The organism is Aquipseudomonas alcaligenes NBRC 14159, assembly GCF_000467105.1.
In the GTDB taxonomy this organism is placed as follows: Bacteria; Pseudomonadota; Gammaproteobacteria; order Pseudomonadales; family Pseudomonadaceae; genus Aquipseudomonas; species Aquipseudomonas alcaligenes.
Window position 1 is genome coordinate 1 of the sequence record NZ_BATI01000032.1, and the last position, 89,117, is coordinate 89,117.

The window sequence follows — 89,117 nt, forward strand, 5'->3', positions numbered from 1 at the left end:
CGGTCGCCGATCAGGCGGAGATCGGCGAACGCCAGTCGTCGGAGCCGGAAGTGCCGGACACTTCGTGGGTCCAGATGATCTTGCGGTAGGTGAAGTAGACGTCTTCCAGGTGAGTGAAGTGGGCCATGTTCGGGTCCTGGCAGTTGGGCATGCGCGACTGCACGTCGACGATCACGGCGTCTTCCAGCTCGATGGTGAAGTAGTGCTCCTGGGTACCGGTGGAGGAGGTGCGGTACCACTCCAGGCGGCACTTGCTCAGACGCTCGCCGGAGGTCAGCGAGTTGAAGATCAGCGGCGAGGCCTTGTCGAACACCTTGGTGATCATCAGCGGCTTGTGCACGCGCTGGCCGGTCGGCTGGCCGGACTGCGGGTCGCGCGGGATGATCACCTGGTGGCTGAAAGCCTGCACCAGGATCTGGTCCTCGTGGCCTTCCTGGAAGATGTTGCCGACCGAGTCCTCGGTGAAGGTGCCGGCGGTGATCAGGCCTTGCTTGGTGCCTTCGAGGGACAGGTACGCGGGTGTTGGCATGGTGCTCTCCTTTGCATTGAGACGAGGACCGGGACTGGTCCGGGCGGCTGACTCAGTACAAGGGCCGTGCCAGGGGCGCGCAGCTCAGCAGCGGCGCGGGTTCTGGGCGTGTTGCCCAGGGCCTGTTTGCCCGTCTGTGCGCTGGGTCACCAAAGCCTGTGCAACAACTGGCGCAGGGCTGTGCAGGGGCTTGCGCAGAGGGGCTAGCCCGCGAAGCGTGGGGCCTGTAGCGCCGCCAGGAGTGAGGTGTGTGCAGAAAGTTGCGCAGAGCAGGGCGCGGGCTGCGCCCTCTCGTTCTAGGTGGGGTTTCCCGGATTACATCCGGGCTACAGGAGCCTTCCCTCTTCCCGGCCCTCTCCCATAAATGGGAGAGTTGGGCCGCTGGGGTCTAGTCTTCCCACTCGCGCCCGGCCAGTTCCAGCAGGGTGTTGGCCTGTTCCGGGCCGTTGCGGCCGGCGGGGTAGGGGCGCGGGTCCTGGTAGTTGTCCTGCCAGCCCTTGAGGATGGGGTCGATCCAGGCCCAGGCTGCCTCGACTTCGTCGCGGCGCATAAACAGCGTCGAATCGCCTTCGATCACGTCCAGCAGCAGGCGCTCGTAGGCATCCCAGCGACGTTTCTGCGGGAACACCTGGGCCAGGTTCAGGTCCAGCTCGATAGGGGTCAGCTGCATGCCCTTACCCGGGCTCTTGCCCATCAGCTGCAGGGTGATACGTTCCTCCGGCTGCAGGCTGATGACCAGGCGGTTGGCCTGGCTGCCTTCGAATAGGCGGTGCGGCACCGGCTTGAACTGGATGACGATCTCCGAGCACTTTTTCGCCATGCGCTTGCCGGTGCGCAGGTAGAAGGGCACGCCGGCCCAGCGCCAGTTGTCGATCTCGGCCTGAATGGCGACGAAGGTCTCGGTATCGCTGTCGTTGTCGACATGTTTCTCGAAGTAGTACGCCGGCACTTCCTGTCCGCCGATCTTCCCGGCGACGTACTGGCCGCGCACCGTCTTGTCGTGCACGTCGAGGCCGGCGATGGGCTTGAGCGCTTCGAGGATCTTCACCTTTTCATTGCGCACCGACTCGGCGTCGAAGCGCACCGGCGCTTCCATGGCCACCAGGCAGAGCAGCTGCAGCAGGTGGTTCTGCACCATGTCGCGCATGGCGCCAGCTTTGTCGTAATAGGCGCCGCGATTTTCCACGCCGAGCGTCTCGTTGACGCTGATCTGCACGTGGTCGATGTGCCCGGCACGCCAGATCGGCTCGAACAGGGCATTGGCAAAGCGCAATGCCATCAGGTTCTGCACCGTCTCCTTGCCCAGGTAGTGGTCGATACGGAACACCTGCGGCTCGCTGAACACCGCGCCGATGGCGGCGTTGATCTCACGAGCCGACTCCAGCGAGCGGCCGATCGGCTTCTCCAGCACGATGCGCGTATCGCTACCGGCCAGCCCGGCGATGGCTAGGTGCTCGGCGATGGCTTCGAACAGGTCCGGCGCGGTGGCCAGGTAGTAGATGCGCCCGCGGTTGCAGGCATGGGCGCCGAGGAACCGGGCCAGGCGGCCGAATTCGGCGCTCTGCGACAGGTCCATGGCCAGGTAGTCCAGGCGCGCGGCAAAGCTGGCCCAGGTGTCGTTGTCGAAGTCGCTGCGCGCTACCTGGGCGCGGCAGCGGCGTTCGGCCAGGGCCTGGTACTCGGCGCGGTTCAGCACATTGCGGGCGGCGGCGAGGATGCGCATGTCGGCCGGCAGGCGGCCGTCGCGATGCAGGTGGTAGAGCGCCGGCAGCAGCTTGTGCAGGGCCAGGTCACCGGTGCCGCCGAATACCAGCATGTCACAAGGGCTATTCAACGGTAGGCCTCCGGCCGGGTTTGCCTGTGCGGTTCGGGCGCTCATGTAGTATAACTACAAGCACGCTACAGCCGATCATAACAGGCTGGGCGAAACCGCCGCGAGCCGGCGCCTTGGTCATCGAGACGACAACAGAGCCCTGCCCGTGAATCTTCTGCAGCACATCGCCCAGTCCCGTCACCTGCTCCGCAAGTCCGAACTGAAGGTCGCCGATCACGTCCTGCAGGACCCGTCCGCAGTGATGCACAGTTCCATGGCCGACCTGGCCCAGGAAGTCGGCATCAGCGAGCCGACCATCGTGCGTTTCTGTCGCGCCATCGGCTGCAGCGGTTTCCAGGATCTCAAGCTGAAGCTGGCGCAAAGCCTGGCGGCCGGCGCCAGCTTCGGCCAGTTCGCCATCCACGAGGACGACTCGGTGGCGGACTTCAGCCTGAAGATCTTCGACACCACCCTGCACACCCTGATGGAAGTGCGCGAGCGCCTGGACCCGCAGGCACTGCAGCGCGCCATCAATGCCATCGCCCATGCCCAGCGCATCGAGTTCTACGGCTTCGGCGCCTCCGGTGCGGTGGCCGCCGACGCCCAGCACAAGTTCTTCCGCCTGCTGCTGACCGCCGCCGCCTACTCCGACCCGCACATGCAGGCGATGAGCGCGGTGACCCTCAAGCCCACCGACGTGGCCATCTGCATCTCCCAGTCCGGCCGTTCCAAGGACCTGCTGATCACCGCCAACCTGGTGCGCGAGTCCGGTGCCACCCTGATCACCCTGTGCCCGAGCCAGACCCCGCTGGCCGACCTGGCCACGGTCAACCTGGCCATCGATGTGCAGGAGGACACCGAGATTTACACCCCGCTGACCTCGCGTATTGCCCATCTGGTGGTGATCGACGTGCTGGCCATGGGCGTGGCCATGGCCCGCGGCCCGGACCTGGTCAACCACCTCAAGAGCGTCAAACGCAGTCTGCGCAGCCTGCGCCTCTCGCCCAAGTCGGTGCGCAGCGTCGAGGACTAGCGTCACGCAAGATTCATCGGCGCGCCGCCAAAGCGTCACCCTCCTGCGCGCATGCTGGGCTCCCGTTATCGGACTAGGAGCCCCGCGATGAGCCTGCATCACGCCGAACCCGTTCACGACAGCAAGACCCGCCGCAAGCTGGAAGACCAGCGTCGCATGGCCTTCCGCCGCGCCATCGAGGAATACGCCGAGCAGCGCCGCCTGCAGCGCGAGCTCCACGACTATCCCGATCTGCTCCCCGCCGGCTTCCTGCTCGAACGCGCCGCGCCCCGCCGCCAGGCGGCCTGAGCCCTGCCAGCGGTATGCCGAATTCGGCATGCCGCGCGTGCAAAGCGATCAAGCCGCAGCGGCCGTGACGGGCCACTGTAACGGGCAGACTGCCAGGAGCCCGTTATGACCCGACTGACCCTCACCGAGGCCCATGAGCTGGCCGCCGCGATCCTGCGCCATGCCGGTTTCAGCGAGGCCTTCGCCCAGGCGATCGCCGCCACCGTGACCGCCGGCGAGCGCGACGGCTGCAAGTCCCACGGTCTGTGGCGCCTGCTCGGCATCGTGCGCACCCTCAAGGCCGGCAAGGCGGTGGCCGACGCCGAGCCCGAGGTGATCGACCAGGCACCGTCGCTGGTACGGGTCGACGCCCATGGCGGCTTCTCCCAGCTGGCCTTCGCCGCCGGCCTGCCGCTGCTGGTGGACAAGGCCCGGCACAACGGCATCGCTGCCATGGCGATCAACCGCTGCGTGCACTTCTCCGCGCTGTGGGTGGAGATGGAGGCGCTCACCGAGCGTGGCCTGGTGGCGCTGGCCTGCAACCCGACCCAGGCCTACGTGGCGCCGGCCGGCGGCAGCCGTCCGCTGTTCGGCACCAACCCCGTCGCCTTCGGCTGGCCGCGTGCGGGTGGTCATCCTTTCGTCTTCGACTTCGCCACCAGCGCCATCGCCCGCGGCGAGATCGAGCTGCACCGCCGTTCCGGCGCGCCGCTGCCGGCCGGCTGGGGCGTCGATCGTCATGGCCAGCCGAGCAGCGAGGCCGCCGAGGTGCTCGACCATGGCGCCATGCTGACCTTCGGCGGGCACAAGGGCTCGGCCCTGTCGGCGATGATCGAGCTGATCGCCGGGCCGCTGATCGGCGACCTCACCAGCCTCGAATCCGGCGCCTTCGACGGCGGCGCCAACGCGCTGCCGTACCACGGCGAGCTGATCATCGCTCTCGATCCGCAGCGCTTTCTCGGCGCGCAGGCCGACCAGCACCTGGCCCGCGCCGAGGCGCTGTTCGAGGCGATCCAGGGCCAGGGCGCGCGGCTGCCGTCGCAACGGCGCTATGAGGCGCGGGCGAAAAGCCTGGTCGAGGGCGTGGAACTCGACGACGGCCTGTATCGCGATCTGCAGGCGTTGCTGGCCTAGGGCATCGTCGTAGCCCGGATGCAATCCGGGAGGCAGGCAACTCCGGTCCCGGATGGCATCCGAGCTTCGCGTCGCCCGAAATACCCTCACCCCGGCCCTCTCCCGGAGGGAGAGGGGGGTTTCCCGTAGGCAAAAAAAGCCCCGGCGAACCGGGGCTGAGGGAGAGAAGCGCTGGTGGCTGAGCCGACACAAGTTGTGTTTCAGGCCAGCGATTCCCGCGTGGTAATGCCGTCGACCAGCCGGGCCAGGCCCAGCGGGTTGGCGTTTTTCAGGGCGTCCGGCAGCAGGGCGTCCGGGCAGTTCTGGTAGCACACCGGGCGCAGGAAACGGTCGATGGCCAGGCTGCCGACCGAGGTGCCGCGCGCATCCGAGGTGGCCGGGTAGGGGCCGCCGTGGACCATCGCATCGCACACTTCCACGCCCGTCGGATAGCCGTTGAACAGCACCCGGCCGACCTTCTGCTCGAGCAGCGGCAGCAGGTCGCCGTGGGCCTCCAGGTCAGCCGGCTCGGCGGTCAGGGTGGCGGTCAGCTGTCCGCGCAGGCCGTGCAGTGCGCGGATCAGCTGGGCTTTGTCGGCCACTTCCACCACCACGGTGACCGGGCCGAACACCTCTTCCTGCAGCAGCTCGTCGCCGTTGAGCAGCAGGGATACATCGGCCTGGAACAGCTGCGGGCGGGCCTGGCGGCCTTCCTGCGGCTGGCCGGCCAGGTGCTTCAGCCCCGGGTGGGCGTGCAGCGCGGCCAGGCCGCGTTCGTAGCTGCCCAGGGTGCCGGCGTTGAGCATGGTCTGCGGCGGGCGCTGGCCGATCTCGGCGATCAGGTTGGCGACGAACAGGCTGAAGGCCGGCGAGGCGATGCCGATGACCAGGCCGGGGTTGGTGCAGAACTGGCCGCAGCCCTGCACCACCGAGTCGGCCAGTTCACGGGCGATCTTCTCGCCGCGGGCCTCGAGGGCGGCGGGCAGCATCAGCACCGGGTTGATCGAGCTCATCTCGGCGAACACCGGGATGGGATGCGGGCGCGCCGCAGCCATGTCGCACAGGGCGCGACCGCCCTTCAGCGAGCCGGTGAAGCCGACTGCCTGGATCGCCGGGTGCTTGACCAGCCACTCGCCGACCCCGCCGCCGTAGACCATGTTGAACACGCCGGCCGGCATGCCGGTCTGCTCGGCGGCGCGGATGATCGCCTGGGCCACCAGCTCGGCGGTTGCCATGTGGCCGCTGTGCGCCTTGAACACCACCGGGCAGCCGGCGGCCAGCGCCGCGGCGGTGTCGCCGCCGGCGGTGGAGAAGGCCAGCGGGAAGTTGCTGGCGCCGAACACCGCCACCGGGCCGACGCCGGTGCGGTACTGGCGCAGGTCCGGGCGCGGCAGCGGCTGGCGCTCGGGCAGGGCGCGGTCGATGCGCGCGCCGAGGAAGTCGCCACGCCGCAGCACCCTGGCGAACAGGCGCATCTGCCCGCTGGTACGGCCGCGCTCGCCCTGGATGCGCGCGGCCGGCAGGGCGGTCTCGCGGCACACCAGCTGGACGAAGTCGTCGCCGAGGGCGTCGATCTGCTCGGCGATGGCGTCGAGAAAGTGGGCGCGGCGCTCCGGGCTGAGGGCGCGGTAGGCCGGGTAGGCTGCCTCGGCGGCGCGGGCGGCGGCGTCCACCTCGGCCTCGGTGGCCTGGTGGAAGGCGTAGGGCAGCGTCTCGCCGGTGCTGGCGTCGAGGCTGTGCAGGATGGTCTCGCCGGCGGCGCTGCGGGCGCCGGCGATGAAGTTGTGGCCGGTGATGGCGGGCATGTTTAGCTCCTGTCGGGTGCCTGTGAGATCAGCGTTGCCATTGCGGATCGGCCGGATGCCCGGAAGCATCCGGCCGCAGCACGGCGATCAGGCGGCCGACCAGTTGGCGTACCACTGGCGGAACAGCTTGTACTGGGTCTCGGCGTAGTTGCGCTGGGCGTCGCTGAGTGCGTCGGTGGGGTTGAAGTGCAGGCTGTACTCCGGGTCGCCGCCCAGCACCATCAGGTACTTGTAGTAGAGAACCAGGTCGCAGCCCTCGTCGAAGGACGACAGCACGTTGAGCGCCTCGGACAGCTCCAGGGCGCGGCGGCGGGCGACGGCGTCGCCCTTGGCGGCCTGCTTGCTCAGCTCGACCAGCTGCAGCACCTCGCGCGGCAGGACGTTGCCGATGCCGGTGATGGCGCCGGTCGCGCCGCAATTGACGAAACCATGCATCACCTGGGTATCGACGCCAGCCATGAGGATCACCTGGTCATCCTGCGAGGTGATGTGCTCGGCGGCGTAGCGCATGTCGGCGGCGCCGCCGAATTCCTTGAAGCCGATCAGGTTGGGGTACTGGCGGCGCAGCTTGAAGAACAGCTCGGCGCGGGTTGCGAAGCCGTAGTAGGGGCTGTTGTAGATCACTGCCGGCAGCTTAGGTGCCGCCTTGAGAATGGCGCCGAAGTGCGCTTCCTGGGCGGCCGGCGAAGCGCCGCGCGACAGCACGCGCGGAATGACCATCAGGCCATGGGCGCCGACCTTGGCGGCGTGGGCGGCGTGTGATACCGCTTCGCGGCTGTTCACCGCGCCGGTGCCGACGATGGTCGGGATGCCGGCGGCGACCAGGCGCGCCACCCCTTCCTGGCGTTCGGCCTCGGTGAGCAACGGCCAGTCGCCCATGGAGCCGCAGTAGACCACGGCGCTCATGCCGGCCTCGATCAGCTGCTTGCCCTTGCGCACCAGGGCGTCGAAGTCCGGCTTGCGCTCGGCGGTGCAGGGCGTCATCAGGGCGGGAATGGTTCCGGTGAAGATGGAGCTGTTCATGCTGTGGCCTCCTGGGCAGAGTCAATGTATTTCGTATACGAAAAAGGGCGGGCGGTATCGGCCCTGGTTTCCATGGTGTGGGCCTGAGCCCGGTTCAGTGCGCCGACGCGGCGGCGGTTTTCAGATCTGCAAAAAACTGGGTCAGGGTTGCGGCTCGACCGGCCAGGTATCGGATAACCGATAGCCCTGCGGCCAGGGGTCGTCGGGGTCGAGCAGGTGCTGGTGGGTGCCGGTGATCCAGGCTCGGCCGGACAGGCAGGGGTGGATGGCCGGGCGCCCGGCGACTTCGGTGATACCGGCGATGCGGCAGTGGAACTCGGAGCCGATGATCGAGCGGCCGACGAAGCGCTCGCCGTCCTGCATCTGGCCCTTGGCGTGCAGCACCGCCATGCGCGCCGAGCAGCCGGTGCCGCAGGGCGAGCGGTCGATCTTGCCGGGGCGGATCACCACCGCGTTGGCGGCGGTCAGCACGCCATCGATGCGCTCCAGCGGCGCGGCGATCTGGCAGAACGAGATATGGTCCCAGTCCTTGTTCAGCGGATGGACGAAGCCCAGCTGCTCATTGGCCGCGTGGGTGATCTTCAGGCCCACGGCGACCAGGTCGGCGGCCTCGTCGGCGGTCAGGGCGAAGCCCAGGGTACGGGCGTCGGCGATGACGAAGCTGTCGCCGCCGTAGGCGGTGTCGACCTTGAGGCTGCCGAGTCCTTCGACCTCGATCATGGCGTCCAGCTGGTCGGCGAAGGACGGCACGTTCTTCACCTCGACGCGCTGCACCTTGCCGTCACGGCACTGGGCCACGGCCTCGATCAGGCCGCCCGGCGCTTCCAGCACCAGGCGCGTTTCCGGCTCGGTCATCGGCAGGATGCCGCTGTCGAGCAGCACGGTGGACACGCACAGCGAGTTGGAGCCGGACATGGGCGGCGTGTCGGCCGGCTCCATGATGATCCAGGCCATCTGCGCCCGCGGGTCCTTGGCCGGTACCAGCAGGTTGACGTGGCGGAACACGCCGCCGCGCGGCTCGTTCAGCACGAAGTTGCGCAGCTCCTGGTCGCGGGCGATCCAGCGCGACTGTTCCCACAGGGTGGCGCCCGGCGGCGGCGCGACGCCGCCGACGATGACGTCGCCGACCTCGCCCTCGGCGTGGCAGCTGACCACATGGATGACCTTGCTTGAACGCATTGCTCTCCCCTTACAGGACCGACTTGAGGAAGTCCGCGGTTTCCGGCTTCTGCGGGTTGCCGATGACCTGCTCGGGCGCGCCGATCTCGTGCACCAGGCCGTTGCGGAAGAACGCCACGCGGTCGGACACGTCGCGGGCGAAGCGGATCTCGTGGGTGACCAGGATCATGGTCATGCCTTCCTCGGCGAGCAGGCGCATGGTGTCCAGCACCTCGCCCACCAGCTGCGGGTCGAGGGCGCTGGTGGCCTCGTCGAACAGCATGTAGTCCGGGCTCATGGCCAGCGCGCGGGCGATCGCCATGCGCTGCTGCTGGCCGCCGGAAAGCTTGCTGGGGAACACCTTGAGCTTGTCCGCCAGGCCCACGTGGGTGAGCTGCTTGACGGCCATGGCCTCGGCTTCCTGCTTGCTCAGGCCGAGCACCTTGCGCGGCGCCAGCATGACGTTCTCCAGCACGGTCAGGTGCGGGAAGGCGTTCCACTGCTGGAACACGATGCCGATCTTCTGCCGCAGCTTGTTGAGGTCGGTGGCCGGCGCGTGCACTTCGGTGCCGTCGACGCGGATGCTGCCTTTCTGGATCGGCTCCAGGCCGTTGATGCACATCAGCAGGGTCGATTTGCCGGAGCCGGAGCCGCCGATGATCGACACCACCTCGCCCTTGTTCACCGTCAGGCTGACACCCTTGATGACTTCGAGGTCGCCGAAGGATTTGTAGACGTTGTCGATCTCAATCATTTTCCTGCCACCTTTTCTCCAGCCGGGCGCCCAGCTGGGCCACCACCAGGCTCATGACGTAGTAGATGAGGCCGGCGATGCACAGCACCAGCAGCGGCTCCTGAATACGGGTAACGATGGTCTGCGAGGCGCGCAGCAGCTCGACGATGCCGATCCACATGACCAGCGCGGTGTCCTTCATCACGCTGAGCACCAGGTTGAGCCAGCCGGGGAAGGCCACGCGGGTGGCGATCGGTAGCACGATGTAGCGCAGGTCCTGGCTGTAGCTCATGCCCAGCGAACGCGCGGCGCGGCGCAGGTTGGGCGGCACGGCCAGCACGCCGCTGCGCACCACCTCGGTACAGAAGGCTGCGGCATACACGCCGAGCACGATGCAGCCGACGGTGAAGGCGCTCATGTCCATCCCGGCGATGCTTTTGAGGGCATTGAACAGGACGAACTGGATCAGCAGCGGCACGCTGCGGAACACGTCGAGCACCCAGGCCAGCGGCAGGGTGGCGCGCGGCAGGGCGGCGCGCAGCAGGCCGAACAGCACGCCGGCCAGGGTGCCGATGAGCATGGCGCCGGCGGTCAGCTTGAGGGTGACCCAGGCACCCTGCAGCATGAACAGCAGGTCGTTGGAGGTGAGGCTGGTATCGAACATGTGCGCGCCTCCCTCAGTAGCGGAACAGACGCCAGGCCATCAGGCGTGCGGCGAGCACGATGGTCTTGGCGATCAGGTAATAGAGCACCGCCGCGATGGCGAAGTACTCGAAGGTACGGAAGGTCTTCACGTTGTAGTCCTGGGTGACCCCGGTGAGGTCGTTGTTCAGCCCGACGATGACCCCCAGCGAGGTCATCAGCACGGCCCAGACCATCTGGTTGGACAGCGGATGGAAGACGATGCGCAGCAGCTGCGGGACGATGATCAGGCGGTAAGCCTGGAAGGCGCTCATGCCCAGCGAACGGGCCGCCTTCATCTGCGTCTCCGGCACCGCCTTGAGGCCGCCGCGGAAGTTCTCCGCTAGGTAGCCGGCGTTGTTGAAGGTGATCCCCGCGACCAGGGCGACCCAGGAGCTGACGTGCAGGCCGAAGCTGCCGAGGCCGAAGTAGAGGATATAGATCTGGAACAGCGACGGGGTGTTGCGCGCGATGGACACCCAGGTGTTGGCGAAATGCCGTGGCACCGGGTGCTGCATCTGCCGCATCACCGTCAGCAGCAGGGCGATCAGGGTACCCAGGAGCATCGACAGGGCTGCCGTCTCCAGGGTCACCCAGGCGCCCGCCAGCATGTCCGGCAGGGCCTTGAAGGCCGAGCGCCAGTGGAAGGAGTAATCGAACATCGATCAGCGTGTCCCTTGGGGTGGAAGTTGACCCAGCCAGGCTGGGAGTTGTCCCTGGTTGCGCCCCGTGCAGGCGGCCTCGACGCACGCGGCGAGATTGCCGAAATGCACCTGGCGGCCGGCCAGGCCGGGGGCGTAGTGGGCGTACTTGCCCGAATTGGTCATCAGGTTGCGGCTGCCCGGCGGTACCACCGGCTCGCCGAGCATGCACCAGCAGGTATCGGTGATCAGGCACGCGCCGAAGCGCTCCAGCGTGGCCACATGGCCGGCGGCCGTGGCCTGTTCGTGCACGGCGCGGCCGCAGGTCACCACCAGGGCGGTGTCCGGGTGGCGCTGGCGGCCCGCGCAGAGTTCGGCCAGGCGCGCCAGCTCGGTGGCCGAGCAGTGCGGGTTGCCCAGGGCCACCAGGCTGACTTCGGCCGAGTCGGCGCCGTTCAGCTCCCACCAGCTGTCCAGCAGGTCGGCGAGGCTCACCCGCAGCTGCCGGGTGGGCGCCCTGCCGCCGAGGGCGCTGGCCACATCCGGCGCCTCGGGAGTAACCCCGGCGATATGGAACATGGGCGCCGCCGAAGTGGTGGCGAAGGCGGCGCCGAAGGCCTTGAGGTCGTCGCTGTTCGGCGCGCTGCGTTCCAGGCCGCTGAGCACCGGGATGTCGACGGTGCAGAGCAGGCCGACGTGGTAGCCGAGCAGCGGCCAGAAGCTGTCGTCCGCGTCCTGCGGGGTTTCCACCTCGATCAGCAGGCGCGCGTGGCGGCCCTCGTCGAGGTGGCTGCCGCTGCGCGGTGCGCGGCCGGTGAGGGCGATGCAGATGTCCAGGTAGTCCGGGTACTTGAGGGTACGGGCGCCCAGCACGCTGTTGGCGTAGACCACGGCGTTGGACTCGGCCCAGACGATCTGCTCGCCGGCCTTGGGCGCGCTGTCCAGCAGGTAGGGCGCGCAGGTGAAGCTGAGCGCCGCACCCATCGCCATGTAGACGTCGCCAAGCTCGCTGGCCGGCTCGCCGAAGGCCGGGTCGATACCCAGCGCGCGCCAGCGGCGCTGGTCCACCGAGATCGAGTTGAGGGTGGTCGGTACGCTGACCTTCGCCCCCCAGTCGAGCAACTGGCGGGCGAAGCGCAGGCAGGCCGGGCCGGTGTAGATGCAGCCGTCGATGTGCGCCTGGGTCACGTCGAGCAGCTCGCGCGCGCCCTGCAGCTCGGCCATGCGCAGCACCAGCTGCATGGCCACCTGGGCGGCGCGGCCCTGCTCTCCGGCGAGGATGGCGCGGTCACCGGCGCTCAGCGTCAGGCTCGGCGGATGGCTGCCGTCGTGGGCGATCGGCGTGGCCTGCCAGCCGTCGGCCGGCGCGCTGTCGAACACCTGCAGGCGCGTGCCGTCTACCCGCACGCTGGAGCCGGCATGGGCGGCCAGGTCGGCGAAGGCGGCGTGGCCGATGCACAGCACCGGCAGCTGCACGTCGAACACATGCTCGGCGACCAGGGCGCCGAGGGTAAGAATCTCGTCGGGTTCGGCCAGCACCAGCGCTGCCGGTGCCGGACCGTTGAGGATCAGTTCCAGCAGGACGCTGCTGCCGGTGCAGGAGCCGCGTCCGCTGGGAATGGCCAGCACGCGCCCGGCCAGGGATTGCCCGCTCAGCGGGTGGTGACGGTCGATCACCTCGCCGCTGAACGGGTCGACGCCGCCCCAGAAGCTCAGGCCCAGGTCGGCGTGGAGCAGGCTGCCCTGCCCCCGTCCCGCGACCAGACTGCGACCCTCGATGGACAGTACGGACATCGTCATCTCTCCCGGGCGCGCGCGATCAGTAGTACACGCCGGGCACGGTCAGGTTGGCCGGCTTGATCTCGTCGCCGACCCACTTCTTCCACAGCTCGTCGTAGCGGCCGTTACGCACCTGCTGGTTGACGAACAGGTTGAGGTAGTTGAGCAGGCCGTACTCGCTGCGCTTGGCCGCCAGGGACACGTAGTCGACCACGTAGGGCGCGTCACCGGCGACTTTCAGGCCCTTGTACTTGCCGGACTTGAGGGTGGCGGCGGCCACTGTGTTGGTTACCACGGTGGCGTCGATATGGCCCTGGGCCACGGCGAGGATGGTGTCGTTCTGCGACTGGTAGGCGCGGAAGCTGCCTGTGCCCCAGGCCTTCTGGTCCTTCTCCAGGGCGATGGCCTCGTAGGTGCCGCTGGTGTTGCCCAGCTTCTTGCCCTTGAGGTCGGCGTAGCTGTTCACGCCAGCATCTTCGCGGGTCAGCACGACCATCTGGAAGGCGAAGTAGGGGATGGTCATGCCCACGGTCTTGGCGCGCTCCAGGGTGTCGGAGGTGGAGGCGACGATCACGTCGGCGCGGCCGGAAACCAGCGCCGGGATGCGGTCGGGGAAGGGCGTTTCGACCACTTCCGGTTCCACGCCGAGGACCTTGGCCAGGTCGGCGCAGTAGTCCACGTCGAAGCCGGCCGGATTGTTGTTCTCGTCGCGGAAGCCCATGGGCGGGAAGTCCAGGGTCACGGCGCAGCGCAGCTTGCCGGACTCGATGATGTCATCGAGCTTGTCGGCCTGGGCGGTGGCGGCCAGGGAAGCGCTGAGTGCGGCGCCGAGGGCGATGGCGAGGGTCTTTCTATTCATGTGCAGCCTCATGTGTGTCTGATGGTTGGCAGATGAAACAGATGTATCTTGAATTTCGTATACGATATTTGATTAGCAAGGGCTGTGCCGGATTGCCCGGAGCAGACGCGATGAATCGCCCAGCCCGCGCCACATCGGCCCGGACGGCTGGATGCAGCGGTGACTGAAAGACTAGTCGGCCCTTTTCGTGACCGCTTGGTGTTACAGAACGAAGCATGGATGCGCCGGCGTGCCCACAAACGGAACACGACGGGTTGCACCCGGCGCTCGTCAGGGCTGGCGGTGGGAGTCGCGGTACTGGCTGGGGGAGAGGCCGGTGAGGGCCTTGAACTGGCGGCTGAAGGCGCTGTGGTCGGTGTAGCCGCAGCGCAGGGCGATCTCGGTGATCGGCAACTCGCCGAGCAGCAGCTGCGAGGCCGCGCCCAGGCGCGCCTTGTGGATCATCTGCCGCGGGGTGAGCTGGAAGATGCGCTTGCAGTGGCGTTCCAGCTGCGCCACCGAGAGGCCGGCGATGGCGGTCAGCTCGGCCAGGCTGATCGGCTGGGCGTAGTGCTGGCGGATGTGTTCGTCCACCGCCGCCAGCTTCTGATAGGCCGGGTGCGCGGCCTGAGCCGCCGGCAGGTCGCAGGAGATGCCGGCCATGCCGATGACCTGTCCGGAGAGATTGCGCAGCGCCAGCTTGTGGGTCAGGCACCAGCCGGGCTGGCGGCCGGGGTAGAGGTGCAGCTCCAGCTGGTCGGCGAGCAGGCTGCCAGCTTCCAGAACCTCTTTATCCTGGGCGGTGTAGAGCGGGCCGAAGCGCGAGGGGAACACTTCCTCGGCGGTGCGCCCGAGCAGCTCGCTCTTGTCGCGGTAGCCGCAGCGGGTGGCCAGGGTCTGGTTGACCAGCACGTAGCGCGCCTGCGCGTCCTTGACGAAGAACACCACGCCGGGCATGGCATCCAGCAGCGGGGCAACGGCGCTCAGGCTGGCGAGCAGGCTGGGCAGGTCGGCGGGAGCGGTGGACGGCAGCAGGTCGAGCATGGGACAGGCACTGGCCTTCGGGGCGCCCATTCTGCGCAGCGAGGTTCGGCGGGGACAAGTGGCCCGCCGCGTTGCGGGCCACTCATGGGTTACTGCAGGCGTACGCTGTAGTCCTCCACTTCGCCGTAGTTGAAGCTGCCGCAGGGCACGGGCGCGGCGTTGTAGCGCATGGCGATGCGCAGGCGCGTTTTGCCCGCCGGGGCGTTGGCCGGCACGCTCAGGTTGCCGCTGGCCACGGTGCTGAGGGCGCGGCCGGAGCTGTACACCTCTTCGCCGGCATCGAGGAAGTCACCGTCCTTGTTCAGGTCGATCCAGGCCTTCCAGTACTCGGGGTAGGCGCGCCCGGAGAACTGCGGGGTCAGGCGCAGGCTGTTGGCGCCACGCTGCAGGTCGATCACCTGGGCGGTGAAGTCGCTGTAGGTGCTGGCGCCGGAGCTGCGGCTGAAGGTGCCGACCTGCACCTGGCCGATCCATTCGGCATTGGCGTTGCCGCTGGCAGCGCTGCAGTAGCTGGGCTGTGGCGTACCCTCGCCGATCACCAGGAAGCTGGCGCTGACCGCGCCCCAGCTGCCGCCGGCGTCACGGGCGCGCACGTAGAGCAGGTGCTTGCCGGTGGCCAGGCCGGTGGTGTCGACGCTGCCGCTGAGGCTTTCGCTCTTGGCGTTGAAGGCGCCGTCCTGCGGCAACAGGGCGATCGGCGTGGCGCCGGCCTCCCAGGGCGCCTTGTCGAGGTAGTACTCGGCGGCGGCGATGTTCTGCGTGGCCTCGGTGCCGTTGGCAGTGCTGAAGCGCAGGTCGCTGGCCGTGGCGCTGAGCGTCACCGGCGTGCCGGCCGGCACACCATCGGTGGCGGCGCCGCCGCTCAGGGTAACGCTGGCCACGTCGGGCCCGGCCGGCGTGATGTATGGCGTACGCACCACCTTGGCGGCATAGATCAGCGCCGGTAGGTTCTTCGGCTTCACCGTGTTCTGGTACACGGCGCAGGTCTGGAAGAACTGCGTGCCCAGCTCGAAGGTGTAGGCGGCCACGCCCAGTTCGCCGTAGCTGACGCCGTCGCTGGTGCCGTCGGTGGGGTAGAGGCCGACCGACTGCTGCGGGGTGTAGCCGTTGAAGAAGGCGAACTTGCGTCCCAGGGTCTGCAGCGCGGTGCCGTTGGGCGCAGCCTGGCTGGTGTCGCCCCAGGGCCAGAGCACCAGTTCGCTGTAGCTGTGGATGTCCAGGTGGATGCCGCTGGTGCTGCTCGGCGCCGCGTCGCCACGGTTGGGTCCGCGGCGGTCCGGCCACAGGCTGCGCGCATAGGCCTCCAGGGTCTGCACCTCCGGCTCGGAGCCGGCACTGGGGCCGCGGTAGGTGTCGTTGCACTGGGCGCCGCTGGAGCCCTGGCCGTTGGTGCTGTTCCAGCCGAAGCTGAAGTTGCGGTTGAGGTCGGCGCCGCGGCTGTTGCTGTTCGGCCCGCAGTAGTTCTGGTTGGTGTTCTTGCGCCAGGACAGCCCGGTCTCGGCCTTCTTGCGACCGTCCGGGTTGGTGTGCAGCAGCAGATGCACTTCGTGATGGTCGAGAATCCAGGTGGCATCCGCGTCCACGCCGTAGCCATCGACCAGCCAGCGGGCGAAGGCCAGCACCAGCGGCGCGGTGGTGTACTCGCGGGCGTGGATGGCGCTGTTGATCAGCAGCTTGGGCTTGTCGCCGGGCTTGTCCTTGTTGGTCAGCTTGAGCACGCCGATGTCATAGCCGCCGAGGCCTTGGGTCTTCTCCCAGGACTGGCCGACGTTCAGCCATTCGGCCAGCTGCGGGCGCTGGCTGGCCATGCCGGCGGCGGCCGCGTATGTCTCCTCCACCGTCTCGTAGCAGGCGTAGCCGGGAATGCTGGCGATGCTCACGTCGCTGGCCGCGCTGCTGCTCAGGCTGCGCTGCTGCAGGCGTTGCTGGATCTTGCCGAGGATCTGGTTGCGCTTGGCGATGAAGTCGTCGGCCACTGCGAAGGTGAAGCCGAACACGGCCAGCTTCTGCTGTTCTTCCTCGGTCAGCTCCATGATCAGGTAGCCCTGCTCGTAATGCGATTCGAGCAACTGGCCGTGGAAGCTGATGGCGGCCTTGCGGGCGATCTCCAGGTTGGGGAAGAAGGCCTTGTACACCTGGTTGTTGGCTTTCTCCTGCTCCAGCAGGAGAAAGTCGTCCTGGGCCTGGGTCTCGTTGCTGGCCTGGGCCGCCTGCAGCACGCAGAGCGCGGCGATGGCGAGGGTTAACTTCCGCTTTATCATGCTTGAGTTCCTATCCATGTGTTGTTGTGTCGCTATGCCCGATAAGGCAAAGGCGGTTTCTCGCGCCTTCTTGTGGAAGGCGCCTGGACGTGCGGCAGTGGAAGCTCTGGCTGACGACTGCACAGGCGCGGGGAAATCCCTTCCTGGCCTTGGGGGTACAGGTGGCCGGTCTGACAACGAGAGTGCGAGAAAACCTAGAAGCCCTTCCGAGGGCTGTCAATTTCTCGCAGGATGGCGGAGTTTTTTCTGTAGATCGCTGCAGATACTAATGACATGGTGGCAATTTATGCGTCGATCGAAGTCGCTCGCCTTTCTTCTGCCCTTGCTCCTGGCCCTGGGCTGCAGTGCCGGGCCGACCGCTGAGGACCCACTCGCTGCGGAGTGGGCGCAGCTGCGCCAGCAGCACGGGCATTTCGACGGCAGCCCCTGGCGCCGGGATCTGGATGCCTGGCAGGGGCGCAAGCACCAGCTGATGCAGGACCTGGCCGAGCGGCTGTTGCAGGAGCGGCCCGATGGCGCCGGCGTGCGCAGGCTGATGGGTGAGCCGGATCGCCAGGTGGCGCCTGGCACCGCTGAGCATGCCGACTGGCTGCGCCGTACCGAATGGCGCGGCGCGCCGGCTGGCGCGCTGTGGAGCTACCACTGGCGTGGCGAGCACGACCAGCTGCTGGTGGCCCTCGCCGGCGAGCGGGTGGTGGCGGTGGGCTGGCTCTACGCCTGGGAGTGAGGTTCGTCGCCGAGCTGCAGCAGGGTGTCGATGCGCGCCGGGCTGAAGGGCGGGCGCGGCGCTGGCGGCTGCCAGCCGAACAGCGCCTGGGCGGCGGCACCGCACACGCGGCCCTGGCAGGCGCCCATGCCGCAGCGGCTGGCCAGCTTGGCCTGGCTCCAGCCCTGGTGATCGGTTACGGCCGATAGCGGCACGTCCTCGCAGCGGCAGATCAGGGTGTCCGGCCGGGCCAGTCGCCTCACCGCATCGCCGAGGGCGAAGGCGCTGTTTAGCGCGCGGGCGAAGCCTTGCCAGCGCTGGCGCTGCGACCACAGGCGTTGCGCCGCTTCGCGCTCGCCGACCGCCGCATGACCGGCGATGGCGCCTTCGACCAGGGCCTTCTCGCTGCCGCCGAAGCCGGTGCTCTCGCCGGCCGCGTAGACGCCGGCCAAGCTGGTGGCCTGCCAGGCGTCGACGGCGATGGCGCCGTTGTCGATGCGGCAGCCCAGGGCCTGGCCCAGCTGCAGATTGGGCACCAGGCCGAAGCCGCAGGCCAGGCGCTCGCAGGCGATTTCGCGCAGCTGCCCGCCGATGTTCAGGCGCACCGCTTCCAGGCGCCCGTCACCGAGGGCTTCGACTACATGGCTGCTGGCCCGGTAACCGCGATGGAATAGGCCGAAGGACTGCAGCAGCTTGTGCGGCCAGCGCGGCAGCTGCGAGGCGAAGCCGGCCACGGCGGACCAGGGTGCCTGCTCGAGGATATTCAGCACCTGGGCGCCGTTGTCCCGCGCGGTGGCGGCGCTGGCCAGCAGCAGTGGGCCGCTGCCGGCGATGACGATGCGTTCGCCGGCCACCGGCAGGCCGCCCTTTATCAGTGCCTGCAGGCCGCCGGCGCCGGTGACGCCGGGCAGGGTCCAGCCGGGGAAGGGCAGCAGCAGCTCGCGCGCGCCGGTGCACAGGATCAGTTTTTCGTACTCGATCACCCGGCCCTGCTCGGGGTCTTCCACCAGCAGCGCCTGGGGCCCGGCCAGGGCGACCACGCGGCTGGCCGGCAACAGCTCGATGTTGGTTTGGGCGTCCAGGCGCTGGCGATGTTCGCGGGCCAGCTTGGGGATGTGCGCCTGCGGGCCGTCGCGCCAGATCTGCCCGCCGGCGGCGGGGTTGTCGTCGAGCACGGCGATGCGCGCGCCGCTCGGCGCGGCGGCCAGGGCCGCGGCCATGCCGGCGGGGCCGGCGCCGACGATGAGGATATCCACCTTCATGGCTGGCTCTCCACGCGCATGCCGTCGCGGCACAGGGTCTGGCAGGCCAGGCGGCGCTGGCCGTCGATGGTCACCCGGCATTCCTGGCACAGGCCCATGCCGCACACTGGCGCGCGGCGCTGGCCGCCGACCGAGGTGCGGCTGCTGCCGTCGCCGCCGAGCGCCAGCGCGGCGGCTACCGTGGTGCCTTCGGCCACGCGCAGCGGGCGGCCGTCGAGGATCAGTTCAGGCATGCGCGCGGACTCCGGGGAAGCGTTGCGGCAGGTAGGGCTCGGGCGCCAGTGGCGCGGTTTCGCCGAACAGCTGGGCGATGAGCAGGTCGGCGCTGCCCGGCGCGGTAGTCACGCCCAGGCCTTCGTGGCCGACCGCCAGCCACAGGCCGCGGCGCTGCGGGTGCTCGCCGAGCAGCGGCAGGCCGTCCGGGCTGGCGGCGCGAAAGCCGGTCCAGGCGCGGATGCCGTTGAGGTTGGCCAGGCCCGGCATGTAGTGCACGGCGCGGCGCAGCATCTTGGCCAGCATCCAGGGCTCGACCTCGGGGTCGAGGGTGCCGAACTGGCGCGAGGCGCCGATGAACAGCTGGCCGGTCGGCCGCGGCTGGATATTGGCGGCGGTCGAGGGGCCCGTGGCGTTGTGCGCGCTGGTGACGTAGCCCAGCTCCACCAGGGTATGGCTGATGCGCCCCGGGTAGCGGTCGGTGATCAGCAGGTGGCCCTTCTTCGGTTCCACCGGCAGCTCCGGGCAGAGTTCGGTGACGTGGGTGCCGCCGGCCAGGATCACCGCCTGGGCGCTCAGCCAGCTGCCGTCCTGCAGGCGCACACGGGCGCCGTCGACCTCGACCACCTGTGCCCGGCGCTGCTCGATCAGCGGGTGGTCGAGCAGCCAGCGCGCGGCATTGGGGGCGTAGAGGATGCCGTCGCCGCCGACCCGCAGGCCGCCGTGCAGGCCGTCGCGCAGCTCCGGCTCGGCGGCACGCAGGGCGCCGGCGCCGAGCAGCTCGCAGTCCAGGCCGTGCTCGCGCAGCACCTGGTACTTGGCCTCGGCCACCGCCATCTCCTCGGCATTGGCGGCCAGCCACAGGGTGCCGTTCTGCCGGTAGGCGCAGTCCTCCGGCATCTCCCGTGCCCAGTCGCGCCAGCGCTGCACCGAGTACTGGCTGAGCGCCAGTTCGGCCGGGTTGTCGTCCAGTACGATCAGGTGGCCCATGCCGGCGGCGGTGGCGGCGCGCAGGCCGGCGTCCAGCACCAGCACGCGCTGGCCGCGCTTGGCCAGTTCACGGGCGCAGGCGGCGCCGACGATGCCGCCACCGATGACGATCACGTCGCTCACAGGCGAATGCCCCAGGCGAAGGGGTCGTCCGCCTCGATCAGCAGGGTGGCCTCGGCGCTGAGGTGCGCGCGACCACGGATGGTGGGGATGATGCGGCCGCCTTCGGCGTGCTCGTAGTGGGTCTCGAACTGGCTGCCGATCACGCTGGCCTGGCGCCACAGCTGGCCCGGCTGCAGCTTGCCGTCGGCGGCCAGGCAGGCCAGCTTGGCGCTGGTGCCGGTGCCGCAGGGCGAGCGGTCGTAGGCCTTGCCGGGGCAGAGCACGAAGTTGCGGCTGTCGGCCTCGGCATCGTCGGCGAACAGCTCGATATGGTCGATCAGGCCGCCGTCCTCGCCGCGTAGGCCCTGGTCTTCGAGGGCCTGCTGCACTGCCACCGAGTAGGCGGTGAGCGCTTCCAGGTTGTCACCGGCGACACGCAGGCCGTGCTCGCTGATCAGGAAGAACCAGTTGCCGCCCCAGGCGATATCGCCGACCACCCGGCCGTGCCCCGGCACCTCGACTGCGACCGCCTGGCGGTAGCGGTAGGCCGGCACGTTGCGCACGCTCACCGAGCGGTCGTCGTGCAGGGTCGCCTCGACGGTGCCGACCGGCGTCTCGATCCTGTGTACGCCAGGGCCGATGCGCCCCAGGTGGGCCAGCGAGACCACCAGGCCGATGGTGCCGTGGCCGCACATGCCGAGGTAGCCGCTGTTGTTGAAGAAGATCACTCCGGCACAGGCGGCGGGGTCGACCGGCTCACAGAGCAGGGCGCCGACCAGCACGTCGCTGCCGCGCGGCTCCAGCACCGTGGCGGCGCGCCAGGCGTCGAAGCGCTCGGCGAGCAGCTGGCGGCGCTCGGCCATGCTGCCGCGGCCGAGGTCGGGAAAGCCGTCGAGAACCAGGCGGGTCGGTTCACCGCCGGTGTGCGAGTCGAGTACACGGATGCGTTGCATGGGTGGGCCCCTGCCGATGAGTGGATACCGGCAAGGTTGCCGCCGCGTGGGCGTCGGCGGCTTGAGTCATTTAGCCTGCGCCGGTGACGAAATCGGCACAGCGGCGCGGGTGCTCAGAGGCGGTTGGGCAGGTGCTCGTAAAGCGTCTGGCAGACCCCGCCGATGTGCTCCTCGATCAGCTGCGCGGCCCGCTCGGCGTCACCGGCGCGGCAGGCGGCGATGATCTCGCGGTGCTCGTGGTCGGCGCGCTCCTTGCCCTCGGACAGGCTCATCTGCATGCGCAGGTAGCGCTCCAGCTTGTCGTGGATCGAGCGGATCAGGCCGACCAGGAAGGGCCGTTGTGCCGGTTCGTAGAGGCAGGCGTGCAGCTGCCAGTTGAGCTCGGCCCAGCGGCCGACGTCTTCCTCGCCGAGGAAGGCGGCGCAGATGCGCTCGGCCTCGGCGAAGGTGGCCTCGCTCATGTTCGGCACCGCCAGGCGGATCGCTCGCGTTTCCAGCAGCACGCGCACCTCGAACATCTGCGCCAGCTCCGGCTCGGAGATGCGCGTGACCACCGCGCCCTTGTTGCGCTGGAACATCACCAGGCCCTCGGCCTCCAGGCGCTTGAGCGCCTCGCGCACGGGGATCTTGCTGACGTTGAACAGCCCGGCGATGTCGTCCTGGCGGATCGGCTCGTCCTCGGCGAACTGCCCGGAGATGATCGCGTCGCGCAGGTGCTTGGCGATGACCTCGGAGGCCGAGGGAGCTATCCCCAGGTTGGGGGCATTGAAGCGAGGTAGGGGCACGGCGCGTCACCGAGTCGAGTGGGCGATTGTGCGAATATCATATACGAAATTCCCTGACTGCCAGTTCAGTCACTCATGCCGAAGCGCCGTTCCAGTGCGGCGATCTGCGCCCGCTCCTGACGGATGAAGTCGCGGAAGGCCTGGGCCACCGGCGACAGGTGCTTGCCGCGCGGGTGCACCACGCACCAGCTGCGCTGCAGCGGCAGCTCCGCCACCGGCAGTTGCCGCAGCAAACCCTGGGCCAGTTCCAGGCGTACGGCATGGCGCGGCAGCAGGGCCAGGCCGAGGCCGGCGATGGCGCCCTCCACCTGCGACTCGGTGGAGCCCACCTCCAGGGTCTGGGCGAAGTGCGCGCGCTTCTGGTGGCAGTATTCCTCGCAGGCCTTGCGGGTGCCCGAGCCGGGCTCGCGCACCAGCAGGGGATAGGCGCCGAGGTCGGCCAGGCGCAGTTGCTCCCGGGCACACAGGGGGTGCTGCGGTGGCGCTACGGCGATGATCGGGTTGGTCAGGAAGGGGAAGAAGTCCAGCGCCTGGTCGCCGGGCGGCTGCGACATGATCAGCAGGTCGTCGCGGCTCACCGACAGGCGCCGCACCGCCTGGGCGTGGTTGACCACCACCAGCTGCAGGCTGACCTCCGGGTGCTGCGCGCGGAAGGCGGCGAACAGGTGCGGCACCAGGTACTTGGCGCTGGACTCCACGGCCAGGCTGAGCTGGCCCTGCAGCGAGCCTTGCAGGTCGGAAAGCTGCATGTCGAGCGCCTCCAGGCGGCCGAACACGTCCTCGCTGGCGCGCAGCAGGGCCTCGGCGGCGGGCGTCAGGTAGAGCTTCTTGGCCACGTAGTCGAACAGCGGCTGGCCGAGCAGCTCCTCCAGCTGGCGGATCTGCAGGCTCACGGCCGGCTGGGTCAGCGCCATTTCCTCCGCCGCGCGGCTGTAGGAGCGGCTCTCGCACACTGCGCGGAAAATCTGCAGCTGGCGAAAAGTCATACGCATCAGTGACTTGCGCATTCTCAACGATTCCCGGAAAGGCCATTTCGGGCAAATATAAGTCTTTGCTTATGCTTAACCCAACAAATATTGATTTTGGTTAATCAAGCGGCGGGCGTAGGGTAATTGCAAGACCGCCGTGGCCTGTGCGGTCATTCGTGGACCGCTCTGTCGCGGTCCTTTGCTCACGTGATCGAGGAACCAGGCTCGTGATCAAGAAGATCCTCATCGCCAACCGCGGCGAAATTGCCGTGCGCATCGTCCGCGCCTGCGCCGAGATGGGCATCCGCTCGGTGGCCATCTACTCCGAGGCGGACCGCCACGCCCTGCACGTCAAGCGCGCCGACGAGGCGCACAGCGTCGGCGACGACCCGCTGGCCGGCTACCTGAACCCGCGCAAGCTGGTCAATCTGGCCGTGGAAACCGGCTGCGACGCCCTCCATCCCGGCTACGGCTTCCTTTCGGAGAACGCCGAGCTGGCGGAGATCTGTGCCGAGCGCGGGATCAAGTTCATCGGCCCCAGCGCCGAGGTCATTCGCCGTATGGGCGACAAGACCGAGGCGCGGCGCAGCATGATCAAGGCCGGCGTGCCGGTCACCCCGGGCACCGAAGGCAACGTCGCCGACCTCGCCGAGGCGCTGCGCGAGGCCGAGCGCCTCGGCTACCCGGTGATGCTCAAGGCTACTTCCGGCGGCGGCGGCCGCGGCATTCGCCGCTGCAACAGCCGCGAGGAGCTGGAGTCGGCCTACCCGCGGGTGATTTCCGAGGCGACCAAGGCCTTCGGCAGCGCCGAGGTGTTCCTCGAGAAGTGCATCGTCAACCCCAAGCACATCGAGGCGCAGATCCTCGCCGACAGCTTCGGCAACACCGTGCATCTGTTCGAGCGCGATTGCTCGATCCAGCGCCGCAACCAGAAGCTGATCGAGATCGCCCCCAGCCCGCAGCTGACTCCCGAGCAGCGCGCCTACATCGGCGACCTCGCCGTGCGCGCCGCCCAGGCGGTGGGCTACGAGAACGCCGGCACCGTGGAGTTCCTGCTCGCCGAGGGCGAGGTGTACTTCATGGAGATGAACACCCGGGTGCAGGTGGAGCACACCATCACCGAGGAAATCACCGGCATCGACATCGTCCGCGAGCAGATCCGCATTGCCTCCGGCCTGCAGCTGTCGGTCAAGCAGGAAGACATCATCCACCGCGGCTATGCCCTGCAGTTCCGCATCAACGCCGAGGACCCGAAGAACAACTTCCTGCCCTCGTTCGGCAAGATCACCCGCTACTACGCGCCCGGCGGCCCCGGCGTGCGCACCGACACGGCGATCTACACCGGCTACACCATTCCGCCCTACTACGACTCGATGTGCCTGAAGCTGATCGTCTGGGCGCTGACCTGGGAGGAGGCGCTGGACCGCGGTCTGCGCGCGCTGGACGACATGCGCGTGCAGGGCGTGAAGACCACCGCGCCCTATTACCAGGAGATCCTGCGCAACCCTGAGTTTCGCAGTGCCGAGTTCAACACCAGCTTCGTCGAGAGCCATCCGGAGCTGACCCAGTACTCGATCAAGCGCAACCCGTCGCACCTGGCCATCGCCATCGCCACCGCCATTGCCGCCCACGCCGGCCTGTAGGGATCAGAACATGACTAAGAAAATTACCGTCACCGATACCATCCTGCGCGATGCCCACCAGTCGCTGATCGCCACGCGCATGCGCACCGAGGACATGCTGCCGATCTGCGACAAGCTCGACCGCGTCGGCTACTGGTCGCTGGAAGTCTGGGGCGGCGCCACCTTCGACGCCTGCGTGCGCTTCCTCAAGGAAGACCCCTGGGAGCGCCTGCGCAAGCTGCGCGCCGCGCTGCCCAACACGCGCCTGCAGATGCTCCTGCGCGGGCAGAACCTGCTCGGCTACCGCCACTACAGCGACGACGTGGTACGCGCCTTCGTGGCCAAGGCGGCGGTCAACGGCATCGACGTGTTCCGCATCTTCGACGCGATGAACGACGTGCGTAACCTGCGCGTCGCCATCGAGGCGGTGAAGGCCGCCGGCAAGCACGCCCAGGGCACCCTCAGCTACACCACCAGCCCGGTGCACACCGTGGCGGCCTACGTCGAGCAGGCCAAGGCCATGCAGGCCATGGGCATCGACTCCATCGCGATCAAGGACATGGCCGGCCTGCTCACCCCCTATGCCACCTTCGAGCTGGTCAAGGCGCTCAAGGCCGAGGTCGACCTGCCGGTGTTCGTGCACAGCCACGACACCGCCGGCATGGGCGCCATGTGCCAGCTCAAGGCCATCGAGGCCGGCGCCGACCACATCGACACCGCCATCTCCAGCTTCGCCTGGGGCACCAGCCACCCGGGCACCGAGTCGATGGTCGCCGCCCTGCGCGGCACCCCGTTCGACACCGGCCTGGACCTCGAGCTGATCCAGGAGATCGGCATGTACTTCCATGCCGTGCGCAAGAAGTACCACCAGTTCGAGAGCGAGTTCACCGCCGTGGATACCCGCGTGCAGGTCAACCAGGTGCCGGGCGGGATGATGTCCAACCTGGCCAACCAGCTGAAGGAACAGGGTGCGCTGGGCCGCATCAACGAGGTGTTCGCCGAGATCCCGAAAGTGCGCGAAGACCTTGGCTTCCCGCCCCTGGTCACGCCGACCTCGCAGATCGTCGGCACCCAGGCGGTGTTCAACGTGCTGGCCGGCGAGCGCTACAAGACCATCACCAACGAGGTGAAGCTGTACCTGCAGGGCCGCTACGGCAGGGCGCCGGGCAAGGTCGATGAGCAGCTGCGCAAGCGCGCCATCGGCAACGAGGAAGTCATCGACGTGCGCCCGGCCGACCTGCTCAAGCCGGAGATGGCCAAACTGCGCGAGGAGATCGGCGCCCTGGCCAAGTCCGAGGAGGACGTGCTGACCTACGCCATGTTCCCCGACATCGGCCGCAAGTTCCTCGAGGAACGCGCCGCCGGCACGCTCAAGCCCGAGGCCCTGCTGCCGCTGCCGCAGGCCGGCGGCGCGGCGCCGGTGGGCGGCGAGGGCGTGCCCACCGAGTTCGTGGTCGACGTACATGGCGAGAGCTACCGCGTGGACATCACCGGCGTCGGTGTGAAGGGCGACGGCAAGCGCCACTTCTACCTGTCCATCGACGGCATGCCGGAGGAGGTGGTGTTCGAGCCGCTCAACGACTTCGTCGCCGGGGCCGGTGGCAAGCGCAAGCAGGCCAGCGCGCCGGGCGACGTGTCCACCACCATGCCGGGCAACATCGTCGACGTGCTGGTCAAGGAAGGTGATGTGGTGAAGGCCGGCCAGGCCGTGCTGATCACCGAGGCGATGAAGATGGAGACCGAGGTGCAGGCGCCCATCGCCGGCACGGTGAAGGCCGTGCACGTGGCCAAGGGGGATCGGGTCAACCCCGGCGAGGTCCTGGTCGAGATCGACGCTTAAGTCCCCGGGGCGCGCAAGCGCCCCTTTTTTTGCCCACGAGAAAGGAGGTGTGTGTTGGATCCGGTGGTGCTGTTCTTCGTCTTCGGCCTGGTCGCCGGGCTGCTGAAGAGCGAGTTGAAGTTGCCGGCGGCGCTGTACGAGACGCTGTCGATCATCCTGCTCCTGGCCATCGGCCTGCACGGCGGCGTGGAGCTGGCCGAGCAGGCCAGCGTGCAGCTGCTCGGCCAGGCCGGGCTGGTGCTGCTGCTCGGCATCGGTCTGCCGCTGCTGGCCTTCGTCCTGCTGCGCGGTCTGCGCTTCGACCGGGTCAACGCGGCGGCAGTGGCGGCGCACTACGGCTCGGTGAGCGCCGGTACCTTCGCCGTGGTGGTGGCCTTCCTGGTGTCGCGGCAGATCAGTTTCGAGAGCTACATGCCGCTGTTCGTGGCGATCCTGGAGATCCCGGCGATCCTGGTCGGCATCCTCCTGGCCAAGGGCGTCAGCCGTGGCACCGACTGGAAGGAGCTGGGCCGCGAGATCTTCCTCGGCAAGAGCATCATGCTGCTGCTCGGCGGCCTGGTGATCGGCGCCGTCGCCGGCAAGGAGGCGATCAAGCCGCTGGAGCCGCTGTACACCAGCATGTTCAAGCCGGTGCTGGCGTTCTTCCTGCTGGAAATGGGCCTGATCGCCTCCAGCCAGCTCGGCGCGCTGAAGCAGTTCGGTCTGCGCCTGGCGGCGTTTGCCCTGCTCATGCCGCTGCTCGGCGCGCTGGTCGGCGCCCTGCTGGCGCGCTTCATGGGCCTCAGCCTGGGCGGTACGGCGATGCTCGCCACCCTGGCGGCCTCGGCTTCCTACATCGCGGTCCCGGCGGCGTTGCGCCTGGCCCTGCCCGAGGCCAACCCGTCGCTGTCGCTGACCGCCTCGCTGGGCATCACCTTTCCCTTCAATATCCTCATCGGCATACCGCTGTACCTGGCGCTGGCCGAGCAACTGATCGCCTGGGGGCTCTGAGATGGACACGCATAACCGCACCCTGCTCACCGTGGTCGGCGAGGCCGCGCTGGAGAAGAAACTGGTGGCCGACCTGGAGGCGCTTGGTGCGCCCGGCTGGACCATCTCGGACGCCCGTGGCCGCGGTGCCCGCGGTGTGCGCAGCGCCGGCTGGGATACCGAGGGCAATATCCGTCTGGAGGTGATCTGCGCCCGCGACCTGGCCGAACGCATCGCCGAGCACCTGCAGCAGCGCTACTACGCCAACTACGCGATGGTCTGCTACCTCTCCGAGGTGCAGGTGCTGCGCCCGGAGAAGTTCTAGCTGGGTAAACTGGGGCGCCCCGGCGCTGGTAGCCTGGATGCAATCCGGGAAACAGGCAGCTCCACCTCCGGATTACAGCCGGGCTGCGGGCAACAAAAAGGGGAGCCTCAGCTCCCCTTTTTCATGCACCCTTGGCCATCAGCGCCAGAACGGCTTGCTGATCTCGATCGCGCGGTCGTAGGTGCTGATGCCGGCATCGGCGAGCAGGCGCTCGTCCAGGCGCGCGAGGGCGCGGCGGCTGCTGATGCGGCGCTGCCACAGCAGCAGGGTGCCCAGGACGCGCAGAGGGTGGTGAGCACCGCTGGCCGGGGATTGTTGTTGAAACATCAGGTCGGAACTGAGGGTACGTTCCATGGTGGGGCTTCCTTCCGCTTGTGGCGGGGTTAGAGGGTGTTCTACTGGAAGCCTATTTTCCTGACTGCGTGGTCGATTTTATAGGCACAGCTGGGATAAATTGCGCGGCTATTAGTTAGTCGGCTTTGTAACTGTTCTGTTTTTGTGCGCGCAACTGTACTGGTCATCCGTGGAAATTCGGGTTGCTGACAGGATGCCGAGAGTTTTCACTGTTCCATGCATGATCAGCGGCACTTTGTTAGCGGTACAGTTTTTCTGAGCGCTGTTATTTCGCTGTATCTGTTATTGCCGCCGGCAAGGCCCACGAGGCGTCGCCGACTGGCTAGATTGAAGGTTGCTCCCACGAGGAAATCCCATGACCGACCACACCCAGCAATTCGCCAGCGACAACTATTCCGGCATCTGCCCGGAGGTCTGGGCCGCCATGGCCGAGGCCAATCGCGGCCACGAGCGCGCCTATGGCGAGGACAGCTGGACGGCCCGCGCCGCCGACCGTTTCCGCCAGCTGTTCGAGACCGACTGCGAGGTGTTCTTCGCCTTCAACGGCACCGCCGCCAACTCCCTGGCCCTGGCCAGCCTGTGCCAGAGCTACCACAGCGTGATCTGCTCGGAGACCGCGCACGTCGAGACCGACGAATGCGGCGCGCCGGAGTTCTTCTCCAACGGCTCCAAACTGCTCACCGCGCGTACCCTCGGCGGCAAGCTGACCGCGGAGACGATCCGCGAGGTCGCGCTGAAGCGCCAGGACATCCACTACCCCAAACCACGCGTGGTGACCCTGACCCAGGCCACCGAGGTCGGCACCGTCTACCGCCCCGAGGAGGTCGCCGCGATCAGCCAGGTGTGCAAGGAACTCAAGCTCAACCTGCACATGGATGGCGCGCGCTTCTCCAACGCCTGCGCCTTCCTCGGCTGCAGTCCGGCCGAGCTGACCTGGAAAGCCGGCGTCGACGTGCTGTGCTTTGGCGGCACCAAGAACGGCATGGCGGTGGGCGAAGCCATCCTGTTCTTCAACAAGGACCTGGCCGAGGACTTCGACTACCGCTGCAAGCAGGCCGGTCAGCTGGCCTCGAAGATGCGCTACCTGTCGGCGCCCTGGGTCGGCCTGCTACAGGACGATGCCTGGCTGCGCTACGCCAACCACGCCAACCGCTGCGCGCGCCTGCTCGCCGAGCTGGTGGCGGACGTGCCGGGCGTCAGCCTGATGTTCCCGGTAGAGGCCAACGGCGTGTTCCTGCAACTCTCGGAGACGGCCATCGAGCGCCTGCGCGCGTGGGGCTGGCGCTTCTACACCTTCATCGGTGCCGGTGGTGCGCGCTTCATGTGCAGCTGGGATACCGAGGAAGCGCGGGTACGCGAACTGGCGGCGGACATCCGCAAGGCCATGGTCTGAGGCGGCCAGGGGCTTCGCTCAGCTGCTCGACTGAGCTTCAGTGAATTTCTCAATAGGCACTATCGAAATCTCCGCTTGGCTCGCGATGCACCCTCTGGCCGATGCTTCGCCCATCCAAGGCGAACACAGGACAGGGGGAGATTCGCATGAAGACCGTCGCGCAGATGCTGGCCAGCAAACCGCAGCAGAACGTCCATACCGTGGCGCCCGAGGCCAGCATGCTGGAGGCGCTGCGGCTGATGGCCGAGCACAATATCGGCGCGTTGCCGGTGACCGACGCCGGGCGTCTGGTCGGCATCGTCAGCGAGCGTGACTACGCCCGCAAAGGCGTGCTGCTCGGGCGCTCGTCCGTCGGCACGGCGGTGCGCGAGGTGATGAGCGTGCCGGTGGTGACGGTGAGCGCGCGCCAGGGCATCCGCGAATGCATGAGCCTGATGACCGACGGCCACCTGCGCCACCTGCCGGTGGTGGAGGGCGAGCGCCTGCTCGGCCTGCTGTCGATCGGCGACCTGGTCAAGGAAACCCTGGCCGAGCAGGACGGCCTGATCCAGCACCTGGAGCAGTACATCCGTGGCGAGTGACGGCTGGCCGCGCTATTCGGCGGCCGGTGCCGGTTCCTGTGGCGTCTCTTCGCGCTCTGTGCAGATGCCGTTGGCGCCCTGCTTGCCGGTGTAGGTCACCGTGGGCGAGCCGTCGGCCGCGATACTGATGGAGAGGGTCACGCCCTGGCCCTTGGCCTCGTAGTACTGCTCGCTGAACTTGCTCAGCACGGCCTGCCGGTCGTTGATGTGCACCGGGCCCCCGGCTGCGGCGCGCACGGCGATGTCGCCGGGGCAGGTGAGCGCGAAGGCCGGTAGGTTGGCGGCCTGGGCGGCGCCCGCGGCGAGCAGGCTGGCGGCGATGATCAGGCGTTGCATGGCGGAGCTCCCGAGGCGAATTGCGTTCAGAGAACTAAGCAGCCGCCCACGGCCTTGTCCAACCGTTCCCGCAGTTGCCGATAAGCTGTCGCAGGCGGCCGCACGGCCAGCACCAGCGGTGCGCGTTGCGGCGGTGTCAGGGGCAGCGTCAGCGCACCGCCGCTGACGGCGGCAAACAGCAGGGCACAGACGCTGCCAGCGCCGAACCTGCGCTGCAGGTTGTGCCGATGCTTGCGCACCGTCTGATCGCTGAGGCCCAGCGCCTTGGCGGCCTGCTTGTCGCTGCGCCCGAGGGCGAGCAGGTGCAGCACCTCGCGCTGCCGATGGCTCAGCGCCGGCGGGATAAGGTCAATCTCGTCCGGCGGGGCGACGTGTTCGAGGTAATGGATCGTCAGCTGCGCCGACTTGTGCAGGCCCAGCTTGCCCTGCAGGTTCTCGCGATGCCGGCGCGCGGTGCCGAGGCACAGGCCCAGCTGCTGGGCGACCTGGCGATCACTGCAGCCGCGGGCGATCAGCTGCAGTACCTGGCATTCGCGCGGTGTGAGCACATCCCTGCTCCCGACTCATGAGAGAAGGCTCGACGCTACGGCCCCGCAGCCGCCGAACCGAGCCGGAAATCCTTCCCCGCAGTCCTACCGCATTTGCCCGATTTCGCCGCGGCGCCCTGCCCGTGAGCATCTGGGACGTCGAGCGGCGCGCCGTTCGACAGGTGCGCCACGTCGTCCCGGCGCCGTCCCCTCAACTGCAAGGACTCTCGCAATGAACTGGAATCGTACCTTTACCGATCTGATCCGCGCCGGGCGCGCGGCCTACTGGGGCAACTGGACGCTCGATCCGAAGATCAAGCTGGGCGCAGTGGGCATCGTCTCGCCGGACACCGGTGACTTCACCCTGGTGCAGGAAGCCACGCCCGGCGTGCCTCTGAGCAGCCGCGGCATTCCCAACCAGTGGAAGCTGTCGTCGAGCAACGTCAAGCGCACTCAGGCCAATGTCAGCCTCGACGGCAGCGCCACCGACCCGGAGACCGGCACCAAGATCACCGCCGGCACCGAGATCACCTGGGACTTCGCCAACATCGGCTCGATGGCTTCGGAATTCGGCATCGCCAACGAGGGCTTCGTCAGCGACCTAACTACCCTGTCCAAGCCCGAGACGCTCAGCTGGCTGTCCCAGCAGGCGGCCTCGGTGAGCATGAGCAATGGCAGCGGCATCGCCCAGGGCTTCGGCGTGGTTACCAGTGTGATCTATGCCAACAGCGGCCTGAACATCGGCTCCCAGGACAACAGTGCCTCGTTCTCCATCAGCGGTTCGGCCGGTGCCGTCCAGGAGATGCTGGCCGGCGCCAACGGCAAGGGCTCCTTCGTCTCCACCAAGGAGACCAAGCAGGTCGATCAGCACCTGTGGCCCAGCGTGCCGGAGCAGATGGCCAATGGCGTGGTGCCGATCGCCTACACCTTCGCCTCGTTCGACGGCAACCTGCTGATCCCCAACTGGATCACCCGCCTGGGCTCGCTGCAGATCCTGTTCAACAACAAGCCGGGCTGCACCTACATCACCGACATCAAGCTCAGCTACGACACCCCGCAGGGCCCGCACAACGAGTCCTTCTCGCTCAGCGGCGGGCTGTCCAAGACTGTCGGCAACATCCCCCTCAACGCCACCAACATCGTGGCCCACGTCAGCTTCAAGGGTGTGATCAACAGCGATCACTACACCTTCAGCTGGCCGAGCCCGCTGGGCCAGTGGCTGACCGGCCAACGTGAAATCGAGATGAGCGGCGTCTGGCCGGGCCAGACCCACGCCCGCGACATCGCCCTGTGATCGCCCCCCACCGACGCATCGAGGAACTCACCATGAACGCATTTATCGAGAACCATAAGTACCTGGCTGCCACCATCCTGTTTGCTGCCCTGGCCTGCGGCGGCGTGTCTTCGGCGCAGGCCGAGGACGTTGCCAAGGGCGTGCTGATCGTGCGCGGCGATGCCCATGGCTTCACGCCCAACCAGGGCGACAACTACAAGAACGAGGAGCGCAACATCAATGATCGCCTGGAAGGGGTCTCGGCCCTTTGCGCCAGCAGTGGTAGCCAGACGGCCGCCGCCCTGGTGCTGACCGACACCACGCGCAACTGGGCTGGCTACATGAGCAGCAACACCACCACCATCATCAACCAGGGTGGCAAGGTGGTGAAGGACCCACTGCCAGGCAATCCCAACCACTGCCTGATCAATGGCCTGAAGCTGGGCCAGATCAAAGGCATCTGGAACTAGGCGTCCGCGCCATAAAAAAGACCGGCCCTTGGGCCGGTCTTTTTCATGCGGGCCGGTCAGCTACCGGTCTTGATCTTGCTCCAGGCGCGGGTGCGCGCGCGCTCGGCGGCACGCGGCAGCGGCTCCAGGGTATAGAGCTTCTGCATGGCCCCAGCGGTCGGGTACAGGTTGGGGTTGTTGCGGATCGATTCGGCGACCAGCGCAGTGGCGTCCTTGTTCGGGTTGGGGTAGCCGACGAAGTCGGAGATCGGCGCGATCACCTGTGGCTGCAGGAGGAAGTTGATGAAGGCGTGGGCCTCGTCGATGTTCTTCGCGTCCTTGGGAATCGCCATCATGTCGAACCAGATCGGCGCGCCTTCCTTGGGCAGGCGCATGTCCACGGTCACGCCGTTGTTGGCCTGCTTGGCGTTGTTGGCGGCCTGCGAGAAGCTGCCGGAGTAGCCCACGGCCACGCAGATCTCGCCGTTGGCGATGTCGCTCATGTACTTGGAGCTGTGGAAGTAGCGCACGTGCGGGCGGATCTTGCTCAGCAGCTGCTCGGCCTTGGCGTAGTCGGCCGGCTCCGTGCTGTTCGGCGGCAGGCCCAGGTAGTGCAGGGCCAGCGGCAGGATTTCCGACGGCGAGTCGAGCAGGGCCACGCCACAGTCCTTGAGCTTGGCGATGTTTTCTTCCTTGAAGATCAGGTCCCAGCTGTCCACCGGCGCGTCGGCGCCGAGAGCGGCCTTGACCTTGTCCGGGTTGAAGCCGATCAGCACAGTGCCGTACATGTAGGGCACGGCGTACTGGTTGCCCGGGTCGTTGGCCTCGATCAGCTTCATCAGCTGCGGGTCGAGGTGCTGCCAGTTGGGCAGCTTGCTGCGGTCGAGTTTCTGGAACACGCCGGCCTCGACCTGCTTGGCGAGGAACACGTTGGACGGCACCACCAGGTCATAGCCGGAGTTGCCGGTAAGCAGCTTGGCCTCCAGCGCCTCGTTGGTGTCGAAGATGTCGTAGGTCAGCTTGATGCCACTGTCCTGCTTGAACTTGGTCAGGGTCTCCGGGGTGATGTAGTCGAACCAGTTGTAGACCTTGAGTTCGCGGTCGGCGGCCTGGGCGGTGCCGGCCAGGGTCAGGCCGCAGAGGGCGGCGGCGAGCAGCTTCTTCATTTTATTGTTCTCCTGTGCAGGGCGCGTCAGGCGCCCTGGAAACCTTCAAGCACGTTGACGGCATTGATGCCGATTTCGGCGACCGCATAGCCGCCTTCCATGACGAACAGCGTCGGCTTGCCCAGCGCGGCGATGCGTTCGCCCATGCGCAGGTAGTCCGGGCTGTCCAGTTTGAAACTGGAGATCGGGTCGTTCTGGTAGGTGTCCACGCCGAGGGACACCAGCAGCACGTCCGGGCCGTAGGCGGCGATGCGCTGGCAGGCGGTTTCCAGGGCGGCGCCCCAGATATCCCAGGCGCTGCCGGCGGCCAGGGGCAGGTTGAGGTTGAACCCTTCGCCGCGGCCGGCGCCGGCCTCGTCGGCATAGCCGAGGAAGTGCGGGTACTCGAAGCTCGGGCTGCCGTGGATATTGGCGACGAACACGTCGTCGCGGTCGTAGAAGATCGACTGGGTGCCATTGCCGTGGTGGTAGTCGACGTCGAGGATGGCCACGCGCGCGGCGCCCTGGTCGAGGCAGGCCTGGGCGACGATGGCCACGTTGTTCAGGTAGCAGTAGCCGCCCATCACGTCGGCGCTGGCGTGGTGGCCCGGTGGGCGGCATAGGGCGAAGGCGCTGTGGGCGCCGGCGGCAATCTCGGCCTGGCCGCTCAAGGCGACCTGCGCCGAGCTGTATACCGCCTGCCAGGTGCCGGCGGTGATCGGCGCGAAGCAGTCGAAGCTGTGGAAACCGTACTGGCCGTACAGGTCATTGGGTCGCTTGGCGCGCAGATGGCGGGCCGGGAACACACCGGGCAGGAAGTCGGCGGTGTTGCCCTGGGCGGCCCAGCCGGCCCAGGCCTTCTGCAGGAAGTCCAGGTAGTCGGCGGTGTGGATGCGCGCAATTGGCGTCAGGCCGAAGTCGCGTGGCGCCAGCACCTCGCCGATATCGCGCTCGCGCACCCGGGCCAGCACGTGGTCGGCGCGCGCTGGCATCTCGAAGCAGGGTTTGAATTCGCCGCCGACCATCTCGCCCTGGGCGTGGTGCAGGCGGTGGTCGTCGCTGTAGAAGGTCAGCATCTTGTTGTTCTCCTCGATGGGCTGGGCGCATTGTTGGCGCCGCGCGCGAGCCGGGAGAACGATAACGCCGGCCAACAAAGGGATAATTCCGGCCATTGTGGCTGGCCGGCACTACGGTAACCGCGCAATCGCGGCCAACCGGCGCTGTGATGGCGCGCCCGCCGCGAGCGTCTATTTCGGCACCCGCAAACGGAGAGGCCGAGCATGCAGGCGCTGTTGAACGAGATTCTGGATCAGGTACGCCCGCTGCTGGGCCAGGGCAAGGTGGCCGACTACATCCCGGCGCTGGCCGAGGTGCCGGCCGCGCGCCTGGGCATCGCCGTGGTGGGCGTGGACGGCAGTCTGTACACCGCCGGCGATGCCGCCGAGCTGTTCTCGATCCAGAGCATTTCCAAGGTGTTCAGCCTGGTGCAGGCGATCCAGCATTCCGGCGAGGAGATCTGGCAGCGCCTCGGCCACGAGCCGTCCGGGCAGCCGTTCAATTCGCTGGTGCAGCTGGAGTTCGAGCGCGGCCGGCCGCGCAATCCCTTCATCAACGCCGGTGCCCTGGTGATCTGCGACATCAACGAGTCGCGCTTCGCCGCCCCGGCGCTGTCCATGCGCGACCTGGTCCGGCGCCTGTCCGGCAACGCGCTGCTGGTGTCGGACGCCAAGGTCGCCGAGTCGGAATACCAGCACCGCGCGCGCAACGCCGCCGCGGCTTACCTGATGCAGGCCTTCGGCAACTTCCATAACGAGGTGGAGAGGGTGCTGCGCAGCTATTTCCACCACTGCGCGTTGGCCATGAGCTGCGTCGACCTGGCGCGCGCTTGCGGCTTCCTGGCCAACCAGGGTGTCTGTCCGCGCAGTGGCGAGCAGATCCTCACGCCACGGCAGACCCAGCAGGTCAACGCGATCATGGCCACCAGCGGCCTGTACGACGAGGCCGGCAACTTCGCCTACCGCGTCGGCCTGCCGGGCAAGAGTGGTGTCGGCGGCGGCATCGTCGCCGTGGTGCCGGGGCGTTTCAGCGTCTGCGTGTGGTCGCCGGAGCTGAACGCCGCCGGCAACTCACTGGCCGGCATGGCGGCGCTGGAGCTGCTCAGCGAGCGGATCGGCTGGTCGGTGTTTTCACCGCTGCATCGCTAGAGCTTCCCCTCTCCCGTAAACGGCAGAGGGGACTGCCCGTGGTGGCTTTGATGTCTTGTGCTTACTCGGCCAGCTCGCCGCACAGGTCGAGGGCGAACAGGCGCTCGACCTCGGCGGCCGGCAGGCCGGCACCGAGCAGACCGAACAGCTTGCCCAGCGCCGCCTCGCGGGTCATGCCGCCGCCGCTGACCAGGCCGGCCTCGGCCAGCGCGCTGCCGGCGGCGTACACCGCGAAGTCGACATGCCCCAGCGGGCACTGGCTGATGGCGCCCAGCACCACGCCGCGCTGGCGCGCCTCGCGCAGAGCTGCGAGGAACTCGGCGTCATCCGCCGGGCCGGTGCCGCTGCCATAGCACTCCAGCAACACGCCCTGCACACCGCTCGCCAGCACGGCGCGCAGCTGCGCGGCGCCCAGGCCGGGAAACAGCGGCATTATGGCCAGCGCCACTGCGCGGCGCGGGCGGCGATAGTGCAGGGCCTCGGGCAGCTGTTCCAGACACTGGCCGTGACGCGGCCTGGCCATGTTGACGAAGGCATCGAAGGCCTCGCTCTTCAGCTTGCTGGCGCGGGCGCCGTGCAGCAGCTGGCCATCGAAGTACAGGTGCACGCCGGGCCGGCAGCCCTCGGCGAGCGCCGCCAGGGCGCCGAACAGATTGGGCCAGGCGTCGCTGCCCGGGCTGCCGGCCGGCAGCATCGAGCCGGTCAGCAGCACCGGCACCGGGATGCCCAGCAGCAGGAAGCTCAGCGCGGCGGCGCTGTAGGCCAGGGTGTCGGTGCCGTGCAGCAGCAGCACGGCATCGAAGCCGTCGTGATCCACGGCCTGGACGATGGCGTCGCGCATGGCCAGCCAGTTGGCCTGGCGCATGTTGGCGCTGTCGATCGGCGGGCTCAGCTCGCGGAACTGCCAGGCCGGGGCCGGGCGTTCCGGGTGCAGGGCCTGCTCGGCACGCAGGCGCGCCTCGAAGCCGGAGGCGGGCGCCAGGCCGGCCTCGCTCATCTGCATGCCGATGGTGCCGCCGGTGTAGAGCACCAGCAGTTTCTGCGGAGAATTCATGGGTCGTTCCACCATGGTGATCGGCCGAGTGTAGCGGCAGCGGGCAAGAAAAAGGGGGCCTTGGCCCCCTCCTTCTCGCGTCGCTGGTGGTCAGCGCTGATGGACGGCGTGGCCGATCTCGGCGCGTTCGTCGCTCGCGTTGGCGGCGGCGATGGCACTCCAGACGCTCGGGTCGAGGTCCAGGTCGGCGAACTTCTTGGCGTCCAGTACCGGGCTCTCGACACCGGCGCTGATCTGCTCGTCGTAGTCGCGCATCAGGCGCAGGCCGATCTTGAACAGCATGAACACGGCGAACAGGTTGACCAGTGCCAGCAGGCCCATGGTCACGTCGGCGAAGCCGAACACGGTGGACAGGTCCTGCATCGAACCCCACAGCACCAGGGCGATGACCAGTACGCGGTAGACCTGCACCATCCAGCGCTTGCTGGTGAAGAAGCCCAGGGCGTTCTCACCCAGGTAGTAGTTGTACACCAGGGTGGTGAAGACGAAGAGCAGCAGGGCCATGCTGACGAACACCCGGCCCCACTCGCCGACTTCGGCGGCCAGGGCAGTCTGGGTCAGGACCACACCGGCCTGTTCCATGCCCGGCTGGTACACGCCGGAGAGCAGGATGATCAGCGCGGTGCTGGTGCACACCAGCAGGGTGTCGATGAACACGCTCAGCGACTGCACGATGCCCTGGGCAGCCGGGTGCTTGACCTCGGCCACGGCGGCCACGTTCGGCGCGCTGCCGAGGCCCGCTTCGTTGGAGAACAGGCCGCGCTTCACGCCCATCAGGATGGCCGCGCCGATGCCGCCAGCGAAGGCCGGTTCCAGGCCGAAGGCGCTCTTGACGATCAGCGCCAGGGTCGCCGGCACTTCGGAAACGTTCATGCCGATCACCACCAGCGCCATGCCGATGTAGGAGAAGGCCATGATCGGTACCAGCACGTCGGCCATGCTGGCGATGCGCTTGATGCCGCCGAAGATGATCAGGCCGATCACCGCCACCAGGGCGAGGCCGCTGAAGTGGGTGGGCAGGCCGAAGGTGTCGTGCAGCGAGGTGGCCACGGTGTAGGACTGCACGGCGTTGAAGCCGAAGCCGAAGGTCACCAGCAGCAGGATCGAGAAGACGATGGCCAGCCAGCGCAGGCCCAGGCCGTGCTGGATGTAGAAGGCCGGACCGCCACGGTAGCCGCCATCCGGCTCACGGCGCTTGAACAGCTGCGCCAGCGAGCACTCGAAGTAGCTGGTGGCCATGCCCAGCAGGGCGACCAGCCACATCCAGAACACCGCGCCTGGGCCGCCGAGCATGATGGCCACGGCCACGCCGGCGATGTTGCCGGCACCCACGCGGCCGGCCACCGACAGCATCAGGGCCTGGAACGAGCTGAGTTGACCGGGTTTGCGCTGGAAGGCTTCGGCGAAGATGCTGAACATGTTGCCGAAGTAGCGGAATTGCACGAAGCGGGAGCGAATCGAGAAGTACAGGCCGAGACCGACCAGGGCGACAATGAGGACCTTGCTCCAGAGCAGGTCGTTCAGGAGATCGAGCATGATGGGTTGTCTCTCTTGTAGTTATGCGTGATGAGCGCCGGGACAGCACACGCGGCTGGCGCATGGTCTGCCCGTCGATGGCTCCGGGCAATTTCGCGGGTTGCGGCGATATGACGCGAGTTGATGCTAGAATCGCGTCGCTCGCATCACCAGGACCGCTGTCATGTCGGATACCCTCGGCGCCAACCTCAGGCTGCTCTGCAGCCACTACCGCTCGATCGCCGAGGTTTGCCGCAAGCTCGCCATCAATCGCGCCCAGTTCAACAAGTACCTGGCCGGGCAGAGCCGTCCCACGCCCTACAACCTCAAGCGTATCTGCGACTTCTTCGGCGTCGAGGACTACGAGCTGCTGCTGCCGCCCGAGCAGTTCGTGCGCCTGCTCGGTGCGCGCGGGCCGGACCAGATCAGCGGCAAGCGCAGCGATACCCTGCTGGAGCTGCTCAAGCCGCTGCGCGAGCAGACCGGCGACCTGCGCCGTTACTGCGGCTACTACTTCGAGTACTCCAACTGCATGTCCGTTCCCGGCTATGTGCTGCTGTCGCTGGTGTACCTGTGGGAGGAGGATGGCGACTTCCTGTTCGAGCGCCAGGAGCGCCAGGAGCGCTCGGCTAGTACCGACGTGCAGGCCGAGGACTGGGTGCGCTGCCGCTACCTGGGCGCCGCCTTCCAGCTGCAGGACCGGCTGTTCCTGATGGACTACGAGTCGCTCACCCTCAACGAGATGAGTCAGACCATCCTCATCCCCAGCTACAAGAGCCGCATCACCCGCCTCAACGGCCTGAAGACCGGCGTCTCCAGCGGCGACCGGCGCAACCCGGCCTGCACCCGCGTGGTGTGGGAATACCTGGGCCCGGAGATCAACCGCATCAGCGCCTACCGCCAGGTGCGCCTGTACCGCCCGGACGACCCGCGCATCGACGCCGACGTGCGCCAGCGCCTGGATGTGGCGCCGCTGAAGAACGGGTTGTTCGAGATCGAGTGAGCCTTAGTCGCGCAGCTCCTCCAGCCGGCGTTTCTGCCGCCCCTCGGCGTCGAAGTTGTCCGCCGCCAGCCAGCGTTGGAAGGCCGTACGACACTGCGGCCACTCCCCATCGAGCAGTGCATACCAGGCAGTGTCGCGGTTCTCGCCCTTGACGATCATGTGCTGGCGGAACAGCCCTTCATAGCTGAAGCCGAAACGCTCGGCGGCGCGCCGCGAGCGGGCGTTGCGCGCGTTGCACTTCCATTCGAGGCGGCGGTAGCCCAGCTCGTCGAAGGCATTCCGCGCCAGCAGGAACACCGCCTCGCTGGCGCCCGGCGTGCGCTGCAGGGCGGCGCCGAAGGCGATATGGCCGAGCTCGATGCAGCCGTCCTTGGGCGTGATGCGCAGGTAGGCCAGCAGGCCCAGGGCGCGGCCGTCGGTCTGCTCGACCACGGAGTAGCACTGCGGATCGCGGCTGTCGGCATGGCCGGCCAGCCAGGCATCGAAGGCCGTGCGTTCGGCGAAGGGGCCATAGGGCAGGTAGTCCCACAGCGCCGGGTCGGGCCCCTGCAGCTCCTGCCACAGATCGTCGCCGTGGTGTGCGGCCTCCAGTGGCTCCAGGCGGATAAAGCGGCCCTGCAAGGGTTCATGGGGCGGGAAGGGGCGTGGCTGCCAGTGGCTCAGGTCGGTGCTCATGCCAGCAGTTTCCGGTACTGGATAAAGCCGGAGCGGTCGGCGATGCGGTCGTAGAGCATGCGCCCCTGGTAGTTGGTTTCCTGGGTCAGCCAGTGCACGCGACTGGCGCCGGCGGCGGCTGCCTGGGCGTAGACGTGCTCGATCAGCGCGCGGCCGATGCCGCCGCCGCGAATGTTTTCTGCCACGTAGAGGTCCTGCAGGTAGCAGTAGTCGCCCGTGGTCCAGCAGCTGCGGTGATAGATGAAGTGCACCAGGCCGACGGCCGCGCCATCGCGCCAGGCCAGGGCGGCGTGCATCGGCTCGGCCGGGTCGAGGAAGCGCTGCCAGGTGAGGGCGCTGGTCTCTTCGGCAATGGTGGCGTTGTAGAAACGCTGGTAGCCCTGCCAGAGCGGCAGCCAGGCGGCGCGGTCGGCGGCGGTGATGGGGCGGATGTCGAGCATGGTTCCTCCTTGTATGTGAATGCGGGTGGGGCCTTCCCCTCTCCCTAACCCTCTCCCCTGGGGGGAGAGGGGACTGGGTGCGGCTCAGCTCATGCGTGCCGCCAGTTCGCGGTCGCGTGGGCTGGGTGAGCTGGCAAGGCCGTCGCGCACGCCGGCCTGGTCGGCGGCCGAGCGGTTCTGCCCGAGCTTCCACTTGCCTTCCAGGCGGCGGATCGGCAGGGCGAAGCCGACGATGGCGCGCAGCATGCTGTCGATGTACTCGCGCGGCGCATCGCTGACCGCCCAGGGCCGCTCGCGGCCGCTTTCATGCTGGTCGCTGAGGCGGCTGACGATCTGCAGCAGGCGCTCGGGCTCCTCGATCAGTTCGACCGGGCCGCGGGCGTGCACGGCGATGTAGTTCCAGGTCGGTACCACCTTGCCGTGCTCGGCCTTGGCCGGGTACCAGCCGGGGCTGATGTAGGCGTCCGGGCCGCTGAACACGGCGAGCGCCTCGGCGCCGCCCTGCAAGTCGCGCCAGTGCGGGTTGGCCCGGGCGAAGTGGCCGTAGAGGGTGCCGAACTCGCCCTCGTCGGGTTCCAGCAGCAGCGGCAGATGGCTGGCCTGCACGCCTGCGGCGCCGGCACTGGTGAGCAGGGCGAAGGGGTTGGCCTGCAGCTGCGCGTGCAGCTCGGCGAGATCGTCCTGGCGGAAAGCGGAGGGCAGGTACATGGCGGTTCTCCTGGCGCAATGAGGTCATGCTAGGCAGGATATTGGCCTGTTGTAAGAGCCATTAAGTGCGACTTCGATGGAGCCAATCATGTCCGCCACACCGCTGTTGCCCGTCGACCTTTCCGGCATCCGCCTCAGCGGCGCGGGGCTGGCGCGCCAGCTCTACCAGGGCCTGCGCGAACGCATCCTGGACGGACGACTGGCCGGCCGCAGCCGCTTGCCGGCCAGCCGCGACCTGGCCCGCGTGCTCGGGGTGTCGCGCAACACCGTCACCCGCGCGCTGGACCAGCTGTACGCCGAGGGTTACATCGAAGGCCGGGTCGGCGACGGCACCTACGTGGCCGATGTCGCCGGCCTGCGCGCCACGCCCGCGCTGCCCGTGCAGGCCAGCCCCGCCAGCGCGGCGCTGGCCGTGTTGCACGAGCACCACCTGCCGCTGCCGCCCACCGGCGCGCCGCGGGCCTTTCGCATCGGCGTGCCGGCCTATGACCTGTTCCCCTTTGAGACCTGGGCGCGGCTGCAGGCGCGCTTCTGGCGCAAGCCCTCGGCCGCGCGCCTGGGCTACGGCGACCCGGCCGGCGATGCCACCCTGCGCGAGCTGGTGGCGGCCTACCTGCGCAGCAGTCGCGGGCTCAACTGCGACCCGGCGCAGATCGTCATCACCTGCGGCGCGCAGCAGGCCATCAGCCTGTGCGCCCAGCTGCTGGTGCAGCCCGGCGACCGGGTGGCCGTCGAGAACCCCGGCTACCGCGCCGCCGGCCATGCCTTCGCCGTGGCTGGTGCTGAATTGTGCGGCGTGGCGGTGGATGGCGACGGCCTCGACACCGCCGCGCTGCAGGCGCTCGGGGACTGCCGGCTGGCCTATGTCACGCCCTCGCACCAGTATCCGACGGGCGTGACCCTGTCGCTGGCGCGGCGCCTGGAACTGCTGGAATGGGCGCAGCGCCGGGACGGCTGGATCATCGAGGACGACTACGACGGCGAGTACCGCTACAGCGGTACGCCGCTGGCGCCCCTGGCGGCGCTGGACCGGCAGGGGCGGGTGCTGTACGTCGGCACCTTCTGCAAGATCGCCTTTCCCGCCCTGCGTCTCGGCTACCTGGTGCTGCCGCCCGCGCTGGCCGAGGCCTTTGCCCGGCGCCGGGCCATCGACATGCGCCATTCGGAGGTCGGTACCCAGGCGGTGATGGCCGAGTTCATCGCCGCCGGCCATTTCCAGCGCCATGTGCGGCGCATGCGCGCGGCGGCGCGGGCGCGCCGCGATGCCCTGCTGGCGCACTGGCCGCAGGCGATTCCCGGTTGCGCGCCTTTGCCCTCGGTGGAGGCTGGCCTGCACCTGTGCGTACGGGTGGCGAGCATCGCTCGCGAGCGCGAGCTGGTCGCCGCCGCGCGGGCCGCCGGGGTGGAGATGAACCCTCTCAGCAGCTACTGGCTGGATGACGATGCGGTGCCGGTGGATGCCCGTGCCGGCCTGGTGCTGGGCTTTGCCGCCGTGCCCGAGGCGCAGATCGTCGAGGCCATCGCCACGCTGCGCCGGGCCTGGAAGTTGTAGCCCTCTCCCCCGTTAACGGGAGAGGGGAGACCGCCGTCTGTAGCCCGGATGCAATCCGGGGATGCAGGCGACTCCGCTCCCGGATTGCAGCCGGGCTACGGCTGAACTCCGTGGTGCCGCTCAAGCTCCATGCGCCCCCTCTCACCGGCGGGGAGAGGGCTGGGGAGAGGGGGCCCGCGCCAGCTGCAGAGGGGAGAAAACAGGCGGACAAAAAAAGGGATGGCCGAGGCCATCCCTGAGTGGTGAGGCTGGTGAGGGCCTCGTCTATGAAAGCTTGCGTTCAGCCGCGGGCGCGGCGCGGTGGGCACACCGGGCTGACGTAGAAACCGGCGTTGTCCGGCCACACCCGGCGCGGCGGGTGCAGGGCAAGGAACAGCGGTTTGATCTCGTAGCGAGCGGGCGATTTGCTGTGCATGGGCGTTACTCCAATCAAGGCTGCAGCGGCACCAGGCGCGGGGCGATCATGTTTTCCGGGCGCAGGATGTCGGCCAGGGTGGCCTCGTCCAGCAGCTGCTCCTCGCGCACCAGTTCCAGCACGCCGCGGCCGCTTTCCAGCGCGGTCTTGGCGATGCGGGTGGCGTTCTCGTAGCCGATGTAGGGGTTGAGCGCGGTGACCAGGCCGATGGAGTTTTCCATCAGCTGGCGGCAATGGGCTTCGTTGGCGGTGATGCCGTCGATGCACAGCTCGCGCAGCATGTCCATGGAGCGGGTCAGCAGGCGGATCGAGTCGAGGATCTTGTAGGCGATCAGCGGTTCCATCACGTTCAGCTGCAGCTGGCCACCTTCGGCGGCGATGGTCAGGGCCAGGTCGTTGCCGATCACTTCGAAGGCCACCTGGTTGACCGCTTCCGGAATCACCGGGTTGACCTTGCCCGGCATGATCGAGCTGCCCGGCTGGCGGGCCGGCAGGTTGATCTCGTTGATCCCGGTGCGCGGGCCGCTGGAGAGCAGGCGCAGGTCGTTGCAGATCTTCGACAGCTTGACCGCGGTGCGCTTGAGCATGCCGGAGAACAGCACGAAGGCGCCCATGTCCGAGGTGGCTTCGATCAGGTCGGCCGCCGGCACCACCGGGTGACCGCTGATGATCGCCAGGCGCTCGACGGCAAGCTTCTGGTAGGCCGGATCGGCGTTGATGCCGGTACCGATGGCGGTGCCGCCCAGGTTCACTTCGGTGAGCAGAGCCGGCGCCATGCGCTTGAGGTGCTGCAGGTCTTCGCCGAGGGTGGTGGCGAAGGCGCGGAATTCCTGGCCCAGGGTCATGGGTACGGCGTCCTGCAGCTGGGTGCGGCCCATCTTCAGCACGTGGCCGAATTCCAGGCCCTTGGCGGCGAACGACTGGATCAGCTTGTCCAGGGCGGTGAGCAGGAAGTCATGGCCGAGCAGCAGGCCGACGCGGATGGCGGTCGGGTAGGCGTCGTTGGTCGACTGCGCCATGTTCACGTCGTTGTTCGGGTGCAGGTGCTGGTACTCGCCCTTCTCATGGCCCATGGCTTCCAGGGCGATGTTGGCGATCACCTCGTTGGCGTTCATGTTGGTCGAGGTACCGGCGCCGCCCTGGATCATGTCGACCACGAACTGCTCGTGGAACTCGCCCTGGATGATGCGCGCACAGGCGGTGCTGATGGCGGTGTGCTTGGCGGCGGACAGGTGGCCCAGCTCGCGGTTGGCGTCGGCGGCGGCCTGCTTGACCATGGCCAGGGCGATCACCAGTTTCGGGTAGTGCGACAGCGGCACGCCGGACAGTCGAAAATTCTGCACGGCACGCAGGGTCTGAATGCCGTAGTAAGCGTCTGCGGGGACTTCGAGTTTGCCGAGCAGGTCTTTTTCGACGCGGATGGATGCAGCAGCGGACATGATGGGTTTATTCTCGGGGTAATACGGCTTGGCGCCGCGATGCCCAATAATCTAGGCTTTGCGCCGTCCGTCGGCCAATGCTGTTAAACGCTATGCTATGCCGAATCGGCATAATGTCGCCGTGACTCGGGTTGAATGTCGCGCGTGCATAATTTCAAACGAAATTGAGCGAAGAACTAGGCAATGAATCTGGAAACCAAATGGCTGGAGGACTTCGTCGCCCTGGCCGCCACCCGCAGCTTTTCCCAGGCAGCCGAGAAGCGCTTCGTCACCCAGCCGGCCTTCAGTCGGCGCATCCGCAGCCTGGAAGCGGCGCTGGGGCTGACCCTGGTCAACCGCACCCGCACGCCGGTGGAGCTGACCGAGTCCGGCCAGCTGTTTCTGGTCACCGCGCGCAGCATGGTCGAGCAGCTCGGCGAAGTGGTGCGTCACCTGCACCGTGTCGAGGGCCAGCAGGGCGAGGTGCTGCAGATCGCCGCCGCGCACTCGCTGACCCTCGGCTTCTTCCCGGAATGGATCGGCCGCCTGCGCCGCGAGGGCCTGCCGCTGTCCACCCGGCTGGTGGCGACCAACGTCGGCGAGGCGGTGCATTCGCTGCGCGAAGGCAGCTGTGACCTGATCCTCGCCTACTACGACCCGGACGCGGCCATGCAGCTGGCGCCGGACATCTTCCCCTCGCTGCACCTTGGCACCACCTCGATGCTGCCGGTGTGCGCGGTGAGTGAGGATGGCGCGCCGCTGTTCAACCTGGAGAGCGGCCAGACCGTGCCGCTGTTGGCCTACAGCGCCGGTGCCTTCCTCGGCCGCTCGGTGAACCAGCTGCTGCGCCAGCGCGCGCTGCGCTCCACCACCGTGTACGAGACGGCCATGGCCGACAGCCTCAAGACCATGGCCCTGCAGGGCCTTGGCGTGGCCTGGGTGCCGCGCCTGTCGGTAACCGCCGAGCTGGCCCGCGGCGAGCTGGCCGTGTGCGGTGGCGAGCAGTGGCAGGTGCCGCTGGAGATCCGCCTGTACCGCTGCGAGCTGTCGCGCAAGGCGGCGGTACGCCTGCTGTGGCGCAAGCTCAAGGAAGGCGCGGGGGTGTGACCGTGATCCCCTGGGCGATGCCCGCGTGCGGCTAGAATTGCGCCTCCGCCATTGCCGCCAAGGAGGGCTGCCATGCGCTTGCTGGCCAGTCTGCTGTTCTGCCTGTTGTTGAGTGGTTGCAACGAGGATCAACTGATCCTGCGCTTCAATGTGTCTGTCGCTGGCGAGTCCGGCCCCGGCATCAATGCGACGCTGGAGCGCGCGCTGCGGGCGGCGCTGGTGAGCCAGCAGATCGACGCGCAGCGTATCGGCGTGCGCCGACTGGACGGCGACGGCCTTGCGGTTAGCTTCAGCGGGGCGCCGCTCAGCGCGGCCGAGCGCCAGCGCCTGCAGGACTATCTCGGCGCCATCCTGGCGGCCCGTGCTACCTGGAACGAGCGCGTGCGTCTGGAGCTGCAGATGGAGCGCCTGGACGCGGAGTACATGGCCCTGATGCCCCAGGGCGAGGTGCGCGAGAGGATGCTGGATCAGCTGGCACTGGTGCAGCCGAGCTATGACGTGGGTCTGACGTTCGACGGGCTGCCCGGTCTCGGCGATGAGGGGCGGCTTTGCCAGGTTGAGGCGGGGTTGGACGCTGCGCTGCCACGGCTGCGCTTTTTCTTCGAGAACAGTAGCTCCCCCAAGAAGCTGGAAGCCCTTGTGCAGCAGGCCCTCCCGACGCTGATCATTCGCGACACGCTGGTCGTTCCGCACGTCTGGCACTTCGCCGACCCGGACTTGCAGCGCCTGGTGACGAGCAAGCAGGTGCAGGTTCGCCTGCCTGAGCTGGGTGGTGACCGGCTCGGCTTTGCCATCCCCGCGCAGGAAACGGATGCGCTGGCCGGCTGTGCCGAGGCCGTGGCGGCACTCGGCAGGCCGTTCTCGCTGTTCTACGGCGCCGGCATGGATCGCCTGGTTGACGTCGAGTATCGCTGGCGCGACTAATCAGCCGCCGGCTCAGCTCTGCTGCAAGCCGTACTTCTTCACCTTGTCGAACAGCGTGGTCTTGGCCATGCCCAGGGCCTGGGCGGCCTGGCTGAGGTTGCCGGCGTGGCGCTCCAGGGCGGCGCCGATGAGGTTGCGCTCGAAGGCCTCGACCGCTTCGGCGAAGCTCGCGCCGCTGCCGTCCGGCGCCGCGCCGCTGTGCTTGAACACCGGCAGGCCGAGGGCGAAGCGCTCGGCCACGTTGCGCAGTTCGCGCACGTTGCCCGGCCAGTCGTGGGCCTGCAGCGCGCTGGCGGTGGCGCGGTCGAGCTCGGGCAGGGCGCGGTCGAAGCGCAGCGCCGACTGCTGCAGGAAGTGTTCGAACAGCAGCAGGATGTCCTCGCGGCGGTCGCGCAGCGGCGGCAGTTCCAGGCTGACCACGTTGAGCCGGTAGTACAGGTCGCTGCGGAACTCGCCGCGCTGGCCCAGCTCGGCCAGGTCGGCCTTGGTCGCGGCGATCACCCGGCAGTCCACGCTGATCGGCTGGTTCGAGCCGAGGCGTTCCAGGCTGTGCTCCTGCAGCACGCGCAGCAGCTTGATCTGCAGGGCCAGCGGCATGCTCTCGATCTCGTCGAGGAACAGCGAGCCGCCGTGGGCGTGCTCGATCTTGCCGATACGGCGCTTGCCGGCGCCGGTGAAGGCGTTGGCCTCGTGGCCGAAGATCTCGCTCTCGAACAGGCTTTCCGGCAGGCCGCCGCAGTTGAGGGCGACGAACTCCTTGCCCTGGCGCCGGCTGAAATCGTGCAGGCAGCGCGCCACCAGCTCCTTGCCGGTGCCGGTCTCGCCCTCGATCAGCACGTTGGCGCCGGTGTCGGCGACGTTGGCGATCAGCTCGCGCAGACGCTGCATGGCCGGCGAGCGACCGATGATGCGCTGCTCCAGGGCCTGGCGCCCGGCCAGCTGGCGGCGCAGGTCGCTGACCTCGCGGGCCAGGCCACGTTGTTCCAGAGCGCGGCGCACCACCTCGACCAGGCGCTCGGGGGAGAAGGGCTTTTCGATGAAGTCGTAGGCGCCGTCGCGCATGGCGCCCACCGCCATGCCGATGTCGCCGTGGCCGGTGATCAGCACCACCGGCAGGCGCGGGTCGCGGCGCTTGAGTTCGGCCAGCAGCTGCAGGCCGTCCATGCCCGGCAGGCGGATGTCGCTGACGACGATGCCGGCGAAGTCGGCCTCGACCCTGGCCAGCGCTTCCTCGGCGCTGCCGACGCCGACGCTGTCGATGTCCTCCAGGGCCAGCGCCTGCTGGCAGCCGAGCAGGACGTGGGGGTCGTCCTCGACGATCAGCACGGTCAGCGCGTCAGACATGGCGGGGCTCCTCCAGGGGCAGAGTGAGGACGAAGGCGGTGCCGCCTTCCTTCGGGTGGCGCACGGCCAGGCTGCCGGCGGCGGCCGCTGCGAGGCTGGCCGAGAGGGTCAGGCCGAGGCCGAGGCCCTTCTCGCCGGGCTTGGTGGTGAAGAAGGGCTCGAACAGGTGCGCGCGCAGGTCCGGCGGGATGCCGGCGCCGCTGTCGCGCACCTCCAGTACGTAGTCGGCGCCCTGCGCCGCGCCGCTCAGCCACAGCTCGCGGCGCGGCTGCTCGCGCAGGGCGTCGAGGGCGTTGCTCAGCAGGTTGACCAGGATCTGCTCCAGGCGGGTCTGGTCGATGGCCAGGCGCGCCTCGGCGAAGGCGCGGTGCAGGGTCGGGCGCTCCTGCTCGATGCGGCTGTGCAGGAGGAACAGCGCGGCGTCCACCGCCTGCTCCAGGCTGGCCTGGCCCTGGTCGCCGCCGCGTCGGGCGAAGGCGCGCAGGCTGGCGGTGATGCGGCCCATGCGGTCGACCAGTTCGCCGATCGCCTGCAGGTTGCTGCCGGCGGTGTCCAGCGCGCCGCGTTCGAGGAAGCGCGCGGCGTTCGCCGACAGGGTACGCAGCGCCGCCAGCGGCTGGTTCAGCTCGTGGGCGATGCTGGTCGACATCTGCCCGATCACCGCCAGCTTGCCGGCCTGCACCAGGCCGTCCTGGGCCTGACGCAGGGTGGCTTCGGTCTGCTGGCGCTCGCGCACTTCGTCCTGCAGCAGGCGGTTGCTGGCGGACAGGTCGAGGGTGCGCTCGGCGATCTTGCGTTCCAGGTCGGCGTTGGCCGCCTGCAGCGCTTCGCGCGCCGCCAGGCGGGTGGCGATCACCTTGCGCCGCTGGTTCAGCGCCAGGCCGCCGAAGATCAGCAGGGCGCAGGCCACGCCGGCCAGCAGGCCGTGGCTGACGGCGGCGCGGCGCTGCTCGGCCAGCGGCGTGAGCAGGGTCAGGTGCCAGGGCGTGTCGGCCAGGGCGCGGGTCTGTTGCAGGTAGTCCAGCGGCTGGCCGGCGGGGCCGCGCAGGCGCACTTCCTCGAGGCCGTCGCCCAGCGCGCGGCGCGCCAGCGGTTGCAGTTCTTCCAGCGCCGCCCAGTGGTATTGCAGGCTGCGCGCCAGGCGTTCGCGGGTGGCGTCGTCCAGCGGTCGCACGGCCTTGAGCCGGCGTTTCGGGTCGCTGGAGAGGATGATGATGCCGTTCTCGTCGCTGACGTAGGCTTCCACGCGGGCGTCGGCCCAGCGCTTCTCCAGGGCGTCGAGGCGCACCTTGACCACCGCCACGCCGATCACCCGGCCATTGCCGCGCAGGCCGTGGGCCAGGTAGTAGCCTGGCTCGCCGGTGGTGCTGCCGATGCCGTAGAAGCGCCCCGGTTCACCGCGCACGGCCTGCTTGTAGTAGTCGCGGAACGACAGGTCCTCGCCCAGGTAGCTGTCCGGCTGGCTCCAGTTGCTGGTGGCGACCACCCGGCCGTCGAGGTCGAGCACGTACACCGCCAGGCTGCCGGCACGGCGGTTGAGGCCTTCGAGATGATCGTTGAGGCGCTGCCGGCGGTAGCGACCGGGGGTCAGCAGCAGGCGGCTGACGCTGCTTTCCAGTTCCAGCAGGCTGGGCAGGTAGGTGTACTTGCCGATCTCGCTTTCCACCGCGCGGGCGTTGAGCTCCAGCTGGCGCTCGCCGCCCTCGGCCAGGTCACGGATGCCGGCCGCCTCGCTGAGGCGGTAGCCGGCGTAGCCGCAGCCGAGCACCAGGGCGATGCCCAGCAGGGTCAGCAGGATCTGGCGGAACAGGCGTGGCTTCACGGCAAGCACGGGCGGGACGCTGGGGGAGGGGCATTGCATCACAGTCGTCCGGGGCTGGGTAGGGAGAGGGGGAGGTGCCGATGAGTCCCTCACCCCTGGCCCCTCTCCCGAGGGGAGAGGGGGAATCGGATCTACTCGGCGGATGGCACGAGGCAAATGCTCCCTCTCCCGTTTACGGGAGAGGGTTGGGGAGAGGGCTACGGGGCCTTCCCTCTCCCCCAGCCCCTCTCCCACAAGTGGGAGAGGGGAGGTTTCGCTTAGTGCTGGAGGATCTTGTTGAGGAACTGCTGGGCCCGCTCCGAGCGCGCGTTGATGTCACCGAAGAACTCCTCCTTGGCGCAGTCTTCGACGATCTGCCCGCGGTCCATGAAGATCACCCGGTCGGCGACCTTGCGCGCGAAGCCCATCTCGTGGGTCACGCACATCATGGTCATGCCCTCGTTGGCCAGTTGCACCATCACGTCGAGCACCTCGTTGACCATCTCCGGGTCGAGGGCCGAGGTCGGTTCGTCGAACAGCATCACCACCGGGTCCATGGCCAGCGCGCGGGCGATGGCCACGCGCTGCTGCTGGCCGCCGGAGAGCTGCCCCGGATGCTTGTGCGCATGCGCCAGCAGGCCGACGCGGTCGAGCAGCTTGAGGCCCTTTTCGGTGGCCTCGGCCTTGCTGCGGCCGAGTACCTTGACCTGGGCGATGGTCAGGTTCTCGGTGATCGACAGGTGCGGGAACAGCTCGAAGTGCTGGAACACCATGCCGACCCGCGAGCGCAGCTGCGGCAGGTTGGTCTGCTTGGCGGCGATGGAGGTGCCGTCGACCACGATGTCGCCCTTCTGGAACGGCTCCAGGGCGTTGACGCACTTGATCAGGGTCGACTTGCCGGAGCCGGACGGCCCACAGACCACCACCACCTCACCTTTCTTCACCTCGGTGCTGCAGTCGGTCAGCACCTGGAAGTCCCCGTACCACTTGTTGACGTTCTGGATGGAAATCATACGGCTAACCTTTTCTGCAGGAGCTTGACCAGCTGCGAGGCGGCGAAGCTGATGGTGAAGTACATGAGGCCGGCGAAGATCAGGAACTCGTGCGGCTGGCCGAGGATGTCGCCGCGCGAGCGGGCGGCGTTGAGGAAGTCCATCAGGCCCACGGTGTAGACCAGCGAGGTGTCCTGGAACAGGATGATGCTCTGCTGCAGCAGCAGCGGTGTCATCTTGCGGAAGGCCTGCGGCAGGATGATCAGGCGCATGCTCTGCGCGTAGGTCATGCCCAGCGCGGAGGCGGCGCCCATTTGGCCCTTGGGGATGGCCTGGATGCCGGCGCGGACGATCTCGCAGAAGTAGGCCGCCTCGAACATCACGAAAGCCACCAGGCACGAGGTGAAGGCGCCCACCGGGGTGTCCTCGCCGGTGATCCAGCGCAGGATGAAGGGCACCGCGAAGTAGAACCAGGTGATCACCAGCAGCAGCGGGATGGAGCGGAAGTAGTTGACGTAGGTGGCGGCGGCATTGGCCAGCAGGCGGTTGTGCGACAGCCGTGCGATGGCCAGCAGGGTGCCCAGCACCACGCCGCCGAGCACGCCCAGCACCATCAGCTGCAGGGTCATCAGCATGCCGTTCCACAGGCCCGGCAGGGCCGGGACGATAGCGCTGAAATCCATCATTTGCCTCCCACGGCGATCAGGCCGGGCACCGCGACCTTCTTCTCGATCAGGCGCATCAGCAGCATCAGGCTCATGTTCAGGGTGAAGTAGATCAGCGTGGCCAGGGTGAAGGCCTCGAACAGGTTGGCGCTGAATTCGGCGGTCTGCTTGGTCTGCGCCAGCAGCTCCATGAGGCCGATCAGCGAGGCCACCGAGGAGTTCTTGAAGATGTTGAGGAACTCGCTGGTCAGCGGCGGAATGATGATGCGGAACGCCTGCGGCAGCAGGACGTTGGCGTAGATCTGCGGCAGGCGGAAGCCCAGCGCGTAGCCGGCGGCCAGCTGGCCCTTGGGTAGCGCCTGGATGCCGGTGCGCACCTGCTCGCAGACGCGCGCGGCGGTGAACAGGCCGAGGCACACGACCACGCTGATGAAGGCCGAGGTGGCCGGGTTGAGGTCCTGCTTGAACCACATTTCCAGCGGCTCGGGCAGCAGGTCCGGCACCAGGAAGTACCAGAGGAACAGCTGCACCAGCAGCGGTACGTTGCGGAACAGCTCCACGTAGCAGGTGGCGAAGCCGCTGATCCAGCGGTTCGGCACGGTGCGCATCACGCCGAGCAGCGAGCCCAGCAGCAGGGCGATCAGCCAGCCGGCCAGGGCGATGGCGATGGTCCAGCCCAGGCCGGTGACGAACCAGTCCAGGTAGATCTCGTTGCCGATGCCGGTGGACTTGAAGAACACGCCCCAGTCCCAGTTGTAATTCATCTTGGCTACCCACGATCAGGGCGGACAGGAGCCGGGGCCGACACGGTCCCCCACCGCGGTTGGCGGTGGTGCTCCTGTCCTGATACTGCGAATGAACGGAAGGCGAGCACCTTCCGGCTTCCCGTCACGCCGGCCCTCGTGAGGTCGCGCGCGGGTACCGACAGAGGCTGGCGCCGTCTCCTACCATCGGGCGCCAGCCGAGGTCGCCGTCAGAGTTGCTCGGCGGCCTTGTCGGTCGGGTTGGCGACCAGCTTCTTCAGCTCGTCGCTCATCGGGAAGTTCAGGTTGAGGCCCTTCGGCGGGACCGGGTTGAGGAACCACTTGTCGTAGATGGCGTTGACTTCGCCGGACTTGAAGGTGGCGATCAGCGCCTCGTCGACCACTGCCTTGAACGCCGGGTCACCCTTGCGCACCATGCAGCCGTAGATCTCGTAGGACTGCGGGGTGCCGACCACGTGCCAGTCGGCCGGCTTCTTGGCCTTGGCCATTTCGCCGGCGAGCAGGGCGTCGTCCATCATGAAGGCCACGGCGCGGCCGGATTCCAGCATCAGGAAGGACTCGCCATGGTCCTTGGCCGAGATGATGTTCATGCCCATCTGCTTCTCGGCGTTCATTGCCTTGAGCAGGCGCTCGGAGGTGGTGCCGGCGGTGGTCACCACGTTCTTGCCCTTGAGGTCGGGGAAGTCGGCGATGCCGGAAGTGGTCTTGGTCAGCAGGCGGGTGCCCACCTCGAAGATGCCGACGGAGAAGTCGACCTGCTGCTGGCGCTCGACGTTGTTGGTGGTGGAGCCGCACTCCAGGTCCACGGTGCCGTTCTGTACCAGCGGGATGCGGGTCTGCGACGTCACCAGGTTGTAGCGCACCTTGAGGTCGGGCATGCCCAGCTTCTGCTTGATCGCCTCGACCGCTTTCAGCTGCAGGTCATGCGAGTAGCCTTCCGGCCGCTGCGGGTCGCTGCCGAAGTAGGAGAAGGGGATGGAGGAGTCGCGATGGCCGAGGACGATGGTGCCGCTGTCCTTGATCTTCTTCAGGGTGCCGGTCAGTTCTTCGGCCAGGGCCGGGGCGCTGCACAGGCTGGCGGCCAGGGCGAAACCGATGGCGCGGGAGAGAGTGCTCTTGGTCATGCTGATTCTCGCTGTTGTTGTTGTCGTGGGGCGGATGGGTGCGGACCATCCCTGCGAGGACCTAGAGCAGGTACTGTGCCAGGCGCTGTATTCCTGTTTAAGTCATTGAAATTAAAGAATTAATTATTTGGCGGCGAGGGCTGCGCCAGCGCCGCGCGTTCGGTGGGGCGAACGGCGGCGCGGCGGGCGTTCGGAATTCCGAATGGAGATGCCCCGCCGATGGCGGGGCAGAGGGATCAGCGGTTGCGCAGGAAGGCGTTGATGAACTCGCCCTGGTTGGGCGCGTCCTGCTCGGTGCTGAAGACCAGCCTGCCATCCTTCTCGCGCAGCTTCATCGCCTTGTCGAAGCGGCATTCCACCCCCTTGAGGCTGGCAACCTGCGCCTTGAAGTCGGCATCGCTCTCACACAGGCTGGCCAGCTGGTTGACCACCTCGCCGCAATAGCCGGCGATGCTCAGCGCCTTCATCTTCTCGTCGTCGATGGCGTTCCACTCCACCCGCGTCTGCAGCGGTACGCCGCAGGCTTCGCTGGCTTCCTCATCGAGTTCCTTGAGCAGGCGTTTGTTGGTCTGCAGGTGCTTGCTGCGGTCGAAGCGGGCCAGCTTCTCCTGCAGGCCCTCGCTCTGCTGCTGTTCGTACAGGGCCAGCAGTTCGGCCGGCTTGGCCTTCTTGCTCAGCGTCTCGTCGAAGGTCAGCGGGAAGCCGGGGGTTTCCGGCAGGTACAGCTGGTAGCTCTCGCCGTCCCAGCCCTGGCGCTTGAGCAGCATGTTGTAGCGGCCACCGTCGAGGGTGGTGCTGTAGTCGCGCTCCTGGTTGCCGCGGTCGTCGACCTCGGTGAGGAACACCACCGAGTCCAGCGGGTGGTTGAGGCCCTTGACCTGCAACAGCGCCTGCTGGCCGTCGGCGCTGGGCGCGAGCGTCACCATCACGCCCGTGCCGGTATCGAACACCTGGGGGTACTTTGCCAGTTCGAGGGCCTGGGCCTGGGCGGCCAGCAGCAGGGAAGCGACAAAAAGGGAGGGCTTGTGCATGACAACATCCTTGTCTAATGAAAGAGCCGCCAGCATAGCCAATGCCCGCGGCCCGGTCTGTGCGCCGGCTAGAACTCCAGCACCATGCGCCCCTCGATGCGCCCGGCACGCAGGTCGCCGAAGATGGCGTTGATCTGCTCCAGGCGGCCGCGCTGGATGGTGGCCTGGACCTGGCCCTCGGCGGCGAAGTCCAGCGCCTCCTGCAGGTCGGCGCGGGTGCCGACGATGGAGCCGGTGATATGGATGGCCTTGAGCACCACGTCGAAGATCGGCGTCGGGAAATCGCCCGGCGGCAGCCCCACCAGCGCCACCGTGCCGCGCCGGCGCACCATGCCGATGGCCTGGCCGAAGGCGCGGGTGGACACGGCGGTAACCAGCACGCCGTGGGCGCCGCCGATTTCCTCCTGCAGCACCGCGGCAGGGTCCTGGTCGCGCGCGTTCACCGTCAGGCTGGCGCCCAGGCGCCGCGCCAGGCGCAGCTTGGCATCGTCCACGTCGACCGCCGCCACATGCAGGCCCATGGCGCGCGCATACTGGATCGCCACATGACCCAGCCCGCCGATGCCGGAGATGGCCACCCACTGCCCCGGGCGGGCGCGGGTTTCCTTGAGGCCCTTGTACACCGTGACGCCGGCGCAGAGGATCGGCGCGATCTCGGCGAAGCCGACGCTCGGCGGCAGGATGCCGACATAGTTGGGGTCGGCCAGCACGTATTCGGCGTAGCCGCCGTTGATCGAATAGCCGGTGTTCTGCTGCTGCTCGCAGAGGGTTTCCCAGCCGGTCAGGCAGTGCTCGCAGCAGCCGCAGGCGCTGTACAGCCAGGGCACGCCGACCCGGTCGCCTTCCTTGACCCGTGTCACCCCGGCGCCGACCGCCGCCACGTGGCCGACGCCCTCATGTCCGGGGATGAACGGCAGCGTCGGTTTCACCGGCCAGTCGCCGTCCGCCGCATGCAGGTCGGTGTGGCAGACGCCGCTGGCGGCGATCTTCACCAGTATCTGCCCGGGGCCGGGCAGCGGTACGCGCACTTCCTCCAGGCGCAGCGGTTCGCCGAAGGCATGTACCACGGCGGCTTTCATCGTTCTGTCCATGACGGGTTCCTCTGCGCGACGGGCCTTCAGTCTCGCTCCGTTGTGCCGGGGCGCATTGAGCTGGGACAAGAAAAGCGCTGACGGGCGTTCGGGAGAATTCCCGAGCCTTCGGTCAATCGCCCATTGGTGGGCGCTGCGGCCTGGCCTAGAGTGAATCCATCGTCCGCCGTCGTCGTGCGAGGCTCGCCATGCCGGTCAGAGCGCTGTTGCTGCCCTTGCTGTTGCTGCTGGCGGGAGCCGTCCGCGGCGAGCCGTTCATGGTCTATGCCACCCACGACGGTTTCCCCAAGTACTACGAGCAGGACGGCGAGGCCAAGGGCATAGTGGTGGACATCACCCGTCTGTGCCTGGACGAGATGCAGCTGCCCTATCAGTTCAAGATGCTGCCCTGGGCGCGCGCCTACAGCATGGCGGAGCGCGGCGGTGGCGGGGTCATCGGCCTGTCGCTGAGCGCCGAGCGGCAGGCGCTGTTCGACTTCTCCGAGCCGATCTTCACCGAGCGCATCGTGCTGCTGGTCAAACGTGGCCGGGAATTCCCCTACCAGGGCATCGCCGACCTGAAAGACAAGCTGCTCGGCGTGACCATCGGCACCAGCTACGGCACCGCCTTCGACGAGGCCGTGGCCAGTGGCGCCATGACCATAGTCGGCTTCAACGACACCCGCAGCGGCCTGGCCATGCTGCTGCGCGAGCGCATCGACGCCATCCTGGTCGGCTCCAGCGTGGATATCGACAGGCTGGCGGCCGGCCACCTCGATCTGCCGCCCGGTACCTTCGTCGCCCTGCCGGTGCCGTTCAAGACCGACAGCAAGCACATGGGCATCGCCAAGTCGCTGAAAATGGGCTGGTTCCTCGAGCGCTTCAACCAGTGCCTGCGCCGTGGCCAGGCGGACGGCAGCCTCGACGCCATCGTCTACCGCTACACCAACTGAGGTACGGGGCGTTATTCGCCGAAGTGCGCGGCGCTGACCAGCGGGCAGACGATCAGCTGGTAGCAGAACTCGCTGCCCGCCCGGGCCTCGATGCGTTCGTCGTGTACGGAGAGCGGTGATTGGCGGTGATCGTTGCTGGTGCAGCCGCCGAGGGTGGCGAGGAGGCAGGCGAAGGCGAGGGCGCGGCGCATCTTGAAATCCTTTTCAATCTGGCGGGGTGGCAAAGCCCAGGATTCTAACCCGGCGAGCGCCATCCGGCTGTGTGCCAGCCGGCAGTTCAGGGTGGCGTGGTACCGCTGACGGGCGCGGGCGGCGGAGCGGCGTCGCCCGGCGCCTCGTCCGGCTTCGGGGTGGCGAGGCTCTGCGAGGTGTTCTTCTGCGGGCGCTGCTCGGTCTTGAACAGCGATGCGGAGATCTCGCGGATCTTGCCCACCACATGGTGCCAGCTGTAGCCCGAGACGAAGCCTACGGCGGCGAAGCCGAATTCGGCCGTCTTCGGCGCCTGCTCACCGGACATGGCCCCGGAAAACACCAGCAGCCCGCTCTGGAACAGGGCGAACACCAGGATGCCGATGATGGTCGACAGCACCGGCGACAGGAGAAAGCCCCAGATGTGGTCCACGTCGTACTGCTTCACGATGGCCACGTACTTGTGGAACGACACCAGGTCCAGGGTGCCGCAGCCCAGTATCGCGCCCACCGTGGAGAACAGGCACAGCTTCAGCAGCGGCTCCAGCGTCGTCCCCGGCGCCAGGTGCCACAGGCCGTGCAGGGAGGCAAAGCCATTGATCCAGCCATCGAACAGCAGCCAGATGCCGTACAGGCTGTAGCTCAAGATGAAGACGAAGACGAAGGGCATGCTCGGGTGAAAATTGGCTTTGCCCGTGGGAGTGCCGTTGACCTCTTGCATCGCCCGCTCCTAGCTCGCATGAGCCCGGCGGCGACCCGCCGAGGGGCGGGGTCGGATGAAAGCGCCTGGTCTGTTTGTATCGAGGGGCGGCAAGCCGGTGTTGCCGCGGCAAACGAATGCGCCACGCATCGGCTAGTAAAGACCATCCTGGGGGGCGGCACAGGATTCGTCTGTCCCGCTCGAGCGAGGCAATCTGTGAGTGTGGTCATCTTGTCGCCAATTGCCGGGGCTGGCCTTAGCGCTTTCGCTTAAGCTGCGCGGCCCGCACTGCTTCAAGGATGATCCTCATGCGCTTGCCCGCCATGCTTCTGCTGAGCCTCGGCCTGTTGCTCGGTGGCTGCGACAAAGACTCGCTGACCCTGCGTTTCAGCGGCAACGTCACCGACGCCTCCGGATCCGAGCTCGACCCGGCCTATGCCCAGGCTGTTCTCGATATCCTGCAGCGCGAGCGCTTCGACCTTGCGACTATCAATCTGGCGCTCGAAGGCAATAGCGGCATCGATGTCGGCTTTGGTGAAAAACCACTGAGCACGCAGCAACGCCAGCGCCTGCAGGCCATCTTCGGCGAAGTGCTGGAGGCCCGCGGCGCCTGGTCGAACCAGCTGCAGCTGGATATCCAGGAGGACAAGCTCGACGGTTCGGCGATCAATGCCCTTGGCGGTCTGATGACCGAGCCCATGCGCGAGCATTGGCGCAAGCAGCTGGAGCAGCTGCCGCGCCACTACCCCAGCCAGCTCGGCCTGGGCACGCCGATTAGCCTGGAGTTCAGCAATTGGCAGGGCATTCCCGATTTTGGCTGGGTGGAGGTCGATGCGGACTGCAAGGTGCTGGCCACTCTGTCGGAGCCACTGCCCAACCTGACTTACCAGCTGATCTCCGATGGGGCGCCAGAGTCGATGACCATGGGCATGCTCTCGGGGATGACGCAGAGCGTCCCATCGCAGCTGAGCTTCGCCGACCCTGCTCTGCAGAAGCTGATTGACGACTTGCAACCCACCTACCGCCTGCAGCGCTCGAAATACATGGACAGTACCGTGGAGGGCTACGACGAGATCCTGTTCGACTTTGGCTCGCAGGGCAAAGTGGAGCTTCTCGACAGGCAGCCGCTGAAGCCGGTAGACGGGCTCAAGGCAGCCTGTGAGCGCAGCGTAATGGCAGCCGGGCGGCCGTTTGCCTTCTTCTATGGCGCCAGCATCGATCGTCTGGAGTCGGTCGAATACAGTTTCAGCGAGCCGTAACATCCTGCGGCTACAGCATGGCTGCCTGTCCGGGGCAGCCATGGAGTGACTGTTTGCTGACAAACGGTCACGCCCTAGGCGCGACTCCCGTGGCTTTCCGGTATACTGCCCCGCCTCCAGGCCCCCCGCGGTCTGGCCCGCACATAACAAGCCACGCCGAATGCGTGGCTTGTTGGTTTTTGTCGCGCCGCAAGGCGCCCGAGCTAGAGGCAAAACGATGAGCGCACTGGTTGGCGTGATCATGGGCTCCAAGTCCGATTGGAGCACCCTCAGTCACACCGCAGAGATGCTGGAAAAGCTGGGCATTCCCTACGAAGTGCAGGTGGTGTCCGCCCACCGCACCCCGGACCTGCTGTTCCAGTATGCGGAAGCAGCCGAGGGCCGTGGCATCCAGGTGATCATCGCCGGTGCCGGTGGCGCCGCCCACCTGCCGGGCATGTGTGCCGCCAAGACCCACCTGCCGGTGCTCGGTGTGCCGGTGCAGTCGGCCGTGCTCTCCGGCGTCGACTCGCTGCTCTCTATCGTGCAGATGCCGGCCGGTATTCCGGTCGCCACCCTGGCTATCGGCAAAGCCGGTGCGATCAATGCCGCCCTGCTGGCCGCCAGCATCCTTGGCCACCAGCACCCGCAGTTCCACGAGCGTCTGAAGCAGTTCCGCGACGAGCAGACCCAGACCGTGCTGGACAACCCGGACCCGCGTTCCTGATCGAGGCCCTATAGATGAAGATCGGCGTAATCGGTGGCGGCCAGCTGGGCCGCATGATGGCCCTGGCGGGCACTCCGCTGGGCATGCAGTTCGCGTTTCTCGACCCGGCGCCGGATGCCTGCGCCCAGGCGCTCGGCGAGCATATCCGCGCCGACTACGGCGACCAGGAGCACCTGCGTCAGCTGGCCGACGAAGTCGATCTGGTGACCTTCGAGTTCGAGAGCGTGCCGGCCGAGACCGTGGCGTTCCTCTCGCAGTTCGTGCCGGTGTACCCGAGCGCCGAGGCGCTGCGCATCGCCCGTGATCGCTGGTTCGAGAAGTCGATGTTCAAGGACCTCGGTATCCCGACTCCCGATTTCGCCGACATCCAGTCGCAGGCCGATCTCGATGCCGCCGTGGCCGCCATCGGCCTGCCGGCCGTGCTGAAGACCCGCACCCTGGGTTACGACGGCAAGGGCCAGAAGGTGCTGCGCCAGGCGCAGGACGTGGTCGGTGCGTTCGCCGAACTGGGCAGCGTGCCGTGCATCCTCGAAGGCTTCGTGCCGTTCACCGGCGAAGTGTCGCTGGTGGCCGTGCGTGCCCGCGACGGCGAGACGCGCTTCTACCCGCTGGTGCACAACCGCCACGACAGCGGCGTGCTGGCCCTGTCCATCGCCAGTACCGAGCACCCGCTGCAGGCGCTGGCCGAGGACTATGTCGGCCGCGTGCTGACCAAACTGGACTACGTCGGCGTGCTGGCCTTCGAGTTCTTCGAGGTCGACGGCGGCCTCAAGGCCAACGAGATCGCCCCGCGCGTGCACAACTCCGGGCACTGGACCATCGAAGGCGCCGAGTGCAGCCAGTTCGAGAACCACCTGCGTGCCGTCGCCGGCCTGCCGCTGGGCTCGACCGCCAAGGTGGGCGAGAGCGCCATGCTCAACTTCCTCGGCAGCGTGCCGGACGTGGCCAAGGTAACGGCCATTGCCGACTGCCACCTGCACCACTACGGCAAGGCCTTCAAGGCCGGGCGCAAGGTCGGCCACGCCACCCTGCGCTGCGCCGACATGGCGACCCTGAAGGCGCGTATCGCCGAGGTCGAGGCGCTGATCCAGGGTTGAACCCCGCTGCCGTGCTTCGGTCACAACAAGGCGCGCCCCCGGGTGCGCCTTGTTCGTTTCCGCCCTCGCAAAAGGAGCATGGCATGAGCATCATCGGCACTCTCTTCATCGGTCTGATCGTCGGCCTGGTCGCGCGCTTCATCAAACCGGGTAATGACGGCATGGGCTGGATCATGACCATCGTGCTCGGCATCTGCGGTTCGATCGCCGCCACCTACGGCGGCCAGGCTCTGGGTATCTACCAGGCCGGGCAGGCGGCCGGCTTCATCGGCGCGGTGGTCGGCGCAGTGGTACTGTTGCTGCTGTACGGTGCCCTGAAGAAGGGCTGAAACCCACGGCGGCGCCTCCCGCGCCGCCCTGCAATGGAGTCATCATGCGTCGTCTGTCCCTCTTCGCCCTGCTGCTGTGCAGCACGCTGGTTCACGCCGAACCCACCGAGCTGGACTGGCTGGAGTTGATGCCGAAGGAGGACCAGCTGGCCCTGGAGGCGATGCCGGAGATCAGCCATGACAGCCCGGAGGCGGCCGGCTCGTTCGGCCAGCAGGGTGGGCTCAAGCAGGAGCTGGGGTTGCCGGCGGTGATGTACTCGACGAAGACGGTGGCGCGCCTGGATGGCAAGCGCATACTTCTCGGCGGCTACCCGGTGCCGCTGGAAAGTAACGCCGAGGGCCGCACCACGCTGCTGTTCCTGGTGCCTTACCCGGGCGCCTGCATCCACGTGCCGCCGCCCCCGCCGAACCAGATCGTGCTGGTGCGCTACCCCAAGGGCATTGCCCTGAACGATATCTACGAGCCGCTGTGGGTCGACGGCACGCTGCACATCGAGACGGTCAACAACGACCTCGCCGATGCTGCCTATGCCCTGGATGCCCGTTCGGTGCGGCTGGTGGAGGAGGGCGACCTCTGATCCCTTTTTGCCCTAGAAGCAGGGCGGGTGAGGGCGCTCAGGCGTATTGCGCAGTAGGGCGGGTGTAACCCGCGGCAGACAACGCGGGTCTCACTCGCCCTGTTCGCTCCACAGGCTCAGGCCCAGGCGGTGGTGTTCGCCGGGCGCCAGCTCCACGCAGTCGTCCCAGACATTCGCCGTCTCGATGCACAGCATGCGCTGCCAGGCGTCGGCGGCGAAGGCGGAGAGGCGCTGGGCCTTGTCGATCCAGGGGTTCCACAGGATGGCCGAGCGCGAGCCGCGGGTTTCCAGGAGCAGCTCGCGGCGCCAGCCAGCGTCGTGCAGGTGCAGGCGCGACGGCACGTCCAGGTAGATACGGTCGGTCTCGCCGGCGAAGCTCAGTTCGCCCTGTTGGCGTTTTTCCTGCCAGTCCTCCAGCGTTTCGATGTAGCGGCAGCCGTCCAGACCGCGCACGGCCACCTGGCGGATATCGCTGACGGCGAAGTAGCTGTGCAATGCCTGGCTCAGGGCCAGCGGCGCCGGGCCGAGGTTGTGGCTGCTCAGGTCGAGGTGCAGGCGTTCGTCCAGGCGGATGTCCAGCTCGACGCGGGCCGCGTGCGGCCAGTCGGCCAGCGGCTGCTGGCGGCTGTCGAAGGCGAAGCGCAGGTGCACGGCCTCGCCTTCGCTGTCGATGCCCTGCAGCTGCCAGTCCAGCGCGCGCACTCCGCCGTGGAAGGGCGCGGCGCCCAGGTTGTCATGCTGCGCCTGCAGCGCCAGCGGGTTGCGGCCGAGGTCGCCGAACCAGGGCCAGCACACCGGTACCCCGCCGCGCACCGACTGCTGGCGCTGGTAGGCCGCCTGTTCGCTGAGCCAGATCAGCGGCGGCTGCTCGCCGCGCTGGTAACTCAGCAGCTGGGCGCCCTGTTGCGCCACCAGCAGCTCGGCATCGCCCAGGCGCACGCGCCAGCAAGTCAGCTCGCCCAGTTCGATGCGTTCAATCTGTGCCTGGCTCATGCCTTGTCTCCCGAAAGTCCCGGTGTATTTGATGCCAGTTGGCGGGAAAGGCCAAGGGTTGAGCGTTCGCCTTGCGGGAGGGTGTTGCCTGCCTGGCCCTCACCCCCGGCCCCTCTCCCGGGGGAGAGGGGAGGCCAGCGCATGGCTGGCGGAATGTTCGCGGAGTGCTCCCCTCCCTCCGGGAGAGGGCTGGGGTGAGGGAAAGCGGGCGCCAGCTCAGCCGCGGCGTGGCGGGACCGGGCGGGTGCGGCCGCTGCCGTCGATGGCGACGAACACGAACACCGCCTCGGTGACCTTGCGCCATTCGCTGGACAGCGGGTCGTCGCTCCATACCTCGACCAGCATCTGGATCGAGCTGCGGCCGATCTCCAGCGCCTGAGTATAGAAGGACAGCTGCGCGCCCACGGCTACCGGCACCAGGAAGGCCATGCGGTCGATGGCCACGGTGGCGACACGGCCGCCGGCCACCTTGCTGGCCATGGCGGTGCCGGCCAGGTCCATCTGCGAGACCAGCCAGCCGCCGTAGATGTCGCCGAAACCGTTGGTTTCACGCGGCAATGCGGTGATCTGCAAGGCGAGGTCGCCCTGGGGAATGGGGTCTTCCTGTTCGAGTTCGATCATGCTGCTGGGGCCCGAAGTGGGTTCTTGTCGTTGGCTGGCCGCGGCCCGTCATGCGCGGGCCGTGCGCAGTATATAGAGCCGAGCGTCAAAGAACGACCGCAGGGTTCCGCTTTCCGCCAGAAAGCTGCGGCGCAGAGGCTGTTTTGCTATGGTGCGGCGCAGCCTTGCCATTCCAATAATGAAGCCTTCCTATGTCCGCCGAGCATGCCCCCACTGCGCCCGTGGCGCGTCCGCTGAACCGCAGCGACTACAAGACCCTCTCGCTCTCCGCCCTGGGCGGTGCGCTGGAGTTCTACGACTTCATCATCTTCGTGTTCTTCACCGCCGTGCTGAGCAAGCTGTTCTTCCCGGCTGACATGCCGGAATGGCTGCGCCAGCTGCAGACCTTCGGCATCTTCGCCGCCGGCTACCTAGCGCGGCCGCTGGGCGGCATCGTCCTGGCGCACTTCGGCGACCTGCTCGGGCGCAAGCGCATGTTCACCCTGAGCATCTTCCTGATGGCGGTGCCGACCCTGCTCATGGGCCTGCTGCCGACCTATGCGCAGATCGGCATCTGGGCGCCGCTGGCGCTGCTGGCCCTGCGCGTGATGCAGGGCGCGGCCATTGGCGGCGAAGTGCCGGGCGCCTGGGTGTTCGTCGCCGAACACGTGCCGGCGCGGCGCATTGGCCTGGCCTGCAGCACCCTGACCGCCGGCCTGACCGCCGGCATCCTGCTCGGCTCGCTGGCCGCTAGTGCGATCAACCGCCTGTTCACCCCGGAAGAGATCGCCGCCTACGCCTGGCGGATTCCCTTCCTGGTCGGCGGCGTCTTCGGCCTGATCGCCATGTACCTGCGCCGCTGGCTGCACGAAACGCCGGTGTTCGCCGAGCTGCAGCAGCGCCAGTCGCTGGCCGCCGAGCTGCCGCTCAAGGCGGTGGTGCGCGAGCATCGTCCGGCCATCCTGCTGTCCATGCTGCTGACCTGGGTGCTGTCGGCCGGCATCGTCGTGGTGATCCTGATGACCCCGACCCTGCTGCAGAGCCAGCATGGCTTCAGCCCGGCCGACACCCTGGCGGCCAACGGCGTGGCCATCGTCTGCCTCAGCGTCGGCTGCGTGCTGGCCGGTCTGGCCGCCGACCGCTTCGGCCCGGGGCCGACCTTCCTGGTTGGCGGCCTGCTGCTGCTCGGCAGTTCCTCGCTGTTCTATTCGCAGATCAAGGCCAGCCCCGAGCTGCTGATGCCGCTCTACGCCCTGGCCGGCCTGTGCGTGGGCATGATCGGCGCCATCCCGATGGTGATGGTCAAGGCCTTCCCGGCGGTGGTGCGTTTCTCCGGCCTGTCGTTCTCCTACAACCTGGCCTATGCGGTGTTCGGTGGCCTGACGCCGATCCTGGTCAGCCTGCTGCTGAAGTGGAACCCGCTGGGCCCGGCCTATTACGTCGGCGCGCTGTGCCTGCTGTTCATGCTGATCGGCGCGCTTTTGTGGCGCCGCGAAGAGCGTCAGGCGGCGCTGGCCTGATCCCGGCAGCGTTTCAAGAGAAGGCCCGTTCGCGGGCCTTCATCTTTTTCGTGCGCTTTAATCTGATTGTCACAATCCAGTCATAGAGTCTTCATGCGGCCTGCAGATACTTGGGCCCGTTCCATCACAACCCCTTCCTGCTAGGAGCAAGGCATGAAACTCAAGCGTTTGATGGCGGCCCTGACCTTCGCCGCTGCTGGCGTAGGCGCTGCATCCGCGTTCGCCGCCGTCGACCCGGCCATCCCCGGCTATGAAAAGACTTCCGGTGTCTCGGGCAACCTGTCCAGTGTCGGTTCCGACTCCCTGGCCAACCTGATGACCCTGTGGGCCGAGGAATACAAGAAGGCCTACCCGAACGTGAACATCCAGATTCAGGCCGCCGGCTCCTCCACTGCGCCGCCCGCCCTGACCGAAGGCACTGCCAACCTCGGCCCGATGTCCCGTGCCATGAAGGACAACGAGCTGCAGGCCTTCGAAGAGAAGTTCGGCTACAAGCCGACCGCCGTGCCGGTCGCCATCGACGCCCTGGCCGTGTTCGTGCACAAGGACAACCCGATCAAGCAGCTGACCATGCAGCAGGTTGACGGCATCTTCTCCGCCACCAAGCTGTGCGGCGGCAGCGACATCAGCAAGTGGGGCGACCTGGGCCTGACCGGCGAGTGGGCCGACAAGCCGATTCAGCTGTTCGGTCGTAACTCGGTATCCGGCACCTACGGCTACTTCAAGGAAGAAGGCCTGTGCAAAGGCGACTTCAAGGCCAACGTCAACGAGCAGCCGGGTTCGGCCTCGGTGGTGCAGTCGATCTCCAGCACCATCAACGCCATCGGTTACTCCGGCATCGGCTACCGCACCGCCAGCGTCCGCGCCGTTCCCCTGGTGAACAAGAAGGGTGAAGTCGAGGAAGCCAACGAGACCAACGCCCTGTCCGGCAAATACCCGCTGGCCCGCTTCTTCTACGTCTACGTGAACAAGGCGCCGAACAAGCCGCTGAGCCCGCTGGAAGCTGAGTTCGTCAAGCTGGTGCTGTCCCAGCAGGGTCAGCAGGTGGTAGTGAAGGATGGTTACATCCCGCTGCCGGCCAAAGTGGTCGAGAAAACCAAGAAGGAACTGGGCCTGTAATCAGTCCCGGAGACGCGCCGGGCCCCATCCCCGGCGCGTCCATGGCACGCCCGCTACTCTTCTGGAGTCGCGGGCGTTGTCGCGTCACCGCTCTGTAATCTTTCTGTCACACAAGGCGGATAGATTGACGTACCTCACATTGAGCGGGCTGTGTCCGCCGCGCCCGAGAACTCCTCATGAATGACCTGGCCAATAACCGCATGAGTGCTTCCAACAGCCACCGGATCGATTTCGATACTCCCGTCCTGCAACGCAAGCGGCGCATCCGCGCCCTCAAGGACCGCATGGCGCGCTGGTACGTGTCCATTGGCGGCCTGGCCGTGCTGGGCTGTATCACCCTGATTTTCTTCTACCTCGCCTACGTGGTCGCACCGATGTTCGGTGGCGCCGACCTGGAGGCCCGCGAGCCGCAACAGCCGGCCTGGCTGGCCGAGCAGGGCGAGGCTCTGCTGCTCTCCGTGGAAGAGCAGAACAAGGTCGCCATGCGCCTGTCGCGTAGCGGCCAGGTGCAGTTCTTCGGCCTCAAGGACGGCGTGGCGATGAACGCCTACCAGCTGGCCCTGCCGGCCGGTGCCAGCATCGTCTCGGTGGTGGAGGACCAGCCTGGCAGCCACCGTATAGCGCTGGGCCTGTCCAACGGCCAGGTGCTGGTGTTCAAGCACGTCTACAAGGTCACCTACCCGAACAACGTCAAGACCATTACGCCGCAGCTGGAATACCCCTTCGGCGAGGCGCCGATCACCCTCGACCCGCAGGGCCGTCCGCTGGAACATGTCGCTATCAGCGAGAACGGCGACAGCCTGATGCTCAGTGGCTCGGTCGGTGCCGAGCTGCAACTGCTGAACATCAGCCGTGAAGAGAACATGATGACCGGCGAGGTCATCCTCGACGAGACCCGCATCGACCTGCCGCAGATCGCCGAGCCGATCAAGGCGATGATCATCGATCCGCGCCAGCAGTGGCTGTTCGTGATCAATGGCAAGGCCACCGCCGATGTCTTCGACCTGCGCAGCAAGAGCCTGAATGGCCGCTACACCCTGCTCCAGGGCGATGCCGAGGTCAGCGCGGTCAACCCGCTGCTGGCGGGGATCTCGCTGATGATCGGTGACAGCCAGGGTGGTATCGGCCAGTGGTTCATGGTCCGTGATGCCGATGGCAAGTCTGCGTTGACGCATATCCGCAGCTTCCAGCTGGGCGATGCACCGATCACCCAGATCATTCCCGAAGAGCGGCGCAAGGGCTTCGTGGCTCTCGACAGCGAAGGGCGCCTGGGCCTCTTCCACAGCACCGCGCACCGCACCCTGCTGACCGAGCAGGTCGTCGAAGGGGCTGCGATCGGTGCCCTGTCGCCACGCGCCAACCGCCTGCTGCTGGAGTCCAAGGCCGGCCTGCAGCGTTTCTACATCGACAACCCGCATCCGGAAATTTCCTGGAGCGCGCTGTGGGGCAAGGTCTGGTACGAGAGCTATGACGAGCCCAAGCACGTCTGGCAGTCGACCTCGGCCAACAGCGACTTCGAGCCCAAGATGAGCCTGGCGCCGCTGACCTTCGGCACCCTCAAGGCGGCGTTCTACGCCATGCTGCTGGCCGCCCCGCTGGCCATCTGCGCGGCGATCTACACCGCCTACTTCATGGCCCCGGCCATGCGCCGCAAGGTCAAGCCGGTGATCGAGCTGATGGAAGCGCTGCCGACGGTGATCCTCGGCTTCTTCGCCGGTCTGTTCCTGGCACCCTATGTCGAGGGCCACCTGCCGGGCATCTTCAGCCTGCTGCTGCTCACGCCGGTCGGCGTGCTGCTCGCCGCCTATGCCTGGAGCCGCCTGCCGGAGCGCATTCGCCTGGTGGTGCCGGACGGTTGGGAAGCGGCCCTGCTGATCCCGGTGATCCTGCTGGTCGGCGCCGGTTCGCTGGGTATGAGCGGGCACCTGGAGAACTGGTTCTTCGGTGGCGACATGCGCCTGTGGATCAGCAATGACCTGGGCATCACCTTCGACCAGCGCAACGCCCTGGTGGTCGGCCTGGCCATGGGCTTTGCGGTGATCCCGAACATCTACTCGATCGCCGAGGACGCCGTGTTCAGCGTGCCCAAGAGCCTGACCTTCGGCTCCCTGGCCCTCGGTGCCACGCCCTGGCAGACCCTGACCCGCGTGGTGATCCTCACCGCCAGCCCGGGCATCTTCTCGGCGCTGATGATCGGCCTCGGCCGTGCCGTCGGCGAAACCATGATCGTGCTGATGGCCACCGGCAACACGCCGATCATGGACATGAACATCTTCCAGGGTCTGCGCACGCTGGCCGCCAACGTGGCGGTGGAGATGCCGGAATCCGAGGTGGGCAGCACCCACTACCGCGTGCTGTTCCTCTCCGCGCTGGTGCTGCTGAGCTTCACCTTCGTGATGAATACCCTGGCGGAGCTGATCCGTACCCGCCTGCGCAAGAAATACGCGTCGCTCTGAGAACTGGGAGTAGTCCGTGAAACGCAAAGAGCAAAACTTCAAGTCCTGGTTCAAGAGCGGTGCGCCCTGGGTGTGGATGACCGCCGGCGGCGTGTCCATCGCCGTGATCATGACCATCGGCCTGCTCGCCGTGATCGCCGTGCGCGGCCTCGGCCACTTCTGGCCGGCCGACGTGGTCGAAGCCCACTACCAGGTGCCCGGCGAAGCTGCCCGGGTGATGGCGGGCGAGCTGGTGCAGGAAGAACAGGTGCCGCGTGCGCGCCTGGCCGCTGCCGGCCTGCCGGTGGATGTGAAGGGCGGCGAGTTCATGACCCGCGAGCTGTACAAGGTCGGCAATCGTGAGGTCTACGGCGCCGACTTCAGCTGGGTGGTGGCCGAGTGGATGAGCGCGCCGCAGACCCCGGAAAACCTGGTGGTGATGGAGCGCCGCGAGTGGGGCAACTTCTATGGCTACCTGCTGAACGTCAAGCAGGATGGCCAGCTGGTCGCCGAGGGCGAAGCCGCCTGGGCCGAGCTGCAGGCGCGCATCACCCGCGTCGACGAGCTGCACGCGCAGCTGGTGCGCCTGGAGAAGAAGGACATAGGCCGTATCAACCACGGCCTGGAGCGCCTGCGCCTGGAAAGCCGCAAGCTGGAGCTCGATGGCCGTCTGGACGCCGCGGCGCAGGCCGACCTGGACGCCCGCCGTGCCGAGCTGGACGCCCAGTACAAGGGCCTCGAGAGCGAGCTGATCGACCTCAACCAGCAGCTGGCGCGCGACAGCGTGACGGTGAAGACCGTCGACGGTCGCGAGCAGGTCATCGCCCTGAGCAAGGTGGTGCGTGCCTACCAGCCGAACGCCATGGGCGTGGGCGCCAAGATCGGCTTCTACTTCGCCAAGCTGTGGGAGTTCCTCAGCGACGAACCGCGCGAGGCCAACACCGAGGGCGGCATCTTCCCGGCCATCTTCGGCACCGTGATGATGACCCTGATCATGGCCGTGATCGTCACCCCGTTCGGCGTGCTGGCGGCCATCTACCTGCGCGAGTATGCCAAGCAGGGCGTGATGACCCGCATCATCCGCATCGCCGTGAACAACCTGGCCGGCGTGCCGGCCATCGTCTACGGCGTGTTCGGCCTGGGCTTCTTCGTCTATGTGCTGGGTGGCTCGATCGACCGCCTGTTCTTCCCCGAGGCCGCACCGGCGCCGACCTTCGGCACCCCGGGCCTGCTGTGGGCCTCGCTGACCCTGGCGATCCTCGCCGTGCCGGTGGTGATCGTGGCCACCGAGGAAGGCCTGGCGCGCATCCCGCGGGCCCTGCGCGAAGGCTCCCTGGCGCTCGGTGCGACCAAGGCCGAGACCCTGTGGAAAGTGGTACTGCCGATGGCCAGCCCGGCCATGATGACCGGCCTGATCCTCGCCGTGGCCCGCGCCGCCGGCGAAGTGGCGCCGCTGATGCTGGTCGGCGTGGTCAAGCTGGCCCCGGCACTGCCGGTGAGCGGCAACTACCCGTACCTGCACCTGGACCAGAAGATCATGCACCTGGGCTTCCACATCTACGACGTCGGCTTCCAGAGCCCCAACGTCGAGGCCGCCCGCCCGCTGGTGTACGCCACCGCGTTCCTGCTGGTGCTGGTGATCGCGCTGCTCAACCTGAGCGCCGTGTTCATCCGCAACCACCTGCGCGAGAAGTACAAGGCGCTGGATCATTGATGAACAATGTCGCCGCGGCACCGGCCGCGGCGGCCTGAACGATTTGTTAGCGTAGGGAGCCTCCCATGCAGCACGAAGTACACACCCACGGTATCGACATGGCCGCCCTCGGCCGCCAGAAGCAGGGCCTCAACCTGGCCGAAGAGACGGTCGCTCTCGAGGTGCCCGGCCTCAACCTGTTCTACGGCGACAAGCAGGCGCTGTTCGACGTCTCGATGAACATCCCGAAGCAGCGCGTCACCGCCTTCATCGGCCCGTCCGGCTGCGGCAAGTCGACCCTGCTGCGCACCTTCAACCGCATGAACGACCTGGTCGACGGTTGCCGCGTGGACGGCCAGATCCTCCTCGACGGCCACGACATCTACCAGAAGGGTCTGGACGTCGCCGAGCTGCGCCGCCGCGTCGGCATGGTGTTCCAGAAGCCCAACCCCTTCCCCAAGAGCATCTACGAGAATGTGGTGTACGGCCTGCGCATTCAGGGCGTGAACCAGAAGCGCGTGCTCGACGAGACCGTCGAGTGGGCGCTGAAGAGCGCCGCCCTGTGGGACGAGGTGAAGGACCGCCTGCACGAGTCCGCCCTCGGCCTGTCCGGCGGTCAGCAGCAGCGTCTGGTGATCGCCCGCACCGTGGCGGTGCAGCCGGAAGTGCTGCTGCTCGACGAACCCTGCTCGGCACTCGACCCGATCTCCACCCTCAAGGTCGAAGAGCTGATCTACGAGCTGAAGAGCAAGTACACCATCGTCATCGTGACCCACAACATGCAGCAGGCCGCGCGGGTTTCCGACTACACCGCGTTCATGTACATGGGCAAGCTGATCGAGTTCGGCGACACCGACACCCTGTTCACCAACCCGGCCAAGAAGCAGACCGAGGATTACATCACCGGTCGCTACGGTTAATGCAGGACAGTCCCCTCTCCCCTTGGGAGAGGGTTAGGGTGAGGGTGCTTCAGGCCAGGCCGGGCTTCCTCATCCGAACACGGCCCGCCCCCTCCTCCGCTGAGAGAGGGGAGACAGAAGCACTGCCAAGGACTTCAAGATGATCAACAAAGACAGCCTCACCCATCACATCTCTCAGCAGTTCAACGCCGAGCTGGAGGAAGTGCGCAGCCACCTCCTGGCGATGGGCGGTCTGGTCGAGAAGCAGGTCAATGACGCCGTCACCGCGCTGATCGAGGCCGACTCCGGCCTGGCCCAGCAGGTGCGCGAGATCGATGACCAGATCAACCAGATGGAAACCAACATCGACGAGGAATGCCTGCGCATTCTCGCCCGCCGCCAGCCGGCCGCTTCCGACCTGCGCCTGATCATCAGCATCTCCAAGTCGGTGATCGACCTCGAGCGCATCGGTGACGAGGCGTCGAAGATCGCCAAGCGCGCCATCGAGCTGAGCGAGAACGGCGAGGCGCCGCGTGGCTATGTCGAGGTGCGTCATATCGGCGACCAGGTGCGCAAGATGGTGCAGGAGGCGCTGGACGCCTTCGCCCGCTTCGACGCCGACCTGGCCCTGTCGGTGGCGCAGTACGACAAAACCGTCGATCGGGAATACAAGACCGCCCTGCGCGAGCTGGTCACCTACATGATGGAAGACCCGCGCGCCATCGGCCGCGTGCTGTCGATCATCTGGGTGCTGCGTTCGCTGGAGCGCATCGGCGACCACGCGCGCAACATCGCCGAGCTGGTCATCTACCTGGTGCGCGGCACCGACGTCCGCCACATGGGCCTGGCGCGCATGCAGGAAGAAGTGAAGGGCGGCAAGGCCGAGTAACCGGCCCGCCGCTGCGCACGCGGCATGACCGCGTGCATGCGGTTGGCCTTGGGCCAGTATCCGCGGCTATGCTTGTCGACATCGTTGTCGGGAGTGGTCGATGAGCAAAGTCAGTGTGCTGGTGGTGGACGACGCCACTTTTATCCGTGATCTGGTGAAGAAGGGGCTGCGCGACCATTTTCCCGGCATCCAGATCGATGAAGCGGTCAACGGGCGCAAGGCCCAGCAGATGCTCGCCCGCCAGCCGGCCGACCTGATCCTGTGCGACTGGGAGATGCCGGAGATGTCCGGCCTCGAGTTGCTGTCCTGGTGTCGGGAGCATGAGACGCTGAAGACCACGCCTTTCATCATGGTGACCAGCCGTGGTGACAAGGAGAACGTGGTCCAGGCCATTCAGGCGGGGGTTTCCGATTTCATTGGCAAGCCGTTCTCCAATGAACAGCTGATCACCAAGGTGAAGAAGGCCCTGCACCGCGCCGGCAAGCTGCAGGCCCTGGTGTCCAGCGCGCCGCCGAAGATGCTCAGCACCGGCGCCTTTGCCAACGATTCGCTGGCAGCCCTGACCGGCGGCAAGGCCGAGGTGGTCAAGCCGGCCGCCAAGCCTTCTGCGGCGGCGGCCGATGCCGCTGCCGCCTTCGCCAAGCCAGCCCCGGCGGCCAAGGCCAGTACTGCGCCGAGTGGCCGTGGCCAGGGGCAGTTGCGTCTGCCCGGTGGCAGCATGGCCTGTGTGATCAAGGCGCTGAGCCTCAAGGAGGCCCTGCTGGTGGTCAAGCGCGCCGAGTTGCTGCCACAGGTGCTGGAAAGTGCGGTGCTCGACCTGGAGCAGGGCGAGGCCGCCGAAACCGCGCGCCTCAATGGCTACCTGCACGCGGTGGCCGCGCTGGAGCCCAAGCCCGACAGCGAGTGGCTGCAGCTGACCTTCAGGTTCGTCGACAAGGACCCGCAGAAGCTCGACTACCTGTCGCGCCTGATCGCCCGTGGCACCGCGCAGAAGCATTTCGTTCCGGGCGCCTAGGCCCGGCGCCATGCATAGGCAAACGGCGCCCGCGGGCGCCGTTGTTCGTTGCGCGCCGCGCTCAGCCGGCTAGCATGCGCCCGCATTCTTCCAGGTTGATGTGCCACTGCAGCGCTTCGCGCAGGATGTGCGGGGTGTGGCCGCCCTTGGCGCAGGCGCGTTCGAAGTAGTCGTTCAGCGCGCCACGGAAGTCCGGGTGCACGCAGTTGTCGATGACCGCCCGGGCCCGTTCGCGTGGGGCCAGGCCGCGCAGGTCGGCCAGGCCCTGCTCGGTGACCAGGATGTCGACGTCGTGCTCGCTGTGGTCGACGTGGCTGACCATCGGCACCACGCTGGAAATCGCCCCGCCCTTGGCAATCGACTTGGTGACGAAGATCGCCAGGTGCGCGTTGCGGACGAAGTCGCCGCTACCGCCGATGCCGTTCATCATCCTGGTGCCGCCGACGTGGGTCGAGTTGACGTTGCCGTACAGGTCGAACTCCAGCGCGGTGTTGATGCCGATGATGCCTAAGCGCCTGACGATCTCCGGGTGGTTGGAGATTTCCTGCGGGCGCAGTACCAGCTTGTCCTTGTAGCGCTCCAGGTTGCCGAATACCCGCGCGTTGCAGCGCTCCGACAGGGTGATCGAGCAGCCCGAGGCGAAGCGCATCTTGCCGGCGTCGATCAGCTCGAAGGTAGAGTCCTGCAGCACCTCGGAGTACATCTCCAGATCCTCGAACGGTGATTCCAGCAGGCCGCACATCACCGCGTTGGCGATGCTGCCGATGCCGGCCTGCAGCGGACCGAGGTTCTGCGGCAGGCGCCCGGCCTCGACTTCGCGGCCGAAGAAGGCGATCAGGTGATCGGCGATGGCCTGGGTCTCGGCATCCGGTGCGGTGACCGTGGAGTAGGAGTCGGCCTGCTCGGTGATGACGATGGCGGCGATCTTGTCCGCCGGGATCGGGATGGCGCCGCTGCCGATGCGCTGGTCGGCGCGCACCAGCGGGATCGGCGTGCGGGTCGGCCGGTAGGTCGGGATGTAGATGTCGTGCAGGCCTTCCAGGTTGGGGTTGTGCGCCAGGTTGATCTCGACGATCACGCGCTCGGCGAAGATCGCGAAGCTGGCCGAGTTGCCCACCGAGGTGGTCGGCACGATGTGGCCGTCCTCGGTGATGGCCACCGCCTCGATCACCGCGATATCGGGCTTCTTCAGCTGCAGGTTGCGGATCTGCTCGACGGTATCGGACAGGTGCTGGTCGATGAACATCACCTCGCCGGCGTTGATTGCCTTGCGCAGGGTGGCGTCGACCTGGAACGGCATGCGCCGCGCCAGCACGCCGGCCTCGGTGAGCTGCTTGTCGAGGTCGTTACCGAGGCTGGCGCCGGTCATCAGGCTGATCTGCAGCGGCTGGCGGCGGGCGCGTTCGGCCAGCGCGCGCGGCACCGCCTTGGCCTCGCCGGCGCGGGTGAAGCCGCTCATGCCGACCGTCATGCCGTCCTCGATCAGCGCGGCGGCATCGCTCGCGCTCATCACCTTGTCCAGCAGGGCGGGCAGACGGATGCGCTCGGAATACATGGGAACCTCGGCAGGCAGAAATTACGAAGGCCGGCAGTCTAGGCGCCGCGCCGGTCCGCGCCAGTTCGACCAAGGTCGGATTGAGCGCTCTGCGCCGCACCTTTCGTCGGATATCGCGGATTTTCCCCGGCGGCTCCTGCCGATTGCCGCACAGCTCGCACCAGCGAGGCTCGCGACCCGCTTTCGGCGCTGCTAGTCTTGCCAGTCCCGGATACCAATAACCATTAGATCCGCGAACTTATGCTAGGGCGTTCATTCATTTTCTGCGCATTGCTGCTGGCCGCCGGCCAGGCCAGTGCGCTGACCATCTACAAATATGTCGACCAGCACGGCACGGTGACCTATAGCGACAAGGCCGTGCCCGGTGCCCAGGTGTTCGTGTTCCGCGACCGCATGGTGGAGAAGCTCGACAACCTGGTGAAGCTGGAGACCAAGAAGCACGACGCCGGCGAGACGCTGGTGCTGCGCAACGATCTCTATGCGCCGGTGGAAGTCGAGCTGCGCCTGGAGCGCCTGGTCAACGTCGCCGGCGCCCCGGATGAGCCGATTCGCTGGGTGCTGCCGCCGCGCAGCCACATCCGCCTGACCACCCTGGCGCCGCTGGAAGCGGGCAAGCCGATGAGCTACAAGCCCCGGCTGCGCTACGCCATGGGCGACCCGCGCCTGCAGCCGCAGCTGTTCCGCTACCCGCTGCCCTGGCTGGGCGGCCCGTTCCGCCTGACTCAGGGCGCCAACGGCAAGTACAGCCACTTCACCCGCAAGGGTCGTTACGCGATGGACATCGCCATGCCCGAAGGCACGCCCATCGTTGCCTCGCGCGGTGGCATGGTGGTGAAAACCGAGAACCACCAGAGCGGGCGCGGCAACAACCCGTCCGGCAACTATGTGCGCATCCTCCACGACGACGGCACCATGGGCGTCTACCTGCACCTGATGCGCGGCTCGGTGGCGGTGCGTGAGGGTCAGCGCGTCGAGGCCGGCATGCAGATCGGCCGCTCCGGCAACACCGGCAACAGCACCGGTCCGCACCTGCACTTCGTGGTGCAGCGCAACGTCGGCCTGGCGCTGGAGTCCATCCCGTTCAACTTCGCCCAGCCGGTCGACAGCCTGCCCAACTTCGCCGTGGGCGGCGAGTAGTCCTGCCGGTCGTCGCCCCGGCGTCTGGCCCGGGCGATCTGGTCTTATGGTGACGGGACCGTCTTCCCGTCACTGCACGAGGCCGGACCATGAACAATCAGCACTGCATCTACCGTGACCACGTCATTCAGGCGGTGGTCATGGAGCATCCGGGTATCCCCACGCCCTGGGCGGCCGGCTGCCAGATCACCCTGGCGGACGGCCACAGCACCAGGCGCATCCCGCTACCGTTGCGCTTCGCCTTTCTGGCCGATCTGGAGAGCGCCCAGCGCGCCTCGCTGGCCCACGGCAAGTGGCTGGTGGATCAGCATCTGGATCATGGCCTGAGCTTGCCGGGCGCCGAGCAGGCGCGCGCGGCCTGAGTCCGGCGCGCCAGTGCTTCAGTCGAGCTTGAGCACCTTGGCCAGGACGATCTTCGGGCCTTTCATCTTCTTGATGATGATGTGCAGGCCCTCGGTCTCGAGCATCTCGTCCTCTTCCGGCACCCGGTTGAGGCTCTCGTAGACCAGCCCGGCCAGGGTCTCGGCCTCGATATGGTCGAGGTCGATGCCGAGCAGACGCTCGATCTTGAACAGCGGGGTGTCGCCGCGTACCAGCAGCTTGCCCGGCTGGTAGGCGAGCACGCCGCGCTCGGCCTTGTGGTGCTCGTCCTGGATGTCGCCGACCAGCACTTCCAGCACGTCTTCCATGGTCAGGAAGCCGACCACCTTGCCGTCGGCTTCCTCGACCAGGGCGAAATGCGCGCCGCCCTTGCGGAAGGTCTCCAGCAGCTCGGACAGCGGCATGTGCTTGGTGACCCGCTCGATCGGCCGCATCAGGTCGGCCAGGTTGAACTTGGAGGGCAGCATCTCGAACAGCGACAGCTGCAGCAGCAGGTCCTTGATGTGCAGCACGCCGACGAAGCTGCCGCTGGTCTCGTCATACACCGGGTAGCGGCTGTACTTGTGCCGGCGGAACAGGGTGAACACCTCGTCGAGCCTGGCATCCAGCGCCAGGTGCACCAGGTCCTCGCGCGAGTTGGCCCAGTCCACCACCTCCAGCTCGCCCATCTCCACGGCCGAGGCCAGCACGCGCATGTCCTGGTCGCTGGGGTCGCGGGCGCGGCTGGAGTGGAGGATCAGTTTCAGTTCGTCGCGGCTGTAGTGGTGTTCGTGATGCGGCCCCGGCTCGCCCTGGCCGGCGACACGCAGGATGGCGTTGGCGCTGGCATTGAGCAGGTAGATGGCCGGGTACATCAGCCAGTAGAAGGCGTACAGCGGCGCGGCCGTCCACAGCGACAGCAGCTCCGGCTTGCGGATCGCCCAGGATTTTGGCGCCAGCTCGCCGACCACGATGTGCAGGTAGGAGATGATGAAGAAGGCCACGAAGAAGGAAATGCCGTGGACCAGCTTCTGCGACTCGATGCCGATGGCGCTGAGCAGCGGCGTGAGCAGCTCGGCGAAGGCCGGCTCGCCAACCCAGCCGAGGCCCAGGGAGGCCAGGGTGATACCCAGCTGGCAGGCCGACAGGTAGGCATCCAGCTGGTTGTGTACGGTACGCAGGATGTGCCCGCGCCAGCCGTTCTGCTCGGCGATGGCTTCCACCTTGGTCGAGCGCAGCTTGACCATGGCGAACTCGGCGGCGACGAAGAAGCCGTTGAGCAGAACGAGGAACAGGGCGAACAGCACGAGGCCGAGATCGGCGAAGAGTGCGGAGGTGGAAAGGCTACTGGAAGGGTCCATTGGTGCTTGGGGCTGGCGAAAGATCGCTACAGGGTGGCGGCTGACGAGGGCGATTGCAAGCCGCAGCGCCGCCGCTACTCGCGACGGCTGAGCTGCTGCGCCGGGAAGTGACAGGTGAAGGTGCTGCCCTTGCCCGGCACGCTGGTGATGTCCAGCCGCGCGCGATGGCGCAGCAGCACGTGCTTGACGATGGCCAGGCCCAGGCCGGTGCCGCCGGTGTTGGAGGCGCGGCTGGAGTCGACCCGGTAGAAGCGCTCGGTCAGCCGCGGCAGGTGCTTGGCTTCGATGCCGATGCCGCTGTCGGCCACGCTGAAGTGCCCGCCCTGTTCATCGGCCCACCAGCGGATGCGGATCTCGCTCTCCTCGGGGCTGTACTTCACCGCGTTGAACACCAGGTTGGAGAAGGCGCTGCGCAGCTCGGCCTCGCTGCCCTTGAGGCGCACCTGGTGGTCCGCCTCCAGGCTGATGCGGTGGTTGCGGCTGCCGGACAGCGCCTGGGCATCGTTGCGGATGGACAGCAACAGCAGGTCCATCGCCACCGGCTGGTTGTCCGAGGGGTAGTCGGTGGCTTCCAGCTTGGCCAGCAGGAGCAGGTCATTGAGCAGGTTCTGCATGCGCGAGCCCTGCTGCTGCATCTGCTGCAAGGCGCGCAGCCAGCGCGGGTTGACCTCTTCGACGTTGTCCTGCAGGGTCTCCAGGTAGCCGGAGATCACCGTCAGCGGCGTGCGCAGTTCGTGGGAGACGTTGGCGACGAAGTCTTTGCGCATCTGCTCCAGCTGGTGCAGGCGGGTGACATCGCGGACGAACATCAGGTGCTCGTTGTTGCCGTAGCGGGTGATCTGCAGCTGCAGGCGCTGGCGGTCATTGATCGGCGAGGGAATTTCCAGCGCTTCCTGGTACTGGCCGGCCTCGAAATACTCCTTGAAGCGCGGATGGCGCACCAGGTTGGTGATGGCCTGGCCGCTGTCCTGCGGGGTCTTCAGGCCCAGCAGCTGTTCGGCGGCGCGGTTCCACCATTCCAGGTTGCCCTCGCTGTCGAGCATGATCACCGCGTCGCGCAGGGCGGCGGTGGACTCCTGCACGCGGTCGATCACCGCCTGCAGGCGGCCGCGCACGCGCTGGTCGCGGCGCTGCAGGTGGTAGATGCTGTCGAACACCTCGCCCCACAGGCCGTAGCCCTCGGGCGGTGCGTCGTCCGGCTGGCGCTCGCGCAGCCAGGCGTGCAGGCGCAGCAGCTGCTTGAGGTGCCACAGCAGGTAGGCGCCGAGGCCGATGGCCAGGGCCCAGGCGTACTGGCCCGTGATCAGGCCGATCAGGCCGCAGGCGGCCATCAGCAACAGCAGGCGGCGCGCCAGGGCGCCGCGCCAGTTTTGGTTCACCTAGCGCTTCCTTACGACTGTTCAGCTCTTGGTGGAGAAACGATACCCGGTGCCGCGCACCGTCTGCACCAGATTCTCGTAGGCCTCACCGAGGGCCTTGCGCAGGCGGCGGATATGCACGTCGACGGTGCGTTCCTCGACGTAGACGTTGCCGCCCCAGACCTGGTCGAGCAGCTGGCCGCGGGTATAGGCGCGTTCCTGGTGGGTCATGAAGAACTGCAGCAGGCGGTATTCGGTGGGGCCCATCTCGGCCGGCTTGCCGTCGATGGTGACGCGGTGGCTGATCGGGTCGAGCAGCAGGCCGCCGACTTCGATCGGCGTTTCGCCATCGCTCGGCGCGGTGCGCCGCAGCACGGCCTTGAGGCGGGCGACCAGCTCGCGCGGCGAGAAGGGCTTGGTGATGTAGTCGTCGGCGCCGACTTCCAGGCCCTGGATCTTGTTGTCCTCTTCGCCCTTGGCGGTGAGCATGATGATCGGGATGTCGTCGGTCAGCTCGTCGCGCTTGAGGCGGCGCGCCAGCTCGATGCCGCTGGTGCCCGGCAGCATCCAGTCGAGCAGGATCAGGTCCGGCTTGCGGTCGACGATCAGCGCGTGGGCCTGCTGGGTATTCTCCGCCTCCAGGCAGTCGTAGCCAGCCATCTCCAGGGCCACCGCGATCATCTCGCGGATCGGGGCTTCGTCGTCAACGATGAGGATGTTCTTGCCAACCATGGATCGAGCCTCGGGTCGTCTTGTCTGTGCGCCGCATTAGATAACGGAATTATTGCAGCGATATGACAGCTCTGCGCCGGGCTTTTTCAGCGCAGCGCGTAGTCGACGACGATGCCCAGCAGGATCGCCAGCCCCGCCCAGTGGTTGTGCAGGAAGGCGGCGAAGCAGGCCTGCGGTTCGCGCCCGCGGGTGCTCCAGAACTCCCAGGCGAAGCAGGCGGCGGCGCCGAGCAGGCCGAGCAGGAACCAGATGCCCAGGCTGAAGCGCGCGCCGGCCATGGCCAGGCACAGCAGGGCCAGGCCCTGCAGGGTGAGGATGATCAGGCGGTCGGCCTCGCCGAACAGGATGGCAGTGGATTTCACGCCGATCTTCAGGTCGTCCTCGCGGTCGGTCATCGCGTAGTAGGTGTCGTAGGCCACCGTCCACAGCAGGTTGGCGATGTACAGCAGCCAGGCTTCCGGCGGCGGCAGCTCACCGGTCACCGCGCTGAAGGCCATCGGCATGCCCCAGCTGAAGGCCGCACCCAGCACCACCTGCGGGTAGTAGGTGTAGCGCTTCATGAAGGGATAGCAGGCGGCCAGGGCCAGACCGCCGAACGACAGCAGGATGGTGGTCAGGTTGGTGAACAGCACCAGCACGAAGCTCAGCGCCACCAGCACGGCGAACAGGATCAGCGCCTCGCGCGGCGTGACCCGTCCATCGGCCAGCGGGCGTGCCCTGGTACGCGCCACATGGCCGTCGAAGTGACGGTCGGCGTAGTCATTGATCACGCAGCCGGCGGCGCGCATGAACAGCGTGCCGAGGACGAAGATCAGCAGCCACTTGAAGTCCGGCACGCCCTTGCTCGCCACCCACAGGGCCCAGAGGGTCGGCCACAGCAGCAGGTAGATGCCGATCGGCTTCTCCAGGCGCATCAGCTGGACGAAGTCCCAGGTGCGCGGGTGAACGCGGTTGAGGGCAAGCAGGAAGGATTGGTACATCGGCGGGTCTCCGTTCCGGGTGCGCCGATTATACGAGCCTGCGCAGAGCAAGGGCGGCGCTAGTTCGCGGCGGCGTGATCCCAGAAGGCCGGCAGGAACACTTCGGCCACCAGCACGCCGAGACCGTCGCGTCGGAAGCACGAACGGCGCCCCCACAGCTGCTCGGCACGCACCGTGTCCGGCAGCCAGGCCGCCGGGTAGCGGCACGCCTGCAGTTCGCCGCGGACGAAGGCGCGGTCACTGAACAGCAGTTCGCCGAGCGAGCGGCTACCCAGCTTGCCCAGCTCGAAGCCGGAGCCCTCCAGGGCCCGGCGAGCGGCCACGCTGCGGGCGAATACCCAGGGTTGCCCGGCACCCAGCAGGAACACCTCGCGCACCCAGCCCAGGCTGCCGGCCGGCACCTGCAGGGCGGCGCATTCGTCGGCGCGCAGCACCTGCCAGCCCTGTTGCAGTGGCTGCACGGCGAAGCGCTCGGCGCTGAGGGTGGTGAGGCGGCGGGTCAGCGAGCCCTGGTCGAACAGCCAGTCGCGCAGCAGGGGCGCGGGAGCCGGATGCAGCTGGGCGGCGCTGAGCCAGCGCGGCGGATGGGCGAGGACGGAGGAGGGCACGACGACGGCTTCGGCGATCTGGGACGGCGGCGAGCTTAGCACGACGAAGGGCCGCCCCGGAGACTTGCGCGGCGACGTCCATGTCAGTACAAAGCCTGCTGATTTCCGATGGTTCGCCATCCCCGGTGGCCACCCCGAGAGGGCCGTCGCCCAAGGCGACGTTAGAAACGCTTCCGGCGAATTTTTAACCAGGGCAGCGTCCGCCAGAGACGGCCCACGATGAGGTAGAGCATGAAGAAGTGGCAATGTGTGGTCTGTGGCCTGATCTATGACGAGAGCCAGGGCTGGCCCGACGACGGCATCGCCCCTGGCACCCGTTGGGAAGACGTGCCGGCCGACTGGCTGTGCCCGGATTGCGGCGTGGGCAAAGCCGACTTCGAGATGATCGAGATCGGTTGATCCGCTCTAGCACGGTATATCGCAACGGCGGCCTGAGGGCCGCCGTTTGCTTTTCCGAGGGGATGAATCGGGCCATTGCCGTGCTTCTGGCGGAAATGACAGCTGTTCTGTCGCTATCGTCGTGCTATCGGCAGTGCAAACCGCCCGGCAACACTGGCGCCATCCCGGATGGCATGCCATTCTCCCAGAGGTCTGCCGCAGCGCAGAGCCGTTGCGGCGCCTTTGGCGCTGTTCCGGACGGACAGCACGGACACAACAACAACAAACCGTCAAAGAGGCATCTATGCGCAAACCTGAACTCGCCGCGGCTATCGCCGAAAAGGCTGATCTGACCAAAGACCAGGCCAACCGCGTACTCAACGCCGTGCTTGAAGAGATCACCAGCGCGCTGAACCGCAAGGACAGCGTCACCCTGGTCGGTTTCGGTACTTTCCTGCAGCGTCACCGCGGTGCCCGCACCGGCAAAAACCCGCAGACCGGTGCCCCGGTCAAGATCAAGGCCAGCAACACCGTGGCCTTCAAGCCGGGCAAGTCCCTGCGCGATGCGGTGAATTAAATAGAGATTATCTCATTTTCTGTGGATAACTCTCTGTAAGCCCCGCTAGTCGGGGCTTTTCATTTTATGCATTCTCTACAGCGGCTTGAAACGTGTTTCATTTTTTTCATCTCGGAAAAAATGATCGTATAGCTGTTAATTCGTTTCATTATTGACTCCTCATCTAGCTGCCTCTAGGCTGCCGCGCTCGTTCTTGTGCGGTGTGTCATTTGAAGCCCTCTCGATATTCATTAGTCCAAGTTGAGTTCACTAAGTTAGGTGGGCTCAAACTCCAGCTCGTGGCTGAAAACGATCAAATTGATCTATTTGCCGGAGCATATGCACTACAACGATTCGATAATGGTGCGAAACCTAACACAATAAGGGTGGACCAGAATTCAATTCTGGCCCTGTATAGGTTCTGCGAGAGCAAGAATATTAATTTGATTCAGCGGATAGTGGATCTTGTGCCGTTCACTATCGGTGAGATTGAGTCATTCTCCTCATATTGTGGATACGGCCTACAATCCGGGGAGCGAGTGGGCGAGAACTGGTATAGCGCTAGAATGCGGGGAGCAAGAAAATTTTTAGAATACCTTTGGCTCTTTTACGAGGGGCAGTATTCGCGAAATATACAGCAGCTAAAGGCAGCAAAGCGTTTATATGAACGAATGGACGCAGGATTTAAGCTGTACCTTAAGTCTCCTTACAAGGGCGACAGGAAAGACAAGATTGGCCTTACTCCTGAGCTGCAGGTGAAGTTCATAACTATCATCGACCCTGATTATAGTAATAAGAGTAATCCTTGGAAGTCGTCAAAGGTGAAGTGGCGGAACTATATATTTCTGCTGCTTCTGATGCTTGCGGGGAATAGAAAGGGTGAGACGCTACTATTAAAGCTGAACGATTTTCAGCTTACGGGTAGGAGGAAGTATTTCGATATATTGAAGAACACTGATGTAATCAACTATCCGCGCGCAGAGTCTCCGTCCGTAAAAACCTATGGTCGGCAAGTTGAGTTACACGATGATTTCGCATCCCTGATTGAGCATTACATAGTCCATGTAAGAAAAGAGTTCGAAGGCTGGCAGAGATCTAGCTATTTATTTCTTTCATGCCGTGATGGAAATCCATTGTCGGTCCAAACGCCAAACTCGATATTGAATGAACTTATCCTGCGGCACCCTGAGTTTTCTGGATTGTTAAGCCCCCACCGCCTACGTAACACATTTCATGATCTTCTGAATCAAGCGCTGGATAAGAAATTCAAAGGAGCTAGTGGATTAAGCCGCAAGATAATGAAGGCGCCTATTCAGGAGGCAGCGGGAGGCTGGGCTAGAAACAGTGATATGCCTGACCGTTATTCTAGAGGGTCAATACAAGCCAAAGTTGCAGGCCTGCAAGTTCTTCTACAGGAGGAGATACTTCGTTCGCAGGAAAATAAGCAATGATTTCAGCTAAGGATGTACGCCTTTCACCTACTGCTGAAATTATTTCAGATATCCAAGAGAATGAGAGATTCGTAAGCAGTCGTCTAGGTTACCGAGTTGAGCTACTTGATTCTAAGGGTGACTTTCGAAACGTAATAATAGTTCCCGATGATACTAGTGAGTTCACATATCTCAGGTCTGAGTATATAAATTATCTGGATTATGACTTAAAGGGAATCGTTGCAAGCTATTTGCGATATATTTTAGAGCGGAATCTTTCTTCAACTGTCCGGCATAAATTCAAATTCATCGACAGGCTTGCTAAAGAGTTGACTAGAGGGACTAGTCTAAATGACTTCCTTGATGAGGTTTCTGCGTTAAACGGAAGACATAGGCAGCAGTTTATTTCGACTTGCAAAGAATTCTTGCGGTTCGCTCTCTTGCATGAATATGAATGGTTGTGTCTAGATAAGTACGAAGATTTTATGAGGCTTCGTGACTACTCGGGAAGAAAAAATTCGTATTTGTCTCTCTTTATGATGGATGAGGAAAGAGGTCCATTTAGCAAAGAAGAGATCACCATACTATCTGCTCAAGTAGACAACGAATCGCTCCCGCTAGCTTTTCGTCTGATCTTGGACCTCTGTTTGTGTTTCGGCTTGAGGCCTATTCAGCTTTCTATGCTGAAGCGAAAAGACTTCATCAAAGACGTTGTAACTGGCGTTCGATACTTGAACGTTCCGCGTGTGAAACAGCGATCTGCTAAAAGAAGAAGTAAGTTCAGCTCCAGGCTTCTCTCAGAAAGAACAGCCAATCTACTAGAATTTTATATTAATTCTTCCGATACCCCGATTGGTTTCGATCCTGGGGAGTTACCCATATTTATTTCGCCTAAGGCTATAGATCTAGAGGCCGACGGTAATTCCCGAGGGAGTCACTATTGGGAAGATGACGAGAGAATTTCGAGTGATTATTTCGCGGATGAAGCGAAGATGTCCGTGCAGTATCATAAATCTTCATGCCGAATTAATTATATGCTTTGGGGTAATGAGCATAGACTGCCTCTGTCGCCTAGAACCGGTAAGAGATTCAACTTGTGTGCTTATAGATTTCGATACACGGTAGGGACCCAGGCTGTTATGTCTGGTTGCACCCCTGAAGAAGTAGCTGATCTTTTGGATCATGAAGGCACAAGTAGTATTAAGCATTATTTTCGCTTTACTCACGAAATGTGGGAAATTCTTGAGGCTGCGACGCTGAACCGCATTGAGCAGAAACACTTTACGGCTGCATGGATGAAGGAAGGTGAGCTCAAGGGTAATGTATATAGCCAGGTTTGTGAGCCCAGAAATTTCAATGTTATTGGGAAGTGTGCATCAAAGTCGATTTGCTTTGAGGAGCCAGCCATTACTTGCTACTCCTGCAGTAGATTTTGTCCGAACAAAAGTACTGTAGCGCATGAGGCCGCATTGGAGGGACTAATAGAGAGAAAGGAACAATTACTTATGATTAGTACAGCCAATGTCGTGTCAGTAATTGACCAGGCAATTGCCGGTTGTCATGCCGCCATAGCGTATTCAGAAGGCAATGAAGTTTTGCTGATTAATTCTAAGGAATTCTAATGCAGGTTAAAGTGGTTAGAGATATCCTGCATGAAGAGTTGCTGCTAAAGCTAAAGAAACTTGCAAGCAGTGCTGAGGTGCAATTTTCAAAGCTTGTTGTCTTTAAAGGCTCTACCTGGCAGGAGGATGTTTGGAGATATAAGGGGCGGGAAAAATTAAACTTATTTGCTAGAGGCTCATGCAGCCAAGAGCTGACGCTATTGAATAAGGTCTTTATTGTAAATTATTTATGGGAAAGACGAGCCTCAAGCAAGCAAGTTTCTTTCTCGCGCGTGCGCGATTTGATTTCACCCATTAAAAATTTCGTATCGCAAGGCTCCACTTCCCTGGTAGACCTAGATCAGGACTATTACTTTCGCACCTTTGGCTTTTTGCAGTCGAGGTACAAATATCCCGCAGGTCCTTGTAGAGCGATTAACTACTTTGTTCGTTTCTTATTCGACTCCGGGTTGGCACCGCAGAACTTCGATCTGATTGGTGCACACGACCTTGAGGAGAGAGATAAATATGGCCGCTTGGAGGCTGGTGACAAACTGCCCCTTCCAGAGCTTATTAAGGCAATAATCGCGTTAAAATGGGCTATCAAGACGCAGTGGGATGGGAGCCTTAGAGCGCAAATTGATTATCTTGCAGTTTTAACTCAGGTCTTTCAGTTTGGATTGGGTCTGAGAATAGGTGAAATTCTTCGTCTCCCCAAAAATTGTTTGGTTGAGATAGGCGGAGAAATGTATTGCCGGGTCTGGACCGAAAAAGGGTCTGAGCCCATTGCTAGATATGTCCCTACCATGTGGCGGTCTGCATTCAGCGATGCGGTTGATAGCATCAATAATATTTGCCAGCCCTACAGAGCTCGGGCTTTGAGCATTGAGAACGGCTCCTTTGCTGACGAGTTGAAAGAGCGATTCCACGCAAGAGCAAATAAAATTGAGTCCGAAGTGCAGAACGCTCTCGAGAGGTTGCACTGCAAGGTCCGCTCGAATGTCGCCGACACAAAATCTCGTCTGCATCTTTTGAAAAGCGTTTCAGACGATGAAATGATTGAGCTGAAGAATCTTGCTGAATATCTACCAGTTGCTTCGAGTTCTACGTCTGCTGCTTCGCTTCTGAAATTCTATAGAGCCAATGGCTTCAATTTGATTTCTAAGCCATTAGGCAAGAAAAAATGCGCTCACTATGTGCAAGGTAGGGATCTTAAGAAGCGCATCAAAGAGCTTGTCGAGTTAAGGCGCGGCTTTTTGCTTTACGATGAGGTTTTCGAAATCCTCCATGGCCGTCAGCCGGCTAAGAACGGGTCTAAAGATCGTTTCGCATTCAAAGATAAATTGAAACTCTGGATCATGTCATCCTTTGAATGTTTTGCATTCACCGGGGAGCCCTCTTTACACGGGCGTCGAACTGTCTATCTAAGTCGCGCGGACGCCCTACTTGCAGTGCGTACGGTTGTGGGTGGCGGATATGATAAAGCCAAGTACATTCCTGTGCTTGATGCTGAGCAGTTATTCCCTGAGTTTTTTAACCAGAAGACACTGACCTCAGTGGCACTCGATTCAGAGAGAAGCTTTTACTCATTTTTAAAGCTTTCTAGTGCGCGAAAAAATTTCTATAGACCATCACCTCTGCCATCAGAGCTTAGATATCGTGCTGCGTATGGCTTTCTAATTGATCAAAGCAGTATTATTGATGCTGTGGAGAGCTCTTTTGTTTCAATTAACTCTAGAGTTTCTGCGGCGCTAGTTGAGGATATTAAGGAAGAATTCTTGGCGGATGGGATGCAAATAAGCTCTGCATCCTTTGGAATAAATCAGCAGGTATCTGATTACCTGTTCTTGGTTCCGGCCTCTCTGGGTGGCGTGTATAATGAATACTTACCTTCCATCTTTGATTATCATGCTGTACTGCATGTAATAAAGCCGACCAATATTGCCCGCTCGGCGTTCTTCCGCTATGGCATTGCTGCAGATGAGAAGCTGATTAAGTCTTTTCAAAGCCACAAGGGAAGGCATTGGCAAACCAATTCTCTTTTTCGCGCGGGCTTAGCTGCAAGTATCGTGAATAAATGGATGGGTAGAACTGACAGTCAAGGCGATCATTATGATCATCAGACTCCACGAGAGCGGGCCGCTAAAGTAAGTGAATTGATGCTCTCTGAGCAGTCTAGGTTCATTGGTGAGCTAGCCAATAAGGTCAAGTCTTGGTCTGGGACTAATGTTTCAGATGAGCATATCCAAGGCTACCTCAACAACACTCTGCAAACTGTTCATTATGGCCCCCTCGGTCATTGTTTTCGCGACATCAACCTCAAGCCCTGTGAGTTTCACCTAAAATGCTTAACCGGAAATGCTGGGAAAGGTTGTCGGGAATTTGTAGTGGATATGTCTGATCCAATACAAGTAAAGCAGATCGAGGCGGAGCGCAGTCGCGCAGAGAATGAGCTTTCCAGGTTATTCGAAGCAATTAATAGGCCGGACGTTCCGGTTGAGTCTGTTGAGATGCATATTGAGCATCAAATGACGGTTTTCAGAAATGCAAGTTACATACTGGATCGTTCTGATATTGTTCTCACTCAGGAGCAGGTTGAACAAAGTCAAGACTATCAACCATTTGTTCATGAGGGTTCTATCCCGAGTGACTGTGTCTTTCAGTGCGGGGCGACTTGATAGTGACTATATCTGCTAATCAATGGGATGTTGCTTTCTCTACTCTCCAGCAGTTTGAGAGGCAATTGATTTCACCAGAGCTCTTCTGCTGGAATTACATGGTGGAGAAATGCGGTATATCCAAGCCTACTCTCTGGCGAAACAAGGATTTTGTCCGCGAGTTTCAGCGTGTTAAAAGCCTGACAAAGAACTACGCAGGAGGAGAGCAGTACTTTGATCAGGTAGTTTCTTTGGAAACTGCCAGGATCCGCGAATACGACCAACAGATCGTTAAGCTGAAGGCGCAGGTCGAAGAATTAACCCGGCAGCTGAGCAGGGAGCGGGAAAGAGTGCTCTACGCCTCGATGATTGCTAGGAGAAAGAATATCGACCCTGCTGAGTTCTTGGAGGAGACCCCGCTGTTCAGGAAAGCAGGCAAAGCAGCCAAGGTGATCAAGCTTCCATCAAAGGAAACCTAATAGGCTCACTGTAGGGCGTTAGGTGGTGAGTCAGAAGACTGCGGGAAGTAGTGCCGCTGGCTCGCACTGAAGTATTTCTGCAATTTTGTACAGCTTTTCAACAGTGAGGTTTACCTCGCCTCGCTCGATACGTCCCATGTAGCTCCGATCAATTTTGCATGCCAACGCTAGGGCATCCTGTGGAATGCCCTTGGCTTTCCTATGTGCTCGGATTGACTTGCCCAATGCGATCGCAAGCTGACCCATGGCCGCCTCGGCTCTTGTGAGCCGGCACTATCCTGTGTTTGCGGACTATTCGGCCACGGACTATAATCCGTATTTTCGGCTGTTCCGCGCGACCCGTTCCAGGTACCCGCATGAAATCGGATTCATTCACTTTCGATAGTCGGCTGTACCAGCTGCTGCAGCAGGATAGGTTCGCGAAATTTACGACTCGTGATCTGCGTGACGCCTACGCCCAGTGCTTAGGCAGCGTGAGCTTTGACATCACGGAAGTTCGTTATTACGTGTATGAGCAGATTCGACGGATGCTGCGCGTGGGCTGGGTTACCTACGACGAAGTGCGACGAAAGCGCGGTCAGGTCTACCATCTAGGACCAATCCCTTCAGGTCTTGATCTTGAGCTTGTGGATGGCAGATTCACTTCGACTTCTCCTCCACTGCTGGAGTTACCACAGGTTGGGAGTTCAGCTTCGGTGTCCCCTTCCGTCACGGAGGCAGACGTACTAGAGCATTTGGAATCACTGCAGAAGGAAATTCGCCTCGACTTTCTGACGTCGATGGGCGAAACGGAGCGGTACAAGCAACTCCTTGATGACATGCCCCACCTAAAGCCTAGGGTTGAAGTGGAATATTTCGACGCGCGAGATCGAAGCTCTCGGCTTCTTGGGCACCTTCGAGCGGTCGAGAAAACTCTAAAGACCTTCGCACCCAAAGCATGAAGTCGACGCTAAGAGAATGGCAGCGTCGATGCATTGATGCTGCCCTAGAACGGTACGCTGTTGCGCCGCACTTCTTCTGTCAGGCTACGCCTGGGGCTGGAAAGACTTGGATGGCTGCAGAGCTTGCCAATCGCTTGCTCCAGCTGGACAAGATCGATCTTGTGCTCTGTTTCGCACCCTCGTGCCAAGTCGTCGAAGGTTTCCGATCTACCTTTTCCAAGGTCTTGGGTAGGCGCCTTGATGGTCTCATTGGTGCTGTGGGAGCTGCTTGTACCTATCAGGCAATGGACTACCAGGATGAAGCTTTCTGGGCGCTCCTAGAAAACTATCGAGTGTTGGCTATTTTCGATGAGATTCATCATTGCGCCGGTCATGATCTCCTTCTGAGCAATGCTTGGGGCCAGCAAATCATCCAGAACGTCCAGGATCAGGCAGCCTTCACCTTGGCGCTCTCAGGGACGCCTTGGCGTTCCGATGATAAGGGCATTGCACTGGCTCGCTATTCGACAGCAGAAGGTCGATTAGTCTGCGACTACCGCTACGGGCTCCGCGAGGCCATTTCAGATAATGTTTGTCGCGCCCCTCGCATCGTGCTGCTGGACAATCACTCTGTGAAGCTGACGGAGGAGTCCAGTGGTGACAACCCAGTACGACTTTTCCCTAGTTTTAATCAGTTGCTCTGTGAGTCTGCGG

At 65.6% G+C, this 89,117-nt stretch carries 89 protein-coding genes; 40 read left to right on the top strand and 49 right to left on the bottom strand.

All coding sequences use genetic code 11. The features are described 5' to 3' along the window. Positions 1-10: 10 nt before the first annotated feature. The gene (locus tag PA6_RS16420) at positions 11-529 is read right to left on the bottom strand and encodes an Hcp family type VI secretion system effector (protein ID WP_021702072.1); all 519 of its coding nucleotides are present in this window, start codon (positions 527-529) and stop codon (positions 11-13) included. Positions 530-917: 388 nt separating this feature from the next. Continuing rightward, the gene (zwf, locus tag PA6_RS16425) at positions 918-2,345 is read right to left on the bottom strand and encodes a glucose-6-phosphate dehydrogenase (protein ID WP_021702073.1); all 1,428 of its coding nucleotides are present in this window, start codon (positions 2,343-2,345) and stop codon (positions 918-920) included. A 163-nt stretch (positions 2,346-2,508) separates the two neighbouring features. Here zwf and hexR point away from each other — a divergent pair, with 163 nt between their 5' ends. The 3 genes from hexR to PA6_RS16440 all read left to right on the top strand — a co-directional run bounded on the left by hexR (position 2,509) and on the right by PA6_RS16440 (position 4,776). After that, a complete protein-coding gene (gene hexR / locus PA6_RS16430) occupies positions 2,509-3,375 on the top strand; it encodes a transcriptional regulator HexR (RefSeq protein ID WP_021702074.1) in 867 nt (288 codons plus the stop codon). Between the two features lie 87 nt (positions 3,376-3,462). Continuing rightward, positions 3,463-3,663, top strand: a complete 201-nt coding sequence (locus PA6_RS16435; protein ID WP_021702075.1) for a PA3496 family putative envelope integrity protein — start codon at positions 3,463-3,465, stop codon at positions 3,661-3,663. 105 nt (positions 3,664-3,768) lie between these two features. Then, positions 3,769-4,776 carry an Ldh family oxidoreductase gene (locus PA6_RS16440; protein ID WP_021702076.1) on the top strand — a complete coding sequence of 336 codons (1,008 nt, stop codon included), beginning with the start codon at positions 3,769-3,771 and terminating at the stop codon, positions 4,774-4,776. Positions 4,777-4,976: 200 nt separating this feature from the next. Here PA6_RS16440 and PA6_RS16445 read toward each other — a convergent pair whose 3' ends face one another. The 10 genes from PA6_RS16445 to PA6_RS16490 form a co-directional block, all read right to left on the bottom strand. Continuing rightward, positions 4,977-6,560 (bottom strand): aldehyde dehydrogenase (NADP(+)), encoded by a 1,584-nt coding sequence (locus tag PA6_RS16445; RefSeq protein WP_021702077.1) that lies wholly within the window; start codon positions 6,558-6,560, stop codon positions 4,977-4,979. An 87-nt stretch (positions 6,561-6,647) separates the two neighbouring features. Further along, positions 6,648-7,583, bottom strand: coding sequence for a dihydrodipicolinate synthase family protein (locus PA6_RS16450; protein WP_021702078.1), 936 nt, complete (start codon positions 7,581-7,583; stop codon positions 6,648-6,650). A gap of 141 nt (positions 7,584-7,724) precedes the next feature. Further along, positions 7,725-8,762 carry a trans-3-hydroxy-L-proline dehydratase gene (locus PA6_RS16455; RefSeq protein WP_021702079.1) on the bottom strand — a complete coding sequence of 346 codons (1,038 nt, stop codon included), beginning with the start codon at positions 8,760-8,762 and terminating at the stop codon, positions 7,725-7,727. A gap of 10 nt (positions 8,763-8,772) precedes the next feature. After that, a complete protein-coding gene (locus tag PA6_RS16460; protein ID WP_021702080.1) occupies positions 8,773-9,495 on the bottom strand; it encodes an amino acid ABC transporter ATP-binding protein in 723 nt (240 codons plus the stop codon). Further along, positions 9,488-10,138 carry an amino acid ABC transporter permease gene (locus tag PA6_RS16465; protein WP_021702081.1) on the bottom strand — a complete coding sequence of 217 codons (651 nt, stop codon included), beginning with the start codon at positions 10,136-10,138 and terminating at the stop codon, positions 9,488-9,490. Before PA6_RS16465 ends, PA6_RS16460 begins: the two co-directional genes overlap by 8 nt. Positions 10,139-10,151: 13 nt before the next feature. Continuing rightward, the gene (locus PA6_RS16470; protein ID WP_021702082.1) at positions 10,152-10,817 is read right to left on the bottom strand and encodes an amino acid ABC transporter permease; all 666 of its coding nucleotides are present in this window, start codon (positions 10,815-10,817) and stop codon (positions 10,152-10,154) included. Positions 10,818-10,820: 3 nt separating this feature from the next. Next, the gene (lhpI, locus tag PA6_RS16475; protein WP_370453121.1) at positions 10,821-12,596 is read right to left on the bottom strand and encodes a cis-3-hydroxy-L-proline dehydratase; all 1,776 of its coding nucleotides are present in this window, start codon (positions 12,594-12,596) and stop codon (positions 10,821-10,823) included. A 19-nt stretch (positions 12,597-12,615) separates the two neighbouring features. Beyond that, complete coding sequence (locus tag PA6_RS16480) at positions 12,616-13,434, bottom strand: ABC transporter substrate-binding protein (RefSeq protein WP_021702084.1); 819 nt, start codon at positions 13,432-13,434, stop codon at positions 12,616-12,618. A gap of 270 nt (positions 13,435-13,704) precedes the next feature. After that, entirely contained in the window at positions 13,705-14,457 is a 753-nt protein-coding gene (locus PA6_RS16485) for an AraC family transcriptional regulator (protein WP_052520181.1), read from the bottom strand. Positions 14,458-14,546: 89 nt separating this feature from the next. Then, positions 14,547-16,718: a M14 family zinc carboxypeptidase gene (locus PA6_RS16490; RefSeq protein WP_021702086.1), complete on the bottom strand. Its 2,172-nt coding sequence runs from the start codon at positions 16,716-16,718 to the stop codon at positions 14,547-14,549. A gap of 286 nt (positions 16,719-17,004) precedes the next feature. Between PA6_RS16490 and PA6_RS16495 the strand changes: the two genes are divergently transcribed. After that, positions 17,005-17,445: a hypothetical protein gene (locus tag PA6_RS16495; RefSeq protein WP_021702087.1), complete on the top strand. Its 441-nt coding sequence runs from the start codon at positions 17,005-17,007 to the stop codon at positions 17,443-17,445. Here PA6_RS16495 and PA6_RS16500 read toward each other — a convergent pair. The 6 genes from PA6_RS16500 to PA6_RS16525 all read right to left on the bottom strand — a co-directional run bounded on the left by PA6_RS16500 (position 17,430) and on the right by PA6_RS16525 (position 22,736). Continuing rightward, positions 17,430-18,686: an NAD(P)/FAD-dependent oxidoreductase gene (locus PA6_RS16500; protein ID WP_021702088.1), complete on the bottom strand. Its 1,257-nt coding sequence runs from the start codon at positions 18,684-18,686 to the stop codon at positions 17,430-17,432. The genes PA6_RS16495 and PA6_RS16500 overlap by 16 nt on opposite strands. Further along, positions 18,683-18,919 carry a (2Fe-2S)-binding protein gene (locus tag PA6_RS16505; RefSeq protein ID WP_021702089.1) on the bottom strand — a complete coding sequence of 79 codons (237 nt, stop codon included), beginning with the start codon at positions 18,917-18,919 and terminating at the stop codon, positions 18,683-18,685. The genes PA6_RS16500 and PA6_RS16505 overlap by 4 nt, the downstream gene beginning before the upstream one ends. Then, positions 18,912-20,012, bottom strand: a complete 1,101-nt coding sequence (locus PA6_RS16510; protein ID WP_021702090.1) for an NAD(P)/FAD-dependent oxidoreductase — start codon at positions 20,010-20,012, stop codon at positions 18,912-18,914. Before PA6_RS16510 ends, PA6_RS16505 begins: the two co-directional genes overlap by 8 nt. Beyond that, positions 20,009-20,944 carry a 4-hydroxyproline epimerase gene (locus tag PA6_RS16515; RefSeq protein ID WP_021702091.1) on the bottom strand — a complete coding sequence of 312 codons (936 nt, stop codon included), beginning with the start codon at positions 20,942-20,944 and terminating at the stop codon, positions 20,009-20,011. Before PA6_RS16515 ends, PA6_RS16510 begins: the two co-directional genes overlap by 4 nt. A gap of 113 nt (positions 20,945-21,057) precedes the next feature. After that, positions 21,058-21,729, bottom strand: coding sequence for a GntR family transcriptional regulator (locus PA6_RS16520; protein WP_021702092.1), 672 nt, complete (start codon positions 21,727-21,729; stop codon positions 21,058-21,060). 65 nt (positions 21,730-21,794) lie between these two features. Next, complete coding sequence (locus tag PA6_RS16525) at positions 21,795-22,736, bottom strand: LysR family transcriptional regulator (protein WP_021702093.1); 942 nt, start codon at positions 22,734-22,736, stop codon at positions 21,795-21,797. 188 nt (positions 22,737-22,924) lie between these two features. Between PA6_RS16525 and PA6_RS16530 the strand changes: the two genes are divergently transcribed. Genes PA6_RS16530 through PA6_RS16545 form a run of 4 tightly spaced genes read left to right on the top strand, consistent with a single transcriptional unit; the run spans position 22,925 to position 27,453 of the window. Continuing rightward, entirely contained in the window at positions 22,925-24,340 is a 1,416-nt protein-coding gene (locus PA6_RS16530) for an acetyl-CoA carboxylase biotin carboxylase subunit (protein WP_021702094.1), read from the top strand. Between the two features lie 10 nt (positions 24,341-24,350). Further along, complete coding sequence (oadA, locus tag PA6_RS16535; RefSeq protein ID WP_021702095.1) at positions 24,351-26,159, top strand: sodium-extruding oxaloacetate decarboxylase subunit alpha; 1,809 nt, start codon at positions 24,351-24,353, stop codon at positions 26,157-26,159. A gap of 51 nt (positions 26,160-26,210) precedes the next feature. Next, positions 26,211-27,149 carry a sodium-dependent bicarbonate transport family permease gene (locus tag PA6_RS16540; RefSeq protein WP_043216837.1) on the top strand — a complete coding sequence of 313 codons (939 nt, stop codon included), beginning with the start codon at positions 26,211-26,213 and terminating at the stop codon, positions 27,147-27,149. A 1-nt stretch (position 27,150) separates the two neighbouring features. Then, positions 27,151-27,453: a DUF3240 family protein gene (locus tag PA6_RS16545; RefSeq protein WP_021702097.1), complete on the top strand. Its 303-nt coding sequence runs from the start codon at positions 27,151-27,153 to the stop codon at positions 27,451-27,453. Between the two features lie 138 nt (positions 27,454-27,591). Here PA6_RS16545 and PA6_RS16550 read toward each other — a convergent pair whose 3' ends face one another. After that, positions 27,592-27,807 carry a DUF1127 domain-containing protein gene (locus PA6_RS16550; RefSeq protein WP_021702098.1) on the bottom strand — a complete coding sequence of 72 codons (216 nt, stop codon included), beginning with the start codon at positions 27,805-27,807 and terminating at the stop codon, positions 27,592-27,594. A 355-nt stretch (positions 27,808-28,162) separates the two neighbouring features. Between PA6_RS16550 and PA6_RS16555 the strand changes: the two genes are divergently transcribed. Together PA6_RS16555 and PA6_RS16560 are read left to right on the top strand one after the other, a co-directional pair. After that, positions 28,163-29,200, top strand: a complete 1,038-nt coding sequence (locus tag PA6_RS16555) for a threonine aldolase family protein (RefSeq protein ID WP_021702099.1) — start codon at positions 28,163-28,165, stop codon at positions 29,198-29,200. A gap of 146 nt (positions 29,201-29,346) precedes the next feature. Beyond that, on the top strand, positions 29,347-29,781 hold the full coding sequence (locus tag PA6_RS16560) for a CBS domain-containing protein (RefSeq protein WP_021702100.1): 435 nt from the start codon (positions 29,347-29,349) through the stop codon (positions 29,779-29,781). 12 nt (positions 29,782-29,793) lie between these two features. Here the strand turns inward: PA6_RS16560 and PA6_RS16565 are convergent, their stop codons facing one another. Then, on the bottom strand, positions 29,794-30,117 hold the full coding sequence (locus PA6_RS16565) for a hypothetical protein (protein WP_021702101.1): 324 nt from the start codon (positions 30,115-30,117) through the stop codon (positions 29,794-29,796). 26 nt (positions 30,118-30,143) lie between these two features. Continuing rightward, complete coding sequence (locus tag PA6_RS16570; RefSeq protein WP_021702102.1) at positions 30,144-30,665, bottom strand: LuxR family transcriptional regulator; 522 nt, start codon at positions 30,663-30,665, stop codon at positions 30,144-30,146. A 211-nt stretch (positions 30,666-30,876) separates the two neighbouring features. Between PA6_RS16570 and PA6_RS16575 the strand changes: the two genes are divergently transcribed. Both PA6_RS16575 and PA6_RS16580 read left to right on the top strand, forming a co-directional pair. Continuing rightward, positions 30,877-31,938 carry a hypothetical protein gene (locus PA6_RS16575; RefSeq protein ID WP_021702103.1) on the top strand — a complete coding sequence of 354 codons (1,062 nt, stop codon included), beginning with the start codon at positions 30,877-30,879 and terminating at the stop codon, positions 31,936-31,938. Positions 31,939-31,970: 32 nt separating this feature from the next. Beyond that, a complete protein-coding gene (locus PA6_RS16580; protein WP_021702104.1) occupies positions 31,971-32,387 on the top strand; it encodes a hypothetical protein in 417 nt (138 codons plus the stop codon). Positions 32,388-32,443: 56 nt separating this feature from the next. On the opposite strand, the gene PA6_RS16585 is transcribed toward PA6_RS16580, so the two are convergent. Together PA6_RS16585 and PA6_RS16590 are read right to left on the bottom strand one after the other, a co-directional pair. Then, positions 32,444-33,532 carry a polyamine ABC transporter substrate-binding protein gene (locus PA6_RS16585; protein WP_021702105.1) on the bottom strand — a complete coding sequence of 363 codons (1,089 nt, stop codon included), beginning with the start codon at positions 33,530-33,532 and terminating at the stop codon, positions 32,444-32,446. Positions 33,533-33,558: 26 nt separating this feature from the next. Beyond that, complete coding sequence (locus tag PA6_RS16590) at positions 33,559-34,587, bottom strand: histone deacetylase family protein (protein WP_021702106.1); 1,029 nt, start codon at positions 34,585-34,587, stop codon at positions 33,559-33,561. 204 nt (positions 34,588-34,791) lie between these two features. Between PA6_RS16590 and glsB the strand changes: the two genes are divergently transcribed. Next, positions 34,792-35,715, top strand: coding sequence for a glutaminase B (gene glsB, locus PA6_RS16595; protein ID WP_021702107.1), 924 nt, complete (start codon positions 34,792-34,794; stop codon positions 35,713-35,715). A 61-nt stretch (positions 35,716-35,776) separates the two neighbouring features. Here glsB and PA6_RS16600 read toward each other — a convergent pair whose 3' ends face one another. Both PA6_RS16600 and PA6_RS16605 read right to left on the bottom strand, forming a co-directional pair. Then, positions 35,777-36,769 (bottom strand): asparaginase, encoded by a 993-nt coding sequence (locus tag PA6_RS16600; RefSeq protein WP_021702108.1) that lies wholly within the window; start codon positions 36,767-36,769, stop codon positions 35,777-35,779. A 90-nt stretch (positions 36,770-36,859) separates the two neighbouring features. Next, positions 36,860-38,305 (bottom strand): alanine/glycine:cation symporter family protein, encoded by a 1,446-nt coding sequence (locus PA6_RS16605; protein WP_021702109.1) that lies wholly within the window; start codon positions 38,303-38,305, stop codon positions 36,860-36,862. Positions 38,306-38,468: 163 nt separating this feature from the next. On the opposite strand from PA6_RS16605, the gene PA6_RS16610 reads away from it, so the two are divergent. Beyond that, positions 38,469-39,287 carry a helix-turn-helix domain-containing protein gene (locus tag PA6_RS16610; RefSeq protein WP_021702110.1) on the top strand — a complete coding sequence of 273 codons (819 nt, stop codon included), beginning with the start codon at positions 38,469-38,471 and terminating at the stop codon, positions 39,285-39,287. 3 nt (positions 39,288-39,290) lie between these two features. Here PA6_RS16610 and PA6_RS16615 read toward each other — a convergent pair whose 3' ends face one another. The 3 genes from PA6_RS16615 to PA6_RS16625 form a co-directional block, all read right to left on the bottom strand. Continuing rightward, positions 39,291-39,962 carry a GNAT family N-acetyltransferase gene (locus PA6_RS16615; RefSeq protein WP_021702111.1) on the bottom strand — a complete coding sequence of 224 codons (672 nt, stop codon included), beginning with the start codon at positions 39,960-39,962 and terminating at the stop codon, positions 39,291-39,293. Continuing rightward, positions 39,959-40,402: a GNAT family N-acetyltransferase gene (locus PA6_RS16620; RefSeq protein ID WP_021702112.1), complete on the bottom strand. Its 444-nt coding sequence runs from the start codon at positions 40,400-40,402 to the stop codon at positions 39,959-39,961. Before PA6_RS16620 ends, PA6_RS16615 begins: the two co-directional genes overlap by 4 nt. A gap of 84 nt (positions 40,403-40,486) precedes the next feature. After that, positions 40,487-41,110 (bottom strand): FMN-binding negative transcriptional regulator, encoded by a 624-nt coding sequence (locus tag PA6_RS16625; protein WP_021702113.1) that lies wholly within the window; start codon positions 41,108-41,110, stop codon positions 40,487-40,489. A gap of 88 nt (positions 41,111-41,198) precedes the next feature. On the opposite strand from PA6_RS16625, the gene pdxR reads away from it, so the two are divergent. Further along, a complete protein-coding gene (gene pdxR / locus PA6_RS16630) occupies positions 41,199-42,662 on the top strand; it encodes a MocR-like pyridoxine biosynthesis transcription factor PdxR (protein ID WP_021702114.1) in 1,464 nt (487 codons plus the stop codon). A gap of 280 nt (positions 42,663-42,942) precedes the next feature. On the opposite strand, the gene PA6_RS24275 is transcribed toward pdxR, so the two are convergent. Both PA6_RS24275 and aspA read right to left on the bottom strand, forming a co-directional pair. Beyond that, positions 42,943-43,077, bottom strand: coding sequence for a hypothetical protein (locus tag PA6_RS24275; RefSeq protein ID WP_255209934.1), 135 nt, complete (start codon positions 43,075-43,077; stop codon positions 42,943-42,945). Between the two features lie 14 nt (positions 43,078-43,091). After that, complete coding sequence (gene aspA, locus PA6_RS16635) at positions 43,092-44,516, bottom strand: aspartate ammonia-lyase (RefSeq protein ID WP_021702115.1); 1,425 nt, start codon at positions 44,514-44,516, stop codon at positions 43,092-43,094. 183 nt (positions 44,517-44,699) lie between these two features. Here aspA and PA6_RS16640 point away from each other — a divergent pair, with 183 nt between their 5' ends. Together PA6_RS16640 and PA6_RS16645 are read left to right on the top strand one after the other, a co-directional pair. After that, on the top strand, positions 44,700-45,602 hold the full coding sequence (locus PA6_RS16640; RefSeq protein ID WP_021702116.1) for a LysR substrate-binding domain-containing protein: 903 nt from the start codon (positions 44,700-44,702) through the stop codon (positions 45,600-45,602). A 72-nt stretch (positions 45,603-45,674) separates the two neighbouring features. Next, complete coding sequence (locus PA6_RS16645; RefSeq protein ID WP_021702117.1) at positions 45,675-46,526, top strand: hypothetical protein; 852 nt, start codon at positions 45,675-45,677, stop codon at positions 46,524-46,526. A gap of 12 nt (positions 46,527-46,538) precedes the next feature. On the opposite strand, the gene aauR is transcribed toward PA6_RS16645, so the two are convergent. From aauR to adhP, 8 genes are all read right to left on the bottom strand, one after another. Next, a complete protein-coding gene (aauR, locus tag PA6_RS16650) occupies positions 46,539-47,870 on the bottom strand; it encodes a two-component response regulator AauR (protein WP_021702118.1) in 1,332 nt (443 codons plus the stop codon). Then, complete coding sequence (locus PA6_RS16655) at positions 47,863-49,731, bottom strand: sensor histidine kinase (protein ID WP_021702119.1); 1,869 nt, start codon at positions 49,729-49,731, stop codon at positions 47,863-47,865. The genes aauR and PA6_RS16655 overlap by 8 nt, the downstream gene beginning before the upstream one ends. Before the next feature lie 218 nt (positions 49,732-49,949). Beyond that, positions 49,950-50,684: an amino acid ABC transporter ATP-binding protein gene (locus PA6_RS16660; RefSeq protein ID WP_021702120.1), complete on the bottom strand. Its 735-nt coding sequence runs from the start codon at positions 50,682-50,684 to the stop codon at positions 49,950-49,952. Continuing rightward, entirely contained in the window at positions 50,681-51,349 is a 669-nt protein-coding gene (locus PA6_RS16665) for an amino acid ABC transporter permease (RefSeq protein ID WP_169920881.1), read from the bottom strand. Before PA6_RS16665 ends, PA6_RS16660 begins: the two co-directional genes overlap by 4 nt. Then, entirely contained in the window at positions 51,346-52,092 is a 747-nt protein-coding gene (locus tag PA6_RS16670; protein ID WP_021702122.1) for an amino acid ABC transporter permease, read from the bottom strand. The genes PA6_RS16665 and PA6_RS16670 overlap by 4 nt, the downstream gene beginning before the upstream one ends. A 209-nt stretch (positions 52,093-52,301) precedes the next feature. Further along, positions 52,302-53,216: a glutamate/aspartate ABC transporter substrate-binding protein gene (locus PA6_RS16675; RefSeq protein WP_021702123.1), complete on the bottom strand. Its 915-nt coding sequence runs from the start codon at positions 53,214-53,216 to the stop codon at positions 52,302-52,304. 236 nt (positions 53,217-53,452) lie between these two features. Beyond that, positions 53,453-54,247, bottom strand: coding sequence for a hypothetical protein (locus tag PA6_RS16680; RefSeq protein ID WP_021702124.1), 795 nt, complete (start codon positions 54,245-54,247; stop codon positions 53,453-53,455). Between the two features lie 68 nt (positions 54,248-54,315). Further along, positions 54,316-55,338 (bottom strand): alcohol dehydrogenase AdhP, encoded by a 1,023-nt coding sequence (gene adhP / locus PA6_RS16685; protein WP_043216839.1) that lies wholly within the window; start codon positions 55,336-55,338, stop codon positions 54,316-54,318. 188 nt (positions 55,339-55,526) lie between these two features. On the opposite strand from adhP, the gene PA6_RS16690 reads away from it, so the two are divergent. Continuing rightward, positions 55,527-56,270, top strand: coding sequence for a substrate-binding periplasmic protein (locus tag PA6_RS16690; protein WP_021702126.1), 744 nt, complete (start codon positions 55,527-55,529; stop codon positions 56,268-56,270). An 11-nt stretch (positions 56,271-56,281) separates the two neighbouring features. Here the strand turns inward: PA6_RS16690 and PA6_RS16695 are convergent, their stop codons facing one another. Beyond that, complete coding sequence (locus PA6_RS16695) at positions 56,282-56,461, bottom strand: hypothetical protein (protein ID WP_021702127.1); 180 nt, start codon at positions 56,459-56,461, stop codon at positions 56,282-56,284. An 86-nt stretch (positions 56,462-56,547) separates the two neighbouring features. Further along, positions 56,548-57,180 carry a hypothetical protein gene (locus PA6_RS16700; protein WP_021702128.1) on the bottom strand — a complete coding sequence of 211 codons (633 nt, stop codon included), beginning with the start codon at positions 57,178-57,180 and terminating at the stop codon, positions 56,548-56,550. Between the two features lie 287 nt (positions 57,181-57,467). Here PA6_RS16700 and PA6_RS16705 point away from each other — a divergent pair, with 287 nt between their 5' ends. The 5 genes from PA6_RS16705 to PA6_RS16725 all read left to right on the top strand — a co-directional run bounded on the left by PA6_RS16705 (position 57,468) and on the right by PA6_RS16725 (position 61,128). Beyond that, a complete protein-coding gene (locus PA6_RS16705) occupies positions 57,468-58,418 on the top strand; it encodes a hypothetical protein (protein WP_021702129.1) in 951 nt (316 codons plus the stop codon). A 217-nt stretch (positions 58,419-58,635) separates the two neighbouring features. Then, a complete protein-coding gene (gene purE / locus PA6_RS16710) occupies positions 58,636-59,124 on the top strand; it encodes a 5-(carboxyamino)imidazole ribonucleotide mutase (RefSeq protein WP_021702130.1) in 489 nt (162 codons plus the stop codon). Between the two features lie 14 nt (positions 59,125-59,138). After that, positions 59,139-60,221, top strand: coding sequence for a 5-(carboxyamino)imidazole ribonucleotide synthase (locus tag PA6_RS16715; RefSeq protein ID WP_021702131.1), 1,083 nt, complete (start codon positions 59,139-59,141; stop codon positions 60,219-60,221). An 83-nt stretch (positions 60,222-60,304) separates the two neighbouring features. Next, a complete protein-coding gene (locus PA6_RS16720; RefSeq protein ID WP_021702132.1) occupies positions 60,305-60,550 on the top strand; it encodes a GlsB/YeaQ/YmgE family stress response membrane protein in 246 nt (81 codons plus the stop codon). A gap of 44 nt (positions 60,551-60,594) precedes the next feature. Further along, entirely contained in the window at positions 60,595-61,128 is a 534-nt protein-coding gene (locus tag PA6_RS16725; protein ID WP_021702133.1) for a DUF3299 domain-containing protein, read from the top strand. Between the two features lie 90 nt (positions 61,129-61,218). Here the strand turns inward: PA6_RS16725 and PA6_RS16730 are convergent, their stop codons facing one another. Continuing rightward, positions 61,219-62,121 (bottom strand): D-hexose-6-phosphate mutarotase, encoded by a 903-nt coding sequence (locus tag PA6_RS16730; RefSeq protein ID WP_021702134.1) that lies wholly within the window; start codon positions 62,119-62,121, stop codon positions 61,219-61,221. Between the two features lie 216 nt (positions 62,122-62,337). Beyond that, positions 62,338-62,742, bottom strand: coding sequence for an acyl-CoA thioesterase (locus PA6_RS16735; RefSeq protein WP_021702135.1), 405 nt, complete (start codon positions 62,740-62,742; stop codon positions 62,338-62,340). Positions 62,743-62,933: 191 nt separating this feature from the next. On the opposite strand from PA6_RS16735, the gene PA6_RS16740 reads away from it, so the two are divergent. The 7 genes from PA6_RS16740 to PA6_RS16770 all read left to right on the top strand — a co-directional run bounded on the left by PA6_RS16740 (position 62,934) and on the right by PA6_RS16770 (position 72,291). Next, a complete protein-coding gene (locus PA6_RS16740; protein WP_021702136.1) occupies positions 62,934-64,241 on the top strand; it encodes an MFS transporter in 1,308 nt (435 codons plus the stop codon). Positions 64,242-64,394: 153 nt separating this feature from the next. Then, positions 64,395-65,360 (top strand): PstS family phosphate ABC transporter substrate-binding protein, encoded by a 966-nt coding sequence (locus PA6_RS16745; protein ID WP_021702137.1) that lies wholly within the window; start codon positions 64,395-64,397, stop codon positions 65,358-65,360. Between the two features lie 176 nt (positions 65,361-65,536). Beyond that, positions 65,537-67,816 carry an ABC transporter permease subunit gene (locus PA6_RS16750; RefSeq protein WP_021702138.1) on the top strand — a complete coding sequence of 760 codons (2,280 nt, stop codon included), beginning with the start codon at positions 65,537-65,539 and terminating at the stop codon, positions 67,814-67,816. Between the two features lie 76 nt (positions 67,817-67,892). After that, positions 67,893-69,509 (top strand): phosphate ABC transporter permease PstA, encoded by a 1,617-nt coding sequence (pstA, locus tag PA6_RS16755; protein WP_052520182.1) that lies wholly within the window; start codon positions 67,893-67,895, stop codon positions 69,507-69,509. A gap of 65 nt (positions 69,510-69,574) precedes the next feature. Continuing rightward, positions 69,575-70,408, top strand: a complete 834-nt coding sequence (pstB, locus tag PA6_RS16760) for a phosphate ABC transporter ATP-binding protein PstB (protein ID WP_021702140.1) — start codon at positions 69,575-69,577, stop codon at positions 70,406-70,408. Positions 70,409-70,547: 139 nt separating this feature from the next. Beyond that, positions 70,548-71,276, top strand: coding sequence for a phosphate signaling complex protein PhoU (gene phoU, locus PA6_RS16765; protein WP_021702141.1), 729 nt, complete (start codon positions 70,548-70,550; stop codon positions 71,274-71,276). 100 nt (positions 71,277-71,376) lie between these two features. Next, positions 71,377-72,291, top strand: a complete 915-nt coding sequence (locus PA6_RS16770) for a response regulator (protein ID WP_021702142.1) — start codon at positions 71,377-71,379, stop codon at positions 72,289-72,291. A gap of 61 nt (positions 72,292-72,352) precedes the next feature. Here PA6_RS16770 and PA6_RS16775 read toward each other — a convergent pair whose 3' ends face one another. Then, positions 72,353-73,846, bottom strand: coding sequence for an acetyl-CoA hydrolase/transferase family protein (locus PA6_RS16775; RefSeq protein WP_021702143.1), 1,494 nt, complete (start codon positions 73,844-73,846; stop codon positions 72,353-72,355). Between the two features lie 240 nt (positions 73,847-74,086). Here PA6_RS16775 and PA6_RS16780 point away from each other — a divergent pair, with 240 nt between their 5' ends. After that, a complete protein-coding gene (locus PA6_RS16780; RefSeq protein ID WP_021702144.1) occupies positions 74,087-74,983 on the top strand; it encodes a peptidoglycan DD-metalloendopeptidase family protein in 897 nt (298 codons plus the stop codon). Positions 74,984-75,072: 89 nt separating this feature from the next. Then, the gene (locus PA6_RS16785) at positions 75,073-75,345 is read left to right on the top strand and encodes a hypothetical protein (protein WP_021702145.1); all 273 of its coding nucleotides are present in this window, start codon (positions 75,073-75,075) and stop codon (positions 75,343-75,345) included. Between the two features lie 18 nt (positions 75,346-75,363). On the opposite strand, the gene PA6_RS16790 is transcribed toward PA6_RS16785, so the two are convergent. The 5 genes from PA6_RS16790 to PA6_RS16810 form a co-directional block, all read right to left on the bottom strand. Then, positions 75,364-76,704, bottom strand: coding sequence for a hemolysin family protein (locus PA6_RS16790; protein ID WP_021702146.1), 1,341 nt, complete (start codon positions 76,702-76,704; stop codon positions 75,364-75,366). A 74-nt stretch (positions 76,705-76,778) separates the two neighbouring features. Continuing rightward, complete coding sequence (gene phoR, locus PA6_RS16795; RefSeq protein ID WP_021702147.1) at positions 76,779-78,083, bottom strand: phosphate regulon sensor histidine kinase PhoR; 1,305 nt, start codon at positions 78,081-78,083, stop codon at positions 76,779-76,781. A 21-nt stretch (positions 78,084-78,104) separates the two neighbouring features. Continuing rightward, positions 78,105-78,794: a phosphate regulon transcriptional regulator PhoB gene (gene phoB / locus PA6_RS16800; RefSeq protein WP_021702148.1), complete on the bottom strand. Its 690-nt coding sequence runs from the start codon at positions 78,792-78,794 to the stop codon at positions 78,105-78,107. A gap of 86 nt (positions 78,795-78,880) precedes the next feature. Further along, positions 78,881-79,774, bottom strand: coding sequence for a 4-hydroxybenzoate octaprenyltransferase (ubiA, locus tag PA6_RS16805; RefSeq protein ID WP_021702149.1), 894 nt, complete (start codon positions 79,772-79,774; stop codon positions 78,881-78,883). Between the two features lie 59 nt (positions 79,775-79,833). Continuing rightward, positions 79,834-80,382: a chorismate--pyruvate lyase family protein gene (locus PA6_RS16810; RefSeq protein WP_043216851.1), complete on the bottom strand. Its 549-nt coding sequence runs from the start codon at positions 80,380-80,382 to the stop codon at positions 79,834-79,836. Between the two features lie 231 nt (positions 80,383-80,613). Between PA6_RS16810 and PA6_RS16815 the strand changes: the two genes are divergently transcribed. From PA6_RS16815 to PA6_RS16835, 6 genes are all read left to right on the top strand, one after another. Next, positions 80,614-80,781, top strand: a complete 168-nt coding sequence (locus tag PA6_RS16815; RefSeq protein WP_021702151.1) for a rubredoxin — start codon at positions 80,614-80,616, stop codon at positions 80,779-80,781. A gap of 283 nt (positions 80,782-81,064) precedes the next feature. Then, positions 81,065-81,337, top strand: coding sequence for an HU family DNA-binding protein (locus PA6_RS16820; protein ID WP_021702152.1), 273 nt, complete (start codon positions 81,065-81,067; stop codon positions 81,335-81,337). Between the two features lie 278 nt (positions 81,338-81,615). Then, a complete protein-coding gene (locus PA6_RS22880; RefSeq protein ID WP_143481290.1) occupies positions 81,616-82,767 on the top strand; it encodes a tyrosine-type recombinase/integrase in 1,152 nt (383 codons plus the stop codon). Beyond that, positions 82,764-84,368: a hypothetical protein gene (locus PA6_RS23445; RefSeq protein WP_021702154.1), complete on the top strand. Its 1,605-nt coding sequence runs from the start codon at positions 82,764-82,766 to the stop codon at positions 84,366-84,368. Before PA6_RS22880 ends, PA6_RS23445 begins: the two co-directional genes overlap by 4 nt. Further along, positions 84,368-87,025, top strand: coding sequence for a hypothetical protein (locus PA6_RS23450; protein ID WP_021702155.1), 2,658 nt, complete (start codon positions 84,368-84,370; stop codon positions 87,023-87,025). Before PA6_RS23445 ends, PA6_RS23450 begins: the two co-directional genes overlap by 1 nt. A 98-nt stretch (positions 87,026-87,123) precedes the next feature. Then, on the top strand, positions 87,124-87,483 hold the full coding sequence (locus tag PA6_RS16835; protein WP_021218871.1) for a hypothetical protein: 360 nt from the start codon (positions 87,124-87,126) through the stop codon (positions 87,481-87,483). Between the two features lie 30 nt (positions 87,484-87,513). Here the strand turns inward: PA6_RS16835 and PA6_RS22885 are convergent, their stop codons facing one another. Then, positions 87,514-87,729 carry a helix-turn-helix domain-containing protein gene (locus PA6_RS22885; protein WP_021702156.1) on the bottom strand — a complete coding sequence of 72 codons (216 nt, stop codon included), beginning with the start codon at positions 87,727-87,729 and terminating at the stop codon, positions 87,514-87,516. Between the two features lie 110 nt (positions 87,730-87,839). On the opposite strand from PA6_RS22885, the gene PA6_RS16840 reads away from it, so the two are divergent. Together PA6_RS16840 and PA6_RS16845 are read left to right on the top strand one after the other, a co-directional pair. Beyond that, the gene (locus PA6_RS16840) at positions 87,840-88,424 is read left to right on the top strand and encodes a hypothetical protein (protein WP_021218872.1); all 585 of its coding nucleotides are present in this window, start codon (positions 87,840-87,842) and stop codon (positions 88,422-88,424) included. Next, positions 88,421-89,117, top strand: a 697-nt coding sequence (locus PA6_RS16845) for a DEAD/DEAH box helicase (protein ID WP_043216856.1), incomplete at its 3' end; no start/stop codon positions are given. The genes PA6_RS16840 and PA6_RS16845, both read left to right, overlap by 4 nt.

What these genes read in the sequence shown, in the direction of transcription:
- PA6_RS16420 (WP_021702072.1), bottom strand. Translation starts at nt 529, where the DNA reads ATGCCAACACCCGCGTACCTGTCCCTCGAAGGCACCAAGCAAGGCCTG.
- zwf (WP_021702073.1), bottom strand. Translation starts at nt 2,345, where the DNA reads ATGCTGGTATTCGGCGGCACCGGTGACCTGGCCCTGCACAAGCTGCTG.
- PA6_RS16435 (WP_021702075.1), top strand. Translation starts at nt 3,463, where the DNA reads ATGAGCCTGCATCACGCCGAACCCGTTCACGACAGCAAGACCCGCCGC.
- PA6_RS16440 (WP_021702076.1), top strand. Translation starts at nt 3,769, where the DNA reads ATGACCCGACTGACCCTCACCGAGGCCCATGAGCTGGCCGCCGCGATC.
- PA6_RS16445 (WP_021702077.1), bottom strand. Translation starts at nt 6,560, where the DNA reads ATGCCCGCCATCACCGGCCACAACTTCATCGCCGGCGCCCGCAGCGCC.
- PA6_RS16450 (WP_021702078.1), bottom strand. Translation starts at nt 7,583, where the DNA reads ATGAACAGCTCCATCTTCACCGGAACCATTCCCGCCCTGATGACGCCC.
- PA6_RS16455 (WP_021702079.1), bottom strand. Translation starts at nt 8,762, where the DNA reads ATGCGTTCAAGCAAGGTCATCCATGTGGTCAGCTGCCACGCCGAGGGC.
- PA6_RS16460 (WP_021702080.1), bottom strand. Translation starts at nt 9,495, where the DNA reads ATGATTGAGATCGACAACGTCTACAAATCCTTCGGCGACCTCGAAGTC.
- PA6_RS16465 (WP_021702081.1), bottom strand. Translation starts at nt 10,138, where the DNA reads ATGTTCGATACCAGCCTCACCTCCAACGACCTGCTGTTCATGCTGCAG.
- PA6_RS16470 (WP_021702082.1), bottom strand. Translation starts at nt 10,817, where the DNA reads ATGTTCGATTACTCCTTCCACTGGCGCTCGGCCTTCAAGGCCCTGCCG.
- lhpI (WP_370453121.1), bottom strand. Translation starts at nt 12,596, where the DNA reads ATGACGATGTCCGTACTGTCCATCGAGGGTCGCAGTCTGGTCGCGGGA.
- PA6_RS16480 (WP_021702084.1), bottom strand. Translation starts at nt 13,434, where the DNA reads ATGAATAGAAAGACCCTCGCCATCGCCCTCGGCGCCGCACTCAGCGCT.
- PA6_RS16485 (WP_052520181.1), bottom strand. Translation starts at nt 14,457, where the DNA reads ATGCTCGACCTGCTGCCGTCCACCGCTCCCGCCGACCTGCCCAGCCTG.
- PA6_RS16490 (WP_021702086.1), bottom strand. Translation starts at nt 16,718, where the DNA reads ATGATAAAGCGGAAGTTAACCCTCGCCATCGCCGCGCTCTGCGTGCTG.
- PA6_RS16495 (WP_021702087.1), top strand. Translation starts at nt 17,005, where the DNA reads ATGCGTCGATCGAAGTCGCTCGCCTTTCTTCTGCCCTTGCTCCTGGCC.
- PA6_RS16500 (WP_021702088.1), bottom strand. Translation starts at nt 18,686, where the DNA reads ATGAAGGTGGATATCCTCATCGTCGGCGCCGGCCCCGCCGGCATGGCC.
- PA6_RS16505 (WP_021702089.1), bottom strand. Translation starts at nt 18,919, where the DNA reads ATGCCTGAACTGATCCTCGACGGCCGCCCGCTGCGCGTGGCCGAAGGC.
- PA6_RS16515 (WP_021702091.1), bottom strand. Translation starts at nt 20,944, where the DNA reads ATGCAACGCATCCGTGTACTCGACTCGCACACCGGCGGTGAACCGACC.
- PA6_RS16525 (WP_021702093.1), bottom strand. Translation starts at nt 22,736, where the DNA reads ATGCGCAAGTCACTGATGCGTATGACTTTTCGCCAGCTGCAGATTTTC.
- oadA (WP_021702095.1), top strand. Translation starts at nt 24,351, where the DNA reads ATGACTAAGAAAATTACCGTCACCGATACCATCCTGCGCGATGCCCAC.
- PA6_RS16545 (WP_021702097.1), top strand. Translation starts at nt 27,151, where the DNA reads ATGGACACGCATAACCGCACCCTGCTCACCGTGGTCGGCGAGGCCGCG.
- PA6_RS16550 (WP_021702098.1), bottom strand. Translation starts at nt 27,807, where the DNA reads ATGGAACGTACCCTCAGTTCCGACCTGATGTTTCAACAACAATCCCCG.
- PA6_RS16555 (WP_021702099.1), top strand. Translation starts at nt 28,163, where the DNA reads ATGACCGACCACACCCAGCAATTCGCCAGCGACAACTATTCCGGCATC.
- PA6_RS16560 (WP_021702100.1), top strand. Translation starts at nt 29,347, where the DNA reads ATGAAGACCGTCGCGCAGATGCTGGCCAGCAAACCGCAGCAGAACGTC.
- PA6_RS16565 (WP_021702101.1), bottom strand. Translation starts at nt 30,117, where the DNA reads ATGCAACGCCTGATCATCGCCGCCAGCCTGCTCGCCGCGGGCGCCGCC.
- PA6_RS16575 (WP_021702103.1), top strand. Translation starts at nt 30,877, where the DNA reads ATGAACTGGAATCGTACCTTTACCGATCTGATCCGCGCCGGGCGCGCG.
- PA6_RS16580 (WP_021702104.1), top strand. Translation starts at nt 31,971, where the DNA reads ATGAACGCATTTATCGAGAACCATAAGTACCTGGCTGCCACCATCCTG.
- PA6_RS16585 (WP_021702105.1), bottom strand. Translation starts at nt 33,532, where the DNA reads ATGAAGAAGCTGCTCGCCGCCGCCCTCTGCGGCCTGACCCTGGCCGGC.
- PA6_RS16590 (WP_021702106.1), bottom strand. Translation starts at nt 34,587, where the DNA reads ATGCTGACCTTCTACAGCGACGACCACCGCCTGCACCACGCCCAGGGC.
- glsB (WP_021702107.1), top strand. Translation starts at nt 34,792, where the DNA reads ATGCAGGCGCTGTTGAACGAGATTCTGGATCAGGTACGCCCGCTGCTG.
- PA6_RS16600 (WP_021702108.1), bottom strand. Translation starts at nt 36,769, where the DNA reads ATGAATTCTCCGCAGAAACTGCTGGTGCTCTACACCGGCGGCACCATC.
- PA6_RS16605 (WP_021702109.1), bottom strand. Translation starts at nt 38,305, where the DNA reads ATGCTCGATCTCCTGAACGACCTGCTCTGGAGCAAGGTCCTCATTGTC.
- PA6_RS16610 (WP_021702110.1), top strand. Translation starts at nt 38,469, where the DNA reads ATGTCGGATACCCTCGGCGCCAACCTCAGGCTGCTCTGCAGCCACTAC.
- PA6_RS16615 (WP_021702111.1), bottom strand. Translation starts at nt 39,962, where the DNA reads ATGAGCACCGACCTGAGCCACTGGCAGCCACGCCCCTTCCCGCCCCAT.
- PA6_RS16620 (WP_021702112.1), bottom strand. Translation starts at nt 40,402, where the DNA reads ATGCTCGACATCCGCCCCATCACCGCCGCCGACCGCGCCGCCTGGCTG.
- PA6_RS16625 (WP_021702113.1), bottom strand. Translation starts at nt 41,110, where the DNA reads ATGTACCTGCCCTCCGCTTTCCGCCAGGACGATCTCGCCGAGCTGCAC.
- pdxR (WP_021702114.1), top strand. Translation starts at nt 41,199, where the DNA reads ATGTCCGCCACACCGCTGTTGCCCGTCGACCTTTCCGGCATCCGCCTC.
- PA6_RS24275 (WP_255209934.1), bottom strand. Translation starts at nt 43,077, where the DNA reads ATGCACAGCAAATCGCCCGCTCGCTACGAGATCAAACCGCTGTTCCTT.
- aspA (WP_021702115.1), bottom strand. Translation starts at nt 44,516, where the DNA reads ATGTCCGCTGCTGCATCCATCCGCGTCGAAAAAGACCTGCTCGGCAAA.
- PA6_RS16640 (WP_021702116.1), top strand. Translation starts at nt 44,700, where the DNA reads ATGAATCTGGAAACCAAATGGCTGGAGGACTTCGTCGCCCTGGCCGCC.
- PA6_RS16645 (WP_021702117.1), top strand. Translation starts at nt 45,675, where the DNA reads ATGCGCTTGCTGGCCAGTCTGCTGTTCTGCCTGTTGTTGAGTGGTTGC.
- aauR (WP_021702118.1), bottom strand. Translation starts at nt 47,870, where the DNA reads ATGTCTGACGCGCTGACCGTGCTGATCGTCGAGGACGACCCCCACGTC.
- PA6_RS16655 (WP_021702119.1), bottom strand. Translation starts at nt 49,731, where the DNA reads ATGCAATGCCCCTCCCCCAGCGTCCCGCCCGTGCTTGCCGTGAAGCCA.
- PA6_RS16660 (WP_021702120.1), bottom strand. Translation starts at nt 50,684, where the DNA reads ATGATTTCCATCCAGAACGTCAACAAGTGGTACGGGGACTTCCAGGTG.
- PA6_RS16665 (WP_169920881.1), bottom strand. Translation starts at nt 51,349, where the DNA reads ATGATGGATTTCAGCGCTATCGTCCCGGCCCTGCCGGGCCTGTGGAAC.
- PA6_RS16670 (WP_021702122.1), bottom strand. Translation starts at nt 52,092, where the DNA reads ATGAATTACAACTGGGACTGGGGCGTGTTCTTCAAGTCCACCGGCATC.
- PA6_RS16675 (WP_021702123.1), bottom strand. Translation starts at nt 53,216, where the DNA reads ATGACCAAGAGCACTCTCTCCCGCGCCATCGGTTTCGCCCTGGCCGCC.
- PA6_RS16680 (WP_021702124.1), bottom strand. Translation starts at nt 54,247, where the DNA reads ATGCACAAGCCCTCCCTTTTTGTCGCTTCCCTGCTGCTGGCCGCCCAG.
- adhP (WP_043216839.1), bottom strand. Translation starts at nt 55,338, where the DNA reads ATGGACAGAACGATGAAAGCCGCCGTGGTACATGCCTTCGGCGAACCG.
- PA6_RS16690 (WP_021702126.1), top strand. Translation starts at nt 55,527, where the DNA reads ATGCCGGTCAGAGCGCTGTTGCTGCCCTTGCTGTTGCTGCTGGCGGGA.
- PA6_RS16695 (WP_021702127.1), bottom strand. Translation starts at nt 56,461, where the DNA reads ATGCGCCGCGCCCTCGCCTTCGCCTGCCTCCTCGCCACCCTCGGCGGC.
- PA6_RS16700 (WP_021702128.1), bottom strand. Translation starts at nt 57,180, where the DNA reads ATGCAAGAGGTCAACGGCACTCCCACGGGCAAAGCCAATTTTCACCCG.
- PA6_RS16705 (WP_021702129.1), top strand. Translation starts at nt 57,468, where the DNA reads ATGCGCTTGCCCGCCATGCTTCTGCTGAGCCTCGGCCTGTTGCTCGGT.
- purE (WP_021702130.1), top strand. Translation starts at nt 58,636, where the DNA reads ATGAGCGCACTGGTTGGCGTGATCATGGGCTCCAAGTCCGATTGGAGC.
- PA6_RS16715 (WP_021702131.1), top strand. Translation starts at nt 59,139, where the DNA reads ATGAAGATCGGCGTAATCGGTGGCGGCCAGCTGGGCCGCATGATGGCC.
- PA6_RS16720 (WP_021702132.1), top strand. Translation starts at nt 60,305, where the DNA reads ATGAGCATCATCGGCACTCTCTTCATCGGTCTGATCGTCGGCCTGGTC.
- PA6_RS16725 (WP_021702133.1), top strand. Translation starts at nt 60,595, where the DNA reads ATGCGTCGTCTGTCCCTCTTCGCCCTGCTGCTGTGCAGCACGCTGGTT.
- PA6_RS16730 (WP_021702134.1), bottom strand. Translation starts at nt 62,121, where the DNA reads ATGAGCCAGGCACAGATTGAACGCATCGAACTGGGCGAGCTGACTTGC.
- PA6_RS16735 (WP_021702135.1), bottom strand. Translation starts at nt 62,742, where the DNA reads ATGATCGAACTCGAACAGGAAGACCCCATTCCCCAGGGCGACCTCGCC.
- PA6_RS16740 (WP_021702136.1), top strand. Translation starts at nt 62,934, where the DNA reads ATGTCCGCCGAGCATGCCCCCACTGCGCCCGTGGCGCGTCCGCTGAAC.
- PA6_RS16745 (WP_021702137.1), top strand. Translation starts at nt 64,395, where the DNA reads ATGAAACTCAAGCGTTTGATGGCGGCCCTGACCTTCGCCGCTGCTGGC.
- PA6_RS16750 (WP_021702138.1), top strand. Translation starts at nt 65,537, where the DNA reads ATGAATGACCTGGCCAATAACCGCATGAGTGCTTCCAACAGCCACCGG.
- pstA (WP_052520182.1), top strand. Translation starts at nt 67,893, where the DNA reads ATGACCGCCGGCGGCGTGTCCATCGCCGTGATCATGACCATCGGCCTG.
- pstB (WP_021702140.1), top strand. Translation starts at nt 69,575, where the DNA reads ATGCAGCACGAAGTACACACCCACGGTATCGACATGGCCGCCCTCGGC.
- phoU (WP_021702141.1), top strand. Translation starts at nt 70,548, where the DNA reads ATGATCAACAAAGACAGCCTCACCCATCACATCTCTCAGCAGTTCAAC.
- PA6_RS16770 (WP_021702142.1), top strand. Translation starts at nt 71,377, where the DNA reads ATGAGCAAAGTCAGTGTGCTGGTGGTGGACGACGCCACTTTTATCCGT.
- PA6_RS16775 (WP_021702143.1), bottom strand. Translation starts at nt 73,846, where the DNA reads ATGTATTCCGAGCGCATCCGTCTGCCCGCCCTGCTGGACAAGGTGATG.
- PA6_RS16780 (WP_021702144.1), top strand. Translation starts at nt 74,087, where the DNA reads ATGCTAGGGCGTTCATTCATTTTCTGCGCATTGCTGCTGGCCGCCGGC.
- PA6_RS16785 (WP_021702145.1), top strand. Translation starts at nt 75,073, where the DNA reads ATGAACAATCAGCACTGCATCTACCGTGACCACGTCATTCAGGCGGTG.
- PA6_RS16790 (WP_021702146.1), bottom strand. Translation starts at nt 76,704, where the DNA reads ATGGACCCTTCCAGTAGCCTTTCCACCTCCGCACTCTTCGCCGATCTC.
- phoB (WP_021702148.1), bottom strand. Translation starts at nt 78,794, where the DNA reads ATGGTTGGCAAGAACATCCTCATCGTTGACGACGAAGCCCCGATCCGC.
- ubiA (WP_021702149.1), bottom strand. Translation starts at nt 79,774, where the DNA reads ATGTACCAATCCTTCCTGCTTGCCCTCAACCGCGTTCACCCGCGCACC.
- PA6_RS16815 (WP_021702151.1), top strand. Translation starts at nt 80,614, where the DNA reads ATGAAGAAGTGGCAATGTGTGGTCTGTGGCCTGATCTATGACGAGAGC.
- PA6_RS16820 (WP_021702152.1), top strand. Translation starts at nt 81,065, where the DNA reads ATGCGCAAACCTGAACTCGCCGCGGCTATCGCCGAAAAGGCTGATCTG.
- PA6_RS23445 (WP_021702154.1), top strand. Translation starts at nt 82,764, where the DNA reads ATGATTTCAGCTAAGGATGTACGCCTTTCACCTACTGCTGAAATTATT.
- PA6_RS23450 (WP_021702155.1), top strand. Translation starts at nt 84,368, where the DNA reads ATGCAGGTTAAAGTGGTTAGAGATATCCTGCATGAAGAGTTGCTGCTA.
- PA6_RS16835 (WP_021218871.1), top strand. Translation starts at nt 87,124, where the DNA reads ATGGTGGAGAAATGCGGTATATCCAAGCCTACTCTCTGGCGAAACAAG.
- PA6_RS22885 (WP_021702156.1), bottom strand. Translation starts at nt 87,729, where the DNA reads ATGGGTCAGCTTGCGATCGCATTGGGCAAGTCAATCCGAGCACATAGG.
- PA6_RS16840 (WP_021218872.1), top strand. Translation starts at nt 87,840, where the DNA reads ATGAAATCGGATTCATTCACTTTCGATAGTCGGCTGTACCAGCTGCTG.